Below are 113008 nucleotides of genomic sequence, written 5' to 3'. Positions count from 1 at the left end.
GATTCGCGCCTGAAGTCGCGCTACCTGACCCTGCTGCAGCGTGAGCTGGAGCCGCTGCTGTCCGAGCTGGCCCGAGAGATGAAGGGCGACGGTGGCCGCGTCGATCCGCACCGACATGCACACCTGAGTGAGCGTATCGCCGATATCCTGCTGCTGATCAGCAGCCTGGCGGGAGAGCAGGGAGAAGTGGCGCTGCGCGACATGCGCTTGTCATCCGGCCAGGCGGGTCCGCTGCGCGTGCTGGTCGTCGACGATGGCCCGGTCAATCGCATGCTAGCGAGCCAGGTTCTGGAGCGTCAGGGGCTGCGTGTCGACAGCGTTGCCAGCGGCCTGGAGGCTCTGGAACAGCAGCACCGCCATGCCTATGACCTGGTTCTGATGGACATCTTCATGCCTGGCATGGACGGCGTGGAAGCCGCTCGACACTGGCGCGAGCAGGAGGCACTGCGGCCCGATGCCGGCCGTAGCGTGCTGGTGGCCTTGACCGCCAACGCCACCGAAAGCGACCGTCGGCGCTTTGACGACGCCGGCATGGACGACTACCTGGCCAAGCCCTACGGGCCACGCGAGTTGATCGAGCTCCTGCAGCGTTGGCGACCCGACGCATTCGAGGAAACTCCATCGGCATGAGCGTATTCCTCACACTTCTCGGTTACCTGGCGGTGGGCGCGGTGGCCGGCACCATGGCCGGGTTGTTCGGCGTTGGCGGCGGTTTGATCATCGTACCGGCGCTGGTCTTCGCCTTTGGTCTGCAAGGGGTCGATGCTGGGGTCATCATGCATCTGGCGGTCGGCACCTCACTGGCTACCATCCTCGTTACCGGGGCTTCGTCGGCCTGGGCGCACTTCCAGCGAGACAGCATCCGTCGCGAGTGGTTTCTCTTTCTGCTGCCGGGGCTGATGCTGGGGGCGATCGCCGGCGTGTTCGTCGCCGGTGCGCTGTCGGGCGGGCTGCTGGGCACCCTGTTCGGCGTGTTCGTGGTGCTGATGGCCCTCAGGATGGCGCTGGGCATCAGCCCCAGGGCGGGCCGTGCGGCACCGGGGCGGCTGGCCATGGGCCTGGCCGGAATGATCATCGGCGGTGTGTCGGCGCTGTTCGGCATCGGCGGGGGAACCCTCTGCGTACCCTGGCTTTCGCGCTGTGGAGCCAGCATGACCCAGGCGGTAGGCACCTCCGCTGCCTGCGGCCTGCCCATCGCTCTGTTCGGCGCGCTGACCTTCATCGTGGTGGGCTGGGGCAACCCCGCGCTGCCGTCGGGCGCCACCGGCTTCGTGATGTGGCCCGCCTTTCTCGGTATCGTGCTGGCCAGCGTGCCTTTCGCCAGGCTGGGCGTACGCCTGGCTCATGTGCTTTCGGCCCGCGTGCTGCGGCTCGCCTTCGCTGCGCTGCTGCTGATCGTGGGGCTCCGTTTCCTGTTCTGAGGACATCATGAACTATCCCGATATCGACCCTGTTGCCATCGCCCTCGGACCCTTTCAGGTTCACTGGTATGGCCTGATGTACGTCGTCGGATTCGTGGGCGCCTGGTGGCTGGGCCGGCTGCGGGCCGAGCGCTTCGGCCTGACCCGCGACGACGTCGGCGACCTGCTGTTCTATGCGGCTCTCGGGGTCGTGCTCGGCGGTCGCCTCGGCTATGCGCTGTTCTACGGTATGGACCAATGGCTGGCCGATCCGCTATGGGTGCTGCGCGTGTGGGATGGCGGCATGAGCTTTCACGGCGGGTTGATCGGCGTGCTGCTGGCGGCACTGTGGTTCGCGCGGAAGAAGCGCATGGCCTTCTTCACGCTGACCGACTTCTTCGCCCCCATGGTGCCGATCGGCCTGGGTGCAGGGCGCATCGGCAACTTCATCAATCGCGAGCTGCCCGGGCGGGTCACCGAGCTGCCTTGGGGCATGCCGTTTCCCGGCATGGGGCCGGAGCCTCGCCACCCCACTTCGCTCTACGAAGCCCTGCTCGAGGGGCTGGTCTTGTTCGTGGTCCTGTGGTGGGTTTCGACCATGCCGCGGCGGCGCGGTCTGGTTTCCGGCCTGTTCCTGTTGCTCTACGGCATGTTCCGTTTCCTGGTCGAGTTCTTCCGTCTGCCGGACGCCCATATCGGTTATCTCGCCTTCGGCTGGTTCACCATGGGCATGCTGCTGACGCTGCCGATGATCGCCTTCGGCATCGCGCTGATCGCCTGGTCGCGGCGTCAGCCGATGGATGAAGTGCTGGTCACGCAGTGAAACCCAACGGGATTAGGACGCCGGGCCGAGAGGCGATAGACTCTCGGTCTATCGAACAATCCATGCAGAGCCCGTCAATGATGCCAGAAGACAATGCACAGTCGGCCTTCGAGCAGCCTGCTCTCGAAAAGCCCGCTCTCGAGCAACCCTACCTGGACCTGATGCGGCAGGTGCTGGAGCACGGCGTCGAGCGTTCGGATCGTACCGGAGTCGGCACGCGTTCGATCTTCGGCCATCAGATGCGCTTCGATCTCTCCCGCGGCTTTCCGCTGGTGACCACCAAGAAGCTGCACCTGCGCTCGATTATCCACGAGCTGCTGTGGTTCCTGCGCGGCGACACCAATATCGCCTATCTCAAGCAGAATGGGGTCGGCATCTGGGACGAGTGGGCCGACGAGAACGGCGATCTGGGGCCCGTCTATGGCTATCAGTGGCGCAGTTGGCCCGACCCCCGCGGCGGCCACGTCGACCAGATCGCAAAGCTGATGGAACAGATCCGTACCAACCCACGCTCACGGCGGCTGATCGTCTCCGCCTGGAACCCGGCATTGGTCGACGAGATGGCGTTGCCGCCATGCCACTGCTTGTTCCAGTTCTACGTAGCCGAGGGGCGGCTTTCCTGCCAGCTCTACCAGCGCAGCGCCGACATCTTCCTCGGCGTGCCGTTCAATATCGCCAGCTACGCGCTGTTGACCCAGATGATCGCCCAGGTCTCGGGGCTCGAGCCGGGCGACTTCGTGCATACGCTGGGCGACGCGCATCTCTACCTCAATCACCTGGATCAGGCCGAGCTGCAGCTGTCGCGTACGCCGCGCTCCGCGCCCAGGCTGGTACTCGACCCGAATGTCGGTGACCTGTTCGACTTCCGCTTCGAGCACATCGCCATCGAAGGCTACGACCCCCACCCCCATATCAAGGCCGAGGTTGCGGTATGACGGACGAGACCCTGGTACCGGTGGCGATGATCGCCGCGGTATCGCGCAACGGCGTGATCGGCATCGACAACAAGCTGCCCTGGCACCTGCCCGAGGACCTCAAGTTCTTCAAGCGCATGACCCAGGCCAAGCCGCTGATCATGGGGCGCAAGACCTTCGCCTCCATTGGCCGGCCGCTGCCGGGCCGGCTCAATATCGTGGTGACCCGCGACGAGGCCTTCCAGCACGACGGCGTGCGGGTCTGCCACGACCTCGTGTCGGCGCTGTTCCTGGCCGACCAGCAGGCCACCATCGACGCTGCCGAAGAGATCATGGTGATGGGCGGCGGCGAGATCTACGCCCAGGCGCTGCCCCATGCCAGCCACATCTACCTGACCGAGGTGGAGGTCGAGGTGGAGGGCGACGCCCGCTTCCCCACGCTTGACGAGAACGAGTGGCAAGAGGTGCAGCGCGTGCCGGGCACGCCCCAGCCGGGGCAGCCGAATTATAGCTTCGTCGAATACCGTCGCCGGGCGGATTGAGGATTTGTCAGCGCCTCGCTTGTGGCACACACTTGCTGGATCATGGAAGCTTGCCCCATCGAAGGTCCATCGCTGTGTCGTCAACGTGAGCCTGCCAGGAGGATGCTGGTCTTGATTGAACAACGTTCACGTCATCTATTCAGTGCTCTTGAGGCTCGCGCCGCCGATGCGCTCGAGGAGCTGCACGGCTGTCGCGCCAAGATAGAGCAGTTGGAAGCCCGGCTTGCCGAGGCCGAAGCAGCACGGCAGGAACTGGAGGCGGCTCGCCTCGAACTGATGGAAGAGAACCGCGAACTCGACGAGCAGAATCGCGAACTCGAGGAGGACAATGCCCGCCTGCGCGAGCGGATGCGCAAGGGCGAGCCGGCTCCCGTCTTCCCCGGTGCGACGCGACGTGCCCAAGGGCTGGCGGCGCTGATGGGGCAGCGCCCGCGGGAGGAATCGGCGCAGCAGGGCATCGAGCGAGAAGCGAGCGGCAGCGCCGAGCGTGAACAGGTGCCGCCGCCGGTTGAGCCGCCGCAGGACACCGCGCCTTCCGCTCCCATGGCGGCCTCTCGGCAGGAAGCCCCGGCGCCGGCCCTGGCGGTTGCCGAGCCTTCACATCAGCCAGTGGCAAGGCAAGAGCAAGAGCAGGGCGAAGAGGCTGCAGAGACCCACGACGAGCGCCAGGGGCGGCTTGCCATCGAACAGGCGCCTTCCGCCGATGCGCTGCTGAAGCAGTGGTACCAGCGTTACCCCAACACCTTCTTCAAGGGCCACACCCGGCCGCTCAAGGTGGGCATTCACCAGGACCTCGCCGCTCGCGAGCCCTGGCCTGAGAAGCTGGTGCGCCGGGCCCTGGCGGGCTACGTCAATCTGCCGCGCTATCTCAAGGCCGTGCGCGAAGGCGCCGAGCGCATCGATCTCGATGGCGCCCCCGCCGGCAACGTCGACGGCCAGGCCGACGAGCATGCCAAGCGCAAGCTGGAACGCCTGCAGAGCGAACGGCGCGAGCGTGGCCGCGCGGCGGGCACGACCCCGCGGCGCGAAGGCGCCAAGGCGCGTAGCGCAAGCCGCAGTACGGGCGACGAACCACCACGCAAGAGGGCTGAGCGCAGCGCGCGTCCGGCTGCCGCCGGCAGCATGCCTGCCCCGGCCGAGGCCAGCCATGTGCAGGCCGACCCCGAGGCGCGCATGGAAGCCAAGCTCTCGGCCCTGCTGGCCAAACACAACGGCCAGGCGAAAGGGCACTGAAGGGCACCGCTCGGCCAGGCCTCGTTTGTAAGAACGGCGTTGACTTGGTGTAAATGAGCATCTTGAGCTGACTTTTAGCCCCGTATGGCCAAGCGCAACCAGCTTTCGGCCGAAGCCTAGCGTTAAAGACTGCTCTTGCCTCTCCTCAATCAGCGGGGCATGATGTCCGGGCTCATCGCTGCCAGGCAACACTGACTGCCATTGCCTGCGGCACGCGGCCCTTGGGCGGGAGCGCCCAAGACCGCATCAGCAGGGAAAAGTTCCATGGGGGAAGCGGGCAAGGAAGGAAAACAGTGTTTTTTCTTATTGCGTTCCCATTTTTCCCGGTATAGAGTTCTACCTGCGAGCATTGGACTATAACAAGGCTTCGCTGCGGTCATGACCGGCCCAGGCCACTCCTGAGAAGGAACAGCGCCAAGCACGGCGGGACCCATGCCCGGCAAGCTACCTGCACCGATCACCGATCCGTGCAGTAACGATCGAAACAGTAAGCTAGTAAAGGAACTATCGTGATGAAAAAGACACTGTTAGCGACTGCCATTGCCGGTGCCCTGGGCGCCTCTGCTGCCGCTCAGGCCGCTACCGTTTACGACCAGGACGGCACTCAACTGATCGTCAACGGCCGTATCGCCATGGGTATCGCCGGCGGCGGCCCGGAGTATGACACCGTTACTGAAAACGGAGCTACTGCCGAAGTTCGCCGCGACAACGGCGCTGAGTTCGTCGACGTCTACTCCCGCCTCGGCATCTCCATGAGCCACCAGGTCAACAGCGACCTCAAGGCCTTCGGTCGCGTCGAGTGGCGCTTCACCGGTGACGAGCGCAATACCGACAACGGCTTCAACGAAGTTCGCCACAGCTATATCGGCCTCGAAAGCGCCAGCTTCGGTACCGTATTGGCCGGTAACTACGACAGCTTCTATAACAGCCACGTATCTGCGCCGTTCGATGTCTATATCGATCGTGGCCTGGAGCTGACCAATGGTCGCGGTGGTAGCGCACAAGCTCGTGGCGACTCTGTCGGCTATATCACCCCGAACCTGAGCGGCTTCCAGGCATTCCTGTCTGCCAAGCATTTCAGTGAGCGTGGTACCGTTCTCGAGTCTGACAATGTTGCCGTCGCACCAGTCGAAGATGGCGATGAAGAAATCGTCACTCAGGGTGGCGTGAAGTACGAGACCGGCCCGCTGCGTCTGGCCCTGGGCTATGTCGATGACGACGCGATCGGCGGCGGCAACGACGAGATGCTGTACGGTGCCACCGCTTCCTACGCCATCACCGACGCCTTCTCCGCTCGCCTGGGCTATGAAACCCGCGACGATAACGACACTCTGGGCGGCGGTTATGACACCTGGGGCCTGGGTGCTACCTACGCCATGGGTCAGTGGGCCTTCAACGCCGATGTCTACGGCGTCGACGAAGATAGCGAAGATGACACTCGTACTGCCTGGGCAGCCGGCGCCTACTACAAGCTGACCAGCAACTTCGACATGTTCCTTGAGCTGCATCAGGCCGATCAGGCGGATATCACCCTCAGCACTGATGAAGGTGTCGATATCGCTGATGTCGAAGGCGACGATGTCTACTGGCTGACCGGCGCTCGCTACCACTTCTAAGCGAGCCTGGCAGTACGGTAAGATAGCAAGACACGTCGATTCATTCGACGACAGAACCGGCCCTTCGGGGCCGGTTTTCTTTTGTTTGCCATTCAGCAGCGCTCCTTGCCTCTCACGATACAAGTGCATGAGGCGCTGAGAGGAATTAAACCTTTTCCTTTGCCTGCCGATATCTAGTAGTGACACGCCAGCTGTGTGGATGGGTCGTTTCGCTTTCGGCTGTCCTAAGGAGTGCGTGTATGTCTCACAAGACGCTGGATATCGCCAGGGATACCACGCTCTACACGGCGGCCGCCGTGCTCATTCTGATGGGCGGAGCGGGGCTTTTGACCTACTGGCTGGGCATCGTCTATCCCCTGCGTAGCGTACTGCTACCCGACAACGCACTGGCCGTGCTGATGGTCGGCGTCGGCTTGCTGGCCATGATGGTTCGCTGGCCCATACTGCGTCGCTTTGCCGGTTTCATCCTGCTTGTTCACGTAACCTACCTGTTGATGCACAACGCCCTGGCCGGCGGCCGGGAAGTCGGAGTGTCCTGGCTGACCGGCGACGTGCGGATGGGCTCCCTTGCATCGGCGATGCTGTCACTGGTAGCCGTTTGCCTGCTGCTCGGGGTGGGCTGGCGCCGTTCGCGCTGGCTGTGGGCCGGGGTAGGCATACTGCTGCTGAGCAGCAGCCTTCTGGCCCTGCTCAGGCTCTTCCTTCCGGGCGGTGAGGTGGCCTGGACGCTGAATAATGCCTCTTCGCCCCTGCTGGGAACCGCTCTGGCGCTGGTCCTGGGTGTGTCGATGCTGCTGATGGCGGTAGGTGTCGACCGCCCGCAACCGCGAATGGGGCGGCTGGCGCTGGCGTGCGGTCTCTTCGGCGTCCTGCTGAGCTGTTCGGTCTGGTACCTGTTGAATTGGGAATACCAGGAGGATAAACGGCTCCAGGCCAGCCATTTGCTGGATAACGTGCAGTACAACGCCGAGCAGGCAATGGCCGCACAGCTTCTCCTCGCCCAGTACGTGGCCGAGCGCCTGGACTCACCGGAGCCGCTGTCGGATGCAGCGATGCGTGCCCATCATATCGAACACTACTTCCGCGACTCTCCCGGGATGCAGGCGCTCGTCATGCAGGATCGGGGGGTATCGGTTTGGGAGTTCGCTGGCACTGAGCAGGCCGGCCAATGGCTGAAGGCGCAACTGGCCGACCCCCGGGCCGAGGCGGAGCAGCCGTTCGACTTTGCTAGCCCATGGATGATGCCGGCTGACTCCGAACGTCGCCATATGGCGCTGGTGTTGATACCACTGCCTTCGGTGGGGCAGCAGTTGGTAGGAAGCATCGATCTTGTCGTGCTTTTGAAAGAGGAGCTTCGCGTTCAGTTGGGGGCCTACATGGTCCGTGTACTTCAAAACGGCGCTCCCCTGCTGGAGATGCGAGCGCCCGGTCGCGCGGCGAGCAAGATGAGTTATCCGCTGGTTGCGCATCGACATATCGGCTTGCCGGGAGGGCTCGGGCTTACACTGGAGGTCTATCCCGACTCGGTGGAGGAAATGCTCAAGGCGGGGTTGATACCCGGCGGGGTGGCCCTTGCCGGGCTGATGTTGAGCTATCTCATGTCGTTCAGCTTGGGGCTGGCCTATCAGCGGCACCAGGACAGGCGTTCGCTATGGGAGAGTGAGCAGCGCTACCGCTCGCTCTTTGCCTATAACCCCGATGCGGTTTTCTCCGTCGATCCCGAGGGCAACTTCGTTACGGCAAATTCCACCTGTGCAACCATCACGGGCTTGCCCGTGGATCGGATCATCGGTTCTCACTTTTCACAGCTCATACTCCCCGGCGAGATCGAGCGGATTCAGCATTATTTCAATGAAGCTCTGAAGGGAAACGCGCAGCGATTCGAGGTTGCCATCGCCAACCTTACTGGTGAGCCGCGCCTGCTCTACGTGACCAATCTTCCCATCTTGGTGGAAGGCACCGTCCAAGGTGTCTTCGGCATCGCCAAGGATATCACCGAGCAGCACAGTAACGAGACTCGCCTGCGCGTGCTGGAGCGAAGCGTCCAAGCCAGCATCAACGGCATCGTGATCACCGATGCCAGTCAGGACGATTTCCCCATCACCTATGTGAACGAGGCCGTTCTGGCCCTGACGGGCTATCGGGAGGAGGAGCTGCTCGGTCGTAGCTGTCGCATCCTGCAGGGATAGGATACGGATCCCGAGAAAGTGGCATGGCTACGTCGCCGCTTGTCCGAACAACGCGATTGCCATGTCACGCTACGCAATTATCGCAAGGATGGCAGTGCCTTCTGGAATGCGCTCTACGTGGCACCGGTACCCGACAGCGAAGGGCGTGTCACTCACTTCGTCGGCGTGTTACGGGACGTGTCCGAGCGTCAGGCCTATGAGGAGCGTCTTGCCCATAATGCCAGTCACGATGCCCTGACCGGTCTGGTCAACCGATCACTGCTGGAAGAGCGGCTGGTCCACGATTTCGGCATGTCGCAGCGCCAGGGTCGTGACATGGCCGTACTTTTCGTGGACCTGGATGACTTCAAGCCGATCAACGACAGCTTGGGTCACGCGGTTGGCGATAAAGTGCTGATCGAAGTAGCCCTCCGATTGGCCAGCGCCATGCGGCCCGGTGATACCTTGGGTCGATTGGGTGGGGATGAGTTCGTGGTGTTGATGCCCGACGCCACGCAGGATGAGTTGGCGGCAATGGCAGAGAGCCTGCTTCAGCTCGTTGCTTGCCCCTACAGCATCGATCGTCATGAGCTCCACCTGTCGGCCAGTATCGGTATTGCCATCGGAAATAATACCATTGTCCAGCCCATGGAGCTGATCCAGCAGGCCGATATGGCGATGTACATGGCCAAGCAGCAGGGACGCAACGCCTACCAGTGGTTCACTCGGGAAATCACCACGCGCGTCAACGAGCGGCTGGTGATGCGTAACGAACTCCAGGACGCCATCGACGAGCAACGTCTCGAGCTTTACTACCAGCCGCTATACGACCAGGCGGGCGACATCGTCACCGTGGAGGCCCTGCTGCGCTGGAACCATCCTGCAAGAGGCTTCGTGCCACCGAGCGAGTTCATCCCCTTGGCCGAGGAGACCGGCCAGATCATGGCGATCAGTCGCTGGGTGCTCGAGCGTGCCTGCCTCGACTTGGAGTTGCTCGGTGCGCGTGGCCACGATGGGTTCAAGGTGGCGGTCAACGTCTCGCCCCTGCAGTTTCACCGCGCCGGGTTTCTGGACACACTAAGGGAAACGCTCGCTTCTACCCAGCTCCCAGCCAGCCGGTTGGAGCTGGAACTGACCGAAGGTGTGCTCTTGAAGGATGCGGAGGATGCAGTCGATGTTCTCCATGACTTGCGCAGGATGGGAATCGACGTCTCTATCGATGACTTTGGCACCGGCTTTTCCAGCCTGAACTACCTGAAGCAGCTTCCCATCAGCAAGGTGAAGATCGATCGCAGCTTTATCAAGGAAGTGACACACAGCGCCGACGACGCCTCCATCGTGCAGGCCATTATCTCGATGGCCCATCACCTGGGACTGACCGTAGTGGCCGAAGGCATTGAAACCGAGCAGCAGCATCGCCTGCTGAAGGGGTACGGCTGTGAGCTATTCCAAGGCTACCTGCTTGCCCGCCCCATGCCACTCGAACAACTGGAGCTTTTGCTGAGAGTCGGCACGGAGTTGCCTTCCGAGATGAACCAACGTGATTGAGGCCAGCCTGGATATGAAACGGCCACCCTGTTGGATGGCCGTGCCGACCGAGCGGCCTCAGGGGCTTATTCGTCGATCGGGAGTCGCCAATACGGCCTTGAGGTGGGCGAGGTCGCGGGAAACGTCGGCTTCGACGAATTCCGCCAGCAGCCGCTCGGCTTCACGCCTGGCCGTTTGCTCCACATAGTCGGCGTAGGTAGTGACCACGCCGTCGCAGTAGCGGCAGTGGAGCACATCCGCCGGCTTGGGGTTGCCGTGCCAGAAATTGCTGCCGTGGCATTGGGGACATGCGACTTTCCTTGTGCGTTGAAACATCTGGCCTCCTGCCTGAGTTCACCGGTATGGCGAGTCTTATCCTAGCACGGAACGAATGACCGGGATGTTACGGCTCATGAACGATGTGTCACCTCCCGCTGGCTTTCGGCGCCTTTTTATGCCGCCGGGCTGCGCCAATGCGCATCGAGGAGCTGGTGACGAAAAGAATTCTTGTGCCTATTCGCTTGAATTGGCCTCCAATGAACTAGGGTGAAGGCACGGCAAATGATTCTTCAACGGAGCGCAAGCATGAACGCAGAGGCTCATTCGCCCGACACCCTGATGATTCGCAAGCTGGAAAGCAACTTTCCCCTCTCCGACGAGGAAAAGCAGGCACTCAAGGGCTTGCCCGTACAGATCACTCATCTCAAGGCGGATCAGCATATCGTGCGCACGGGCGATCGCCCTCACCACTGTTGCCTGGTCCTGGAGGGCTTCACCTGCCTTTTCAAGCTGAGCTACGAGGGCCGGCGCCAAATCATGGCGCTGCACATACCCGGTGACATGCCGGACCTGCAGAGCCTGCACTTGGAATATATGGACAGCAGCATCGCCGCGATCAGCCCCTGCACGGTCGGGTTCATCCAGCACGAGGACCTGCGAAATATATGCGAGCGTTATCCGAGACTCACCGCCGCGTTCTGGCGCGAGACGCTGGTCGATGCCTCGATCTTCCGGGAATGGCTACTCAATATTGGCCGGCGAGATGCCTACAGCCGTATGGCCCACCTGCTGTGCGAGCTCTTGATACGCCTGGAGGCGGTGGGGCTCGTGAAAGACTCGAATACTTTACTCATGCCGCTGACCCACGAAGAGCTGGCGGACACGATTGGCATCACAGCAGTCCACGTCAGCCGCACCATGCAGGCGCTTCGCACCCAGGGCCTGGTCGAGACCAAAAAGTCGCAAATTACCATCCTGGACTGGGCGAGGCTGCAGGAGGCGGGCGAGTTCGATCCTCTCTACCTTCATTTGAGGGACGACTCATGAGTCACGCTTGCATTAGACAGGTGCGAAGACGTCATGGCCCGCCATCAGATGGCGGGCCTTGCATGGTTACGTACGGATAGGTTGCCGTACGGATAGCAAAATAGCTATTTATTGTACTGGCTCCACTGGTTGCTGCCCTTGGGTACCGAATCCTTAATTTCCCGGCTACGTAGCTGACTGACTTCCTTGCTCTTTTTATCCGCTTCTTCCATGCTCATCGAGGCCCCGGCGGGGGCTTGGTCTCTAAGGCCTTCACTGGCTTCGACATGTGCTTGTGGGTCGTCGATGTACTGCCAGGTTTCGCCCAGCATGGGGCTCTTTCCTTCGTTCCATGGCCCTCTTGCCTCCTGGCCCTTGGACATATTGAAGTAGAGATTGCTGTAGCGCGGGTCGCCCTGGGTAACGCCGGGGGGGAAGTTCGGTTTCAAGGTGGATAGCGCCGCCTCGAACATCTGGTGATGTGCCACTTCTCGTGTCATCAGGAATTTCAAGGTTTCCTTGACCTCGGGGTCGTCGGTAAACTGCATGAGATATTCATAGGTGATCTTGGCGCGTGTCTCCGCAGCGATATCCGAACGAAGGTCAACGGTGAGATCCCCATTGGCATCCACATAGTAGCCAGACCAGGGAACGCCCTGACTATTGGTGACGGTCGGTCCCCCACCGCTTACCGCCAGGAACATCGGGTTGACCATCGCCTCGTGAATAATGTTTTCCTTTCCCGCTTTCCCTGTCACCATTTGCATGATTTCGGATTGCTCCGAGATGTCTTTCAGTTCGCCATTCACACCGTTCATGAGCATCTGTATGGTTGCGCCCACGATCTCTAGGTGACTGAACTCCTCGGTCGCTATATCCATCAGCATATCGTATACCTCTGGATAAGGCTGGCGCGCGGCGAACGCCTGGGTGAAATACTGCATGGCTGCCTTGAGTTCGCCATTCATCCCCCCAAATTGCTCAAGAAGAAGGCTGGCGAATTTAGGGTCGGGTCCAGAAACGCGTGCGTTGAATTGAAGTTCTTTGGCATGATGAAACATGGTGGCCTCGTTTTCCTGTTATGTGGAATTCCCGTTCCGTTCTTCAACGTAGGCGGGGAGGTGATACGCAACAAGTTAAATTTGGTAAAGCCGTATGTTGCTTTTTAAATTAATAATTTAAATTTTAGATCATCAGGAAAGAAAGGGGGTCGATAGCCCCACAGGTGCATTCGGGTGCGCACATAAAGGCCCAGCTACGCTGGGCCGACTCGCTGACATGGAAATGAGTTGTGGTCTTACTCGACTTCGCCGACGCCCTTGGTCACATCGGCCATGCTGCCATACTCCTGGTCGGGCATGCTGCGTATGACATCAAGTACGTCACCTCCCGCTCCGTTGTCCTTGGCATGCCGCTCAAGGTCGGCGCGGCTAGCGGGAAAATCGATGCCACTCAAGTGGTAGGTCACGTTCGCGGGAGATTGACCTCCAAGGCCTCGTGTCATGGTTAGCCTCCTTGACTCAAAAGTCCTTATCCAGATGACGCGGGACCAAACCCGCATATTGAACGTAGAACGCACCGGCAGAGGATACAAGGAGTTCTTCGCATGATTGTCGCTAACGTTTTTGCTGAAATGTTATCTTGCATAGCAGTTAGGTATTACGAGTAAGAGCCAAAGAAAGAGAGAGATGTTTAAGGCTTCGCTTCTCTTGCAAAGGTTGGTGCGACACCAGTAAGTGAAGCTTAGAAAGACTCAAGGGCTTCAGCCTGTGGCTGGAACCCTCTTATATCGTGAGGCTATAATGTAGAGCCACAGCTAATCTTTTCTCTCTCCGAGCGTGTCCGCTACATATGCATCTCGCTCGCCCATTCGTTCGTTGCCGCCCACCGTGGTGTCATGTGTCGTTTGATGCTCCATTTCGCTATTGAGTTCAGCTCCCAGCAGGACGATGTAGGCGGAGAGCCAAAACCACATCAGCAGAATGATGACGGCGCCCAGCGATCCATAAATTTCATTATAACTTCCAAAGTTGCGCACGTAGATCGAAAAGGCGATCGATCCTAAAAGCCATAGCAGGACGGCAACGAGCGAGCCGATGCTGGTCCACTGCCAGCGTGGCTTGTCACGATCGGGACCATAACGATAGAGTATTGCGATAGCCAGCATGGCAACGATCATCAATAATGGCCAGCGGGCCAAATTGACGAGAAAACTGGCGAAATCCGACAGTCCGATTAGATCTGCAATGGCAGGAATGGCCGCTATTACCCCAAACGCCACCAAGACCATGAAAATGGCACCTATCGTCAAGAAAAGCTTGAGTGCCGTTTTCTTCAGCACCCCACGGTTTTCTTCCTCGTCGTAGACGATATTGAGCCCTTCCATGAAGCCATTGACACCTCGGGAAGCGCTATAGATGGCCAGCAATATACCGCCAGCCGCTGCCAGGCTCATGCCGGCACCAGAATTCCGACTAGCCCGCTCCGCTTGTTGTCGAATGATAGTTGCAGCCTCATCAGGAAGCAGGTGACTGATGCTGGAGATTTGCTGGGTAATTTGCTGAGGATCGAACAGGATAGCCCAGAGGGCAATGGTTGCAACGATAGCCGGTACGATCGCCAGAAGCCCGTAGAAAGCAATGCCCGCAGCAACGATCGAGACATGGTCACGTGCCAACTCTACTTTGGTGCGCTTGAGAATGTCCTTCCATCCCGGCTTGGGTATCTGTCCTGGACGATTGGCCTGTCGACCGCGCTGTGTAGGCGCTGAGTTTCGGTTTGCCATGCCTCTTCCTTATGGCTACATGAAAAGTATTCCCATAAAAAGATAGGGAATGCCTTCAACTTCGGCAAAGCGCAAAAGGTAACGGTATGTTTGAAAATGCACGCCATCCTGTACGCAGGTCTACTCTCGCCGTGTCCATTTTGCTGCCGGTCCAAAGACTTAATGGAAAATGTAAAGATGGATACATTTCGATGCGCGAGATATAAATTTCTCAACTTGTTTAGCTTCTTGGAGGGTCCTATTCTACAAGATGACCAAGGAGGTCGCAGGCAGTAAATGGGTAGACTGTACGAGTCATTCCCGGATCAAGGAGACTAACCATGGCAGATAAGCGCAATCAAGGGAACATGAGCGTTAACGAAGCTGGCAAGAAAGGCGGTGAAGCCACTTCGAAAACCCATGGGAAGGAGTTTTACGAGGATATCGGTCATAAAGGGGGTCAACAAAGCGGTGGTAACTTCGCTAACGACCCTGAGCGCGCTTCTGAAGCTGGTCAGAAAGGTGGCCACAACAGTGGCGGTAACTTCGCCAATGACCCACAGCGAGCTTCAAAAGCCGGCCAAAAAGGTGGAAAACATAGCGGAGGAAACTTCGCTAATGATCGCGAGAAAGCATCAGAGGCCGGTCAGAAAGGTGGCAAGAACAGCGGTGGAGGCCGCAGCACCTAAGAGTTTCCGACGCTCTCGAAACGAGCAAAGTAAGTTGCCTGGCATGCTGCCAATAGCGGTTACGCTATTGGCAGTTTTATTGTGAACACATGCTGGCTTGTAGGCTATTGGCAAATGCTTGGGAAGGAAGGAGATATCATCGCGATGCGTAAGGAAAAATCCGATACTATCATTCGAGAGCCTAGACTGAGGGACAGTGCTCCCTTGCATGATCTGGTGCGCCGGGTGCCGCCACTTGCTGAGAACTCAATATACTGTAATCTTCTTCATTGTTCTCATTTTTCGGAAACATGCGCCGTGGCGGAGAGTGAAGGTGAACTTGTCGCCTTCGTAACGGGTTATCTTCATCCCAAGCAGCCCAACACTTACTTTCTCTGGCAAATCGGCGTCCACGAGCATGGACGCGGCCAAGGGCTAGCCATAAGAATGATACAGCATATCCTGGCACGTCCCCATTGCGGTCATGTCACCGCTCTTGAGGCTACCGTCAGTTCCAGCAACACAGCCTCACGCGCCATGTTCGAATCGGTAGCCAAGGCCGAGGATGCTCAATTCGATTTATATCACGCTTATTACCCTGCAGAAGTCTTCGGCACGGAAAACACCATTACCGAGGATCGCTTGAGGATCCATCCGCTTTCCACGCCACGCAGCTTTCGCTGACCCATCAGAGCCTATCGCACTGAGTTGTGATCATGGGAGGACGCCGATCGGTAAGGGGGCTAATTTGCTGGAATGCCTGTGCAACGCGCAATACGAGAGAATCTTGATGCCGGGCACCGATGAGCTGGGCACCGATCGGTAATCCGTCGCGAGTAAAGCCGCAAGGGATGCTGATGGCGGGCTGACCACTCATGTTCCAGGGCCAGGTGAACAGCGCCCAGCTGGTCCAACGCGGCTCGGGCCAGCCCGACGGGACCTCACGACCGACGTCAAAGGGTCTGACCGGGGCCGTTGGACAGAGTATTAGGTCGTAGTCCAGATGAAAGAAGCTCATCCGATGCATAAGGTCGACTCGGGCGGAGTCCGACTCCATATAGTCCAGAGCGCTGAGTCGGCTATAGCGCTCGGCGACCTCACGAAGCCCGGGATCCAACTGGGCTCGGGCGGTTTCATCCCAGTCCTGGACCATCATCGAAGCCGTGGCAAAGAACAGTCGCTGATAATGTTCATGCAGTCCACCCACATCCGGATCGGTGTGGACTATCCGTGCACCCAGTTCCGTAAGCTTATCGGCCACATGTGCTCAACGGCAGCCGAAATCTCGGGGTCGACTTCGACATCCTGGCCCAGGGTTGGGCTATAAGCGATGCGTAGCCCCCTGATACCACCCGACAGTTCTTCCCGGTAACGCTGTGAGATGTTTTGGAGCCGTGGGTCGCTCGGGTCGGATTCTGTCATCACTTCAAGAAGCAATGCGACATCGCGGACCGTGTGCGCGATAGGACCGGGTTGGGAAAGCTTGCCATAATGGCTGCCCGGATGCATGGGGGCCTGACCATGCGTCGGCTTGAACCCCACCACGCCGCAGAAGCTGGCTGGAATACGAATCGAGCCACCTGAATCCGCCGCCAATGCCAGTGGGGCGATGCCCATGGCGACGGCAGCAGCACTGCCGCCGCTGGATCCGCCCGGGGTCTTGTCCAGGTTCCAGGGATTACGGGTGATTCCGGCGAGTGGTGAGTCTGTTACCGCCTTCCAGCCGAACTCCGACATGTTGGTCTTGCCGACCGGGACGAAGCCATGACGACGACAGGCGGCAACCGTTGGCGCATCCAGCTTGGCTGGAAGATCTTTCGTCAGTTTGGAGCCATCGCGTGTCGTCCAGGAGATCTGATCGAAGGCATCCTTTACCGCAACCGGCAGGCCATCGAGCAGCCCCATTGTCTGCCAGGCGCGATAACGCTCATCCGCTGCGCGCGCCATTTCCAGCGTCTTGTCCCGGTCAACCTGGAAAAAGGCATTGACGTTAACGTCCAATGATTCAATCTGACACAGTGCTGACTCAGCCAATTCCACTGCGGTGACTTCTGAACGTTGAAGGCGCGCGAGAAGCTCTATCGCGGTGAGACGAGGGTAGGACTCCATTGCCGATTCCATTTATAACTCTCCCTGTTCTTCTGCTTCACCATTTGCTCAGTCTTAAACTGCATCTTACGCCCAGTTCAAAAGTTGCTTGATTGACTTTGGTTGCGCCGCGTTTCCTGAATTTATATTCCGTACCGCTATGATAATTCCTTGAAGCTGACCTGATTCATCTCTGGCGGCGAGTCGTTAGGTGGCATATAGGCCAACGGCTCCGTTGATGCCCGCGCTGGAGGGCATTCAGCGCAAAGACGGCGCGAAAATAGCGGGTGGCGGAGATAGACGAAGTGCTTGGGGAGGGGTTGGCGCCCCCTTCAGGATTCGAACCTGAGACCTTCCCCTTAGGAGGGGGACGCTCTATCCAGCTGAGCTAAGGGGGCGCACGGCTGCGCATTATACGGGCTTGAGTTGGCGAGATAAACCGCCCTGGGGGTTACGTTGCTCCTCAGGGCGCCGCCCGGCATCATCGAGGTATCCGATGGGAAGGGGAGGCGCATGGAGATAGAGGAGTATCGTCGGCACGATGCCCTGGGCTTGGCCGAGTTGATTCGCAAGGGTGAGGTGAGCCGTACGGAGGTGTTCGATGCCGCCTGTCGTGCCATCGAGCAGGGCAACCCACGGCTCGGGGCGGTGGTTCGTACGCGCTTCGAGCGCGCCCGGGCCGAAGCCGGTGCCATCGCTGCCGAGTCGATATTTGCCGGGGTGCCGACGTTGACCAAGGATCTGCTGATGGCGATCGAAGGTGAACCATTGGCCTTCGGCAGCGCGGCCTTAGCCGAGTGGAAGCCACCGGTGGATTCGACATTGGTTGCACGCCTGCGCCAAGCGGGCTTTGCCATCCTCGGCCAGACGGCTACCCCCGAATTGGGGCTGATGGGTATCACCGAGCCGCGGGCCTTCCCGCATCCGGTCAATCCGTGGCATGCCGGCTACTCGCCTGGCGGCTCCAGCGGCGGCGCGGCAGCCGCGGTTGCCGCCGGGCTGGTACCGCTGGCGATGGCCGGAGATGGCGGCGGCTCGATCCGCATTCCTGCCAGCTACTGCGGGCTGTTCGGCCTGAAGCCTTCTCGTGGGCGAGTGCCCCAGGGCCCGTTGCATGCCGAGGTTTGGCAGGGCGCCGTGGTGGAACACGCCGTAACTCGCTCGGTACGCGACAGCGCCGCCTTGCTCGATGCCATCAACGGCATGGACGAAGGTGGCCCCTACCCGGTGAAATCCGAGCGGGGCTTTCTCGCCGCGCTCGAGCGACCGCCCGAGCCGCTGCGCGTGGCAGTCTCACTGGGTGAGCCGTTGAGCAAGCCGCTCGGCAGCGTGCTCGACCCCGAGGTGCGCCAAGCGGTGGAAGCGGCGGCCAATACGCTCGAAGGGCTGGGGCATCGAGTCGAATGGGCCGACCCGCCGATCGACGGCGAGCGCCTGGCCAATGCCTACCTGACGCTCTACCTGGGGCATCTCAGCGCCGATCTGGCCTGGATCGCCCGCGAGACAGGCGTGCCCGTTACGCGTCTAGAGGTCGAACCTTCCACCCGCGCCATCGCCCGCCTTGGGAGCAGCCTGCCGGTACGTGACTATGAACTGGCCAAGCGCGACTGGAATTCGGCGGCACGCGCCATGGGAGCCTTTCATCGCCACTATGACGTGCTGCTGATGCCGGTTGCTGCTGCGCCGGCGCCACGCCTGGGAGAGCTCTATCCGCCGCCGGCACAGGAGCGCCTGATGTCGCTACTGGCGATTCCCGGCTTGTCGGCGCTGGCGCTCAAGGCGGGCATGCTCAAGCACCTGGCGCGTGACGCTCTGGCTCGCACGCCCTTTACCCAACTGGCCAACCTGACCGGACAGCCGGCCATGTCGCTGCCGCTGCACGTGAACGCGCAGGGCCTGCCAGTCGGGGTGCAGGTGGTCGGTGCCATGGGCGACGAGGGTCGCTTGTTGGCGCTGGCGGCGCAGGTCGAAGCCGAGGTGCGCTGGGGCCGACACCTGCCCAGACTTTGGCAAGACGGGTAGAATGCGCGCCACACTCCGCTATTGCAGCCCAGCCATGACCGATTCCACTCCGCTCTCGCCCGCCGGTGACCGCCATTTCGACGGCTTGGTCGAGAAGTTTGCCGGCAGCCTCTATGGGGGGCCGCGTGGTGCGCTGCGCCTGGCCATGCTCGACGAGCTGCTGCCGGCCATGCTCCAGCTCGACGGCCAGCCGCTGCTGGACGTAGGTGGCGGGCTAGGGCAACTCTCCGCCTGGTTCGCCCGACGCGGCCACCCCGTTACGCTGTTGGAGCCGGCCGGCGATATGCTCGACCAGGCTCGAGAGGCGCTGGGCGGTCTGCCGGTGAGCTTCGTCCAAGCCCCACTGCAGGCGCTGCCGGAGCGTGCCCCGGGTCCTTGGTCGCTGATCGCCTGCCACGCCGTGCTGGAGTGGCTCAGCGATCCACGCGCGGCTTTCGCCACGCTGGCGGATGGGCTCGCCCCGGGTGGCCAGCTATCGCTGATGGTGTTCAATCGCGATGCGCTGCGCATGTCCAACGTGGTCAAGGGTAACCTGCAGAAGGCATTGGACGACCGCCTCGAGGGTACTGGCAGACGGCAGCGGCTGACGCCCATCTCGCCGCTGTGTCATGAGCGGATCGTTGCCTGGAGCCAGGAGTGCGGGCTGTCGATACACTCGGTGGCGGGGATTCGCATCTTTCACGACTACTTGCGCCAGCCGCCGGCGAATGAAGATGACTGGCAGCGCCTGGTGGCGCTGGAGCGGCGCTACTGTCAGGCTGAACCCCATTGGCGCTTGGGCCGTTACCTGCTCTATACGCTGGTGAAGGAAGGCGAACAGTCGTGCAGGGAGAACCGCCGATGAGTGCCGAAACGCCGGTCTGCCAACTGTTGGAACGCCAGGAGGCCGATTATCGCGGCTGGCTGTGGGTGGCGCCGCCGCGCGATGCCTGGCTCGAGGAGGGGCAGGGGAGTGTCGTCAGCGCCGACCATGGCGTACTGCAGGCCTGGCGCCATCACGGCCGCCCGGCTTTCTCGCCGTTCGATGCAATGCCTAATGGGGAGCCGCCCGGCGCGGTGCTGTTCTGGCCCAAGAGCCATGCGCTCGGCGAGTGGTGGCTGTTGTGGCTGTGTGCCAACCTGCCGCCGGGCACGCCGCTGCAGCTGGTAGGCGAGAATCAGGGCGGCATCAAGCGCGTGCTCAAGGTGCTGGCGGCGCTGGGGCTGGGCTGTCGCAAGCGCGATAGTGCCCGACGCTGCATCCTGTTCGAGACGCGTCTCGGTGCGGTCGGCATCGACCCGGAGGCCGCCTGGACCCGCTTCGAGGCCGAGGGCCTGTCGCTTGCCAGCCACCCCGGCGTATTCGGCCACGGCAAGCTGGACGATGGCACTCGCCTGCTGCTCGATCAGCTCGAACGACATTTGCCCAAGCCTGAGCGGGCGCAGGAAGTGCTCGACATGGGCTGCGGCGACGGCATCCTCGCCGCTTGGCTGGCGCGACGCGGCCACCGCGTTATGGCAGTGGACGTCAACGCCTTCGCGGTGGAGGCGACCCGGCGCACCCTGAAGGCCAATGGGCTCGAAGGGCAAGCCCTGGCCAGCGATGTTTACTCGGCGCTTGGCGAGCGACGCTTTGCCGCCATCGTCAGCAATCCGCCGTTTCATCAGGAGCGCAGCATCGACTACGGCCCGGCCGGCCATATGATCCGTGAGGCGCCGACGCATCTATTGCCGGGCGGCGAACTGGTGCTGGTGGCCAATGCCTTCTTGCCTTATCCGGATCTGCTGCAGAGCGCTTTCGGCGGCTTCGAGGTGCTGGCCGACGATCGCCGGTTTCGTGTCTATCGGGCGGGTTTGACGGGATCCCGGTAAGCGATGTCCGTGATCACGTAGGTCGTGTCGCCGGCCGGTGCCTTCACCGTGACGTCGTCGTCCAGCGACTTGCCCAGCAGCGCCTTGGCCAGCGGTGCGTCGATGCTGATCCAGCGCCGGGCGGTGTCGGTCTCGTCATGGCCGACGATGCGGATGTGAATCTCCTCGCCTTCCTCGTCTTCGAGAGTCACGAAGGCACCGAAGTAGATCTTGTCCGTTTTCGCCGGCAGGCGGTCCACGACCTGCAACTCGTCGAGCCGCTTGGTCAGGTAGCGGATGCGTGCGATGACCCTGTTGAGTTCTTTCTTGTTGTAGGTGTAGTCGGCGTTCTCGCTGCGATCGCCGAGTGCTGCGGCTTCACCCACCTTGGCCGAGAGAGCGGGACGCTTGATCCGCGAGAGATGGTCGAGAATGCCGCGCAGGCGTGCTGCACCCTCGGCGGTGATCAGGTTGCTCTTGGGTTCCTGGCGCGGATCCTTGGCCGGGTCGCGCCAGCGCGTCATGTTGCGGCCCTTCATGCCGTCGTACTCCTTCGTAGCTTCGGAGAGCAACATACGCCATTGATCCACGGGGGGCCAGGCCAACCTGATGTTCGGACTGGCGTATCATTCAAACGTTCGTTACATTCAAGAGGTCGGCAACGCCGTATCCCAAGAATAAACCCTCCCCATGGAGGCAAGGAGTCTGGACATGCTACGACGTCAACTCATCGGTGCCGCCCTGGGCGCCGGTCTACTGTTCGCCCCGTTCGCCGGTGCTCTGGCCTGGGAGAGCGAGGTGGCAGCGCTCAAGCAGCGCTGGGAGCAGATCAACACGCAGCAGGCCGAGGGGCAGCGGCGTACCGTGCTCAAGACGCTGGCCAAGGAAGCCGAGCAGTTGACCGAGGCCAACGCCAATGAGGCCCAGCCGCTGATCTGGTATGGGATCATCGAAGCTTCTCATGCTCGCGAACGCAGCGGCCTGGGAGCCCTCAGCAGCGCCCGTACGGCTCGCGATGCCCTGGAACGGGCCATCGAACTCGACCCCCAAGGCGGTAACGGCTCTGCCTACGTGACGCTTGGTGCCCTTTACGATCGCGCACCGGGCTTTCCTATCGGCTTTGGCGACAGCGATACCGCAGAGCGCATGTTTCAGCGCGCCCTGGAGATCCGCCCCGATGGGATCGACGTCAATTACTACTATGCCGCTTTTCTCGAGGACGAGGGGCACCAGGCGGAAGCGCGCGAGCATGCCCGGCGCGCCGTCGAAGGCACTGTCCGCGAAGATCGCCAGGCATCGGACGAGGCGCTGCGCGAGGAGGCCCGGGCTCTGCAGTCTCGGCTCTGAGGCGACTTCTTCCAGCGGTGGTTGGCATAACTGGCTTCGGTCGTGATAATGGTCGCCATTAGCAGACTCGGAGGTTTGCATGACCGCTAATCATGATCGCGGCCGGGATGCCGCCCGCCTTCCTTTCTTCGGTGCTGCCGACCTTGAGCTGATCGAGCGTCGCTGCCTGCATCAGGGCTTCTTCCGCCTGGATGAGGTGCATTTGCGCCACCGTCTGTTCGAGGGTGGTTGGGGCAGTGAGGTGGTTCGTGAGGTGCATGTGCGGCATGATGCCGTGGGCGTGCTACTCTACGACGTCGAGCGCGACAGTGTGGTACTGGTCGAGCAGATTCGCGCCGGCGCCCTGGACGATCCCGAGTCGCCGTGGAAGCTCGAGGTCGTTGCCGGCCTGGTCGAGGAAGGCGAGAGCGCAGCCGAGGTGGCACGACGTGAAGCCATGGAGGAAGCCGGCTGCGAGGTCTCTGATCTGATCGAACTGCACACCTACTATCCGAGCCCCGGCGCCTGTTCCGAGCGAGTGACGCTGTTCTGCGCCCTGGTCGACTGCGACGGGCTGGGAGGTGTTCATGGCCTCGACGAAGAGCATGAGGATATCCGCGTTCACGTGTTACCGTTCAATCATGCCTGGGAACTCTTGCGGGCTGGGCGACTCGACAATGCCATGTGTCTGATCGCCTTCTACTGGTTGGCGGCCGAACGAGCATCACTGCGAGCAAGGGGGTAGCGTGGCGAGAACCGCCTATGTCACCGATCTGAAAGGCCTGCAGGGCGAATGCAGCGCCAACTACCTGCGCCTGACTCGGCTGCTGGGCGATCTGGTTGCGGGCGAAACGCGCGAGCTCGAGCTGACCGGCGGGCGCGGCCGATTCGGCACCCTGTGGCTGTCGGTACTGGAGCAGGCGCCCTATACCACTATCGCTCGCGTGAGCCAGAGCAGCTTGATGGACAGCGTCATCGAACCGCCCTGCATGCGCGTGCACCTCTACCACGACGTGCGCATGGCCGAGGTCACGGACTTCCAGCGCGAGCGCCACTTCAACGGCCGCTATCGCTACCCCAACGTGCGCATGTTCCAGCCCGACGAGAAGCTGCAGCTCAATCGCTTTCTCGGTGAATGGCTGGCCCATGGCCTGGAGCATGGCCACCCCACCAATGTGACGGAACTGCCGGGATGATGCGGCTGGCCCAGGTCACCGACTGCCACCTGCATGCCGATCCTGCCGCACGATCCCGCGCCGGCTTTCCGTTGCGTCAGCTCGAATCGGTGGTCGCGGCGGTACGCGCCGAACGCCCGGATGTGGTCCTCGTCAGCGGCGACATCAGCCAGGACGAGACGGCGGCTTCCTATCAGCACGCTCAGCGGGTTCTCTCGACGCTGGATTGCCCCTGGTTCTGGCTGGGTGGAAATCATGACCAGCAGGAGCTGATGAAGGACGTCAAGGCCATCCACGATGATATCGACTTGGGCAACTGGCGGCTGTTGGTGGTGGATACCTGCGTCAAGGGACATGCCCATGGCGAACTGGGCGAGGAGCGGATCGGCGCGCTGGTCGAGCGTCTCGCCGAGGACGAGCGACCGACCTTGCTGGCCATGCATCATCCGCCGCTCACGGTCGGTTCGGCCTGGCTCGACCAGATCGGACTCAATGATCGCGATGCCCTGTGGCAGGCGCTGGCACCGCACCCGCAGGTCAAGGCCATTCTCTGTGGGCATATCCACCAGTCGTTTGCCGGCCGGCAGCGGCTCGAGCACGGTGAGGTCATGGTCTACGGCTGCCCTTCGACCACCGACCAGTTCCTGGCCGGCTCCGACGATTTCGCCATCGATGAGGCATCGCGCCCGGGCTACCGGATCCTCGACCTGCGCGGCGATGAGTGGCTGACCTGGGTCGAACGCGTCATTCTATGATGCTTGGATTCGTTTTTGATCTAAAAAGATAGGTAATCATTCTTTTACGTTATTATTGGCCCGGCGTTAACCTGTGCGCATGATCCTTATTGCCCATCGTCATGCGAGGTACCCGGGCCGATGACCAGTCTCAAAGCTCCCGAGCAAAAGCCGGTTTCCCCGGCTGCCGGCTCGCAGGCATCCCTGTCACCGCGCCGGCTGACCCATCTCCAACAGCTGGAAGCCGAGTCGATCCACATCATCCGCGAGGTGGCCGCCGAGTTCCGCAATCCGGTCATGATGTACTCCATCGGCAAGGACTCCTCGGTGATGCTGCACTTGGCGCGCAAGGCCTTCTTCCCCGGGCCGCCGCCGTTTCCGCTGCTGCACGTCGACACCACCTGGAAGTTCCGCGAGATGATCGCTTTCCGCGACCGCATGGCCGCGGAGGTGGGTATGGAGTTGCTGGTGCATACCAACGAAGAGGGGCGCGCCGCCGGCATCAACCCCTTCGATCACGGCTCCAGCGGCTATACCGACGTGATGAAGACCCAGGCGCTCAAGCAGGCGCTGGACAAGTACGGCTTCGATGCCGCCTTCGGCGGTGCGCGCCGCGACGAGGAAGCCAGCCGGGCCAAGGAGCGGGTGTTCTCGTTTCGCGACAAGTTCCACCGCTGGGACCCCAAGAGCCAGCGTCCCGAACTGTGGAATCTTTACAACGCGCGAGTCAACAAGGGCGAATCGATCCGCGCCTTCCCGCTCTCCAACTGGACCGAGCTGGACATCTGGCAGTACATCTACCTCGAGCAGATCCCCATCGTGCCGCTCTACTACGCCGCGCCACGCCCGGTGGTGGAACGCGACGGCATGCTGGTGATGGTCGACGACGAGCGCCTGCCGCTCGCCCCCGGCGAGGTGCCGGAGGAGAAGTGGGTGCGCTTCCGTACCCTGGGCTGCTACCCGTTGACCGGCGCGGTGGAGTCTAAGGCCGACACGCTGCCGGAGATCATCCAGGAGATGCTGCTGACCCGCACCAGCGAGCGCAGCGGCCGGGCCATCGATCACGACCAGGCCGGCTCGATGGAGCGCAAGAAGCGCGAGGGATACTTCTAGCCGCAGGCGAAAAATCGCTGCTTCTCGCTGGCTTTTGCTCAGCGTCTGATCACTGTTTTTCGGGATGTCATCATCATGGCCCATCAGTCTTCTCTAATAGCAGACAACATCGAGCAGTACCTCCACGAGCACGAGAACAAGGACCTGCTGCGCTTCATCACCTGCGGCAGCGTCGACGACGGCAAGTCGACCCTGATCGGGCGGCTGTTGCACGACTCCAAGATGATCTTCGACGATCACCTGGCGGCGATCACGCGCGACTCGAAGAAGAGCGGCACCACCGGCGAGGCGGTGGACCTGGCGCTGCTGGTCGACGGCTTGCAGTCGGAGCGCGAGCAGGGCATCACCATCGACGTGGCCTATCGCTTCTTCTCCACCGACAAGCGCAAGTTCATCATCGCCGATACCCCGGGGCACGAGCAGTACACCCGCAACATGGCCACCGGCGCTTCCACCGCCAACCTGGCGATCATCCTGATCGATGCCCGCTACGGCGTGCAGACCCAGACCCGCCGCCACAGCTTCATTGCCGACCTGCTGGGCATCAAGCATCTGGTCATCGCGGTCAACAAGATGGACCTGGTGGACTTCTCCCAGGCGCGCTTCGACGAGATCGTCGCCGACTATCGCCGCTTCGCCGAGCAGCTTTCGGTCGGTGACCTGTACTTCGTGCCGATGTCGGCGCTGGAAGGCGACAACGTGGTCAACCGCAGCGACCGCACGCCCTGGTATCGCCAGCAGGGCGAGGCGGGACCGGCATTGCTGGAGCTGTTGGAAACGGTGGAGGTGAACCGTGACCGCAATCTGGTCGACCTGCGTTTCCCGGTGCAGCACGTCAACCGCCCCAACCTCGACTTCCGTGGCTATGCCGGCACCCTGGAAGCCGGTGTACTGCGTCCCGGACTTGCCATCAAGGCATTGCCATCGGGCAAGACCAGCCGGGTCGAGCGCGTGGTGACCTATGACGGTAACCTGGAGGCGGCCTGGCCGGGCCAGGCGGTGACCGTCACGCTGGAAGACGAGATCGATATCTCTCGCGGCGACTGGATCGTCGCCGAGGATGCTGACATCACCCTGACCAACACCTTCGATGCGGATATCGTGTGGATGCACGAGCAGCCGCTGTCACCGGACCGGCAGTATGACATTCGTCTCGCCGGCCGCTCGGTAGCGGGGCAGGTCAGCGCTATTCACTATCAGGTCGACGTCAATACGTTGGAGCGGCACCAGGTCGACAGCCTGGAGCTCAACGCTATTGCCCGCTGCCGGGTCGAGCTGACCGCCGAGGTGCCGCTCGACACCTACGACCAGAGCCCCGGCACCGGCAGCTTCATCGTCATCGACCGGCTCTCCAACGTCACCGTGGGCGCGGGAATGGTACGTGCCGCCGCCGATGCTACCGGCCAGCCACGCAAGGAGGTCGACTGGGCCGCCTTCGAGCTGGAACTCAATGCCCTGATCCGCCGCCATTTCCCCCACTGGGAAGCCAGAGACGTGCGCGACCTGTTACGCTGAAATACGCTAAGCGACCCATAAACGGTTGATCTTGCGGCAGCATCCTCCACACTAGAGACAGGGCTCGGCGCTTGCCGGGCCCTGTCGAGTGTCAGGGAGGGGACCATGCGAGATTGCCAGGGTTGGCTGAGGGCGCACTGCTCGGGAGCATCATTGCAAGACAGCGCAGGGCAGGTACGCGAATGACGGGATTCGTCAGGCGCCTGCTGCGTATCGCCACCCGCCCGATGAAACGCGATCGGGGCCGAGGCGGATATGTCGTGCACCCCTACCGCGGCTACGGTTCTCGTCACGAGGCCTTTCTGATGGGGCGGGTGTTCCGTCAGGCCACGCTGGGCGAGGTGATACCGCGCTACGGCGTGCTGCGCGACTTGGCCGACATCGTGCGGCGTATTTTCCGCCATGGCCTGCCCCAAGTGGATGTCATGGTCAGCCTGGGCGAGAACGTGGCCACCGTGACTACCGACCGTGACGGTTACTTCGACGTTCACATGCCCCTCGAGGCTCCCTTGCCGGCGAACAGCGCCTGGCATCATGCCGAGCTGCACGTGGTGCTGCCGGGCGTGGAGCCGGTGCAGTCCTTCATCGAAGTATACATACCGCCGGCCGAGGCCGACCTGCTGGTGATCAGCGACATCGACGATACGGTGATGTACACCGGCGTGGCCAACAAGCTGCGCATGTTGCATCGCCTGTTCGTCAAACAGGCGCACCAGCGCATGGCCTTCCCCGGCGTAGCGGCTTTCTATCAGGCGCTGCATGTCGGCAGGAGCGGCAAGGCCAAGCGGCCGATCCTCTACGTCTCCCGCGGCCCCTGGAGCATCTACGAGATGCTCGAGGAGTTCTTCCAGCTCAACCGAATCCCCGTGGGTCCCATTCTGTTCCTGCGCGAATGGGGCATCTCCTGGCGCAAGCCCTGGCCGCGTCGCGCCGAGGAGCACAAGTACGGCATGATCCAGCACATACTGTCGATGCGCGACGAGCTGCCCTGTGTGCTGATCGGTGACAGCGGTCAGCATGATCCCGAGGTCTACACACGTATCGTGCACCAGTATCCCGAGCGGATTCGGGCAGTTTATATCCGTCGGGTCGAGCGCAAGCCCGAGCGTGAACGCGCTATCGATATGCTGCGTGACGAGATTCACCATACCGGCTGCAACCTGGTGCTGGCCGACGACAGCCTGGCCATGGCGGAACATGCCTTTCAACAAGGGCTGATTGCTGCCGAAGGATTGGAGATGGTGCGGCGGGAATCGGATCGATAGTTCGATTTGGCGCAAACCCTACTGTCTGTTATGTGCTTCGAGCGGGCTACAGAATCGTTAACCTGTGTGTCGATTTCTTGCGTTTTTCGACTTTACTCTGCGCCTGACGCAAGGAGCTTCGTTCAATTTTCGTTGAAGCTCGCGCCCGATCTACACCGAGGTACTCTCATGACTACAATCGTATGGGACGGAACGACTCTCGCGACGGATTCGCTGATCAGTGTCAATGGCTCGACCTACAACCATGCGCAGAAGCTGTTCCAGCTCGACAATGGTGAGTGGGTCGCCTTCGCCGGCGAACAACAGGAGTGGTGGGAGGTCATGGAGTGGCTCAACGCCGGGGCGCCACGCAACGACAAGCCCCACGTGACGCGGGTCGAGATGATCATTGCAGGCCCCGACGGTGTCTACGAGATGTTCAACAAGTTGGTGCGCATCCCGGTCAAGGGGCCTGTCGCCTACGGCACCGGCTGGAAATGGGCTCTGGCGGCCATCGACCATGGCAAGAGCGCCATCGAAGCGGTGGAGTATGCCAAGACCCGCGATCATGACAGTGGCGGTGAGGTGCAGTCGGTCACGCCTGCAACCAGGGCCGGTGTACCCTTCGAGACGCTGATGCGAGACGTCGAGTCGGCACCTGCCACGGCCTGAGTGTCGCCTTGAATAGCGCTGCATGCATATCGCCCCGGCCATCTGGCCGGGGCGATTGCGTTCTGCTGGTCGCGACAGCTTGAACCCGAACGGGGTACGCTAGGGCCTTTCCAGGATCTCTGAGACGAGACGTTTGACGCCATGATCGTAGTTGTCATTGTCCTGCTGCTGGCCATCTTCCTGTTGCCCAACGTCTGGGCCAAGTGGGTGTTGTCGCGCCACTCTCGTGGCCGCGACGACTATCCCGGCACCGGCGCCGAGCTGGCCGATCATCTGCTGCGCCGCATGGGTATCGAAGGGGTCAAGGTGGAGATGACCGAGCAGGGCGACCATTACGATCCGGAGGCGCGACGGGTGCGACTCTCCCGCGAGCACTACGAGGGGCGCTCGCTCACTGCAGTGACGGTGGCCGCCCACGAGGTCGGCCATGCCATTCAGCACCACGAGGGCTATGCACCGCTGGCCGCCCGGGCACGCATGGTCGGCGTGGCGCAGCGGGCCGAGAAGCTCGGCGCGCTGCTGATGATGGCCGCCCCCTTCCTGTTCATCCTGACTCGACTACCCGGCGGGCTGGCCATCGTCATCGCAGCAGCGGTGATCAGCTTCGGCACGGCGGCGCTGGTGCACCTTGTGACCCTGCCGGTGGAGTTCGACGCCAGCTTCAATCGCGCCCTGCCGCTGCTCAAGGAGTACGTGCCACCCTACGATATGCCCGGCGCACGCCACGTGCTGACCGCTTGCGCCTTCACCTACGTGGCGGCGTCGCTGGCGAGCATATTGAACCTGGGGCGTTGGCTGGTGATACTTCGTCGCTAGGACAAATGGCTGCGCCTGCGAATCGCTGTGTTGCGCGGTGCTCGTAATGCTCACCTATACCCCATAGGCTCCGCTTCCTGCGCTTCCTGCGCTTCCTGCGCTTCCTGCGCTTCCTGCGCTTCCTGCGCTTCCTGCGCTTCCTGCGCTTCCTGCGCTTCCTGCGCTTCCTGCGCTTCCTGCGCTTCCTGCGCTTCCTGCGCTCCGTGCGCCTTGCGCTTCATCAGGCTCGCCTATTTGTCTTATTGTGGCTTGTGGCGAAGTTGGCTTGTGTGCAAGCGGAGGGGATTTCTACAGTTCTGGATGTAGTCACAGGCCTTCATGGAGGAGGTGCGATCATGACGACTCCCCGGGATTACATCCGCGACAACGCCAAGCCGCTCGCCGGTCGCAGTGTCGATTACGACGACTTGCTGGAGCAGGTGGGTGAGCGCTCACTGGTACTGCTCGGCGAGGCCTCCCACGGCACGGCCGAGTTCTATCGCATGCGCGCCGAGATCACCCGGCGGCTGATTCGCGAGAAGGGCTTCGAGGCGGTGATCGTCGAGGCCGACTGGCCCGATGCGCTACGGCTCAACCGTTATGCCCGCGGCGAAGGCGACGATACCCTCAAGACCGCCTTCGACGATTTTCAGCGCTTTCCGCAGTGGATGTGGCGCAACACCGAGGTGCGCGATTTCATCGGCTGGCTCGAGGAGCACAACGCCGGCAAGGAGGCCAGCGAGCAGGTGGGCTTCCACGGCCTGGACATCTACAGCCTGCACCGCTCGGCGGAAGCGGTGATCGAGTATCTCGAAGGCATCGACCCGGAACAGGCGGGAATCGCCCGCGAGGGATACGGCTGCCTCGATCATGGCGGCGACCCGGTCCGCTATGGCCACGATGCGGCCTTTGGCCTCAGCCGAGTTTGTGAAGAGGCTGCGGTCAGGCTGCTGGCCGACTTGCTGGAGAAGTCGACCGGCTACCTGCGCGAAGATGGCCGGCGCTCGCGAGACGAGCAGTTCTTCGCCGAGCAGAACGCCCGCGTGGTGGTGAATGCGGAGCATTATTATCGTGCCATGTTCGGCTCACGGGTGGACACCTGGAACCTGCGCGACGAGCACATGACCGACACCATCGCCGAACTGCGCGAATACCTGCGCCGCCAGGGCGGGCAGGGCAAGGTGGTGGTGTGGGCACACAACTCGCACCTGGGCGATGCCTCGTTCACCGATATGGGCTGGCATCGCGGCCAGCACAACGTTGGCCAACTGGCGCGCCATCGCTTCGGTGCCGACCAAGCGCTGTTGGTGGGCTTTACCACCCATACCGGCTTCGTCTCGGCAGCCCATGACTGGGACGGCCCGGTGGAGCACCGCCGGGTGCGGCCCTCCATGCAGGAGAGCGTCGAGCGGCTGTTCCACGACAGCGGTGTCGGCGACTTTTACCTGCCGCTCGGCGAGCGTGCGGCCCCTCTGAAGGAGCCGCTGTGGGAACGTGCCATCGGCGTGATCTACCGGCCCGAGTCGGAGCGCATCAGCCACTACTTCAAGGCATCAGTGGCCCAGCAGTTCGACGCCGTCTTCCATGTCGACGAGACCCGTGCCGTGGAGCCGTTCGACAAGGGCGAGCTGTGGCGACCCGAGGAGGTGCCGGATACCTATCCTTTTGGGGTATAGAGCCTGACTGGAGGCAACAACTCCTGGAGGCAACAACTCACCAAGCTTCATCATTTGCCCACCTTCAGCGGAAGGTGCAAAGCCATCAGGCGCTCTGCACCTCCCGCTGGCGTGCTGGAGCGCCTTCATCCGCTTCGATCGCGATCGGGGGCCGGAAGCCCTTGAGGCGCAGCGCGTTGCTGAGTACACAAATGCTCGAGGCGGCCATGGCCACGGCGGCGAAGATCGGCGAGAGCAGGATCCCGAAGGCGGGAAATAGCGCGCCGGCGGCCACCGGGATCAGCACGGTGTTATAGGCGAAGGCCCAGAATAGGTTCTGCTTGATGTTGCGGATGGTGGCCCGTGACAGCGCGATGGCATTGGGCACGTTGCGCAGGTCGCCGGACATCAGCACCACATCGGCGGACTCGATGGCGATGTCGGTACCGGTGCCGATGGCGATGCCCACGTCGGCCTGTGCCAGCGCCGGGGCGTCGTTGATGCCGTCGCCCACGAAGGCCACCAGGCCGCCTTCTGCCTGCAGGCTCTTCACTGCATCCACCTTGCCGTCGGGCAGCACTTCGGCTACGACCTTGTCGATGCCGAGGCGACGGGCGATGGCTTCGGCAGTGCGCCGGTTGTCGCCGGTGATCATCGCGACCTGCAGGCCTTCGGCGTGCAGCGAGCGGATGGCGGCCGGCGTGGACTCCTTGATCGGGTCGGCGACGGCGATGATCGCGGCCAGGCGGCCGTCGATGGCCGCATAGAGCGGCGACTTGCCCTCGTCGGCGAGCCGTTGTGCGGTCTGGGCGAAGGCTTCCACGTCCAGACCCAGCTTGCGCATGTAGCGGTCGGCACCGACATCCACCCGGTGTCCCTCGACTTGGGCAGCGACCCCGAAGCCGGGGATGGCCTCAAACTCCTGGACACCGGCAGGCTCCAGCCCGCGGGCCTTGGCGGCGTTGACGATCGCCTCGGCGATGGGGTGTTCCGACTGGCGCTCGGCGGAAGCCACCAGGCGCAGCGAATCGGCCTCCTCGAAGCCCTCGGCCACCACCAGGTCGGTGAGTTCGGGCCGGCCCTTGGTCAGGGTGCCGGTCTTGTCCAGTGCGATCACCTTGGCGTCGCGCAGCGACTGCAAAGCTTCTCCCTTGCGGAATAGCACACCCATCTTCGCCGCTTTGCCGGTGCCCACCATGATCGAGGTGGGGGTGGCCAGGCCCATGGCACACGGACAGGCGATGATCAGCACCGCCACACCGTTGACCAGGGCGAAAGTCAGCGCCGGCTCGGGACCGAAGATAAGCCAAACGCCGATCGTGATCAGGGCGGCCATGAGCACGGCCGGCACGAAGTAGTGGGTGACCTTGTCCACCATGGCCTGGATGGGCAGCTTCGAGCCCTGGGCCTGCTCGACCATGCGCACGATTTGCGCCAGCAGGGTGTCGGAACCGACCTTGGTGGCGCGGAAACTGAAGCTGCCCACCTTGTTGAGGGTACCGCCGACCACGTCCGCACCGGCTTCCTTGCGCACCGGTACGGGTTCGCCGGTGATCATCGACTCGTCGACGAAGGAGCTTCCGTCGATGACCTGGCCATCCACCGGGATCTTCTCGCCGGGGCGTACCAGCACGATATCGCCCTGGCGCACCTCGTCGATGCCGATCTCCATTTCCTCACCGTCGCGGATTAACCGGGCGGTCTTGGCCTGGAGCTTCATCAGCGCCTTGATCGCCTCGCTGGTACGCCCCTTGGCGATCGCCTCGAAATAGCGCCCGACGAGAATCAGCGTGATGATCACCGCTGACGCTTCGTAGTAGACGTTCACCGTGCCGGCCGGCAGCACTTGTGGCAGAAAGGTGGCCACCACCGAGTAGCCCCAGGCGGCGGAGGTGCCTAGCATCACCAGCGAGTTCATGTCCGGGCCGCCTCGCAATAGGGCGGGCCAACCCTTCTGGTAGAAGCGCAGGCCGGGGCCGAACTGCACGATCGAGGCCAGGACGAAGAACAGGTAGAACAGGTTCTGCTGCCCCATGCTCATCTGCAGCCAGTGATGGAGCCCTGGAATGAAATGCGAGCCCATCTCCAGTACGAAGAGAGGGAGCGAGAAGATCCCGGCGATGGTCACCGCGCGCTTCAGTTCGGCGATTTCCCGTTCGCGCGCCTCATGCTCTCGGTCACTTCGATCCGGTGCGTCGCTGGCAGCTTCGGCATCAAAGCCGGCGGCCCGCACCGCCTCGATCAGGCGTTGCGGAGTCACGGTCTCGGCAACCACTTTCACTGTTGCCGTCGATGTAGCCAGGTTGACGCTGGCCTCGAGCACGCCGGGCACGCTGGCGAGCTTGCGCTCGACGCGTCCGACGCAGGAGGCACAGCTCATGCCATTGACCGTCAGCTCGATAGTGTCGGTCACGGCGGGATAGCCTGCGCTGTCTACCGCTTGAACGACACCGGCGAGGTCTGCCTGGTCGGAAACGAAGGCTACCTGGGCGCGCTGGGTGGCCAGGTTGACGGAAGCGTCGACGACACCGGGCACGCCAAGGATCGCCTTTTCGACTCGACCCACGCAGGAGGCACAGCTCATGCCTTCGATGGCCAGCGAGTACGTGTGGCTGGCGCTGGAATCGTCAAGAACTGCCGAAACCGCCTCGTTTGTTGACATGGCTTGTGACTCCGTCTCGATGGGAGGGGGTACTATGCATGCAACCTTCCAGTAGTGGAAAGGTTCTGATTATGCTACCTGATTGGGGTAGCCAGCCTCTTCGACGGCTGCCTTGATCGCTTCAATAGGTGCGTTGCTTTCAACGTTCACTTGCCGATGCGCAAGGTCGAATTCCATGCTGGCGTCGTTGTCCACGGATTCGATTGCCGCGGAGATCGCCGAGACACAGTGGTTGCAGGACATGTCAGGCACGTTGAGTTTCAGCATGAGGTCTCTCCTGTTTATGAGAGCGATGGATTGTGCGAGTGATAAGCAGCATAAACCTTCCCATTGTTGTAAGGTCAAGCATGACGCCTGCACCTGCCCTCGGGTTTCTTCCTGCGTCCAAGGTCTTCAAATAAGAGGTGGCTGATGAATATCGGACAAGCGGCGAAGGCTTCCGGCATCTCGGGAAAGATGATTCGTTACTACGAGAGCATCGGCCTGATTCCACCGATCAAGCGAACGGAGTCGGGATACCGGGTCTTCAGCGAGAAGGACGTGCACGCGCTTCGTTTCATCTCCCGGGCCCGTGATCTGGGTTTTTCGGTGGAGCAGATGGGCAACTTGCTCGCCCTGTGGCAGGACCGCCATCGGGCCAGTGCCGACGTCAAGGCTGTCGCTCAGGCACACATCGAGGAGCTGGATCTCAAGATCAAGAAGCTGCAGGACATGCGCCAGACCCTGGAGCATCTGGTCGATCATTGTCACGGGGACGAACGCCCGGATTGTCCGATCCTGAGCGGCCTGGCGGCAGAGGGCGTCGAAGAAAGCGCCGAGGTCGACGTCGAGACTTCCTAGCGCAACATCTACTCGTTACAGCGGTTTTGTCGCGATCACCACGGCGCGCCTTGGCGCCGGGTAGCCCTCGCGGGTCTTGCTCGGGTCGTTCGGGTCGAGGAAGTCGACCAGCGACTGGAAGGTCATCCAGTCGGTGGAGCGCTGCTCTTCCAGTGAAGTGACCGCTTCGTCCACCACGCGCACGTTAATGAGCCCGCAGCGCTCGAGCCAATGGCAGAGCGCAGTGGAAGAGGGCAGGAAGTAAACATTGGGCATGGCGGCGTAGCGCTCGCCGGGCAGCAGCACGGTGGTAGCATCGCCTTCCACTACCAGCGTTTCCAGTACCAGTTCGCCGCCGGGGCGCAAAGCGTCCTTGAGCTGCAGCAGATGCTCCAGCGGCGAAGGACGGTGGTAGAGCACGCCCATGGAGAACACCGTGTCGAAGAAGGCGAGCCGCTCGGGTACGTCCTCGATGCCTACCGGCAGGAAGTGGGTGCGTCCGTCGTCGGCGTCGCCGACGAAATGTCGCAGCGCCTGGAACTGGTAGTAGAAGCGCGGCGAGGGGTCGATCACCAGTACGAAGGCGGCACCGGCGCCGGCCATGCGCCAGGCGTGATAACCGCTGCCGCCGCCGACGTCGAGCACGCGCCGGCCGCGCAAGTCGGCCAGATGTGGTGCCACTCGCTGCCACTTCCAGTCGGAGCGCCACTCGGTGTCGATATGGATGCTGGCTAGCCGGTAGGGCCCCTTGCGCCATGGCGCGAGCTTGCGCAGCAGGTTCTCGCACTGACGACGCCGGCTTTCGTCCAGCTCGCAGGCGACTGTCACCGTATCGCTGTCGAGGTTCACGTCGCGCGCCTCGGGTAGCGCGGGCAACTTGGCCACCGCCTTCTCCCAGGCCGGCAGGTCGCCGTAGCGCTTGCGATCGAGCCCTTGGGCCAGTTGTTCGGGCAGGCGAGAGAGCCAGGCCTCCAGGCCCTGGTCGATAAAGGCGCGATAGAGAGGGCGCTGTTCGACGGGGATTGCCACCTCAGGCCTCCTTGAACGCGATCAGCGAGGCGAAGTTGAGGTACTGGAACCAGGTCAGCGAGCGCAAGAAGCCGGCCCGAGCGAGGCGTGCATGGTGTGCCTCGAGGGTGTCCGGTACCAGCACGTTTTCCAGCGCCGTGCGCTTCTGACTGATTTCCATGTCGCTATAGCCGTTGGCGCGCTTGAAGTCGTGATAGCGCTCCACCCGCCAGGCGTTGTCGCGCTCGTCGGGGTCGATCACCTTCTCGGAGAGTATCAGCACGCCACCGGGCTCCAGCGCCGCGTAGAGACGCGCCAGCAACGTTTCGCGGTCCTCGGGTGGCAGGAACTGCAGGGTGAAGTTAAGGATCACCATGCCCGACGGCCGGTAGTCGAGCGTGCGAATGTCGCCCTCGATTACATCAATTGCGTGCTGCGGGCACTCGGCGGCGAGGGTCTCGCGGGCGCGGGCGACCATGGCCGGCGAGATGTCCACCGCGGTGAGTCTGAAGGCATCGGCAGGCAACTGGCCGGCGAGCGCCAGGCTGGCCGCGCCCAACGAACAGCCCAAGTCGTAGACATGGGCGCCGTGGCGCAGGTGGCGCCCGGCGATCAGTCCCAGCATGCCCAGTATCTGGCCATAGCCCGGTACCGAGCGACGGATCATATCGGGGAAGCAGGCCACCACCCGTTCGTCGAAGGAGAAGCGCGCAACCCGGTCCAGGGGTGTGGAAAAGATCGCGTCGCGATAAGATGCGTCACTCATGAGCAAGCCGGTTACGTGGAACAGGCCAGCATTCTACGCCTGCCGCCGTCCGGCTGCACGGGTGACGCGCCGTATCGCCAGCGAAATATGCAGAGCCGGCATGCAGGCGAGACCCCGATGCGGTTCGCACTGTAGATTTACAGGCGGATACAAGGCTAGCCTATGGGCGAAGGATTCGCTCGTCTCACGCTGGCCGTCTACGACGCGGTTGCTCCCGCACGATGTCAAGGAGGATTGCTATGAACCACGCCCCCATCGACCAGACTGGCGCCTGGCAGCGGCTAATGGAACACGCCGAGGAGATGCGCACCACTCACCTGCGCGAGCTGTTCCTCGACCAGGCGCGAGGCCACGCTTTCACTCAGCAGGCGGCGGGGCTGACCCTCGACCTGTCGAAGCAGCGCTGGAGCGACACGACGCTTGCGTTGCTGCTGGACCTGGCGCGTGAAGCCGGGGTGCCGGAAGGGATCCAGGCACTGCTGGCCGGAGAGCGTGTCAATGTCAGCGAGGATCGCCCGGCGTTGCATACCGCGCTTCGCCTGCCCGCCGAGGCTTCACTGGTCGTCGACGGCGAGGACGTAGTTCCCGGCGTGCATGCCACGCTTGACCGCATGGCCACCATGGTCGCGCGCCTGCACGCCAGGCAGTGGCGCGGGGCCACCGGCCGACCGATTCACGATGTGGTCAACCTGGGGGTGGGTGGCTCCGATCTCGGCCCGCTGATGGTGACCCATGCGCTGGCCGACTACCGCCCCGCCGACGCACATCACGTGGAAGTGCACTTTGCCTCCACCATGGACGGCTCGCAGCTCGCCGACTACCTCAACCGCTTCAACCCCGAGACCACCCTGTTCGTGATCTCGTCGAAATCGTTCACCACCATCGACACCCTGTCGAACGCGCGTACCGCCCGCGACTGGCTGTTGGCGCGGCTGGTGAACGACGGCATCCAGGGCGTGGACGAGGAAATGGTGATGCGCCAGCACTTCGTCGGCGTTTCGGCCAAGCCCGAGAAGATGAGCGAGTGGGGCATCGCCGAGGCCAACCAACTGCTGTTCTGGGAGTGGGTCGGAGGACGCTACTCACTGTGGGGAGCGATTGGCCTGCCCATTGCCCTGGTGATCGGCATGGCCAACTTTCGTGAGCTGCTGGCCGGCGCCCATGCCATGGACGAGCATTTTGCCAAGGCGCCTCTTGGCGACAACCTGCCGGTGCTGCTGGCGCTAGCAGGCATCTGGAACGTCAACTTCCTCGACATCCGCGCCCACTCGATTCTGCCCTACGATGGCCGCCTGGAGCACTTCGCCGCCTATCTCGAGCAGCTCGAGATGGAGTCCAACGGCAAGTCGGCCACCCACGACGGCCGTCAGGTGAGCTACTCGACCTGTCCGGTGCTGTGGGGCCAGCTTGGTCCCAACGCCCAGCATGCTTTCTACCAGCTGTTGCACCAGGGCACCCAGCCGGTGGTGTGCGACTTCATCGCTCCGCTCACGCGCTACGACGACGTCGAGGATGCGGCGACCCGTAAGCACTTGATGGCCCAGCACCGCCTGACGCTAGCCAACTGCTTCGCCCAGTCGCGCCTGTTGATGCTCGGCGACGACGCCATTGACGAGCCGGGCGAGCGGCCGGGGCACAAGCGCTATCGCGGTAACCAGCCTTCCACCACGCTGTTGCTCGATCGCCTGACGCCGGCCACTTTGGGGGCGCTGATTGCGCTCTACGAGCACAAGGTGTTCGTTCAGGCCGCCATCTGGGGCATCAACCCCTTCGACCAGTGGGGCGTCGAGTTGGGCAAGCAGATCGCCGGCGAGACCGAACGCATCCTGGCCGATCATCACGGTCACGAGAACATGGATGCTTCTACCCGGGCCCTGCTCGAAGCGGTCTGGCATGCCGAGCGGGGAGAGTGACCGTTGAAGCAAGGCGAAAAGGGGTAGCGTGGAAGGGCTGGTAATGTATACAGTGGGTTCGGTATGCTGAATGCGCCCTTGGCGCCGCTGCAGGCCAGCGGCGTGCTTTACCTGCATGGCTTCAACAGTGGCTACGGCTCGCCCAAGGCGGTGCTGATGCGAGCTGCCTGCGCTGCACTGGCGCTACCCTGCGAGACACCGCAGCTGCCGCATCGCCCCGCGGCAGCCCTGCAGCTTTCTGAAGCCCTGCTCGAGGGGCTGGGCCCGAATCCGCTGCTGGTGGGCAGCTCCATGGGCGGTTTCCTGGCCACCTGCCTGGCCGAGCGCCATGACCTTCCGGCCGCGCTGATCAACCCGGCTGTACGACCGGCGCGGCTGGTGTCGGAGTGGGTCGGCGAGACCTTCGACAATGAGCATACCGGCGAGCGCTTCGTCATCGAGACGGGGCATGGTGAGGAGCTGGCAGCGTTGATGCCGCAGCGTGTCTCCCCCGAGCGCTACCTGCTGCTGCTGGGGACGGCCGACGAGACGCTCGACCCGAGGGATGCCTTCTCGCTCTATCGGGGCGCCAGGACCCTCCTGCACCCCGGAGGAGATCATGCGTTCAGCATGCTGGAGACGTACCTGCCGGCAATACTGGCGCACGGTGGGCACCGGCTGGAGCCGGGGCGCGTGACAGTCGCGGCCTCTGGTTGAGCCTTCCGTACTGGACAGGCATCAGGAAAGGAGCGGAACCCCGCTGGGAGCGCAATCGAATTCGTAATGGCTTTGGGACACGCATGACACAGTACAGTGCCAGCTCAATCGAAGTTCTCTCCGGTCTCGACCCGGTGCGCAAGCGCCCCGGCATGTACACCGACACCACCCGGCCCAACCACCTGGCCCAGGAGGTCATCGACAACAGCGTCGACGAGGCGCTGGCCGGCCATGCCCGCGAAGTCACCGTGCGCCTGCTCGAGGACGGTGGCATCGAAGTCTCCGACGACGGTCGTGGTATGCCGATCGACATTCACCCCGAACATGGTGTCTCGGGGATCGAACTGATCCTCACCCGGCTCCACGCCGGCGGCAAGTTCTCCCAGTCCAGCTATCGCTTCTCCGGCGGCCTGCATGGCGTCGGCGTGTCGGTAGTGAACGCCCTGTCGCGGCGCCTGGAAGTGGAGGTGATGCGCGACGGCGCCCGCCACGGCATGGCCTTCGAGCACGGTGACAAGGTATCGGAGCTGGCCGAGATCGGCAGCGTGGCCAAGCGTACCACCGGTACCCTGGTGCGCTTCTGGCCCGACGAGTCCTACTTCGACAGCCCCCGGCTGGCGATGGGGCGGCTCAAGCACCTGCTGCGGGCCAAGGCGGTGCTGTGCCCCGGGCTCAAGGTCACCCTGGTCGAAACCGACGGCGCCGAGAGTGTCTGGCAGTACGAGGACGGGCTGCGCGACTACCTGGCCCAGGCCACCGACGGCTTCGAGGTGCTGCCGGCCTCGCCTTTGATAGGTCACTTCGCCGACGACGAACAGGCGGTGGACTGGGCGGTGCAGTGGCTCCCGGAGGGCGGCGAAACGCTGATGGAGAGCTACGTCAACCTGATCCCCACGACCCAGGGCGGCACCCACGTCAACGGCCTGCGCTCGGGCCTGCTCGAGGCCCTGCGCGAGTTCTGTGAGTACCGCAACCTGCTGCCGCGGGGCGTCAAGCTCACCGCCGAGGACCTGTGGGAGCGGGTCGCCTACGTGCTCTCGGTGAAGATGCTCGACCCGCAATTCGCCGGCCAGACCAAGGAGCGACTCTCGTCGCGCACCGTGGCGGCCTTCGTTTCCAGCGTGGTGAAGGACGCCTTCTCGCTGTGGCTGAATCATCACGTCGACCAGGCCGAAGCGCTGGCCGAGATGGTCATCAGTGCTGCCCAGCGGCGCCAGAAGAGCGCCAAGAAAGTGGCGCGCAAGAAGGTCACCGCCGGCCCCGCGCTGCCCGGCAAGCTGGCCGACTGCTCCGGCCAGGACCCGGCCCAGGGCGAGCTGTTCCTGGTGGAGGGCGACTCGGCCGGTGGCAGCGCCAAGCAGGCGCGCAACCGCGAGACCCAGGCGATCCTGCCGCTGCGCGGCAAGATCCTCAACACCTGGGAGGTCGACAGCCACGACATCTACGGCTCCCAGGAGGTCCACGACATCGCCGTGGCGGTGGGCATGGACCCGGGCAGCGACGACCTCAGCCAGCTGCGCTACCACAAGATCTGCATCCTCGCCGATGCCGACTCCGACGGCCTGCACATCGCCACGCTGCTGTGCGCGCTATTCGTGCGTCACTTCCCGGCGCTGGTCGATGCCGGTCACGTCTACGTCGCCATGCCACCGCTCTACCGCATCGATCTGGGCAAGGAAGTGCACTACGCCCTCGACGAGAGCGAGAAGGCGGCAATCCTGCGTCGCCTCGAGGGCAAACGCGGCACGCCTAACGTGCAGCGCTTCAAGGGCCTTGGCGAGATGAGCCCGCTGCAGCTGCGCGAGACCACCATGGCGGTGGAGACCCGCCGCCTGGTGCAGCTCACCCGCGAGATCGGCGACGGCACCATGGAGATGATGGACATGCTGCTGGCCAAGAAGCGCGCCTCGGACCGCAAGAGCTGGCTCGAAGATTACGGCAACCTCGCGGATATTGAAGTGTAGCGCCAGGACGAGCGGCTCCGGGGACAGGTCGTAGCGGAGGTCATTTGCCATGGATGGCAAATGTAGCGCCCAGGGAGGGGTTCACAGCGCCTCCGCAATGGTCCGACACTTCGGGACCTGTCGCCGAGTAAGCCGCGGATAGGGCAGACAACGGTTCTTGAACCCTGACCAAGGGCTTATCGTATGACCATGGATATCCAGGTGGCGGAGGGCGACGTCGAGCGCCTCTCGCTGCGCGAATACACCGAGAAGGCGTACCTCGATTACTCGATGTACGTCATCCTCGACCGGGCGCTGCCGCACATCGGCGACGGCATGAAGCCGGTACAGCGGCGCATCGTCTACGCCATGCGCGAGCTGGCGCTGAACGCCAGCGCCAAGTACAAGAAGTCGGCGCGTACCGTCGGCGACGTGCTGGGCAAGTTCCACCCTCACGGTGACAGCGCCTGCTACGAGGCGATGGTGCTGATGGCCCAGCCGTTCAGCTACCGCTACCCGTTGGTGGACGGCCAGGGCAACTGGGGCAGCCCCGACGATCCCAAGTCGTTCGCGGCGATGCGCTACACCGAATCGCGCCTGTCGAAGTTTGCCGAGGTGCTGCTCGCCGAACTGGGCCAGGGTACCGTCGACTGGACACCCAACTTCGACGGCACCATGAACGAACCGGTGGTGCTGCCGGCGCGCCTGCCCCATGTATTGCTCAACGGCGGCACCGGCATCGCGGTGGGCATGGCCACCGACATTCCGCCGCACAACGTACACGAAGTGGTCGAGGCCACCTGCCATCTGCTGCGCCATCCAGACGCCACTACCGGCGAGCTGATGCAGTACATGCCAGCGCCCGATTTCCCCACCGCGGCGGAGATCATCACCTCCCGCGACGACCTTCAGAAGCTCTACGAGAGTGGCCGCGGCTCGGTGAAACTGCGTGCCCGCTATACCATGGAGGAGGGCAAGGTGGTGGTCACCGCGCTGCCCTATCAGGTCAGCGGATCCAAGGTGCTCGAGCAGATCGCCGCCCAGATGCAGGCCAAGAAGCTGCCCATGGTGGACGATTTGCGCGACGAATCGACCCATGAGGAGCCGACACGGCTGGTGATCGAGCCGCGCTCCAACCGCGTCGACATCGAGGCGATGATGGCGCACCTGTTCGCCACCACCGATCTCGAGAAGAACATTCGCGTCAACCTCAACGTGATCGGGCTGGACGGCCGCCCGCGGGTGATGCCGCTGCCGGACATGCTCGGTGAATGGCTCACTTTCCGACGCAAGACGGTACGACGGCGCCTCGAGCATCGCCTGGGCAAGGTCGAGGATCGCCTGCACATCCTAGAGGGCCTGCTGGCCGCCTACCTCAACATCGACGAGGTGATCCGCATCATCCGCGAGGAGGACGAGCCCAAGAGTGCGTTGATGGAAGCCTTCGGTCTTTCCGACCGCCAGGCCGAGGCGATCCTCGAGCTGCGCCTGCGTCATTTGGCCAAGCTCGAGGAGATGAAGATTCGCGGGGAGCAGGACGCGCTGGAAGCCGAACGCAAACGCCTCAAGGCGCTGCTCGGCAGCGAGGCCAAGCTCACCGACCTGATCGAAGAGGAATTGCGCGAGGCGGCCCGTGAGCATGGCGACGAGCGCCGCTCGCCCATCGTCGAGCGCGAGGAGGCCAAGGCGCTCTCCGAGGTCGAGCTGATGGGCGCCGACCCCATCACCGTGGTGCTCTCGGAGAAGGGCTGGATTCGTGCCGCCAAGGGGCACGACATCGACCCCGAAGGGCTCTCCTACAAGTCAGGCGACCGCTTCGCCCTGGCCGGGCGCGGCAAGACCAATCAGCCGCTGGTACTGCTCGACGACACCGGCCGCGCCTACACCTTGGCCGCTCACAACCTGCCCAGTGCTCGCAGCCAGGGCGAGCCGGTGACCGGCCGAGTCAACGTGGTGGCCGGCGCCCATATGGCCGGGTTGATGCTGGCGCCGCCCGAGACCCGCTACCTGCTCGCCAGCGATGGCGGCTACGGTTTCGTGGCGAAGCTGGAGGAGCTGATCGGCAAGAACAAGTCGGGCAAGGCGGTGCTCTCGGTGCCCAAGGGTTGCCGGGTCATGGCGCCGATACGCGTACCGGAAGGCGAGGACGTCTGGGTGGCCTCGGTCTCCAACGAAGGACGGCTGCTGCTGTTCCCGCTGGAGCAGTTGCCGGAGTTGGCCAAGGGCAAGGGCAACAAGATGATCGACATCCCCGGTGCGCGTGCCGCCCGGCGCGAGGAGCTGGTACGCGATATCGCCCTGCTGCCCGCCGGAGCCTCGCTGGTCATCCATGCCGGGAAGCGACACCTTACCCTCAAGGATGCCGATCTGGATTATTATCGCGGCGAACGCGGCCGACGCGGCAGCAAGCTGCCGCGCGGCCTGCAGAAGGTCGATCGGCTGGAGAGTGGGGAATGACACGACGACTATTGATTCGCGCCACCGGCGCGGCACGACCCGGCCAACTGGCCGGCCTGGGCCAGGCCATGGCGCGCAGCGGCGCGCGGCTGCTCGACATCAACCAGAGCGTGACCTTCGGCATGGTGTCGCTGGAGGCGCTGGTCGGGCTCGATCGCGACAGCGACCTGGAAGGCGCGCTCAGCGAGGCCGGCGTCAGCCTGGGCCTTGACGTGCAGGCGATCCAGGTCAGCGCCGAGGACTACCAGCGATGGAGCGCGCATGCCAGCCAGCCGCGGCTGATCCTTACCCTGCTGGCACCGCACCTGCCGGCCGGCATACTGGCCGAAGTCGGCGCGCTCACTGCCGAGCACGGCCTCACCGTGGAATTGATCCACCGGCTTTCCGGGCGCGAGCCGCTGGATGGCGGTGTGCCGCCATTCGGCTCCTGCGTCGAGTGCTGGCTGCGCGGCGAAGAGGTCGATCTCGACAGCCTGCGCGAGAAGGCGCTGGCCCTGGGCGCGATGCATGGCGTCGACATCGCGCTCCAGGAGGATTCGATCTGGCGCCGTCATCGTCGCCTGGTCTGCTTCGACATGGATTCGACCCTGATCCAGGCCGAGGTGATCGACGAGCTGGCGCGGCGCCACGGCGTCTATGAAGACGTTGCGGCGGTCACCGAGCGTGCCATGCGCGGTGAACTCGACTTCCAGCAGAGCTTCCGCGAACGCATGGCCAAGCTCAAGGGGCTCGACGAAGCGGTGCTGGCCGAGATCGCCGAGGAACTGCCGCTGATGGATGGCGTCGAGCGGCTGATGAAGCATCTCAAGCGGCTGGGATATCGCACCGCCATTCTCTCCGGCGGCTTTACCTACTTTGCCCGCCACCTCCAGGACAAGCTCGGCTTCGACGAGATTCACGCCAACGAGCTGGTGATCGAGAACGGCAAGGTCACCGGCGAAGTGCGCGAGCCGATCCTCGATGCCAGCCGCAAGGCGGAGCTGCTGCGCGAGATCGCCGAGCGCGAGGGGCTGACCATGGAGCAGACCATCGCCGTGGGCGACGGCGCCAACGACCTCAAGATGCTTGCCACCGCCGGGCTCGGCATCGCCTTTCGCGCCAAGCCGCTAGTGCGCAGCCAGGCGCGCCAGTCGATCTCGACCCTGGGCATCGATGCCGTGCTCTACCTGATGGGCTATCGCGAAGGTGACCTTGAGGACGAGGACCGGGCGGGTTGAACGACGAAACTGGTGCCACGAGAGCAAGTGTCGTACCTTCGAAGGATCTGTCCCGAAGGACTTATCTTGAAAGTCCTGTCTCGAAGGTCTATCACACCGGAGGTCGCCATGGCCCAAGCGCTTTTCTCCGCCGAGCTGCAGGAAGAGCTCAACCTGCTCTGCCTGTACAATCTCGACACTACCCATGAAGGCCTCAAGGTGCATGCCGGCAGCGCCGCTACCGGGGCCGTAGCCGCCGCCTCGCGGCTGCATGCCAAGGGCCTGGTGACCCAGGCCGACGGTGGCTATCTGACCCCCCGCGGGCGCGAGGCGGCACTTCACGCGCAGGAGCTGGCTGGCCTGCTGGCTCCGACGGAACTCACGACCTGAAGTCTCGTTATTCCTCTGCCTCGTTACTCTTGCTCCCTCGAGACAGCGCCCGCCTGGTGCCTCCAGGTGGGCGCTGTCGGGTTGGCGGCACGCTCAGGTGTTGAGCACCACGCCGCCGTTCAGGTGTAGCGTCTGTCCGCTCATGTACGAGGACTCCTCGCAGGCCAGGTAGACATACGCCGGCCCCATCTCGGAGGGCTGCCCGGCGCGGTTCATCGGTACCTGGCCGCCGAAGGAGGCGACCTTCTCGGCGGGGAAGCTGGCCGGGATCAGGGGTGTCCATACAGGCCCCGGGGCTACGGCATTGATCCGAATACCCTTCTCGGCCAGTGGCTTGGCCAGCGAGCGTACCAGGCCCTGGATGGCGCCCTTGGTGGCGGTATAGTCGATCAACGATGGGTTGCCCTTGAAGGCGTTGATCGACGACGTGCAGATGATCGAATCTCCCTCGTGCATATGCGGCAGGGCCGACTTGGTCAGATAGAAGTGACTGAACACGTTGGTCTGGAAGGTACGCTGGAGCTGGTCGTCGGGTATGTCGGTGATGTCGTCCCAGTCGTACTGCTCGGCCGAGTTGTGCACGACGATATTGACCTTGCCGAACTCCTGTAGCGTCTTGTCGACGATCTCCTGGCAGAACGATGGCTCGCCCACGTCGCCCTTGAGTACCAGGCAGCGGCGTCCTTCCGCTTCGATCAGGGATTGCGTGTCGCGAGCGTCGGTATCCTCCTCCAGATGCGCGATGACGCAGTCGGCACCCTCCCGGGCGTAATGCACGGCGACGGCGCGGCCGATACCGCTGTCCCCACCGGTGATGATCGCGACCTTGTCCTTGAGCTTGTCGGCGCCACGGTAGCTCTCGCGGATATACTCCGGCTTGGGATCCATCTTGTACTCGGCGCCTGGCTGGTGGGACTGCTCCTGCGGTGGCTGCTTCTCTTCGCTCATGTGCCGGACTCCTTTTCCTTTTGCACGTGATGACTTGAAAATAGGCAGCGCGCAACCGACGGGACAAGGTCGGGAGCGTGAATAAAAGTTTCGCTGTCGTAATGACGGGTGAAACCGTCGGCGCCATTCAGGGTACGCTCTTCGTTTCACGCTCGTGATACCATCACGCCGCCTCGACCGCTGGTGTCGCCTGGTTTGCTGCCGGTGGTTCGACTCCTGTCACTTCGGCTCCTGTTTAGGTACCTTCGAGAATTTTCCAATGAGCGCTTCTTTCGAAACCTGGCGCGACCGCTTCGAGCGTCTGCGCGCCCACAAGGCCTTCGAGCTGACGGTAATCACCATCATCGTCGTCTCGGCCCTGCTGATTGGTGCCAAGACCTACGAGGAAGAGGTCAGCCCCATACAGGAGTGGCTGCTGCTGCTCGACACGGCGGTGACCGTCTTCTTCCTGGTAGAGATCCTGATCCGCATGGCGGCGGAGAAGCGTTTGCGCGACTTCTTCAAGCGCGGCTGGAACGTCTTCGATTTCTTTATCGTGACCGCCAGCCTGATTCCCATGGACGATTCGGAGATGGTGCTGCTGGCGCGGCTGCTGCGCATCTTCCGCGTGCTGCGCCTGGTCTCGATGATCCCCGAACTGCGCATGCTGATCACGGCGCTGTTCAAGTCGATCCCGCGGATGGGCTATGTGGTGCTGTTGATGTTCATCATCTTCTACATCTACGGCGCCATCGGCAGTTTCCTGTTCGCCAGCGTCGACGAGAGGCTGTGGGGGAACATCTCGCTGGCCATGCTGACGCTGTTCCAGGTTGCGACCTTCGAGAGCTGGGCCACCGCGGTGCTCTACCCGACCATGGAGCACTACCCCTATGCCTGGATCTACTTCCTCACCTTCATCTTTCTCAATGCCTTCATCTTTCTCAACATGATGATCGGCATCGTGCTCGACGTGATGCAGAAGGAGAGCATTCAGGTGCAGTTGGAGAGCGGCGAGGGCGAGGCTGCCGAGCTGCACGGCCTGCGCAATGACGTGCGGACGCTGGGCGACCAGTTGGCACGCATGGAAGCGATGCTGGAGAGGCGTGAGAAGTAAGTCTTCCGCTATGCTCTAATCAAGCGGGCTCGATGGGCGACCCGAATGGTGAAGGAGAGGAAAAGGATGACCGATTCGGTACCCGCCGGGGTGAGGTGCTTTCTTCCACCCTACCTGCTCGAGCGCATCGCCAGCGCTGGATCGAACCACTTGCGCGAGCGTGCCCGGCATACTCTGGTAGTCGATCAGCAGTTCCGCGCTCGTGCCGGGGTTGTCTTTCTCCCTCAGGGCAGTGCCAGGCGCGGCGAGTCGGCCCGCTACGTCCATTCCGCCGAGCAGCAGCAGGCCCTGCCCGGAAAGCTGGTGAGACAAGAAGGGGAGGGCGACAGCGGCGACCCCGCCGTCGACGAGGCTTACCACGGCCTGGGGGCGACCTACCGATTGTTCTGGGAGGTCTATGAGCGGCACTCCATCGACGACGAAGGCATGGCCCTGCTGGCCACGGTTCACTACGGCCGCGATTACGAGAACGCCTTCTGGGACGGTCAGCAGATGGTATTCGGTGATGGCGACGGCGAACTCTTCAACCGTTTTACTATCGCGTTAGACATTCTCGCCCATGAATTGACCCATGGCGTCATCCAGCATGAATCTGCACTGGCCTACGTTGGCCAGTCGGGTGCGCTCAACGAGTCGCTGTGCGACGTGTTCGGCAGCCTGGTCAGGCAGCACCAACTGGAGCAGAGCGTCGACGAGGCGGACTGGCTGATCGGCAAGGGGCTGTTCACCGAACGAGTCGCTGGACGTGCCTTGCGCTCCATGGCCAGGCCGGGTACCGCCTACGATGACCCCTTGTTGGGGCGCGACCCTCAGCCCGATCACATGGACGCCTTCGTGGTGACCGAAGCGGACAGCGGTGGCGTACACATCAATTCGGGGATCCCCAATCGTGCCTTCCATCTCACGGCCATGGCGCTGGGCGGCCATGCCTGGGAGCGTGCCGGCCGAATCTGGTACGACACCCTCGTCGACCGGCGCCTGGAACAAGATAGCGACTTTGCCGCCTTCGCCACGCTGACGCTGGACAATGCCGAGCGCCGCTATGGTGCCATGAGCCAGGAAGCGACAGCGGTACGCGAGGGCTGGCGTCGCGTCGGAGTGCTGACGTGAGCCAGCCGCCGCCGTTGACCCCGGCCAGCGTTGTCCGGCTGCGGCGCGAAGGCGGGGTGGCGCACTTCCCCGGCCTGTCACGGCCCCGCTGCATCCACTGTGCCCGCTACAGCGAGGCACAGCGAGACGAGCTGTGGCGTTTACTGTCGAGTGCGGAGTCGGGAGCAGGGCAAAAGGAGGCTCCGGGCGCCGACCGCCGCCGGCTCTGCCTGAGCGTAGAGGATGCCAATGGCACCTCGCTGTGGTTACTGACGGTGGACGAGGAAGCGGTGCCTCAGGAGCTGTTCGCCTGGTGGCGGCTGGCCGAGACCCAAGCGGAAAACGGGAGCGCGCCTTGACAAGCGCCGCATATACTGATTTTCTAGAGCATATGAACACGACATTCCGCTACCTCAGCCTGAACCTACGACTACTAACCGGCCTTTGAGCGCCGGGCGATGCGTCGCGCATCGCATTCTTGTCCAGGTCAGTCGAGGTACCGAAATGTCAACCATCCAAAGCGTTTTCTGCCATGTCTACCGTTGCGTCGTGACCGTTGTCGGTCGCGGCCATTGTTTCGCCTATCGCTCCGACGCCCCGGCATGCTCCATGCAGCCGGGGCGTCGTCGTTTCTGAACGCCGCCAGCCCAGGGAGAATGCCACCATGATGCTCGACAACCCCTCCGCCAAGTACCGCTCCTTCGTCGCCGTCGACCTGCCCGACCGCCAATGGCCGAATCGACGTATCGAGTCGCCGCCGCTGTGGTGCAGCGTCGATCTGCGCGACGGCAACCAGGCGTTGATCGACCCCATGGATCAGGAGCGCAAGCAGCGCTTCTTCGACCTGCTGGTGAAGATTGGCTTCAAGGAGATCGAGGTCGGCTTCCCCTCGGCGTCGCAGACAGATTTCGACTTCGTGCGTGCACTGATCGAGCAGGACAAGATACCGGACGACGTCACCATCCAGGTGCTGACCCAGGCGCGCCCGCATCTCATCGATCGCACCTTCGAGGCGCTGAAAGGGGCGAAGAATGCCATCGTCCACGTCTACAATGCCACCGACCCGGTGTTCCGTCGCGTGGTGTTCAACGTCAGCAAGGAAGAGTGCATCGGTATTGCCGTTGACGCTACCACCCAGATCCGCCACCGCATGCTCGAAGCGCCAGAGACAAGCTGGACCTTCCAGTACTCGCCGGAGCTTTTCACCACCACCGAGATGGACTTCGCCAAGGAGGTGGTCGAGGCGGTGATGGAGGCCTACGGGGCGACGGTCGAGAAGAAGATGATCGTCAACCTGCCGGCCACGGTGGAGGCGGCCACGCCCAACAACTATGCCGACCAAGTGGAGTGGTTCTGCCGAAACGTCAAGAACCGCGATCGCCTGATCGTAAGCGTGCACCCGCACAACGACCGTGGTACCGGCGTGGCAGCGGCCGAGCTGACCGTGATGGCCGGTGCCGACCGCGTCGAGGGCACCCTGTTCGGCAACGGCGAGCGCACCGGCAACGTCGACATCGTCACTCTGGCGATGAACCTCTACACCCAGGGGGTTCACCCCGGGCTCGACTTCTCCAACATCACACCGATCATGCGCGAGGTGGAGTACTGCAACCAGCTGCCGGTGCACCCGCGCCACCCCTACGTGGGGGACCTGGTGTTCACCGCCTTCTCCGGTTCTCACCAGGATGCCATCAAGAAGGGCATGACCGAGCGGCGCGCCAATCCGGATGCCATGTGGGAGGTGCCCTACCTGCCCATCGATCCGCTGGACGTGGGTCGCAGCTACGAGGCGGTAATCCGCGTCAACAGCCAGTCGGGCAAGGGTGGGGTCTCCTACCTGCTGGAGCAGGAGCACGGCATCGAGCTGCCGCGCCGGCTCTCGATCGAGTTCAGCCAGGTGGTGCAGGAAGTTGCCGACCGTACCGGCAAGGAGATCACCTCGCAGATGATCTACCAGGCCTTTGCCGACGAGTACCTGATGCGTACTTCGCCCTATGCAATGGCCAGTCATCGCCTCTCCTCGGAGCCCGACAGCCCCAAGGTGCAGCTTGAAGCCAGCATCGAGGAGCACGGCGAACGGCGTACCATCAGCGGTGAAGGCAACGGCCCGCTGGCGGCATTCATCAAGGCCCTGGCAGCCGCCGGTCACGACGTGGAGATCATCGACTACCACGAGCACTCCCGCGGCCAGGGCGCAGACGCCGAGGCGATCGCCTACGTCGAGGTGCGCATCGACGGCAAGGCGGTGTTCGGCGTGGGTACCGACGAGAGCATCACCAGCGCCTCGATGAAGGCGGTGATGAGCGCCATCAACCGGCATGTCTCCAACGAGCCGGCGGCGGCCAATGTGACCGCGGAGAGCTTGGCAGAGGTGAAGTGAAGTAACCGGCCCGCAGCGTGGCGTCAGGCGACGCTGTCTCCGGCGCCACGCAAGGGCGAAACCCTGTCTCTCTCAAGCCGGGCGACGCGTCGGACTGGAACAAGCTCCCTCTTGCCAGTCGCAGACGCGCACGTCCTCGATCGACTTCCCTGTCGATCGCCGCTGACCGGCTTGTTCGTGACAGCGCCCTTGCTAAGGGCTTCTCGACAGCGCCGCCTGGCGGGTCACAGCGGCCTCTTGCTTGCCTCGCCCGGGATCTCCCTGACCAGGCGGGGGAGCAGAAAGCCCGGCAGTACTTCTCTGAGGCCCGCGACCAGTTCGCGGGCCTCTTCGTCTGGTACATCGAAGTGGGCGGCCCCGGTAACCGGGTCGAGCACGTGCAGGTAATAAGGCAATATACCCGCCTCGAACAGCCGCTCGGAGAGTTCGGCCAGTGCCTCCACCGAGTCGTTGACGCCACGCAGCAGCACGCTCTGATTGAGCAGGGTCACGCCGGCCTGCTTGAGCCGTGCGCAGGCGTTGAACACGGCATCGTCGATTTCCTGGGCATGATTGATATGCAACACCACGACCTTCTGCAGCCGGGTGGCGCCGAGCCAGCCGAGCAGGGCGTCGTCGACCCGGTCGGGAATCACCACCGGCAGGCGGGTATGGATGCGCAGCCGCTTGAGGTGAGGAATCGCCTCTAGGCGCTCGACCAGCCAGGCGAGCTGGCGGTCGCTGGCGGCCAGCGGATCGCCGCCGGAGAGAATCGCTTCATGAATGCTTGGATCGTTGCGCAGCGTCTCGAGCGAGCGCTCCCATTGGGCGCGAGAGGGGCTGTTGTCGGCGTAGGGGAAATGCCGACGGAAGCAGTAGCGGCAGTTCACCGCGCAGGCGGGGCTGGCGATCAGTAGCACTCGCCCGTTGTATTTGTGAATCAGCCCCGGCCCGGGGGTGTGCTCGGCTTCGGCCAAGGGGTCGGTGACGTACCCGGGGACGCTCTCGCCCTCGGCGGCGAGCGGTAACACCTGGCGCAGCAGGGGGTCGCTCGGGTCGTCGTGGCGCATGCGCGCCAGGAACGCCTCCGGCACGCGTATCCCGAACAGGGCGTGGCCGCGCTCGGCGCCGGCAAGCCAGGCATCATCCAGCCCCAGCCGTCGGCACAGCTCGCGCGGGTCGCGAATCGCTCGCGACAGTTGGGTCTGCCAGGCGCTCGGAAGCGTCAGGGGCGTCACGTCAACGCTTGGCGAATCCGGTCTCTGCAAAAGGGCGGAGCTTCGGGTTATCATGCGGCACACCAGTCACAAAGGGGCGAGGGCTCGAATCCTCGTCGATTCGGTATTTGCGCGTCCAGAGCCTGCTGCGGCGCGCACGATCTTTCGAGAGGAAACATGGCTAACTATTCTACCAACGAATTCAAGGGCGGTCTGAAGGTGATGCTGGACGGCGACCCCTGTGCGATCGTCGAGAACGAATTCGTCAAGCCGGGCAAGGGCCAGGCGTTCAACCGCGTGAAGCTGCGTAACCTGATCACCGGTCGTGTGTGGGAGCGTACCTTCAAGTCGGGCGAATCCCTCGAAGGCGCCGACGTGGTGGACCTCGAGATGGAATATCTCTACAACGACGGCGACATGTGGCACTTCATGAAGACCGACGGTTCCTTCGAGCAGTACGCCGTCGAGAAGAAGGCTTTGGGCGATACCGTCAAATGGCTCAAGGAGCAGGTGGCCTACACCGTGACCCTGTGGAACGACAACGCCATCAGCGTGACGCCGCCCAACTTCATCGAGCTCGAAGTGGTCGAGACCGATCCGGGCCTGAAGGGCGATACCGCCCAGGGCGGCTCCAAGCCGGCCACGCTCTCATCCGGCGCGGTGGTGCGGGTGCCGCTGTTCATTAACCAGGGTGAAGTACTGAAAGTCGATACTCGCTCTGGTGAGTATGTCTCGAGAGCATAAAGGATAGTCTAGCTTGCGGCGCTGGGGACAGGCCGGAGCGGAGGTCATTTGTCATGGATGACAAATGTAGCGCCCAAGGATGGGTTTACAGCGCCTCCGCGAAGCGCCTGTCGCCGGAACAGCCGCACTCTGCCACCGCTTCCACATAGGCCACGCTGATTCGGCGTGGCCTTCATCGTTCTGGAGACCTGTCATGGCAACTGGCTGGCGCCCCACGGCGAGTATCGAGACGCTGCGCGAGCGGGCTCGGCTGCTGGGCGAGGTGCGGGCATTCTTCGCCGAGCGTGGCGTGCTGGAGGTAGAGACGCCGGTGCTGGGGCATGGCGGCAGCACCGACGTGCACCTGGCATCGCTGTCGCTGAAAGCGACCACGCCGGCGGGGTGCGAGCGGCTGTGGCTGCAGACCTCGCCCGAGTTCCACATGAAGCGCTTGCTGGCCGCAGGTTCAGGGCCGATCTTCCAGCTTGCCCGCAGCTTTCGCGACGGCGAGGTGGGCGGCCGACACAACATCGAGTTCACCATGCTGGAGTGGTACCGCCCCGGTTTCTCTCTCGATGAGTTGATCGACGAGACGGCCGCGCTGATCCAAGCGGTGCTGAGTCGCGATCCAGGGCCGCTGCGCCACCGTCGCTATCGCGAGTTGTTCTGCGAGACGCTGGGGCTCGATCCCTTTACCGTCGAGCTCGATATGCTGCGTCGCGTTGCTGGCGAACATGGTGGGCTCGATATGAACGATGCCGGGCGCGACGACTGCCTCGACCTGCTGATGAGCCTGGCCATCGAGCCTGGCCTGGGGCGTGAGGGCCTTGACGTGGTGGTGGACTACCCGGCAAGCCAGGCAGCGCTGGCGCGGCGCCATCGCGACCCGCAGGATGGCGAGTGGGTCGCCTCGCGCTTCGAGGTTTACCTCGCCGGGCTGGAGCTCGCCAACGGCTACGATGAGCTCATCGATGCCGACGAGCAGGCTGCCCGCTTCGCCGAGGACAATCTCGCCCGGCGTCGTCTGGGGCTGCCCCAGGTGGATGTCGACCAGCGCCTACTGGCGGCACTGGCGCATGGCATGCCGGGATGTAGCGGCATAGCACTGGGCATCGACCGGCTGGTCCAACTTGCCCTGGGCAAGACGAGCGTGGCCGAAGTCATGGCTTTCGCCACGCCCAATTGCTAGCACAGGCTGCGCTTAGAAGAATTCACCACCGCGGTTAGGAAAGCCGCCCAGCGACTGACCCATGGAGACCTTTGTCTTGGGCGCCAGGCCGGCGTCGAAATCGACCTTGCCGGCGAAGGCCATCACCACCGTGGAGCCGAGCTTGAAGCGGCCCATCTCAGCGCCACGCTCGAGGCGAATCGGCTTGTCGAAACGCACGCGTTGCACCTGGCCCGAGAGCGGCGTGATCTGGCCGGCCCATACCGTCTCGATGGCGGCTACGATCATCGCCCCCACCAGCACCACCGCCATGGGCCCGTGCTCGGTATCGAAATGGCACACCAGGCGCTCGTTGCGGGCGAACAGGTTAGGCACGTGGTCCGTCGTGGCCGAGTTCACCGAGAACAGCCGCCCCGGTACGTAGACCATCTCGGTCAGGGTGCCGGCCAGCGGCATGTGCACGCGGTGGTAATCCTTGGGCGAGAGATAGACGTTGGCGTAGCTGCCACCGCTGTAACGCCTTGCCGCCTCGGTGTCACCGCCCAACAGGTCGACGACCGAGAAGCGATGCCCCTTGGCCTGCAGCAGGCGGTCCGCCTCGATGGGGCCGAACTGGGAAATATTGCCGTCGGCGGGGCAGAGCAGGCCCTCGCCCAGGGGGCGGGCGTGCGGCTTCAGTGAGCGAGTGAAGAAGTCGTTGAAGGTAGCGTAAACCGTGGGGTCGGGCTCGGCGGCCTCGCGCATGTCGACCTCGAAGACCTTGATGAAGGCGCAGATCAGCGCATTCTTCAGCCAGGTGATGCGACATTCGGCCAGCAAGCCCACCAGCCGCGACAGCAGGTGGTGGGGGATCGGGTACTGGATCAGGGCGAAGAACTTGGCAAGAGACAAGATAAGGCTTCCGTTGAGCTCATGATGGCAACCGCGCGAGTCGCCTCACGCGGACGCGTCGGTAGGACGTAGCTTACTTTTCGATCGGCGTATCGTCGCAGTTGCCCCACTCCTTCCAGGAGCCGGCGTAGCCGCGCATCTTCTCGAACCCCAGCGCCTTGCCCACCAGCCAGGTAAAGCCGCTGCGGTGGTGGCTTTGGCAATGGGTAACCACTTCCATGTCCGGCGTGAGCCCCAGCGCCTCGAGTTCGGTGACCAATTCGGCATAGTCGCGGATGCGCAGGGCGCGCTCCTTGTCCATGGCCTCGGTCCACTCCATGTTCACCGCACCGGGAATATGGCCGAGTTGGCGATTGTCGCCTTTCTCGCCGCGGTACTCTTCCGGCGAGCGGGCGTCCCAGATAGCAAAGCCCTTCTCACCGAGGCGCTCCTGCAGTTCGAAGCGATCGATGGCGACGTCGGGATGAAGGATCTCGGCCTCGTAGTCACTCGGCTGGGGGGCGGTCGGCTCATGGGAAACGGGCTGGCCAGCCTGACGCCAGGCGTGGATGCCGCCGTTGAGGTAGGAGTAGCGGGTGTGACCAATCAGCTCCAGTGTCCACAGCAGGCGCCCGGCCCAGCCGCCGCCCTCGTCATCATAGGCCACCACATGGCTGTCGCGGGTCAGGCCGAGCGATGAGAACAGCTGCGACAGCGACTCTACGCTCGGCACCTCGTTGGGCACCTCGTCTTCGCCACGCATCAGGCGGCCGAATTCGAGGAAGACGGCGCCGGGGACATGTCCCTCCGCGTAGCTCTCCGCCTTGAGCGGCACATCGACGATCAGCAGCTGTGGATTGCCGAGGTGGTCCGCGAGCTGCTCGGGTTCGACGATCAGCGGCAGCAGGTTCTCTTCGGAACTCATGGCGCTCTCCTTATCCTCTATATTGCAATGCGGGCCTGATCAGGTCTCGCTGAGACTATCGACGATATGGCGATAGCTGGCAAAACGCTGAGGGTGAATATCACCACGCTCCACCGCCAGGAGCAGGGCGCAGCCCGGCTCCTGGCGGTGGCGGCAATCGCGAAAGCGGCAGCGGCCGAGGAGGTCGCGAAACTCGATGAAACCTTTGGCGACCTGCTGCTCGTCCAGGTGAACCAGGCCGAATTCGCGGATCCCCGGCGAGTCGATCAGTTCGGCGTCGTCGGCGGCGGGCAACCGGTAGAGGCGTGCCGTGGTGGTGGTATGGGTACCCTTGCGCGAATCTTTCGACAGCTCGCCGATACGCAACGATTCATCGGGCAGCAGGCGGTCGATCAGCGACGACTTGCCCACGCCGCTCTGGCCGACGAATACCGAGGTGCGCCCGCTCAGTCGTTCCAGCAGGGCATCGAGTCCATCGTCGCGGGCGGTGGTGGTCGTCACCACCGGATACCCCAGCGCTTCGTAGCGGGCCAGCAGGTCGCGCAGCTCGCCGCCGTCTGTGGGCAGCAGGTCGATCTTGTTGAGCACCAGCGCCGGAGCGATACCGGTGGCCTCGGCGGCTACCAGGTAGCGGTCGATCAAGTTGGGATGAGGAACGGGTTCAACGGCAAAAACGATCAGGATCTGATCGATATTGGCCGCGACCGGCTTGAGTTGACCGCGAGGATCGGGACGCTCGAGCACATTCTGGCGTTCGCTGCGCGCCACGACAACGCCTTCCACGGCGTTGCCCTCGTCGTCGTAAGTGGCGCGCCAGATGACTCGGTCACCGGTCACCAGCCCTTCCAGATTGGCACGCAGATGGCAGCGTACGGTCGCTTCGTCGGCGTCGCCCTGCACGTCGAGAGTGCGTCCGTAATGAGCAATGACGCGCCCGGGCCGCTCGGGGCCGTATTTGCCGGCGGCGAGCTTCTGCGTGTCCTGGGCGTCGCGCTGCTCGGCGCGCCGAGACCGCTCGGCCTGAACCTTTTCGATCCGCCAGCGCTGCTGGCGACTTAGCTTGCGTTTGCTCATGGGCGCTCGAAGATCGTTACAATAGAGGCATTGTACCCAGCGTGGCCCGGCCTGTCCTGCTGCGCCCTTCAACCTGGAGCTTGTCCCAATGCCGAATACTTCCGCGCCACGCGAGGATCTGCTGGTGTGGATCGATCTCGAGATGACCGGGCTGGAGCCCGAGCGCGAGCGCATCATCGAGGTGGCCACCCTGATCACCGACAGCGACCTCAACCTCATCGCCGAAGGCCCGGTGCTTGCCGTGCACCAGTCCGACGACCTGCTTGCGGCCATGGATGACTGGAATCAGAAGACCCATGGAGAATCTGGCCTGGTCGAGCGGGTCAAGCAGAGCCGCATCGATACCGCCGAGGCCGAGCGACAGACTCTCGAATTCTTGCAGCAATACGTAGTCTCGGGCTCCTCGCCCATGTGCGGCAACAGCGTGCATCAGGACCGGCGCTTCCTCGAGCGCGAAATGCCCGGACTGCTGGGCTTCTTTCACTACCGCAACCTGGATGTCTCGACCCTGAAGGAGCTGGCCAAGCGCTGGAACCCGGGCGCGCTGGCCGGCTTCAGCAAGCGCAACACGCACCAGGCGCTAGACGATATTCGCGAATCGCTGGCCGAGCTGGCGCACTATCGCACTACGTTCCTGCGTCTGGCGGGCAGCGAGCGCGACGAAGAGGAGTGATCCCGCGGCTACTCCGTCGACAGGGCTTCGCAGAGGCGCTGTGAACCCATCCTTGGGCGCTACTTTTGCCATCCATGGCAAAAGACCTCTGCTTCGCCCTGTCCCCGGCGCCGCTACCGTTGACGCCTTGAACAGTGGCAACTCGTGTGTCGCTAGGCTTGGCTAGCAATCAGCCTGCCACGCTTCTCGCGCTGCCGCTCGAGCGCCCAGCGCACGTGCTCGCGCACTAGATCGGAGGGGTAGGCGAGGCGAGCGTGCAAGGCGGCCACCACCGCCTCACTCCAGGGCGCGTTGCCCAGGCCCACCGCCAGGTTGCGCAGCCAGCGTTCGTAGCCGATGCGCCGTATCGGGCTGCCGGCGGTCTTGTCGAGGAACTCATCCTCGCCCCAGCCGAACAACGACACCAGGCTGGCGCGGTCGAGGTCGTGGCGTGGGGCGAAGTCGTCCTCTGCCGTAGCGCGGGCGAAGCGAGTGAAGGGGCAGACCAGTTGGCAGTCGTCGCAGCCGAACACGCGGTTGCCCATGGCCTCGCGGAAGCGCTCGGGGATGCTGCCGAACAGTTCGATGGTGAGGTAGGAGATGCAGGCGCGGGCGTCGACCACCTTGTCCTCGACGATGGCGTCGGTGGGGCAGGCCGTGCGACAGGCGCTGCAGCTGCCACAGTGTTCGGCCTCGAAGGGAGGATCGACGGGCAGCGGCAGGTCGACATAAAGTTCGCCGAGGAAGAACAGCGAGCCAGCTCGGGGGTTGAGCAACATGGCGTTCTTGCCCACCCAGCCGAGCCCAGCCTTGCGCGCCAGGGCGCGTTCCATGACGGGTGCCGAATCGACGAAGGCGCGATAGCCGAAGGGGCCGGCCTTTTCCTCGATCCACTGGGCCAGTGTCGCCAGCCGCTTGCGCATCAGCTTGTGGTAATCGCGGCCCACCGCATAGCGTGAGACATAGGCGGTTTCCGGTTGGCCCAGTACTTTGGCGCTTTCGACCTCGGCGGGCAGGTAATCCAGGCGCACGCTGACGACACGCAGCGTCCCGGGGAGGAGCTCTTTCGGCCGTGTGCGCTTGGTGCCGTGCTTGGCCATGAACCCCATTTCGCCCTGGTAGCCGGCGTCGAGCCAGCGCTGCAGGTGGCGCTCGTCTTCGGCCAGGTCGATATCGGCAATACCCACCTGCTGAAAGCCAAGCTCGCGGCCCCAGGTCTTGATGGTCGTGGCCAACTCGGCCAGCTCGTTGTCGTCCAGGGTCGCGGGATGGGGCATGATCGAGAAAAAACCGGGCAAATACACAGCGGGGGGATTGGCGAGCGCGCCACGGCGCTTACACTCCCAATGATAAAGCAATGCTGGCAGGGGAGACACTGGATGTCCGGGAATCGTTCCGAGGAACCACAGGTCGTGCTGCGCCCGCTCTATCGGGCCAAGCAGGTGCGCGAACTCGATCGACGCACCATCGCCGCCGGGATCGAAGGCTTCGCGCTGATGCAGCGGGCCGCCACGGCGGCGTGGCAAAGTCTCAAGTCACGCTGGCCCGGCGTGAAGCGGATCACGGTGCTGTGTGGCGGTGGCAATAATGGCGGTGACGGCCATGTTCTGGCCGCGCTGGCGTCTGTCGCCGGGGTCGAGGTCCAGCGCATCACGCTCAAGCCGATATCGGCATTGGAAGGCGACGCGGCGCGCGCCGCCGAGATGGCCACGGCGGCGGGCGTCGGCCTGGAGCCCTGGTCCAAGGGAATCGCTTTTTCCGGCGAAGTGGTCGTCGATGCGCTGCTCGGCACTGGATTGGGCGGGGAGGTTCGGGGCGAATTCCGCAACGCCATCGAAGCAGTCAATGCTTGCGGTCTGCCGGTACTGGCCATCGACATTCCCTCCGGACTCGCCGCCGATACCGGCGCCGAGCTCGGCATGGCGGTGCGTGCCACGCGCACGGTCACTTTCATCGGCGACAAGATCGGCCTGCATACCGGTCGCGCACCGGCGCTGACCGGCGAGGTTCACTTTCGCGCCTTGGGCGTCGATGCGCGCAGTCATGCCGACTTGGCGCCGGCTGCGGAACTGCTCGATCAGGATCTGCTGAGAGTATGGTTGCCACCGCGCAGTCGCGATGCCCACAAGGGGGCCATGGGGCACGTGCTGGTGCTTGGCGGTGCGCCGGGCTTCGGCGGCGCGGCACTGCTGGCCAGCGAGGCGGCGGCGCGCCTGGGAGCCGGCAAGGTCAGCCTTGCCACGGCACCCGAGCATGTCACCGCCTGCCTGACCTACCGCCCCGAGGTGATGGTGCACGGCCTGCGCGGCGCCGCCGAGCTTGGCGACCTGCCCGGCAAGGCTGATGTCATTGTGATCGGGCCCGGGCTGGGGCAGGACGCCTGGGGGCAGGGCATGCTGCAGGCGGCGCTGGCTGAGTCCGGACCGCTGGTGGTGGATGCCGATGGCCTCAACCTGCTGGCCTCGCATTTTAGCGGCCAGCGACGTGACGACTGGATCCTGACGCCCCACCCAGGCGAGGCGGGTCGCCTGCTGGGCTTGAGTGCGGCGGAAGTGGAAGCCGACCGGCCCGCGGCGGTGCGCGAGTTGCAGCAGCGCTATGGCGGCGTGGCGATACTCAAGGGCGCCGGCAGCCTGGTGGCGGGCCCGGATGGCATGGCAGTGTGCCCTTATGGCAACCCGGGCATGGCCTCGGGGGGTATGGGCGACGTTCTCACCGGCATTCTCGGCTCGCTGCTGGCTCAAGGTCTACCGCTGGAAACGGCGGCAAGGCTCGGTGTCATGATTCATGCCTTGGCGGCCGACATGGCGGTACGCGACGCGGGGGAGCGTGGTCTGCTGGCTGCCGATCTGGCATCCTATGCCCGAGTTATCGTCAACCCTGGATTCGAGCCGGGGTTTCATTCGCTTGCAGGGGGCCATGATGCGCATAAGACTCGATGACGAAGACCGTCAGGTAGTCTTCGGGCAGTGCCTGGGCCGAGCCCTGAAGGGGCGAGGACGCATCTATCTCGAGGGCGAGCTGGGCGCGGGCAAGACGACGCTCACCCGTGGCATCCTGCGTGCCCACGGCCATGCCGGAGCGGTCAAGAGCCCCACCTACACGCTGGTCGAGCCCTACGAATCGCAAGGAGGGAGGGTCTATCACTTCGATCTCTACCGCCTGGGCAATCCCGAGGAGCTGGAGTTCATCGGTGGGCGCGACCTGTTCGCCGACGATGCCCTGTGCATCGTCGAGTGGCCCAGCCGAGGCGAAGGCTGGCTGCCGACGCCCGACCTGACGGTAGCCTTGTCACTCGCTGGTAACGGCCGATCGGCCTGGCTCGAGGCCCATACCGAGCATGGCCGGTCGGTGCTCGAGGCACTGGCGCGGGATGCCACTCTTGCCGACATGATCAGCGACGGAGAGCGTGAAACACCGTGATGAGTACGCGATATCTGCCCATCGGTCCTGTCGGGCGAGCGGTCCGCTGCCACCTGCTGCTGGCCTGGACGTTGCTGACTGCTCTGGCTGTACCCGCCGTACCCGCCCAGGCAGCTCAGGTGGATAATATTCGCCTGTGGGCGGCGCCGGATCATGCACGGCTGGTGTTCGATCTCTCCGACCATGCCGAGGCCAACATTTTCACGCTGGACAACCCGCGGCGGCTGGTGATCGACCTCGACCAGAGTAGACTCGATACCGACCTCGCGAGCATGGAGCTTGAAGGCAGCGCCATCACCGCGGTACGCAGCGGGGTTCGCGACGGCGGCGGCCTGCGCGTAGTACTCGATCTATCGCGCGAAGTGGAGCCGCGCCATTTTACCTTGCCGCCCAACGAGCAGTACGGCCATCGCCTGGTGGTCGACATGGAGTACCCCGGCGAGAGCGCGGTGCAGAACCCCATCGACCCGATCGAGGCGATGATCCGCGAACAGGAGATCGCCGCCAATCGACACCGCGGAGAGGCTGCCGGCGAATCTTCCCGCATCGACCCAGAGGTGGTGGCACAGCAGCCTGCGGCGCCGCATCCTCGCCGCAATATCATCATTGCCGTCGACGCCGGCCATGGCGGCGAGGATCCAGGTGCCATCGGTCCCAGCGGTACGCGGGAGAAGGACGTGGTACTGGAGATCGCCCGACGCCTGCAGCGCCTGATCGATGATACCGAGGGCTTCCGAGCGGTGATGATTCGCGACGACGATTACTACGTCGGGCTGCGCCAGCGAACCCGAATCGCGCGCGAGCAGAAGGCCGATTTCTTCGTCTCGATCCATGCCGACGCCTTTAATAGCCCACGACCCAACGGCAGCTCCGTCTACGCGCTGTCCCAGCGTGGCGCTACCTCGGAAACCGCCCAATGGCTGGCGGCGAGCGAGAACCAGGCCGACTTGATCGGTGGCGTGGATGGCAATCTATCGCTCAACGACAAGGACGAGGTACTGCGTGGCGTGCTGCTCGACCTGACCATGACCGCCACACTCAACGACTCCTTGGCCATCGGTGGGCAGGTGCTCGACCAGCTGGGGCGCGTCAATCGCCTGCACAAGTCGCGGGTCGAACAGGCCGGCTTCATGGTCCTGAAGTCGCCCGATATCCCCTCGCTGCTGATCGAGACGGGCTTCATCTCCAACCCCGACGAAGAGCGTCGTCTGAGCGACTCGGGCCATCAGCAGCGAATGTCCGAGTCCATTTTCGAGGGTATACAGGCGCACTTCCACAGTAACCCGCCGCCGGCCAGCCTGCTGGCCTGGCAGCGTGACAACCAGCGTACGCCCTCCGGCAACGAGTACCGTATCCAGCCGGGCGATACCCTGTCGCAGATCGCCGCACGGCACGGCGTACCGGTGGCCCAGCTCAAGCAGGCCAACGAACTCAATGGCGACGTGATCCGCGTCGGACAGGTACTACGGATTCCCCGCTCATGACGGTAGTCGACGAAACCCGGCGCATACGCGTTCTCGACCCCAGGCTCGCCAACCAGATCGCCGCCGGCGAGGTGGTGGAGCGCCCTGCGTCGGTGGTCAAGGAACTGGTCGAGAACGCCATCGATGCCGGCAGCACCCGTATCGAGGTGGAACTGGAGTCAGGCGGGGCGCGGCTGATTCGCGTGCGCGACGACGGCAGCGGGATCGCCGAGGACGACCTGCCGCTGGCCTTGTCGCGCCATGCCACCAGCAAGATCGCCTCGCTGGAGGATCTCGAGGGAGTGGCCAGCCTCGGTTTTCGCGGCGAGGCGCTAGCGTCCATAAGCTCGGTCTCGCGCCTCGAGCTCGTCGCCAACGTCGAGGACGATCCGCGCAGCGGCTGGCGCGTGGTGGCCGAAGGGCGCCAGATGGAGCCCCGCGTCAGCCCGGCACCGCATCCGCGGGGCACTTCTGTCACAGTACGCGACCTGTTCTTCAACACCCCGGCACGGCGCAAGTTCCTGCGCACCGAGAAGACCGAGTACGGTCACGTGGAGGAAGCTTTCCGTCGTCTCGCGCTGTCGCGCTATGACATTGGCTGGGTGCTACGTCACAACCAGAAGACCGTGCACCAGCTGTCGGCGGGTGATGACGCCGCTCGCCGCGAGCGGCGCATCGCTGCACTGTTGGGCAAGGGCTTCCTCGATAACGCCCTGCATCTCGATCTGGAAGCGGGCGGCCTGCGTCTGTGGGGCTGGGTCGGCCTACCGACACACTCCCGCGCCCAGGCCGACCAACAGTACTTCTTTGTCAATGGTCGCGTGGTACGTGACCGGCTGGTGGCGCACGCCATTCGCCAGGCCTATCGCGATGTGCTTTTCCACGGGCGGCATCCGGTTTTCGTGCTTTACCTGGAGGTCGACCCCGCGGTAGTGGATGTCAACGTTCATCCAACCAAGCACGAGGTACGCTTTCGCGATGGCCGCCTGGTCCACGATTTTCTCTTCTCCAGCCTGCACCGGGCGCTGGCCGAGGCGCGGCCGGGGGGGCAGGATGACGGCGCCGATGACGAGGTGGGCTTTGCCGAGAGTTCCGGTAGCGATGGGGCGGTGCATGAGCCTGCCGGACGCTGGCAGCAGCAGCCCATCAGGATGCATGAGACGAACGATCAGGCGGAGCGAGTCACGGCCGATCGCGTACGCGCCTTCATGAGCGGCTACCGCGCGCTGCATCCCGAACACGAGGAACACCTGCTCACGCCCCAGCCTGCCGATGGTGAAGCGGGGCGCGGCATGGCACTGCAGCCGGTGCGAGAAGGCTCGGCCGTGGCGGAGTCGTCGGCATTGCCCGCAGCGGAAGAGGGCAGCGGGATGCCGCCGCTGGGATTTGCCATCGCCCAGCTGCACGGTATCTACATCCTCTCGCAGACGGCCCAGGGCATGATCATCATCGACATGCACGCCGCCCACGAGCGTATCGTCTATGAGCGCATGAAAAACCAGGTGCATGGCGGGGCGCTGGAAGCGCAGCCGCTGCTGGTGCCGGTGTCGATGGCGGCCAGCCATGCCGAGGTGGCCACCGCCGAAGCCGAGCGCGATGCCTTCAGTCGCCTGGGGGTCGAGCTCGACGTGGCTGGCCCCGAGACCCTGCTGGTGCGCCAGGTGCCGGCGCTGCTGGCCGATGCCGATGTCGAGCCGCTGATCCGCGACATGCTGAGCGACCTGGAGCGGTACGGCCGTTCCGACCGTCTAAAGGCCCGCATCGACGAGCTGCTGGCCACCATGGCCTGCCACGGGAGCGTGCGCGCCAATCGGCGCCTGACCACAGCCGAGATGAACGCCTTGCTACGGGACATGGAACGCACCGAGCGTAGCGGCCAATGCAACCATGGTCGCCCCACCTGGACCGAGATGTCACTCAAGCAACTCGATCGCCTGTTCCTGCGCGGGCAGTAAGGAAACATCACGGATGTCTGCACGACGCCCTCTCGCCATTCTGCTGATGGGACCGACCGCCGCCGGCAAGACCGACCTGGCGATCGCCCTGCATGAGCGGCTCGACTGTGAGCTGATCAGCATGGACTCAGCCATGGTCTACCGCGGCATGGATATCGGCAGCGCCAAGCCGTCGCCGCAAGAGTTGGCGCGTGCTCCCCATCGGCTGATCGATATCCGCGACCCGGCCGAGCCCTACTCGGCGGCCGATTTCCGTGAGGATGCACGCCGCGAGATGCGGCGAATCACCGCGGCCGGGCGAATCCCGCTGCTGGTGGGGGGCACCATGATGTACGCCAAACGCTTACTCGAGGGCGTGGCCAACCTGCCGGCGGCTGACCCGGCGATACGTGCCGAGCTGGCACGAGAGGTCGAGGGAAGCGGCCTGGCCGGGCTGCATGCCGAACTCGCCAGGGTCGACCCCGAGTCGGCCCGGCGCATTCACCCCAACGATCCGCAGCGTTTGATGCGGGCATTGGAGGTATATCGGTCCAGCGGCACGACGCTAACCGAACTATGGAAACGGCAACAACCTGAAACCTTCCCTTGGGAAGTGCTGTCGATAGGACTCGCGCCTTTCGATCGTGTTGTCTTGCATGAGCGGATCGCCGCACGCTTCGAGGTCATGCTGAATGCCGGTCTCATCGCCGAAGTCGAGACGCTGAGGGCTCGTCGAGACCTGCATCCAAGGCTGCCGTCGATGAAGAGCGTGGGCTATCGTCAGGTATGGGAATACCTCGACGGTCAGGGTGATCTCGAGCAGTTGCGTCACCGGACGATCGTGGCGACCCGGCAGTTGGCCAAGCGTCAACTGACCTGGCTGCGCAGTTGGCCGGGGCTACACTGGGTCGATAGCCTGAGCCGGACAGCGTTGGACGATGTCCTGAAATTCGTGCGTGAATCGGGCTCTTAGCGTAAGATGTTGGCTTCGAGTGGCCGGGTGACCAGCCGAGCAAGAACACAATTCCACCCCACATTAGAATGATTTAGGGAGAGGTAACATGTCCAAAGGGCAGTCCCTTCAAGACCCGTACCTGAACATCCTGCGCAAGGAGCGCATTCCGGTTTCTATTTTCCTGGTCAACGGCATCAAGCTGCAGGGACAGATCGAGTCGTTCGATCAGTTCGTGATCCTGTTGCGCAACACCGTCAGTCAGATGGTCTACAAGCACGCCATCTCCACTGTGGTGCCTTCGCGCAATGTGCGGCTACCGCCGCAGGATCCTGCGGCTCAGCCGGACAGCAACGCGTGAGGTATTGATTGTTTTTTGAACGACCCGATGCCGGCGAAACGGCTGTACTGGTCCATGTCGATTTCCAGGGACGAGCGCGAACGCGAGGATCCGGGCGAGTTCTTGGAACTGGTCCGTTCCGCCGGTGCCGAGCCGGCCATGCTGCTTACCGGCAGCCGGCATCGGCCCGATTCGCGCACCTTCATCGGCAGCGGCAAGCTGGAGGAACTGCGTGAGGCGCTGAAGGTGCATGGTGCCGAACTCGTCATCTTCAACCATGGCCTGAGCCCTTCCCAGGAGCGCAACCTGGAGCGGGAGCTCAAGTGCCGGGTGCTGGACCGCACAGGGCTGATACTCGATATCTTCGCTCAGCGGGCGCGTACCCACGAGGGCAAGCTGCAGGTCGAGCTGGCCCAGCTGGAGTACATGTCCACCCGACTGGTACGTGGCTGGACTCACCTGGAGCGGCAGAAAGGCGGTATCGGCCTGCGCGGTCCCGGTGAGACGCAGCTAGAGACCGACCGCCGGCTGCTGCGGGCGCGCATCAAGGCAATCCACAAGCGGCTCGACAAGGTGCGCAGCCAGCGCAGTCAGAACCGTCGTGCGCGGGCTCGGGCGGAGATCCCCAGTGTGTCTTTGGTTGGCTATACCAATGCCGGCAAGTCGACCCTGTTCAACGCGTTGACCTCGTCCGAGGTCTATGCGGCCGACCAGTTGTTCGCTACGCTCGACCCGACTCTGCGGCGACTGGAAGTCAGCGACGTCGGTTCGGTGGTGCTGGCAGATACCGTGGGATTCATCCGGCATCTTCCCCACAAGCTGGTGGAGGCCTTTCAGGCCACGCTCCAGGAGGCGGCCGAGGCGTCGCTGCTGGTGCACGTGATCGATGCCGCCGATCCCGATCGCGAGCTCAATGTGGCCCAGGTCGAAGGCGTACTCGACGAAATCGGCGCGCTCGATGTGCCGATGCTCAAGGTAATGAACAAGATCGATCTGCTCGACAGTGCGCCACGGATTGAGCGTGACGGACAGGGCCGGCCCGAAGTGGTGTGGCTGTCGGCACGCGATGGGCGTGGACTGGAGCTGCTCGGCCAGGCCCTCTCGGAATGCCTGGCCGAGGATGTCATCGATTTCAGCGTGTGCCTGGCACCGCAGCAGGGCCGCCTGAGGGCGGGCCTGCACGAGCTTGGTGCCGTACGAGAAGAACACTTCGAAGAGGGCGGAAAGGTGCGGCTCGAGGTGCGCTTGCCGCGCCGCGATTTTCTGCAGTTGATGGCCCGGTTGGGAGAGCGGGCGGAGGATTACCTGCCGTCCGAGCTGCACCAGCGGCCGGTATGGGATGCCTGACAACTGCGGTTGTCCTGGCCGGCTTGACCGGTTTCCCTGACAACAACGGCACCAGACGCCCTCGGGTGTCTTTACAGGATAGCAACCGATTTCCCCATGCGGCCGATCGAGACGCCGGCGGGGGGTAACGCAGAGTGGAGACGACGTATGGCTTGGAATGAGCCGGGTGGCGGCAACCAACATGACCCCTGGAGTGGCGGGGGCCGGCGCGGCGGTGGCAATGGCGGCGGCGGTGGTAATCGTGGGGGCAACCAGGGACCACCCGACCTTGACGAGGCCCTGAAGAAGTTTCAGGACAAGCTCAACAACATGCTCGGTGGCCGCGGCGGCAAGGGTGGCGGCGGTCGTGGCGGCAAGGGCGGGGGGCGTCCTCGCAATACCTTTGCGCTACCCGGTCTGTTGCTCATCATTGCCTTGGGTATCTGGGGGGCGATGGGCTTCTATCTGGTCGACCAGGCGGAACGTGGCGTTGTGCTGCGCTTCGGTGAATTCCAGAACGTGGTGGGCCCCGGCCTGCACTGGAATCCGCCGCTGATCGACGACGTGCGTATGGTCAACGTGACCCGTGTGCGTTCGTTGACCCAGACCCAGTCGATGCTGACCCGCGACGAGAACATCGTCGAGGTGGAGATTTCGGCTCAGTATCAGGTGGCAAGTCCGCAGGATTTCGTGCTCAACGTGCGCAATCCCCAGCTGGCCATCGAGAATGCGCTGGATAGTGCCCTGCGCCACGTGGTCGGCGGCACCGCGATGATCGATATCCTGACATCCGGCCGCGAGATCCTCGGCAGCTCCGTTGCGAGCCGCCTGCAATCCTACCTGGACAGCTACGGTACCGGCATCAGCCTGCAAACCATCAATATCGAGTCGACATCGGCGCCGGGCCCGGTCATCGATGCCTTCGACGATGTGATACGGGCCCGCGAGGATCGCCAGCGGACCATCAACGAAGGCATTGCCTACGCCAACGCCATCATCCCGACGGCTCAAGGCCAGGCCCAGCGCCTGATCGAGCAGGGCCAGGGTTATCGCGAGTCGGTGGTGGCCGAGGCCCAGGGTCAGGCCAACCGCTTCAACGCACTGCTGGTTCAGTATCGCAATGCCCCGGAGATCATGCGCGAACGCCTCTACATCGACGCCATGGCCGACGTCTTCGGACGCACGCCCAAAGTGCTTGTCGACGTGAGTGAAGATGCGCCGCTCATGTACCTGCCCCTCGATCAGCGACCCGGAGGAGCGAGTGGCGAAGGCGCCGGCGAGGCGGATCGCGGTGAAAGTGGCGAACTCGACCCGCGCGTGCTCGAACGCCTGCGCACCTCGTCCTCGACGCAACAGAGCAGCAATAACGGTGGCATCCGCAGGGAGGGGCGCTAAATGATCAACAATCGTTCATTGATCATCGTGGGCGGCCTGGCTGCCGTGGCCTGGCTCGCCAGCAATAGTCTCTATGTGGTCGACGAGACTGAGCTTGCCGTCAAGCTGCGTTTCGGCGAGGTCGTCCAGGAGGACATCCAGCCAGGGCTGCACGCCAAGGTGCCGATCACCCAGACGGTCCATAACTTCGATATCCGGGTGCGGACCCTGGATACCGATCCCAGCCGCTACCTGACGCAAGAGCAGAAGGCGGTGATCGTGGACTCCTACGTCATGTGGCAGGTGATCAATCCCACGCGTTTCTACGAGGCAACGGCGGGTGACGAGCTGATGGCGGTTCGCCTGATCCAGCCGCGTGTCGACGAGAGCCTGCGTAACGAGTTCGGGCGCCTGGACCTGCAGCAGATCATCGCCGAGCGCCGCGACGATCTGATGTCGGGGCCGACTCAGGAGCTCGACGAGTTGCTGCGTGAAGAACTGGGCGTGGCAATCCACGACGTACGGGTCAAACGCATCGACCTGCCCGAAGACGTTTCGGCCGCCGTTTACGAACGCATGCGTTCGGAACGCGAGCGCGAGGCCCGCGAGTGGCGAGCCCAGGGGCAGGAAGAAGCCGAGCGCATTCGCGCCAACGCCGACCGACGTCGTCAGGTACTGCTGGCCCAGGCCTCGGAGCGGGCCGAGACCCTGCGCGGTGAAGGTGATGCCGAGGCGGCACAGATCTACTCGGAAGCTTATGGTCAGGCGCCTGAATTCTTCAGCTTCTGGCGTAGCCTGGGGGCTTACCGTGAGAGCTTCGACGGCGAGCGGGACATGCTGGTTCTCGACCCGACAAGCGACTTCTTCCGCTACCTGCGCAGCGCGGAAGACCAGAGCGAGGAGTAAGCCTGGGGGAGGCCGGCCGCAGAAGAGCGAGCCGGCTTCCTTGCTTGGGGCAGGGGTTCAACCGACCGTCAAACGTGATAGAATCCGTCAACCGGGCGTGGCCCGGTTTTTTTGTGGGCCATTTTTGCCATTGAGTCTTTTTTGCCCGCCCAAACGCCTTGCAGGATTGACGACATGACCATTGCTGACCGCTGGCTGCTGCCCGACGGCATGGATGAAGTGCTGCCGCCCCAGGCGAGCCGCATGGAAGAGTTGCGCCGGACGCTGCTCGATCTCTATTACCGTTGGGGATACGATCAGGTGATGCCGCCCCCGGTGGAATTCCTCGATTCCCTGTTGACCGGCACCGGCACCGACCTGGACCTGCAGACCTTCAAGCTGACCGATCAACTCACCGGTCGCCTGATGGGGGTGAGTGCCGACGTGACGCCGCAGGTGGCGCGCATGGACGCACACTCCATGCATCACCAGGGGCCGGCCAGGTTGTGCTATTGCACCAACGTGCTGCGGGCCAAGGCCGACCAGCATCAGGGAGGGCGCAGCCCGGTGCAGGTCGGCGTCGAGCTGTTCGGCCACGCCGGCCTGGAAGCGGATCTCGAGATTCTGCGCTTGGCGCTTTTGAGCCTCAAGGCAGCCGGCGCGGTCGAGCTGCACTTGGCACTGGGTCACATCGGCATCTATCGTAGCCTGGTACAGGTGGCCGAATTGGAACCCGACCAGGAGCGTGCGCTGTTCGAAGCGTTGGAGCTCAAGTCACCCGGCGCCTTGGCCGAGCAGGTCGAGGCGAGCGTGTCCGATCCCGCGCTGGCGAACATGTTCCGGGCTCTTGGTAGCCTGCATGGCGGGCCGGAAGTACTGGACAGCGCGCGGGAAGCTTTTGCCGGTGCTCCGTCGGCAGTGGGCGAGGCCTTGGCGCAACTCAAGGCGCTGCATCAGGGAGTTGCAGCAGAGCATCCCGAGGTCGAGCTCTATTTCGACTTGGCCGAACTTCGTGGTTACCAATACCACACCGGGATGATGTTTGCTGCGTTCGTGCCGGGCTACGGCCAGGCCTTGGCCAAGGGCGGACGCTATGACGATACCGGCCAGGCCTTTGGTCGGGCACGCCCCGCCACCGGTTTCTCCATGGACCTGAAGCTGCTCGCTACGCTGGTACAGAGCGAGCCGGCCAGTGACGGCATCTGGGCGCCTGCTGATGGAGACGGGGTGGCCGAAGCGATCACGGCGCTGCGCGATGGCGGGCATCGGGTCGTGCAGGCCCTGCCGGGGCAGACGACGCCTCCCGAGGCGCACCGCTGCAGCCTGCGGCTGGTCCTGGTCGAAGGTCGCTGGCAAACGGAGGCACTCTAGGCCTTGGCGAATCGGCCGAGGCCTGAATTGGACAATACCGGCAGCGGGCCGGAAGACGAGCGCGGCCCGCGGGGCCGGATCATGGACGCGCACGAACGCGGCGCCGACACGAGAGACGAGACACAATGGGCAAGAACGTAGTCGTACTGGGTACACAGTGGGGTGACGAAGGCAAGGGCAAGGTGGTCGACCTGCTGACCGAATCCGCGTCGGCGGTGGTGCGCTTCCAAGGCGGACACAATGCCGGGCATACCCTGGTCATCGACGGCGAGAAGACCGTACTGCACCTGATCCCCTCGGGCGTCCTGCGCCAGGACAAGACCTGTGTCATCGGCAATGGTGTGGTGTTGTCACCGGAGGCGCTGATCAAGGAGATTCGCGAACTCGAGGACAAGGGTGTGCCGGTGCGTGAGCGCCTGCGCTTGTCTCCGGCCTGTCCGCTGATCCTGCCGTATCATGTGCGCCTCGATCTGGCCCGGGAAAAGGCTCGCGGCGTGGCCAAGATCGGTACCACCGGTCGCGGCATCGGCCCGGCCTACGAAGACAAGGTGGCGCGGCGTGGCCTGCGTCTGGGTGACATGCTGCACCGCGAGCGCTTCGCCTCCAAGCTGGGCGAGGTACTCGACTATCACAACTTCGTGCTGGTCAACTATCACGGCGAGAAGGCGGTCGACTTCCAGGAAGTACTGGACAGCGCCATGGCGATGGCCGAGGAACTGCGCCCGATGGTGTGTGATACGGTGAGCCTGGTGCACGAGCTGCGCCGCGCCGGCGAGAACATTCTCTTCGAGGGGGCTCAGGGCTCGCTGCTCGACATCGACCATGGCACCTATCCGTTCGTCACCAGCTCCAACACGACGGCCGGGGGGACGGCCACCGGCTCCGGTGTCGGGCCACTCTATCTCGATTACGTGCTCGGTATCACCAAGGCTTACACCACCCGGGTCGGTTCCGGTCCGTTTCCCACCGAGCTGTTCGACGAGCATGGCCGCCACCTGGCCGAGCGCGGCCATGAGTTCGGTGCCACCACCGGGCGCCCGCGCCGTTGTGGCTGGTTCGATGCCGTGGCCCTGCGCCATGCGGTGCAGATCAATTCGGTCTCGGGGATTTGCTTGACCAAGCTCGACGTACTCGACGGGCTCGAGAACATCCGTGTCTGTGTGGGCTATCGCAGCAAGGATGGCGACGTTCTCGACAATCCGGTCGACTCCGAGGGCTACGAGGCGGTCGAGCCGCTCTACGAGGACCTGCCGGGCTGGAGCGAATCGACCCTGGGCGCCAAGCGCATCGAGGACTTGCCGGCCAACGCTCGTTCTTACATCAGCTTCCTCGAGGAGAAGTTGGGCACCTCGATCGACATCGTCTCGACCGGCCCCGACCGCAACGAGACCATCGTGCTGCGCAATCCTTTCGAGGGCTGAGTACGCGCGGGGACGACGAGAAGGAAAAAGGCCGGCACCAGATGCCGGCCTTGTCGCATGCAGCTCAGTTACGCGCCAGCCCTTCGAATGCCTGCGTCTCGCGTCTGTCCTCGTCGTCGATCACCAAGTGGCTTTGCACGTCGGTATCCATGAAATACAAGGTGGCGTAGCCACCGGCGCCGCGGTTGTAGATGGGCCGCATGGGCGCCAGGATATCGTCGAAGCGCGATTCTTCGAAGCGAGCGCGATACATCTCCATCCAGGCGAAGTATTGGTCGTCCTTGAGAAAGCCCGTGTACTGATCACGTGGAGCCAGATCGCCGAGCGCGGAAGGATCCTCGAGAATATCCATGGCGAAATCTACCGCATCGTGCATGGACCTCCCATTAACCTCCATTTCATAGACCTCGTAGCCTTGGCGATGCGTGATCTCCATGATCGGGATAAGGTAGAGCAGAGCATAGTTCTGATAATGGGTGGCGCGACGGCCGCGCTCCATCTCCATCGGAAAGGCCCCCTCCTCGGTCATGTCGTGAAGGGCGGAATAGATGGCACTGACACCGAAGCGGAACATGTCGTCGTCTTCTGTCAGAACGCCGATCATGGAGGCATAGAGAGCGCGGCGATAGAAATGGTTGTTGCAGCAGCTGCTTTCGGCTCCTTCGATCTCCAAATGCACACTGGCCAGCTCGTTGAGCCACTCCTCTACCCGGCCTTTTTCCTCACCCAGGCCATCGACATTCGGCCGGACCACGGAGTAAGCCATGCCGGCAGCAAAGATCATCGACTCCAGCGAGAACCAGGCCTGGGGCTCCTTCCAGTGATAATAGAAGTCCAGTAGGGCATCATCTTGGGCCCACTTGTCGAGGAACTGCACCAGGCATTCGGCGTAATATTCGTTGCCGCTGGCAACATAGGTGCCGGCAAGTTCCGACACGGTATCCTCGAATTTGAACAGGGGTTCGGTGGCTAGCTTCCAGTCATCGGGGGTTGGGTAGAAGCCGGGGATGCGCATTTTCTCGGTAATGGTGGGGATATCCAGCCGCTGGCGGCAGCTCGGGGCGTAATTAGCAAGCTCCTCCCGACGCTGCATCAACAGGCTGTTGTTCGTTTCCTGCAGCAGCGCCATGCGCTCCTCTATGTCGAAATAGGATGCGTCCGGGTCGCGCACCGTGTAACCGGAGAGATCCAGTTCCCGGCGCTCCTCCAGCGTCAGGGCCTGGGTCGTGGCGCTGGTCGCCAGCAGAGTCGCGATCAGCGAACCTGCGATCCATGAGGGAACGGTACGTTGGCGAGCGTGCTTTCCTTGGTAGCTCATTGTAAGTCAGCCTCCTGCTTCGATGCGGCAGCGGCTGACGATCAAGCCGCTACCTTGGCTCGGGTGCGTAAAGGCGAAAGGCGGAGAAGTCGGCGTGTTGGTCGTGCGGCGTACGCCACTCTTCGCCGGTGCCGCCGAAGAAAGTTGAGAACATTATTCCATCGATGCTCACATCCGGCGTGGTGCGATAGACGAGATTGCGCTGCTCGAGAACGGGCCAGCCGTCGATCCATACGCGTACGACACCGTTCTCCTCGCCGGGCGTGTTGAGAACCACCTCCTGCTCGACAGTGACCCAGCGGCCAGTAGGAAAGTACCAATTGCCGCGGCCCAGGGAGTCGCCTTCGTGGCCGACCGTATAGGCGTAGAGTTCGCCTTGGCCCTCCTTGCGCCACATCAGGCGCAGCGAGAAGCCGTTCTCTCCCGTCACTTCCTCGCCGCCGCTGGGAGCGTCACCGCCGTACAGGCCGGGAAGCTTACCTCCTTTAACAAAGTCAAAGTTTGCTTCGAAACGTAACCGATAGTGTAGACATGCCCGGTCGGTGTCTTGCAAGTTTTTTTCCTTGGTGTAGAAACCGAGGCCGCCGCGGGGGACAACCTGCTGGTCGGCATCGCTGGGAGAGGAGCTGTTTCGAGGATAATGGGCACGCAAGGCAGGCTCCGGCAACCCGCTGGTCAGCGCGCCGAGCAGTTCGGCGTTGGACTCGGTGCCCCAGTCACGGGTCGATGCGAAGTCCTCGCGAATCGCTTCCTTGGCTGTCTGCAGGACGTGTCGCGGCCGCAAGGCGGCCAACAGGGAGTAGCGCTCGGAGCATGAGGCCAGGCGTGGCGTGCGAGAATGGTCACTGGCGGACGTGTCGGCGCTGGCGGGAGGCCCCCAGGCGATGGGCAGCAGGCCGACGAGCAGGGCGGCGTGCCTCAGCCAGCATGCGGATTGAGGCATCCGTGCCTCCTCTCAGTAGACGGGCGTGCGAGAGCGGCTCCCCCACCAAATGGGGGAGCCGCTGCCTTCAGTGACTTACTCCGCGCTGCCGCTAGCGGCAGCGGCGATGGCCGCTTCGTCGGAGAGCAGCTCACGTAGAGTTTCGAGAGCGATCTGGCTATCGCTGTCGAACACCTCGTCCAGCCACAGTAGGGCCTGCTCCCGGTTGGCGTGTTCCAGACCGCGGGCCGATAGATAGGCCTGGGCCAGGGAGAGGCGAGCACTGCGATGGCCTTGGCTGGCCGCTTGGTAGAGGTAATCGGCGCCCCGCGCGGGATCGCGCTCGATGTTTTCGCCGCGCAGGTATTCACGGCCGAGAGTCGCCTGGGCTCCAGCATGACCCTGTTCTGCGGCCTCGAGCAGTAATGTATGGCCCTCCTCGACATTCTGGGCGATGGCACCTTCGCCACGCATCAGGGCGAGCCCCAGCCCCACGCGGGCGTGGATGGCGCCGGCATCGCTGGCCTGTCGATACCAGCGTTCGGCCTGCTCGGCGTCCGGTTCGACGCCGTTGCCGTGCTGGTAGGCTTCGCCCAGATGGAAGGCGGCTTGTGCGTTACCTGCTTGAGCGGCGGCCCTAAGCAGCTCCATGCCGCGCTCTGCGTCACGTTCGACGCCGTCTCCGGCCAGATAGGCTTCGCCCAGATCGGCGCGAGCCCCGGCATGTCCCCGGGACACGGCGGCTTCGAGGTACTCGATGCCTCGCTCGGTGGCGCCACGATCGAGGTACATGCGACCGAGACTGGCGGCAGCGCCGGCATGGCCCGCCTGGTGCGCTTGTCCCAGCCAATATTCCGCTCTTCCTTGGTCCTGCTGGATACCATTTCCGTTGAGAAAGGCGCGTCCGAGATCGGCCATGGCGCCAGGGTGACCATCCTCTGCAGCGGCAACTAGGGCTTCCATGTTGCCTTGGGCGCCCAAATCGCGCTGAAGGTAGGTCATGGCGTCGTCGGCGGATTCGTGCCCGGCCTGCTGGGCACGGGTCAGCCAGCGGCTAGCTGTGTCCAGATTGCGCTCCACCCCGTTGCCCTCACGATAGGCGCGGCCCAAGGCCACCATGGCATAGCCATCGCCGGCTTCGGCGGCTCGGGTCAGCATATCTATACCCTCGGCGGGATCGTCGAGCGGGCCTTCCAGATAGGCCTTGCCGAGCTGCGCCATGGCCGTAGTATCGCCGGCTTGTGCAGCTTGGCGCAGGAGCTCCTCGCCTCGGCTGGGCTGGAAGTTGGGATTCTCTTCATCCAGGTAGGCTTCCCCCAGAAGCCGCATCGCTCCCGATTGCCCATTTTCGGCAGCTTGGCGCAACAGCTCCTCGGCCTTGACGGGATCCGGTGCCACGCCACGGCCCTCGAGGTAGGCGGCCCCCAATTGCTGGGTCGCCCAAGGGTGGCCGAGAGCATGACTGCGCTCGAGATAGTCGACGGCAATGTAAGGTTGGCCGGCGACCCGCTCGTCGTCGAGATAGAGTGAGCCTAACTGGGCCAGCGCCAACGCATGATCCTGTTTGGCGGCCTGTTCGAGCAGGTTCATGCCGCGGGGCAGGTCATTGAGCCCACCCTGGCCTTCGACCAGTGCACGGCCGAGGATTACCTGGGCATCCACCGAGCCCGCATCGATCGCCGCTTGCAGCCAGCGCTCGGCGAGCGCTGGCTGCGGTTGGCCAACGCTACCTTCCAGTAGCGCCTCGCCGTAGTACGTCATGGCGTCGACGTGGCCTTCATTGGCGGCTTCTTTGAGTAGCTCCAAACCTCCGGCGGCATCGCCGGCGTCGACCATCTCGCGGCCGGCACGGGCCAAGGCGTCGATGTCACCGGCCTCGGCGGCCTGGCGCAGCCAGCGCACGCGCTGCTCTGGCTGGTCGCCGAGCAGACCCTCGGCCGAGTACATCGACGCCAGTTGCAGCATGGCGCCGGTGTCCCCTTGGCTTGCCTTTGCTTCGAGAGCCTCGGCGAAGCGCTGAGCGTAGTCCATGGCCTGGGCGGGGTTCTCTTTCAGCCAGCCACCCGGAGAGTGAGCGATGGCCAGTGCTTCAAGTGCCTTGGCATCGCCACGGTTGGCGGCGCGCTCCAGTAGGCGCTTGGCCATTTCTGGATCAGCCTCGATATTCTCGGTGCCCTCGGCCAGCATCCCGGCCAGACGGATCTCGGCGTCCTGCTCGACTCCCTCCTCCATGGCTTGCAGGAGCAGGTGGTAGGCCAGCACGTCGTTCCGCTTGACGCCGCGTCCTTCCTGATAGAGGCGCCCCAGACTCAGCGAGGCCGGGCCATGGATGGACGACTGAAGGTCAAGCGCCTTGCCGTAGAGCTCGGCCGCTTTTGCAGGATCCGCTTCGACGCCGATGCCGCGCTCGTAGAGCTTCCCCGTCTCGTAGAACGCCGGCATGACATTGCGTGCCATTAGAGCGTCGAGGTGCTCCATGGCTTCCTCGTAGCGCTCTTCCTCGATCAGCCGCCTGCTATAGTTGATGACGTCCCAGTCCTGGCCACTGACGTCGGCTTCGATGACGCCACCGAACCAGGCCTGGTAGGCTTCGGGCACGGGGGGGGCATGCTCGCCGGGAGCAGAGCCGCCGGTCGCTGCGCAGCCGACGAGACCGGCCGTAATTCCTATAGCCGCCGCCAGTCGCAGCGAGGGGATGAGTCGTGTCCTAACTTTCATGCGTTCCATGTGTTCCCCTCTATGTGTGTGGTTGTCTGAACACGTATTCAATTGCCCAGACCGCGGAATGCTTCGGTGCGACGCCGTTTTTCATCAAGGTAGACGTGCTGTTGGGCTTCCGGATCCATGAAGTAGAGGGAGATGAAGCCACCGGCACTTCGGTTATAGAGCGGTCGGACCCGCTGCACGAAATTGGCTACGCGCGGATCGTCATAGTGGGAGAGGTAGATGTCCATCCAGGTAAAATACTGAGGATCCTTGAGGAAGCCCGTGTACTGCTCGCGCGGGGCGTAGTCACCCAGCGCAGCGGGGTCATCGAGGATTTCGAAAAGAAAATCCACGGCCTCGTGGATGGTGTTGCCCTCGTACTCCAGCTCAAAGATGTCATAGCCCTGGCGCTGGATGACCTGCATGTTGGTGATCAGGTAGTTGATGCCATAGTTCTGGTAGTGCGTGGCGCGCCGGCCTCGACTCACTTCCAGCGGCAGGGCACCGTTCTCGGTCAGGTCGTGCAGGGCGGAATAGATAGCACTGACACCGAAGCGGAACAGCTCATCGTCTTCGACCAGAATCCCGATCATGCTGGCATAGAGCGCGCGGCGATAGAAGTGGTTGTTGCAGCAGCTCTCCTCCGGCTGGCCGGGAAAAGCCGAGTGCTGCAGAGCGAGGCCGTGCAGCCATTTCTCGACCTCGGCGCGCTCCTCTTCCATGTCCTCCACGTAGGGGCGCACGATGGAATATGCCATGGCGGCGGCAAACATCATCGATTCCGAGGCGAACCAGGCCTGGGGATCGTTGGAGTCGAAGACGAAGGTGGTCAGGGCTTTCTCTTCCGCCCAGTGGTGCAAATAGCGCACCAGGCACTCCGCGTAGTAGGTATCTTGGCTGGCGACGAAGGCACCGGCGAGCTTCGAAACGCTGTCCTCGAAGGCAAACAGCGGCTCGGTGGCCAGCTCCCACTCCTCGGGGCTGGGATAATATCCCGGGATGCCGCCACGCGTGGTAATGGGCTTGTAGCTGAGTTGCTGCTGGCAGCTCGGCGCTGACGAGGTAAGGATCTCCATTTCCTGCAGCAGGATGGAGTTGTCGGTGTTTCGCAGCAGTTCCATGCGCGCCTCGACGTCGAAATAGCTGGCGTCGGTGTCGGTGACCCGGTATTCGGAGAGATCCAGTTCCTTTCGTTCGTCACGGGGCATGGTCTCTTGCGCGCTTACCGTACTCGTCGTGAAGACGAGCAGCAGCGCAAGAAGTGAAGGATGCGAGAGGCGTCCTTTCAATGGTGGAAATGGCATTCGGCGTCACTCCATGTGCGCTCGAGGAAAAGTCAGGGTTGTGCGTAGAAGCGGAAGTCGGCGAAGTCCACATATTGGTCGCGAGGGGTTCGCCATTCTCCACCGGTGCCGCCGAAGAAGGTAGAGAACATTAGGCCGTCGATGGTGAGCTCGGGGGTGGTGCGGTAGGTGACGTTCTGTTGCTCCAGCACCGGACGTCCATCGATCCACAGCCGGGCGACACCGTTCTCGTGGCCCGGGTCGTTGAGGATGAGCTCTTGTTCCACCGTCACCCACTGACCGACCGGGAAGCTCCATGCACCGCGCCCCACCGAATCACCCTCGAAGCCGACCACATAAGGGTATAGCTCCCCCTTGCCCCCTTCTCGCCACATCAGGCGCATGGAAAAGCCATTGTTGCCATCGACTTCTTCGCCACCCGAAGGGGCATCACCACCGTAGAGCCCTGGCAGCTTGCCCCCTTTGACGAAATCGAAGTCACTCGGAAACCGGATCTTGTAGCTGAGGCAGGCTCGTTCGGCGCCGCGCAGCGACGGCGGGTCGCTGTAGAACCCTGCCCCCCCACGGGGCTCTTCGCCAGGCGAGGAGGTGCCGGCGGGGTAGTGTACCCGTAGCCCAGGCGTTCCCAACCCGGTAAAACCGGCCCCGAGACGCTCCACGTTCTCCTTGGTGCCCCAGTGTTGGGTGGTGTTGAAACCTTCGCGAATCGCCTCGTGAGCCCTCACACCGGAGGCCGGCTGGGGCGCTTCGGCTGCCGTGTAGCGCTGGGAACAGGCCGATACCTGGGGAATGCCGACGTTGGCATCCTCAGCCAGGTCGGCGAACAGGGGGCTGGCGCCAAGCGACGCCAGCGCAATCAGCGCGATGCCGCTACAGCGGCAGAGAGCCCGGCGCGAGCTGTCAGCTGTCATCGGTAACTTCATTCTCGACCTCCTGGGAAGCAGTATCCCCCTCCTGAATGGCGGTGCGATAGATGTCATCACCGAGCTGGATCACCGAACTCACGCCCTGCCAGACATGTTCGGAAATGGTGCCCAGCAGCGGCGCTTCGGTAAAGCGCACGTCCACCGGTTGGCCAACGGTGTCCGCGGGCAATGGTTCCTCCGGCACCAGCAGCACGCTGGCGACGTTCTGCTGCTGGCGCACCCAACTGGGGAAGCCGGCGCGGGGCTGGCGCTCGATATCGAGGGCGACGTTGCGCACACGTGCGCGAATGGGTTTGTTCGAGTTGCCCACTGTCACGTAGGCCTGCTGGTTGGGTTCGATGCGGCTCACGTCATCCATGTGGACCAGCGCTTCGACCAGCACGTCGTCCTCATCGGTGCGGATCAGGGTCATGATCCGCTCGCTCTCATTGATGTATACGCCGTCGGCGCTGCTCAGGGCCCAGGCCACCAGGCAATCGCAGGGACTGTAGATGTCGTTGTTCGATTTGCGTGCCTCCAGAGCCGCAATACGTGAGCTCTCGTAGTCGCGAACCGTCTCGAACTGGCCGATGCGCGCCTGGGCTATTTCCGGCGAGACCGACTCGAAGGTCATGGTGTCGCCACTGGCCGGCTGCGCCGAGTTGGCCAGGCTGACCTCCTGCATGCCGCCTTCGAGGTGTTGGCGAAGGTTCTCGATCAGGCGGTTGTTGTAGTCGAGCGCTGCCTCGGCCAGGATCAGGTCGGATTCCAAGTCGCTGTTGACCACGCTGGTCAGTTTCTGGTCGCGCTCGACGCGATCGCCAGCCGTGAGATCATGGTCGCCGAGCAGGCCGGGTCCTGGCGCCCGGATGTCGATGCGCGGGGCCGTCACCGCGGCGAAGCTGGGTTCGATCAGCATGAAGTTGCGATAGGCGGTGGCTGCGGCGACCAGCGCCAGCACGCCGATGGCGGCGAACAACAGGATGTAGCGTCCCATCGGCTTGGGTGGGCGGGACGGAGGGGTAGGGCGGGCCGCCTGACGCTTGCGCGGTGTCTGGGGGTCTTCGCCGCCGATCAGGCCCTCTACGTTGGGCGTGCGGCCACTCAGCGCGCTGCGAATGATCTGGCGCAGCAGCTCTCGATGCTGCGGCTCGATTTCGGTGATCTCGAAGCTAATATCGTAACCGCTGCCCTGCTCCGCGGGGACGGAGCGCAGGCATTCCGCTTGGAGTGGCACGATCAGCTCGGTGGCACCGGCCATCATCAAGAGCGAGGCGGATATCCTCTCGCCCGGCTCGAAGCCGCGTGGACTCCGGGCGGAAAACCCTCCCAGCGAGACATCATTACCGCTCAGCTCGGTGTCGCTGTCGGCGAGATCGACACGAAACGGCAGGGTAACGCGAATGTAGCCACGTTCATCCCGGCGCTCATGCTGAAGCCGATCCCCCTGGGTCAGGCGCACGCTGTCCTGGTCGGCATCCCGCGGCTCGTCGTGAGAGGCGGTCTGCCTGCTCGATCGGTTTCCTCCCAGGGTAGGCTCGTGCCGTTTATCGTCGTTAAATAAATTGTCAGCCATCCGTTGGTCGCTCCTTGCGTCAGGGTTGAGTCGCTGCCATATCGTTCGGGGCATTGGGCTCGACCCTGAGTCGTACGTTGACAAGGGTCAGGTTATGTTCGTCAAAGGCTAGCTGGCAGTTCGCATCCACGGTGCATTCGACGGCATCTTGGATAGCGTTGCCATTCGGGCCTTGCATCAATTTTGCCAAGGCGGGGGAAATCGCCAGGACGGTAGTGCCATGATTACCGCGGATTCGCTTCTCGCTCGGCAGCGTGTTCTGCTGCAAGGTCTCGAGCAGCTCCCCTTCGAGTCGGAAATAGCCCGGAGGCAGTTGAACCGAGTCGCCGATCTTGTCGACAAGGGCGGCACTGAGCCAGCGATCGAGCTGCTCGGGATCCTGGCTGCGATCCCAAGTCTGATCGCGGGCTATGCTCAGTGTCATCCGGTCGGGCGGCGCCATCACACCGGTCGAGATGACAAGGATCAGCAACAGCACACCATAGGCGAAGCCGTGCAGCACGTGACCCATGCGGCGCTGCCTTTTGGCCGCAACGGGATCGTCCGGCTCCCCCGCGGAGATTCCCTGACGCGACCACTTCTGGCGATTGAAGCGGAAGCTGACATAAGTCTTCAGCATCGCTCCCCAAACTTGGTTGTAGTAAATCAGTGGAATCCACAGCAAGCTGAAACGTCCTCGCTGCCAAGCCAGAATCGAAGTGGCGATGCTGCGAGTAAAGAGGATCCATACCAAGTAGGCGAACAAGAACGACGGCCGCACGAACAGCGAGACCAGGACGACAACCGTAGGCCCAACCAGGGTCGTCCACATGGAAAGGCGCTGATCCACCAGGCTCCACCAGGTAAACATCCCCATCGGACGCGGTCCCAGGGCGATCGCCCGGTTGCTAGTACGCAACATGTTGCCGTACCAGCGACGCATCAGATCGGTGGTGGAGGCGAAGAAGCGCTTACGGTCAGGCAGTTCCTCGAACCCGGTAACGAAGACATCGGGAATATAGAGCATTCGCCAGCCGTTCTTCAGCAACCAGTACCACGAGGATTTATCGTCGCCCGAAAGGAACTTGAAATTGCCAAAGCGCCAATGTTCGACGTGGTCGCTCTCGATCAGTTCGATGAAGTCCGGCTGTGTCGCCAGGTCGGCACGAAAGACGCTGTAGCGGCCGGTCAGTACCAATAGGCGCCGTGAAAGTGACATCGAACTCATCATCAGGTGACGCTGTGCATAGCGCAGGTCGTACCACTCGCGAGTGGCATCGTTGCCAGTCACTTCGGCGCGGTTGTTGGTGGTTAGTGCGCCCAGGTCATCCTGAGACTGGAAGAAGCTGAGCGAACGCGACAGCGTACCCGGCTCGAGCCTGATATCGCCATCCATCGATACCAGCAGCGAGCCCGGCGCCGGCAGACGCCGGGAGATCGCCCTCAACACCTCAGCCATTGCCGAACGCTTGCCGTCCCCCTTCTGGAACATGTAGCGAACTTCGACGTTTTTCGGCCAGCCGTGATCGTCCATCACATGGGTAATGACATCCACGTCGGTACGGTCCGAGACGGAGGCGAAGACGGTGGTCGGTACACCATAGGCGCGAGCCTCGCGAATCAGGGCGTCATAGACCTGATAGTTCACCCTCGCCTCGATCCGGAACGAGGTGCACAGCACGAACAGCTCAGGCGGTTTCTCCTCTTCGCCGATCGCGTCCGCCTCGGCCCGCATCTGCGGGAAGATGCGGCGGTTGTACCACACCGAACGCACGGCCTGAACTGCCCACCAGGAGTAGCGCCAGATGGCAATCCAGCCGATGACGAAGATGAAGCTCTCCGACCCCGGCGAGAATACCTCCGAGGGCAGTTTGCTGAGAATTACCACCATCAGCGCCAAGCCGAACAGGAAAGTGGTGATCTCCGTCGTCCAGCTGGCGGTGGAGGGGTCTGGGGGAGTAGCGGACATCGGAACTCCTCAGGCCAGTACGGGCCGCACGGAGTCACCGCGGCCGATGCCATAGTAGGCGAGCCCCGCAGCCTTGACGGTATCGGGCTGGAACAGGTTGCGGCCGTCTACCAGCACCGGCTCCACGAGCTTCTCGCGCAGTTCCTTGAAGTCAATGGTGCGAAAGGCCTTCCATTCGGTGCAGATGACCAGCGCGTGAGCGCCCTCGAGTGCGTCGTCACGACGCTCGGCCAGCACCAGATCGCTGCGCTCTCCGTAGATACGCTGACACTCTGCGGCCGCCTCGGGGTCGAAGGCCTGGACCCGTGCGCCGGCATCCCACAGGGCTTCCATCAGGGCGCGGCTGGGCGCTTCGCGCATGTCATCGGTGTTGGGCTTGAATGCCAGCCCCCAGACAGCGATGGTCTTGCCGGCTAATTGACCGTCGAAAGCCTGGCACAGCTTCTCGAACAGCTTGTTCTTCTGCCGGGCATTCACCCGCTCAACGGCCTTGATCATCTCGGCGGGATGGCCGATTTCTTCGGCAGTATGAGCCAGCGCTTTGACGTCCTTGGGGAAGCAGGAGCCGCCGTAGCCACAGCCCGGATAGATGAAGCTATAGCCGATCCGAGGGTCGGAGCCGATGCCGTGACGCACCTCCTCGACATCGGCGCCGAGACGCTCAGCGAGGTTGGCGACCTCGTTGATGAAGCTGATCTTGGTCGCCAGCATGGCGTTGGCGGCGTATTTGGTCAGTTCTGCGCTGCGCACGCCCATGAACATCATCTTGTCGCGCTGACGGTTATAGGGGCCGTAGCACTCCAGCATGGCTTTCTTGACGCGCTCCGAGTCGGTCCCGACGACGATGCGCGAGCCGCGCGAAAAGTCCTCGATGGCTGCGCCTTCCTTGAGGAATTCGGGGTTGGAGCAGACGTCGAACTCCAGGTTCACACCGCGCTTCTCCAGTTCTGCGGCGACGGTGCGCTCCACCTTGCTGGCGGTGCCAACGGGCACGGTCGACTTGTCGACGACGACCTTGTAATCGTTCATGTGCTGGCCGATGGTTTCCGCCACCTTCAACACGTACTTGAGATCGGCGCTGCCATCCTCGTCGGATGGGGTACCCACGGCAATGAACTGGAGCAGGCCGAACTCTACTGCCTTGGCGGCATCAGTGGTGAACTCGATACGCCCAGCGGCCTTGTTGCTGCTGATCAGCTCCTCCAGGCCGGGCTCGTAGATGGGGACCTCTCCATTGTTCAGACGAGCCACCTTTTCGGCATCGATGTCCACACACATGACCTGATGACCGACATCGGCCAGACAGGCGCCGGTTACCAATCCCACATAGCCAGAACCGAAGATAGTAATCCTCATGATCGTCATTGCTCCTTGCAGTTTCGCCCTGTTATCCAATCGACGCCATCTCACCGATGCCGGAGGTGACCGACGGGGCGATGGCGTGCAGGGTCGGGTTCGTTTAGTTAGCGTTCCAAACGGTACGCAACTTTCGCGCCAACTAGAAAATTCCGTGTACAATCAGAGGGTTGTGTTTACATAAAGAAATTTTGTTATGGAGCGACAGGTAATTCTGTCGCCAATAGCAGACATATGTGAGCCAAAGCCGCCTGAGCCTTTCAGATCAAGGGCTTGAACTGTCTCCTAATGGCGACAAGGATAGTTGGCAGGAAGGTAAGTTATTGTATCGTTTTGTTTTATTCGGTCAGTTCGTAAACTTGATGCTCAAGTGCCTCTCATTCTGCCGACCTGGCCGAGACATGGGCCTCCATACGGGACAAAAAGACACCCATGATGCGTTCGTAGAGCTGGCGCCCCAGAACGGTATCCTCGATGCCGGCGTCCACGTTGGGGTTGTCGTTCACCTCGATGACCACCACACGTTCACCGGCCTGCTTGAGGTCGACGCCGTAGAGTCCATCGCCGATTAGGCGGGTAGCCTTCAATGCCGCCCTGATCACGGCGGGGGGCACCTCGGCCGGATCATGAGTAGTGAAACCGCCACTCTTGACCCTGGCGCCCGAGTGGTCGTATATCTGCCAGTGGCCGCGTGCCATGTAGTAGCGACTGGCGAACAGCACTTGGCCATCCAGGACGCCGATACGCCAGTCATATTCGGTCGGCAGCCACTCCTGCAGCAGCAGCAGGGCGGAATCTTCGAACAAGCGTCGGGTTTCGTGCTCAAGCTGTTCGAGCGAACCAATCTTGACGATACCGCGGGAGAAGGCGCCGTCGGGTATCTTCAGCACCATGGGAAAGCTCAGCCCGGCAACTCGTTCGGCCAGTGGGCGCCGGTCTCGCCGCTTCAACAGTACGCCTTCCGGTGCAGGCACGCCGCGGGCACGCAATAGCGCGTGAAGATAGACCTTGTTGGTACAACGCAGGATGTCCCGCGGGGAGTCGATCACCACCAGACCCTCATGCTCTGCGAGTCTGGCCATGCGGTATGTGTGGTGATCCAGCGCCGTCGTCTCGCGGATGAAGAGTCCGTCGAACTCGGCGAGCCGCCCCGCATCGCGCCGAGTGATCAGCGAAACGTCGATCCCCAGTTTGCGTCCGGCACGAATGAAGGCCTTGAGCGCACTGCGGTTGCTCGGCGGCAAGGCTTCCCTGGGATCGATCAGGATGGCCAGATCGAAGCGATAGCGACGGCGCGCCTTGGGCGTGCGCCATACCTTGCGCGAGTGCCGGTTGAGCGCAGAGGCAAACAGATCCTGTTCGTCGGCGTTCAGGTCGCGAAGGTGGATCGGCTTGAGCCTGGCTAGCCGCCACAGGTCATGGCGTCGCACCAGGCGGGCCTCGAGCAAGGGGCAGGGCAGGCGCTCGAAGAGCTTGCGAGCGAGCCGGGCCAGCTCTGGTTCGCGGCATTCACCGAACAGCACGCGCAGGGTCACGCTGTCTCCGGCAAGAAGACCCTGGCGCGCCAGCTCGCCGAGCAGCGGCGACAAAGTATCCAGCTGCAGGTCGACAAGCGTCTTGCGCGACAGCTCGTTGAGAGTTTCGACGCTGGGCAGGACACGCTGACCGCGTGCCTGGGCGAGCAGCGAAACGTAGTATCCGGTGCCAAGATAGTCGAGTTCGCCGCATAGATTGATCACATGGGTGCTGCGGTCCTGGTCGGCTGCGCTGCGATGACGCCGGTCAAGTGCCAGGAAGTCGTCGGCGCTGATCAGGTCTTCGGAGGGATAGTAGGGCCGCCAGTCTTCCTGTCGGTCGACGACGATACGCAAGGGGCACATGGGCGAGATCCGTTCATTGAGAAGAGGCGGCCGCGTCGCGGCATGCGGTCAGCATGCCGCTGCAACTTCCTGTCGACAAGCGCTTCGACAGGTGAAATGATTTCATGATCACGGCGGGCCAAGACCCGTCGACAGGCCCTTGGTTAATAGCATCCCCATTGCGACCGCAAGCTCCGGAGACTGCCCATGACCGTCACTCTGCGCCAGGCCCAACCACAGGACCTGGGGGCACTTTATCGTCTGGAGCAGGTGGCCTTCAGCGGCGATCGTTTCAGCCGTCGTCAGCTCTGGCACTTGTTGAATCGTGCTCATGCCGAGACTCTCGTCGCCGACGATGGGGAGCGCCTCATGGGATATGGCACCCTGCTGTTTCGGCGAGGCAGCCGTCGCGCCCGGCTCTATTCTTTTTGCGTTCATCCCGAGGCCAGGGGCAGCGGGCTGGGTCGTCGACTGCTCGAGGCTCTGGAGGAGGTCGCCGTACGCCACGATGCCGAAGCGCTGGGTCTGGAGGTGCGAGCAGACAATCGCGTCGCCCTGGGACTCTACCGGCGCATGGGCTTTCGGCTGGAGCGCTGGCTCGATGACTACTACGAGGATGGCTGTGCCGGCTGGCAGATGAGCAAGCCGCTTGTCCGTCTGATGGAAGAAGCCTCGGCCCAGCATCGATGAGCCCAGGCGCGCAGGGATCGGTGCGGGCTGGTAGACTTCCGGCATGATTGGGCAAACAAGGACATAGCTATGCCATCCTTCGACATCGTTTCCGAGTACGACAAGCATGAAGCCAGCAATGCCGTCGATCAGGCCAACCGAGAAATCCAGGCGCGCTTCGACTTCAAGGGCGTAAAGGCGAGCTTCGAGCTGAACGGCGACACGGTGTTGCTCGAGGCCGAAGTCGACTTTCAGCTCAAGCAGATGCTCGACGTGTTGCGCAACCGCCTAATCGCCCGTGGTATCGATGCCCGCTGCATGGAGGAGCAGGAGCCCGAGCTCTCCGGCGTGCGTGCGCGCCAAGAGGTCAAGCTCAAGCAGGGCTTGGAGCAGAAGGAGGCCAAGGACATCGTAAAGCGCATCAAGGACAGCAAGCTGAAGGTGCAGGCGCAGATTCAGGGTGACAAAGTGAGGGTCACCGGCAAGAAGCGTGACGATCTGCAGGACGTCATCGCCATGCTGCGCGGCGAAGGCGGCCCCGACCTGGCGTTGCAGTTCGACAACTTTCGCGATTGAAGAGCACTCCTGCTTCGCCATCGACCATGGTTCGGCCTGCTATCGGCATCGGTCGATGGCGGAGTATATGATCTGGCGCAAGCGCGTACTTAACTCTTCTTGAAAACCGACTCGATGCCACCAATCCTGTTCATGCATACACAGGTCCCAGCGGCCTGTCCGATGCGTCACGTGTCTCAGGACGAACAGGAGGTGGCGTATGAATCTACACAAACTTTCTCCCTGGAACTGGTTCAAGAGCGAGCGCAGCGATGCCGCTGCACCGGCACCCGTGGAGCCTCGTCATGGCGAGTTAGCGCCGTTGCTCGGCATGCACCAGGAACTCGATCGCTGGGTGGATGGCGTCATGCGTCAGTTCGGCATGCCGACGCTAGAGAGTCGCTTCGGCGAGATGGCCAGCCTGCTCAGGCCGCAGCTCGACATTGCCGAGCGCGACGAGGAGTATTTGATCAGCGTCGAGGTCCCGGGCGTTGACGAAAAGGACGTCAAGCTGACCTTGGATGACGATCGCTTGATCATCGAGGGCGAGAAGCGGCAGGAGAGTAGTGCCAAGGACGATAGATACCAGCGTATCGAACGTACCTACGGCAGCTTCCGCCGGGTGCTCGATCTACCCTCCGATGCGAGAGCAGACGAGATCAAAGCTTCGTTCGTCAACGGCGTGCTCAAGGTGCACGTACCTCGTACCGGCGAGGTGAGAGCCAATCGCCGTGAAATCCCTATCCAGTAGCCACTGTCTCGGCACTCCAGCTCGCCTTCGGGCGGGCTTTTCTTTTTCTAATCGCGTCATAGGCATGACCGATTGGCCTGTGACGGCGAGATGGGCTTCAATGAGAGCAGCAGGGAAAGCCTGAATGGGAGCTTTTTTGCATGCACTCGCTTCGTCGAGCCGTTTACATTGCCTTGGCCTGGGTCAGCTTCGCACTCGGAGTGTTGGGCGTCTTCGTCCCGTTGATGCCGTCGACTTGCTTTATGCTGCTGGCCGTGTGGGCAGCATCGCGAGGTTCGCCGCGCTTTGCCCTGTGGATTCGCGAGCATCCACGTTTCGGTCCTACCGTGGTGGCCTGGGAGGGTCAGCGCGCCATACCGCGACATGCCAAATGGATTGCTGGTTGGATGCTGGCGTTATCGGTCGTGGTGCTCATCCTGACCCTCAGCATGGTCTGGTTAAAACTCCTGCTGGTGGCTGGACTCGTTCTGCTGGGGCTTTGGATCGCCACACGCCCCGAGCCCGGCAGGGTGGAAGCGGGGGCCGCTGCACGTCTGGTGCGTCGTTAGCACCAGCTGTCTTTGAGATTGGGGAGTCGCCACCCGTACAATGGGCATCGATCATGGACAGGAGTCTTCCCGATGTCTGAACCCAAGCCGACCCATCGTCACGATTATCGGCCGCCCGCCTACCGAGTGACCCATGTCGAGCTGACTTTCGAACTGGACCCCGCTGCGACCAAGGTCAAGGCGAGCCTGCAAATGGAGCGTCACCCGCAAAGTTCGGGCGATGAGGCTCTAAAACTCGATGGCGAAAAGCTGATTCTCAAGCGCATCGCCATCGATGGTCAGATGTTAGCCGATGACGAATATACGCTCAGCGATGCCGGGCTGAGCGTTCATAACCCTCCCAGGCAGTTTCGCCTGGAGACGGAAGTCGAGATCGCACCCAGTGAGAACACGGCGCTGGAAGGCCTCTACCTTTCCAACGGGATGTATTGTACCCAGTGCGAGGCCGAAGGGTTTCGTCGCATCACCTATTATCCGGACCGCCCGGACGTCATGGCGACCTTCTCCACCACGGTAATCGGCGACAGGAGGAGCCTGCCGGTCCTGCTCTCCAATGGCAATCCGGTGGAGCAGGGCGAGCTGCCGGGTGACCGCCATTTCGTTACCTGGAACGATCCGTTTCCCAAGCCCAGCTACCTGTTCGCCCTGGTGGCCGGCGACCTGCAGAAGGTTGAGGATCGCTTCACCACCATGAATGGACGCGAGGTCGCGCTGCAGGTCTGGGTCGAAGAGGAGAACCTGGGCAAGACCGACCACGCCATGGCTTCGCTCAAGCGTGCGATGCAGTGGGACGAGGAGACCTACGGGCGCGAGTACGACCTCGACCTGTTCATGATCGTGGCGGTCAATGACTTCAACATGGGCGCCATGGAGAACAAGGGGCTCAACATCTTCAACTCCGCGGCAGTGCTGACCCATCCGCATACCGCCACCGATGCGACGTTTCAGCGGGTCGAGGGTATCGTCGCCCATGAATATTTCCACAACTGGTCGGGCAATCGAGTGACCTGCCGCGACTGGTTCCAGCTCTCGCTCAAGGAGGGCTTCACCGTATTCCGCGATCAGTGCTTCTCCGCCGACGTCAATTCGGCGCCGGTCAAGCGCATCGAGGACGTGGCCTTCTTCCGCACCGCTCAGTTCGCCGAGGATGCTGGGCCCACCGCGCACCCGGTGCGCCCCGACCACTACATCGAGATCGGAAACTTCTACACCTTGACCATCTACGAGAAGGGTGCCGAAGTGGTGCGCATGCTGTGCAACCTGGTGGGCTGGGAGGCCTTCCGGCGGGGCAGCGATCTCTACTTCGAGCGCTTCGACGGCCAGGCGGTGACCATCGAGGATTTCGTCGACTGCATGGCCGAGGCGTCGGGCCAGGATCTCTCCCAATTCATGCGGTGGTATTCCCAGGCCGGCACCCCGGAGATCGACGCCTACGGCGAGTATGACTACGCCAACGCTGAGTACCATCTGACCCTGCGGCAGCGTACGCCTGCGACGCCTGGGCAGCCAGAGAAGCAGCCGCTGCACATTCCCGTGCGTATGGGCCTGGTGGGTACCAAGTCGGGGCGCGACCTGCCCTTGACGCTGGATGGGGAGTCGCTCGATAGCGATGGGGTGATCCACCTGCGCGAGACGGAGCAGACCTTCGTCTTCACCGATGTGAGTGAGGCGCCGGTGCCTTCGCTGCTGCGTGGCTTCTCGGCGCCGGTTCAGCTGCGCTTCCCCTACAGCCGCGAGGACCTGGCCTTCCTGTTGGCCAACGACTCCGATGGCTTCAACCGCTGGGATGCCGGCCAGCGGTTGGCCATGCTGGCGCTGGATGACCTGATCGCCGCCCATCGCAATGGCGTCGAGAAAGTCATGGATACCCGCGTGGTCGAGGCCTTCCGTGCTCTGCTGGAACGCAACGGCGACGACAAGGCGGTGCTGGCCGAGATGCTGTCCCTGCCCTCAGAGGCCTATATTGCAGAACAGCAGCCACTGGTGGACGTCGAGGCAATCCACGCCGCGCGAGTCTTCGTCAAGCAGTCGCTGGCCGCGACCCTGCGCGACGACTTCCTGCGCCTCTACGAGGAGAATCGTAGCGATGAGCCCTACGCGCCCGAACCCGACCAGATCGGCCGGCGCAGCCTCAAGAACGTGGCGCTTTCCTACCTGATGGCGATCGAGGATGAGCAGGCCATCGAACTCGCCCGCCAGCAGTTCGAGGCCGACCACAACATGACCGACGTTCGCCATGCGCTGACGCTGCTGACCCACAGCAGCCGCGACGACCTGGCGCGCCCCGCGCTGCGTGCCTTCGGCGAGAAGTGGGCTCACGACTCCCTGGTGATGGACCAGTGGTTCGCCATCCAGGTAACCCGGCCACAGGCGGACGCGCTGGATCGGGTCAAGCACCTGATGGCACACCCGGCGTTCTCGTTGAAGAATCCGAACAAGGTGCGCGCGCTCATCGGTACCTTCGCCAACCAGAACCGGATCAACTTCCATCGCGCCGACGGCGAGGGCTACCGGCTACTGGCCGATGTGGTGATCGAACTCAACCGGCTCAATCCGGAAATCGCCGCACGCCTGGTGACGCCGTTGACCCGCTGGCAGCGCTTCGATGAATCGCGCCAGGAACTGATGAAGAGTGAGCTCGAACGCATCCGCGCCGAGGAGCTCTCGCCGAATGTTTATGAGGTGATCGAAAAAGCCCTTGCATGAGTAAAGGGTAATTTCTTGGTAACCATAAGTGCCGCCCCAGGGGCGGCACTTTGTTTCAGGTTGGGGTTAGTAGATGAGCCAGCTCAGCACCGTCACCCCCAGCAACGCCCAGATCAGGGTGGCGAAGAGGCGTCGGCGCAGCAGGGCGCGCAGCGCGAGGTAGAGCAGCCACAGGCCGAGCAGCAGTACCGCCAGGCTGACCAGCGAGGGGGAGATACCCAGCGACGTTGCCAGGCCATCGAAAAAGCCACGGGCGGAAGCGCCCAGGTTCTGAAAGAAGTTAACCAGCAGGTCGACCACGAAGCGAATGATCTCGCCCAGGGTGCGACCCAGCCAGGTGAAGAAGTCCTGCATATGCGCTCTCTCGTCTGAATGGGGCTCGTCTCAGCCCATCTGCTGCGCCACGGGCGCGACTCCTGCGGTTTCGGCAGCGCTGTCTGCCAAGGCTCTCCCCGCCTCGTCATAGACATGGAAGACTGCATTGGCCCCCAGTTCGCGTATCGGTTCGATCTCTTCGGGATATTCGACGACTGCAGTGATGCGACCAGGGAACTGACGGTTGCGCAGCTGTTGCAGCGCGAAGAGGTTCCCCGAATGGTGTGGCATGGCCAGGATGACCATTTGCACGTCGTCCGACATCAGCAACTTATCCCAGAAATCCGAATCCAGCGCATCTCCTTCGAGCAGATTGAAACCGCGCTCGCCAAGGTCGGTGACGGTCTTTGGATTGCTGTCGATGCCCAGTACCCTCAGGCCATACTGCTTGCGCAGTCGCCGATAGACGCTGCGTCCGATCCGCCCCATGCCAAGTACCACCGCCTGGGCGTCGCCGATTTCGATCGGTCGTTCACGGGTCGACAGCGCCTGTTCCTGCCTGGCGGGAAGCAGCGCCTCCAGACGACGGTAGGCGCTCTCGCTGACGGTATTGAGCACGGCGGAAAAAGCGAAGCTCAGGGCTACCGCCAGTGACAGCACGACCAGCCACTCCTGTGCCAGCCAGCCCGTGGCGACCGCCAGGGCGCCTACGATCAGGCCGAACTCGGAATAGTTGGTGAGCGTCAGGGTGGCCAGCAGCGAGGTCCGGTGCCGCATCGGGAACGCCATGAAAACCACTTGGTAGAGCAGGCTCTTGAGCGGTAATACAAGTACCAGCAGCATGGCCAGGCCCAGCATCTCCCAAGTCGGCGTACTGGTGAAGCCGATGCTCAGGAAGAAGCCCACAAGCAGCAACTCCTTCAGGTTGAACATGGAACGGGAGAGGTTGCCGGCGGCGGGATGCGGCGCCAGCAGCAGGCCGATGACCAGAGCGCCGAGGTCGCCCTTGAGGCCGACCAGTTCGAACAGGCCGTAACCCAGCACCAGGGCCAGGAACATGCCGAACAGCATCTGCATCTCGCCGTGTCCGAAGCGATCCAGTGTCTGACGTAGCAGCGGCGCCAGAGGTTTCAGCAGTACCAGTCCAAGAGCCCAGGGGCTTGGCAGTTCGCCGGACGAGGTCGAAATGAAAATGACGGCGAAGACGTCCTGCATGATCAGCACCCCGAGCGCCAGGCGGCCATGAGCCGACTGGGTCTCGCTGCGTTTTTCGAGAACCTTGACCACGAAGACCGTGCTGGAAAAGGAGAGGGCGAAGCCCAGCAGCAGCAGGGTGGACCAGCCAGTGTTCCCCAGTTGTTCCAGTCCCAGCCACTTGAGCGCGCCGAGAACGAGCAGGAAGAGCAGGCTGGACCCTATCATGTGCAACGATGCGCTGCCCCATACCTCGCCCTTGAGCAGGTGGCGAACGTTGAGCTTCAACCCGATGCTGAATAACAGCAGCGTCACGCCGACCTCCGCGATCGTGGTAAGCAGCGGCGTCGACTCATAGCCCAGCATGTTGAGGGCGAAGCCGGCCGCCAGGAATCCGACGAGTGGCGGCAGGCGTATGGCCAGGGCCGTCACGCCACCGAGGCAGGCGGCAATGATGAAAGCGGCGTCGATCATCTATCCCCAATGTTCTGATAATGTATTCGAGAGCTGAGTGTAAAAGTTTGCTGCGCAAATGGCACTGGCGGCGTCATCGCCAAGGGCCCGCTTCGAGGAGATAACATGCAAGTCACGACAATCGTGCTACTGGTAGTGCTGGCCCTGCTGGTGGTCTACGGCGTCAGCATCTACAACCGCTTGGTGGCCTTGAAGAACCGTTACCAGAATGCTTTCGCCCAGATCGAGGTGCAGCTGAAGCGACGCTATGACCTGATCCCCAACCTGGTGGAAACCGCCAAGGCCTACATGGCTCACGAGCGCGACACACTGACTGCAGTGACCGAGGCGCGCAACGCCGCCCTGGCCGGGCTGAAGTCGGCCGCCGCCAGGCCGGGCGATCCCGGCGCCATGGCCGAACTGGCTGGTGCCGAGGGTGCACTGGGGGCCGCCCTGGGGCGGCTCAACGTAGTGATGGAGGCCTATCCGGACCTCAAGGCCTCCGACAACATGCACCAGCTCTCCGAGACCCTCACCAGCACCGAAAATCGTGTCGCCTTCGCCCGCCAGGCCTTCAACGACGCGGTCATGCAGTACAACACCTACAAGCAGAGCTTCCCGCCGGTGCTGCTGGCGGGGCCGCTGGGTCACAGCGAAGATGCGGCGCTGCTGGAGTTCGACGATAGCGCCGAGATCCAGGCCGCGCCCAGCGTTCGCTTCTGACGCATACGGCCATGGATTTCTTCGGTGCCCAGGAGCGCGCAAGACGCCTCACCATCTGGCTGGTCCTGCTGTTGATTGTGGCAGTGGCGGGCATGATGGCTGCGGCCGTTGCGGTGGTGGCGCTGGCCATGGTGCTGCTCGATGGTGGTCAGTCGGCCGCCGATCCGCTGGCCCGGGTGCTCGATCCGCTACTGCTCGGCAGCGTCGCCCTGGGCGTACTGTTGGTAGTCGGCAGCGGCAGCCTGGTCCGTCACCTGCAGCTTCGCGCCGGTGGGGCCGCGGTAGCGGAGGCGCTGGGAGGCCGACCCATCAATGGCGATACGCGCAATGCCGATGAGCGTCGCCTGCTGAACGTGGTCGAGGAGATGGCCATTGCCGCAGGGCTGCCGGTGCCGACGGTCTACCTGCTCGACGAGCCCGGCATCAACGCCTTCGCCGCAGGCCACACGCCCCAGGATGCGGTTATCGGCGTGACCCAGGGTGCCATCCAGACTCTTGCGCGCAGTGAATTGCAGGGCGTGGTCGCCCACGAGTTCAGTCATGTCCTGCATGGCGACATGCGCCTCAACATGCGCTTGATCGCCCTGCTGTACGGCATCCTGGTGAACGGCCTCGTCGGTCGCATGCTGCTGAGGGGCATGGCGACCCGCCGGGTGGTGCGTGGCTCTCGCCGAGGCAACGGCCATGCGGTGCTGTTGGGTGCCGGGCTTGCGCTGATGCTGGTGGGTTTCGTCGGCACCCTGTGCGGCAACCTGATCAAGGCGGCGGTGAGCCGCCAGCGCGAGTTCCTGGCAGATGCCAGCGCAGTACAGTACACCCGCAACCCAGCCGGTCTGGCCGATGCCTTGAAGCGCGTCGCAGCGCAGGGCTCCGAGCTGCGTGCGACTCGCGCCGAGGAGTTCAGTCACCTCTATTTCAGCCGTGGCCTGGCGGGTCTGCGTGGGCTCACCGCCACTCATCCGCCGCTGCCGACCCGCATTCGGCGCCTCGAGCCGGAATGGGACGGCAGCCTGCCCGAGCCGAACGCCACGCGAGAGACCGCTGCCGCAACTGGCTCGGGCGATGAGCGAGCACAATCAAGGCCGGCCCGGGCGACCGTTCTGGACGATGCCATGCTCATGCCGCCCGCTGCGACGCTGGCACAGCGGATAGGCAACCCACGCGAGCAGGACGTGGAGCAGGCGCGAGGAGCGCTGGCCAGCATCGATCCCGTGCTGCTCGAGGCCGCTCACGAGCCTTATGCGGCCCGTGCCGTGATCTACGGCATACTCATGGGAGCCGAACCGACCAGCCGAGCTCGCCAGCGCGAGGTCCTGATCGAAGCCGCCCTGCCGGATGTGCTGGCGGAGCTGGAGCGCCTCGAAAAGCCGCTCTCCGAGGTGCGGCCGGGTCAGCGATTGGCGTTGATCGAGCTGTGCCTGCCCTTGTTGCGGCAGCTTTCGGTGACCCAGTACGCGCACTTTCGCGATTGCCTCGAGCGACTGATGGCTGCCGAGCACGAACCCGGTGCCCTGCAGTGGGCCTTGCATCGCCTGGTCGTCGTCGGCAGCGAAGGAGCGACGTATCATCGAGGGCGTAGACAAGCGCTGGTACGGATCGAGGATGCAGTGGCACGCCTGTTGTCGAGTCTGGCGCTGGCGGGTAGCGATGAAGAGGCGCGGGCTGCGGAAGCATTCCGCGAAGCGGCCGATACGCTGGGCCTGAGCATGATGTGGCTGCCTCAGCCAGCAACGCCTCAGGAGCTCGACTGGGCTCTGGATCGTTGCCGTCAGCTGGGCGATGACGAGCGGGTCAGGCTGATCGATGCCATGGCGAGCTGCGTCTCCCATGACGGTCGGATCTATCCACGCGAAGCTGAACTGCTGCAGGCCGTGGCTTGGTCGCTTGACTGCCCGTTGCCTCTGGCCGCGCTGGATTGAGACGCGAGCGGATCGTTCTCGCTCGCTGCTGTCCAACCCTTAGGAGGCGCAGGAGCCGGCGGCTTGCAGCGTTCGTCGGGCTCTGCTGGAATAGTGCCCCTTTGCGGGTCTCATACGGATGGGAGAAAAACCGATGGCCAAGACACCCTGGATTCCGGCCGCTGCGGCCTTGACCCTTGCCTTGATGCTGGCAGGCTGCGGCGACGACGGCGATGAGCCGGCCGCGCCAGCCCAGGACAACGAGCCCGCAGCCGAGACGGCACCAGCGAGCGAGCCTCCCGAAGAGGAGCCATCGGCCCCGCCTCCTGCGGAGGAGCCAGAGGAATCGGCCGAGGGCGAGTCGATGCCCGCCGAATCGGAAGAGGAAGCATCAACTGGAGAGAACGAGGAAATCGACGCCGACAGTGAAACGCTGGGCGAATCCCCGGTCGATGCGCTGGAAGAGGGCAGCGCGCTCCCAGGTGAGGCTACCCGTTCCGATGTAGATGCGATCATCGAGGATACCGAGCGTCGCTTCGAGGAAGCGCAGCGCGAGATCGAACAGCAGTTCGAGGAAGTGGAACGCAGCAATCCCACCCTGGAGCCCATGCAGGGGGACAGCGATCCCGAGCCGTCACTCGAGCCCATGGAGGAGGATGGCGCTTCTTCTGCCATCGAGCGCGAGGCGGAGCGAAGCGGAGAAATCACGCAGTCGGACGTCGACGCCTGGCTCGAAGAGAGCGAGCGACAGTTTGAAGAGGCGAGGCGTGAACTCGACGAACAGTTCGAAGAGGCGGAGAGAAGCGAGCCTGGACGCGATCTCCCGAAGATCGAGCCCGAGCCGGAAGCCGAGCCAAACGCTGAGGTACCGTCCCAGCCCGAGAGCCGCTCCCAGGCCGCCCCCGATCCTGAAGCCGAGTCAAACACAGAGGCCACGTCCCAGCCCGAGAGCCGTTCCCAGGCCGACCCCGCTCCTGAGGGCTGAGTTCGCATACCGAACTGGGTTTGGCAAGGCGGGTATGAAAAAGGTCCACTCCTTGGAGTGGACCTTTCGTCTGACTGCCGGTCTATCTTAAGACAGCCAGGCGCCGGGCCTGCCGAGGCGTTACCTCAGTTGGCGAGCCGGATGTTGGAGGCCTGAAGGCCTTTCTTGCCCTGGGTTACTTCGAAGGTCACTTTTTGACCGTCCTGCAGGGTCTTGAAACCTTCAGCCTGAATCTCGGAGAAGTGCGCGAACAGGTCATCACCGCCGTCGTCCGGAGAGATGAAGCCGTAGCCCTTGGTATCGTTGAACCACTTGACAGTGCCAGTTGCCATTGTCCATTTTCCTTACTTACAGATTGATCGTGCTGGGCACTCGGCAATGCCGGGCCCGAAGTGCGAGGGCAGGAAACGAAAAGTGCGCTTCGGGTCTATCGAGTTTTCGACATACGACAGGACGACTTTCCACTTGCAGGCCAACGCAGCGGACGCACACTTCACCCATGCCATCCGCTCAATCCACTGTAGATAGAAAAATTCCGAGCGTCCAGCGAATCCGTTGCCTTAAATTAGCCATACTTTGTGCTACCCGCAGCCAGCCCTGACCACCCTCGGCTACCTTGCTCGTCGGGTCCTCAAGCTCATGTCCTACCTAACCGGAGCCTTGCCATGCCGGACGCACAATTCTGGCCATTTATGATCGCCATTACCCTGCTTTCGATGAGTCCGGGGGTCGATACCTTGCTGGTCATTCGCAACACCGCTCGCGGAGGGGTACGCGATGGTGTACTCACCAGCCTGGCGATCTGCTGCGGTCTGTTCGTGCATGCCACCATCTCGGCGCTGGGTATTTCGCTGGTCTTGCTGCAGTCGGCCTGGGCCTTCAGTGCGCTCAAGCTGGCGGGAGCAGCCTATCTGATATGGCTGGGCATCAATGGCTTGGTCGCCGCGCGACGCGGTAGCGGTCTGCCAGTACAAGCGATACAGGGAGAGCGCCAATCCGTACCGGCCTGGAAGCCGCTGCGAGAAGGGTTGCTCTCCAATGTGCTCAATCCCAAGACAGTGGTCTTCTACATGGCCTTTCTGCCCCAGTTCATCGCGCCGACCGACCCGGCGCTGCTCAAGTCGCTATGGCTTGCCGGGGTGCACTTCGTGATTGCCAACCTGTGGCAGATTGCCATCGTGCTCATGGTGGGTAGCGCGGGGCGCTGGCTGGCCAGTCGGCTCTTCGCCCGCGCGCTGAACGGTGTGACCGGCGCGGTGCTGATCCTGTTCGGCGTCAGGCTGGCGCTGGAACGTCAGCCAGCCTGACAAAAAAGGACTATTTAGTTGCGAGCGAGCAGGGAGGCGTCGTAGCGCATCGTCTTCTCCGCCTGGCTGAGCATTGCCACGCCTTCACTGCTGCCGTCGTTGGCCAGGCTCTCGAAGATGACTCGGTAGGCGAGTACCGCTTGGACGTAGTCGCGGGTCTCGCGGAAGGGAATCGATTCGACGAACAGGTCGAACTCCTCAGGGGCATCGCGCAGCCAGCGATCGACCCGGCCTGGGCCGGCATTGTAGGCCGCCGCCGCAGCCAGGCGGTTGCCCCGGTAGCGGTTGGTCATGTCACGAATGTAGGTGCTGCCCAGGCGAATGTTGACTTCGGGATCAAGCACTCCGTAGGGGCCGGGGTCGTTGATGCCGAGCTGACGGCTGAGCAGGGATGCGGTGCCCGGCATCAACTGCATCAAACCACGGGCACCGGCCGGCGACAGCGCCTCCGGGTTGTAGGCGCTCTCTCGGCGGGCGATGCCCATCAGCAGGTATGGATCGACTCCGGTCTGCTGGCCCCAATGCACGAAATGTTCGCGGTAGGCCTCCGGGAAGCGCCAGTCCAGAGCATCCCACAGCTGGGCGGCGATAGTCGTCTGTACCAGCCGCGCGTGCCAGCCGCGGCGAGCGGCATAATCGGCCAGTGCCCTGACTTCACGCGACGAGGCGTTGGCTGCCGCATGCAGCCATTCGCTGTTGGCCAGGCCCTCCTCACCGATGCGCAGCAGCGCCTCGGTGCGCTTTACCGTTGGCCACTGGTCCACCTGATCGCGGAAACTGTCGTTGAATGTGCTGCGTTCCAGGTTCAGGGAGTAGGGTCGGCCGATGCGATCGGCAGCAGCGAAACCGAAGAAGTTGCGCTCCTGAGCGGCGCGCGCATAGGCCACCTCGGCCCGTTCCTGGTCGCCCAACTGTTCATGGGCGCGAGCCTTCCAGTACTGCCAGCGGCTGTCTTCACGGGCGTCGTCTGGCATCAGATCGACCCAGCGAAGCACGTCGCTCCAGTTACGGTTCGCCAATGCGTAACGAATGCGCAATTCGAGCACTCGGGCGGTGCCGATTCGCGGCAGGGCCTCGTCCACCCATCCCATATTGTGCTCGATGTCACGCACCAGCGAATAGAAGGCGAGGTCTTCTTCGATGGCGTGGCGATGATCCTCCTCGATCGGCAGATGCGCGGCGATCTTGCGCCACGCTTCCATGGCGGCTTCGGTATCGGCACGGACGAAGCCACGCATCGCGGCGGCAAACAGCGGTCCACTGCCGAGACACTCGGGGCCGATACAGGTGGGGATCCGGGTGATGTCGGCATAGCTGCGCTGCAGTTGCTCCACGGCCTCTAGACCTTCCTGCCAGCGGCTACCGAGCTGCCGTCCCAGGTAGCTGACCAGGCCGGTCTCGCCCTGTTCCCAGGCGAGCATCATGCGTTCCCAGATATCCAGCTCGCTGATCTCGCCGTTGGCGCGCAGACGGTCGAATAGCGTGTCGCAGGCGTCTGGCTGAGAGCGGCCAACGCGCCAAAGGGTACGGCCACCTTCGGCCGCTGTCTGGGGATCACTGCCGAGCAGTGCCGTGTAGTAGTTGCATTGGCGCTCCGTGCCACTTGGCTCGCCATCGGCCACGGCCAGCAGACTGCCGTAGCGCCCGGCGGCGCCATAACGGCTGATCGCCTGGCCGCGCATCCAGTCGGCAAGGGGCGAGTCCTGGTGGCGCTCGATGAAGCCCAGTATCTGCCCCGGTTCGGCATGGGGTAGGCGGCTGCGCAGACGGTGATACTCCACGTAGCCTTCCAGCACGTGGCCGTCGATGGCGGCCTGGTCGATTCGCTGCCACTCATGACTGCGCGCGGCTTCGAGCGCTTCGCGCATGGCGACGTCATCTGCCTGCCCGACCAGCGGCAGGCAGAAAAGGGAAGTGGCGACCAGGAAGCGGCAGCGCCGCAGGCACTGCCTCAAGGGGAGCATCGGCGACATGGTAAACCTCGTTCAGTTCGCTGGCGGCGTAGGCGACATGGTGGCCGGTTGGCACGACGGGATTAGTGTCGCACCAATCCAACGGAACTGCGAGGTAGGCGTCGTGTCGAGGAACACCTATGGTGAAGGGGCAATTGGATGTGACGAAGCTGAGAGGATAGGAACAAAAGTGAAACCCTGGAATATCGTGGGCCGGCTGCGCCGCCGTTCGCGGATACTGAGCCAGATCGTGCGTGCCCTGAAACTCTTCGTGCCCATGTGCCAAGACGTGGTGAAAGGCCGCTACCGGCCACCGCCATGGTCGGCCTTCGGCTGGATGCTGGTAGCATTGGCCTATCTCGTCTCGCCATTGGATCTGATTCCCGACTGGCTTCTTCTTATCGGTGTCTTCGATGACATGGTGATCGTCGGTTGGCTGTTGACTCGGGTCGATCGCAGCCTGGATGGCTACCGTGCGTGGCGGGGAAAGCCCATTGAAGGGAAGGGGGACGACGAAGAACAACTTTGATACGATCGTTTGATTCCTGACTTGGACCTCAGTGAGGCCTCTCGATGCCCGACGTCCCCCAGATTTCTGCCGGCAAGTGGCGTACCGCCTTGGCGCGTTTCGTGACGGTTATTCCCCATACCCGAGAGTTGGGGCTCGAAGTTCTTTCCGTCGAGCCGCCTGAGGTGACCATGCGCTTGCCTTGGCGCGACGAGCTGCTGGGCGATACCGGCAGAGGCCTGGTACACGGCGGTGTGTTGACCATGCTGTTGGATACCGTCTGCGGCTCGGCGGTGCTGTGCGGATTGCCGGCGCCTGAGGTCTGCCCGACGCTCGACCTGCGCGTCGACCACTACCGACCGGCGGTAGCGGGCCAGCCGATCATGGCCGAGGCCCGTGTGCTACGCCTAACGAATGCGATGGTATTTACCGAGGGAACGCTGTGGCAGGAGCCGGGCCGGCCTGTCGCTCGCGGTATCGGCAACTTCGTGCGTCTCGGGGAGCGTAATACGCCCGAGGGATTTGCCGAGGCGCTATTCGGGGAGGCCGATCATGCCTGAAGGTTTTAACGACGTGGCCTGGCTGGCCCGGACTCGTGCCGAAGGGGATGTCGCCGCCTGGCTCGAGCGGCTCCCCTATGCTCGCTATATCGGTGTGTCGGCGACACCGGACGCTGACGGCGACGGCCTGATCTTTCATCTCGAGCCGTGTGAGCACAACGTCGGCAATATCCTGCTGCCGGCGTTGCATGGCGGTGTGGTGGCGGCCTTCATGGAAACCGCAGGCACCCTCGATCTGATGCTGTCGGTGCGGGAGCCGCGACTGCCGCGCATCGTCGACTTCTCCATCGACTACCTGCGCACGGCCCGGGTGGTGCCCACTCATGCCCGCTGCCAACTGCTGCGCGAAGGGCGGCGCCTGGCCAACGTCCAGGTCACGGCCTGGCAGGAGTCGGAGGATCGGCCGGTGGCCACGGCCCGACTGCACCTGGTATTGGCTGCGCTGGAGCCGAACGACGCTTGAAAATCCCAACTCGGACCCCATATCGCTGAACAGTTCTGAAACGGCGACGCGCCACGCGGCGCCGTGAGTTCAAGCCATGAGGTAACCGATCCATGTCCACGACCGCTCACGAGGAAACCCTCGGCTTCCAGACCGAGGTGAAGCAACTGCTGCATCTGATGATCCACTCGCTGTACTCCAACCGGGAGATATTCCTGCGCGAGCTGATCTCCAACGCCGCCGATGCCTGTGACAAGCTGCGCTATGCTGCGCTCGACAACGATGCGCTCTACGAAGGCGACAGCGAGCTTCGCATCGAGATCGAGCACGACGAGAAGGCCGCCACCGTCACCGTGCGCGACAACGGTGTCGGCATGAGCCGCGACGAGGTGATCCAGAACCTCGGCACCATCGCGCGTAGCGGTACCGCGGAGTTCCTCAAGCAGCTCTCTGGTGAGCAGCAGAAGGATGCGCGCCTGATCGGCCAGTTCGGCGTGGGCTTCTATTCAAGTTTCATTGTCGCCGACGAGGTCACGGTGCGTACGCGCAAGGCGGGCACTGACAAGGCCGAAGGCGTCGAGTGGCGTTCGAAGGGCGAGGGTGAGTTCACCGTCGCCGACCTGGAACGCGAACTGCACGGTACCGAGATCGTCCTGCACCTCAAAAAAGACGCCAAGGAGTTTGCCGACGACTTCCGCCTGAAGAGCCTGGTGCGCAAGTACTCCGACCATATCGAGGTGCCGGTGCGCATGCCCAAGGTCGAGACGGCCAAGGACGACGAGGGCAACGAGATCGAGGGCAGTGAGGTCACTACCTGGGAGACCGTCAACGAGGCTACGGCACTGTGGGTGCGGCCCAAGAGCGAGGTTTCCGAAGACGAGTACAAGGCCTTCTACAAGCACGTAGCTCACGATTTCAGCGATCCACTGACCTGGAGCCACAACAAGGTCGAGGGCAAGCTCGAGTACACCAGCCTGCTCTACGTGCCGGGGCGCGCGCCGTTCGATCTGTACGAGCGTGATGGCTCCCGGGGCGTCAAGCTCTACGTCCAGCGCGTCTTCATCATGGACGACGCTGAGCAGTTCCTGCCGCTCTACCTGCGCTTCATCAAAGGCGTGCTCGATACCCGCGAACTGTCGCTCAACGTCTCTCGCGAGCTGCTGCAGCAGGACCCCAAGGTCGAGAAGATCAAGGGTGCGCTGACCAAGCGCGCACTGGACATGCTCAAGAAGCTGGCCAAGGATAAGGAGGCCTACCAGACCTTCTGGAACACCTTCGGTAGCGTACTCAAGGAGGGCCCCGCCGAGGACTTCGCCAATCGCGACAAGATCGCCGCTCTCTTGCGCTTCTCCTCCACGCTTACCGACAGCACCACTCAGGACCAGTCGCTGGCCGACTACGTCTCGCGCATGCAGGAAGGGCAGGAGAAGATCTACTACATCGTCGCCGATGGCTTCAATGCGGCGAAATCGAGCCCGCACCTGGAGATCTTCCGCAAGAAGGGCATAGAAGTGCTGCTGCTGCACGACCGTATCGACGAGTGGCTGATGAGCCATCTGCACGAGTTCGAGGGCAAAGGGTTCATCGACGTGGCCAAGGGTGACCTCGACCTCGGCGAGATCGAGGGCGAAGAGGAGAAGAAGGCTCAGGAAGAGACCGCCAAGGCCAAGGAGGACCTGGTCAAGCGAGTCAGGGAGGCGCTGGGTGACTCGGTGCAGGAGGTCAAGGTGACCCATCGACTGACCGATTCCCCAGCCTGCGTGGTATTGCCCGAGCATGAGATGGGCTACCAGATGCGTCGCATCATGGAAGCTGCCGGGCAGACGATGCCTGAGGTCAAGCCGATCCTAGAGCTCAACCCGATGCATGCGCTAGTGGAGCGGCTAGAAGCCGCCGAGAGTGAACGCTTCGAGGACCTGGCTCGGGTGCTGCTCGACCAGGCGATCATCGCCGAAGGTGGCCACCTCGACGACCCGGCGGCCTATGTGCGTCGCCTCAACGCCCTGTTGACGGCCTGAGCCTCGACTCCGGTCTCTCCGGGCCATACCACCTCTTATCAGGCCGCCTAGTGGCGGCCTGTTTGTATCCATACGCGCCTTAGTACCAGCTTTTGACGTAAACGTCATCCTTGGGTTTTTTCCGTAATTTCAGCCGGATAGTGTTACATTCATGTGTCGACCTTAGGTTGCGCAGCTGTTGTGCATCGCGGCATGGTCAGGTATGAATAGCTGTTTGCTCTATTCGACGTTTCTATAACCACTAGGGAGATCCAACGTGAAGATTGGTGCACCCAAGGAGCTCGCCAAAGGCGAAGCGCGTGTCGCGCTGACCCCTGACAGTGCGCAGTTCATCCACAAGCTTGGACACGAATGCCTGATCGAATCCGGGGCCGGCATTGCTGCCGGCTTCGATGACGACGCCTACCGCACGGCCGGCGTCACGGTGGTGGAGAACGCCGAAGCGCTGTGGCAGCAAGCCGAGATCGTGATCAAGGTGCGCGAGCCCAGCGACGAGGAAGCCGAGCGGCTACGCGAAGGGCAGACCCTGATCGCCTTCTTCTGGCCGGCCCAGAACGAGGCGCTGCTGGAAAGATGCCGGGCCAAGGGGGCGACTGTCGTCGCCATGGACATGGTGCCGCGGATCTCTCGCGCGCAGAAGATGGACGCGCTTTCGTCCATGGCCAACATCGCCGGCTATCGAGCGGTGATCGAGGCGGGCAACAACTTCGGCCGCTTCTTCACCGGCCAGGTGACGGCCGCCGGCAAGGTACCGCCGGCCAAGGTGCTGGTCATCGGTGCCGGTGTGGCAGGCCTGGCCGCCATCGGCACCGCCACCAGCCTGGGCGCCGTGGTGCGCGCCTTCGACGTGCGCCCGGAGGTGGCCGAGCAGATCGAATCCATGGGCGCCGAGTTCCTGTTCCTCGACTTCGAGGATACTCAGGACGGCTCCGGTACCGGCGGCTATGCCGCGCCCTCCAGCCCCGAGTTTCGCGAGAAGCAGCTCGAATGCTTCCGCGAGCAGGCTCCTGACATCGATATCGTCATCACCACCGCTCTGATCCCGGGGCGCCCGGCGCCCAAGCTGTGGCTCGAGGATATGGTCAAGGCGATGAAGCCCGGTTCGGTGATCATCGACCTGGCCGCCGAGAAGGGCGGCAACTGCGACCTGACGCGGCCTGACGAGCGAGTCGTCACCGAAAACGGTGTGGTCGTGGTCGGCTACACCGATTTTCCCTCGCGCATGGCGACGCAGGCCTCGCTGCTCTACTCCACCAACGTACGTCACATGCTCACCGATCTCACGCCGGAGAAGGATGGCCAGGTCGTGCATGACATGGAGGACGACGTCATTCGTGGCGCCACGGTGGCCCACCAGGGCGAGATCACATTCCCGCCACCGCCGCCCAAGGTGAAGGCGATCGCCGCAGCGAAACCCAAACCCAAGGAGAAGGAGCCCACGCCTGAAGAGAAGCGTGCCGCAGAACATGCCGCCTTCAAGGCCCAGACCAAGCGTCAGGCGACCCTGCTGGGCGCCGGTGGCCTGCTGATGCTGTTGCTTGGCCAGGTGGCGCCCGCCTCCTTCATGCAGCACTTCATCGTCTTCGTGCTGGCCTGCTTCGTCGGCTTTCAGGTGATCTGGAACGTCAGCCATTCGCTGCACACGCCGCTGATGGCGGTAACCAACGCCATCTCGGGGATCATCATCCTCGGGGCGGTTCTACAGATCGGTTCGGGGAACTGGTTGGTCGTGCTGATGGCGGCCATCTCGGTGCTGATCGCCACCATCAACATCGTGGGCGGCTTCCTGGTGACACGCCGGATGCTCGCCATGTTCCAGAAATCGTAAGCGGCGGAGACAACACATGCTGAGTCAAGGATTCGTGTCTGCTGCGGCGATTGCGGCAAGCGTACTTTTCATCCTCTCGCTGGGGGGATTGAGCAACCAAGAGAAGGCCAAGCGGGCGGTGTGGTACGGCATCGTCGGCATGGCCGTGGCGGTCTTCTTCACCGCCTTCGGGCCGGGGATCGGCGCCTACTGGCTGATGATCCCGATGATGATCATCGGTGCGGTGATCGGTGCCTATGTGGCCAAGAAGGTCGACATGACCGAAATGCCGCAGCTGGTGGCGGCACTGCACAGCTTCGTCGGCCTGGCGGCGGTGTTCGTCGCCTGGAGTGCCGATCTCGAGCGGCGCCGCGTACTGGCGGCCCGGGCACTCGATGCGGGCACCGAGCAGTTCTCGGCCTTCGCCGCCCTGGTGGCCACCAAGGCGCCGGACGAGCTGATGTTCCTGCAGGTCGAGGTGGTGCTGGGCGTGTTCATCGGCGCAGTAACCTTCACCGGTTCGGTGATCGCCTTCGGCAAGCTGGCTGGCAAGGTGGACGGCAAGCCGAAGCAACTTCCCGGCGGGCACCTGCTCAACGCCGGTGCCGCGGCGCTGTCGCTGCTGCTGGCCATTCTCTATCTCAACGGTGCCGGCTTCTGGACGCTGCTGCTGATCGCCGCGCTGGCCTTCTTCATCGGCTACCACCTGATCATGGGTATCGGCGGTGCCGACATGCCGGTGGTGGTGTCGATGCTCAACAGCTATTCGGGCTGGGCGGCGGCGGCCATCGGCTTCACGCTCTCCAACGACTTGCTGATCGTCACCGGGGCCCTGGTGGGCTCCTCCGGTGCAATCCTGTCGTACATCATGTGCAAGGCGATGAACCGCAACTTCGTCAACGTCATCCTGGGCGGCTTCGGTGGCAGCCAGGGGCCGGCGGCCGAGATCGAGGGCGAGCAGGTGGCGATCGATGCCGGCGGCGTGGCGAGTGCGCTCAACGATGCCGACAGCGTGATCATCGTGCCGGGCTACGGCATGGCCGTGGCTCAGGCCCAGAATGCGGTGAGCGAACTGGTGCGCAAGCTGCGGGCCGCCGGCAAGCAGGTGCGCTTCGGTATCCATCCGGTCGCGGGGCGTCTGCCCGGTCACATGAACGTGCTGCTGGCCGAGGCCAGGGTGCCCTACGACATCGTGCTGGAGATGGACGAGATCAACGACGACTTCGCCAGTACCGACGTGGTGATCGTCATCGGCTCCAACGACATCGTCAACCCCGCCGCCCAGGACGATCCCAACAGCCCCATCGCCGGTATGCCGGTGCTCAAAGTATGGGAGTCCAAGCAGGTCTTCGTCTGCAAGCGCGGTCAGGGAACTGGCTATTCGGGTATCGAGAACCCGCTGTTCTTCAAGGAGAACACGCGTATGTTCTACGGTGATGCCCGGTCCAGCATCGACTCGCTGCTGTCGCAGATCGATTGATGCGTGGCGGATATCCGTTCCGCTGAGCAGTGTCATGAGATGCCCCCGTAAGGGGGCATTTTTCGTTACACTCACGACAGTTTCTCCTGTTCACAGACCGATTCGCGGGGCAGACATGTCAGACGATCCCATGCGGGTAGCAGTACTGGGCGGCGGTAGCTTCGGTACCGCGCTTGCCAGCATCGCCGCCGACAACGGCGCTCGGGTGTGCCAGTGGCTGCGCGATCCCGAGCTGGCAGCGCAGATCAACCGCGAGCACCGCAATCCGCGTTACCTGCCGGACTACGCCATCAACCCGGCGGTGCGCGCTTCGAGCGATATGCAGGCGGTTCTCGCCGGGGCCGAACTGGTGCTGGTGGCGATTCCCTCCCAGGCCTTTCGCGAGGTGGTGCGCCAAGCGCGCCCTTGGCTCAACCCGGATCAGATCCTGGTGAGTACCACCAAAGGCATTCAGGAAGAAGGTTTCAAACTGATGAGCCAGATCCTCGAGGAGGAAACGGGCTTTACCCATATCGGCGTGATCTCGGGGCCTAACCTGGCCACCGAGATCGCTCAGAAGCAGCTCACCGCCACCGTGGTGGCCAGCGACGACGCGCTGACACGTACTCGGGTCCAGCAGGCACTGGGTTGCGACTATTTCCGCGTTTATGCCAGCAACGATCGCTACGGGGTTGAGCTTGGCGGGGCGCTCAAGAACATCTATGCCATCGCCGCCGGCATGGCCGCGGCACTGGGCATGGGCGAGAACACTCGTAGCATGCTGATGACCCGAGCGCTGGCCGAAATGGGGCGCTTTGCCGTCAGCCTGGGGGCCAATCCCATGACCTTCCTGGGGCTCGCCGGGGTGGGCGACCTGATCGTGACCTGTTCGTCGCAGTTGTCGCGTAACTATCGAGTCGGCTACGCCCTGGGCCAGGGCAAGGGGCTCGACGAGGCGGTCGAGGCACTGGGGCAGGTCGCCGAGGGCGTCAACACGATACGCCTGGTACGCGACAAGGCGCGCAACGAGGGTGTCTACATGCCACTGGCCGAAGGGCTCTACCAGGTGTTGTTCGAGGGTGTGCCGGCGCGTGAGATGGCGCGCATGCTGATGCGCGGCGAGCAGAGCAGTGACGTGGAGTTCGTGCTGCCTCGCGAGGACGTGCAGCAGGCCCACCGGCGGGTCGAGGCGGGCGAGGGCAATCCGTGATGGGCCGGCTCTACATCATGCGCCATGGCGAGGCTTCCCCGGGCCACCCCGACAGCGAGCGCGAGCTGACTGCCCGCGGCCAGGCCGAGGCCGAGCGCATGGCCGGCTGGCTTGGCCAGCAGGCGTTGGAAGGGGCGCGTCTTTATTCAAGCCCGTACCGGCGGGCGTGCCAGACGGCCTTGCCGGTAGCCGGGGCGCTGAGCGTCGAGCCCGAGGTGCTACCCATCATCACGCCCGACGACTCGCCGGCCGCGGTCTGCGAATGGCTGCTCGCCCAGGCGGGCGACGAGGCCATCGTGCTGGTGAGTCACATGCCGCTGGTGGGGCTTCTCACCGAGCTATTGACGGAGGGGCGGGCCTCGCGAGGGCTGGGTTATCCCACTGCCGGCGTGGCCGAGCTCGAGGGCGATATCTTGGCTGCCGGCTGCGCCAGACTGCTACGCTTTATCGCACCTCACGACATCCGCTGACAGGGACTTCACCATGAGCTTCATCGTCAACAACCGCGTCGTCGTCAAGCCGGGCTTCGAGGAGGCCTTCGAGGCTCGCTTTCGGGCCCGTGCCGGCGAGATCGACAAACAGCCCGGCTTCGTCGCCATGCGCGTGCTGCGTCCCGTGGGGCACCAGGCTCCCTACGTGGTGGAAACCGAGTGGCAGAGTCAGGAAGCCTTTCGCGCCTGGGTCGGCAGCGAGGATTTCGAGCGTGCCCATGCCAACCCGATGCCCAAGGAGGCCATTGGCGAAGGCGGCGGGCTGGAGCAGTTCGAGCTCGTCATTCGCACCGATGGCTAAATCCAGCTCATCGCTTTGAGGGCGAATACGCCAACGGTAATGGTCAGGCTGGCCATCAGCGTGGTCAGGGCAATGATATTCGCGGAGAGCGCAGCATTGCCGCCCATCGCCTTGACCATCACGAAGCTGGCAGCGGCGGTGGGGCTGGCGAAGAACAGAAACAGCACGCCCAGCTCGCGCCCCTCGAAACCGACCAGCCAGGCGGTGAGTGTGGCCCCGAGCGGCAGGGTGACCATCTTCATCAGGCTGGCGCCCATGGCCAGTCTACCCGACGCTCTGATCGAACCCAGTGACAAGGTGGCGCCGATGCAGATCAGTGCCAGTGGCAGGGTCAGCGAAGCGAAATACTGTCCCGACGTCATCAGCCAGCCGGGCAGGCGCAGCTCCAGTGCGGCCACCGGAATGGCGGCGACCACCGAGAGGATCAGCGGATTGCGCATGATGTGGCTGGCGATGCTGCGCCAGTCGGTGCGCCTGCCCTGCTGATAGGTGGCCAGTACGATCACCGAGAAGGCGTTGTAGGTGAGAATGACCACGCCGAGCAGCAGTCCACCGGTGGAGAGTCCGTAGTCACCGTACATGCCGGCGGCCAGGGCCAGGCCGACGATGCCGCAATTGCCGCGAAAGGCGCCCTGCACGTAGACGCCACGCTCGGCGCGGGGCACGCGCAGGATGGCCCAGCCCCAGGCGAGCAGGAAGCTGGCCAGGGTGGCCAGGGCAAAATAGGCGAGCATCGCAGGATTTAGCGTGGCGTCCAGGTCGGCCTTGATGATGCTGAGGAAGATCAGCGTCGGCATGGTTCCCCTGAATACCAGACTCGAGGCGGTAGCGATGAAGGCCTGGTCGATCCAGCCCAGGCGCTTGAGCCCCAGGCCGACGAAGACCATGGCGAATACCGGCAGAGTGATCTCCAGGGTGGCGAAGAAGAGTGCGTACAATCCCATGTCAGCGTGCCAGCCACAGGCCGACGACGATGGCAGCGGTCACGGTGATCCAGAACAGGCGATTGCGAACGCGGGTATTGCGTCGGGACCGGGAGGGGTGAGACATGACTGACTCCAGAGAAGCAATGACATGGACCGGAGGTCGACTTGGCGAGATAGAGTAAACCCGTTAGCCTGCTATCGCCACTGGCGGCCTGCCTGACCTGATACTGGACCCCGTCATGAACGAACGTGCCACCCCAACGCGACCGCGCTTGGTCTTTGCCCATGCCAACGGTTTCCCCGGCCTGAGCTACCGCAGCCTGCTGGCCCCGCTCCACGAGCGCTTCGATATCCATCCTGTCGATCGTCTCGGTCACCATCCCGACTATCCGGTGGGAGCCAACTGGCTGGCGCTGCGCGATGAGCTCCTTGAACACGTACCCGATGAGGAAGGCCCGGTCGTCGGCGTAGGGCACTCCATGGGCGGGGTGCTGATGGCCATGGCCGCGGAGCACGCGCCGCAGCGCTTTCGCTGCGTGGTGATGCTCGACCCGCCGCTGATGCTGGGCCTCGATGCCTGGAGCATGAAAGTTGCCAAGCGCTTCGGCTTCGTCGACCGGGTCACGCCGGCGGGCAAGAGCAAGGGGCGGCGCGCGTCTTGGCCCGATCGCGATTCCATGGCCAATCACCTGCGCCGCCGCGGCCTGTTTCGGCGCTTTACGCCCGATGCCCTTCACGACTATGTTGAAGGCGGAACTCGGCTGCTCGACGATGGCACCGCCGAGCTGGTCTACGACCCCTCAGTCGAGACCGAGATCTTCCGCAATCTGCCCGATCACTTGGCCCGTCTGCCTCGTCAGTTGAGGCTTCCCTTCGGCGTGCTGGTGGGCGGTGATTCCGACCTGATCACTCCCCGGCGGCGGCGGCGCCTGGCCGCCCATGGCATTCCACTGGCCCTGGTGCCGGGCACCCACATGTTTCCCATGGAGCATCCCGAGGAGACCCGCGAGGCCCTGCTGGCCATGCTCGACGATCTATTGGGAGACGAGACATGAGCGTGCCACAGTCGTTGAGCCTGGCCGGAGGCCGACTGGCGGCGCTTGCCTGGGGCGAGCAGGCCGCACCCACCTGGCTGGCGCTGCACGGCTGGCTGGATAATGCCGCCAGCTTCTCCCGCCTGGCTCCCTTGCTCTGCGAGCGGCTCGGTGTACGAATCGTGGCGCTGGATTTCGCCGGACATGGGCACTCCGAGCACCGCGCGGGCGACTATGCCCTGTGGGACTACTGCCACGACTTGCTGGATGCTGCCGATGAGCTGGGCCTGGAACGGGTGTCGCTGCTGGCCCACTCGATGGGGGCGGGTGTGGCCTGCCTGTGTGCGGCGGCGTTGCCGGAGCGTGTCGAGCGATTGGTTCTGATTGACGGCTTGGGGGCCGTGACTACGCCGGTCGAAGAGAGTGCCGCACAATTGCGCAAGGGCCTGCGTGCGGCCCGGCGCTCGCGTTCGGCGCCACCGCGCTATCCTGATAGCAGGACCGCCGTGGCGGCGCGCGTTGCCGGTGGCGTGACGCGGATCGACGCCGCTACCGCCGCCCCGCTGGTCGAACGCAACCTTCAGCGAGAAGCCGACGGCCATGTGCGGTTGCGCACCGATGGCCGGCTGCTGTGGCCATCGCCGGTGCGCTTGTGCCCGGAACAGGCGCTAGCCCTGCTCGGCGCGATCCAGGCGTCGGCGTTGTTGATCGAGGGAGAGGCGGGCATCCTGGGCGAGCGCGACGCAGCCAGGGCGGCACGGGGGGCGCTGACTCAGCTGTCGCGCCAGGTGTTGCCGGGCGGTCATCATCTGCACCTGGAGCCAGACAGGGTGGCCAGCGTGGCAACCGCCATCGTGGGGTGGCTGGCGCAATCGGGCAGGGCGTGAGGTTGGAGGGCGCGATGAGCAGCAGGCAAGCGGTAGAGTTGGGCAAGCGTGTGGCGTTGACCCTGGGCAGCGGCGGGGCACGCGGTTACGCCCACATCGGCGTGATCGAGGTGCTGGAAGCGCGGGGTTACGAAATCGTCGCCATTTCCGGCTGCTCGATGGGGGCGGTCATTGCCGGTGTCTATGCCGCGGGGCAGTTGAAGGCCTATCACGATTGGGTCTGCGAACTCGACTATTTCGACGTACTGAAGCTGGTCGACGTCACCTGGAGCCCGATGGGTGCGATGCGTGCCAGCAAGGTAATGAGCAAGCTCGAGGAACTGGTCGGCGATATCCAGATCGAGGACCTGCCGATTCCCTTTACGACCGTGGCCACCGACCTGTTACGACAACGCGAGGTGTGGTTCCAGTCGGGGCCGCTGCTGCGTGCGATACGCGCTTCCATTGCCATACCGGGCGTCATCACCCCGGTACACATCGGAAACAGTACCCTGGTCGACGGCGGCTTGCTCAACCCCCTGCCGATTACGCCGACCGTCTCGGCGCATGCCGACATGATGCTGGCAGTCAACGTGACCGCGCACAGCGCCCGACCGGTATCGCTGGACGATCTGCTGCCTACCGAAGAGCAGGCGGAAGAGCAGGAAAAGGCCGAGGAGGAGGCCGCGGCCCGCAAGTGGATGGACGTGCGTGGTGCGACCCGTTGGCTATTCGAGGGATTCGGCGGACCCGAGGGCGAAGCGGGCGAGCCGAGCAGCAAGGCAGGGCGAGCGGCAAGCGGCAGGCGAGCGTGGGGCCGACTGGACATGATTCTGGCCTCGTTCGACATTACCCAGGCGTCGCTGGCCAAATACAAGATTGCCGGCTATCCCCCCGACGTTCTGATCGAAGTACCCAAGACAGTATGCGGCGCCTTCGAATTTCACCGAGCCGAGGCGCTGATTCGTCTCGGGCGTCACCTGGCCGTGGAGGCACTGGACCGCTACGAAGGACGAACCCATACGGGCGACGGCGGCAGCGGAGGCACTATCGTCGAGCCGCCGCAGATGCCGGCCGACAGCGAGTCGCAAAGTGATGGGGGCACTTAGGCGTCGAGCCCGCGCCGACGAAGCAGGATGTAGACGGCGCCGGCCCCGCCGTCACTCTCCTTGGCCGAGCAGAAGGCCAGCACCGCCGGCCACTCCCGCAGCCAGGCGTTGACGTGGCTCTTGATCACCGGATAGTTCGCGGTGCTGCCCCACGCCTTGCCATGTACCACCAGCACGCAGCGCATGCGACTGCCGGCCGCCTCCCTGAGGAAGCTCTCGAGCTCCAGACGCGCCTCGTCTAGGCTATAGCCATGCAGGTCGAGCCCCGCCTCCCACTCGATCTGGCCGCGCTTGAGCTGGCTGCGGGTGCGGTAGGGCAGGTCGGGCAGGGCGAAGTCGAGGAACTCGGAGGGACGCACCGGCTCCACGCGACCGTCGCTGGTGCGGCTGGTCGTGTCATGGGCGTCTGTCGCTACCGCAGCGGCTCGCCGCTCCGCCGCTGCCGGATCCCGGCGTCTGGGGCGTCCCGGGTCGGCGCGGTTGACGGCAATGCGTCGCACGCCAGCCTCGCGAAGGGCCCGGCGAAAGGCATTGGTGTCGTCGTCATCGTCTTGGGGTGGGCGGCGTTGGCTCATGGGGGCTCGCGTGGTGTCGTCGAGCGGCCAGTATAGCGGCCTGAGCGTGGCTGTGAACCGCTTGCCTCCGCGGGTACAATCGAGCCAACGATCCCCAACGACCTGCAGGACCTTTCGTGGCCAATTCCTCCCCCGTTTCCCGCTCGACCCTGTTACTGGACGACGA

At 63.3% G+C, this 113008-nt stretch carries 103 protein-coding genes, 1 tRNA gene and 2 pseudogenes (2 of these 106 only partly in view); 72 read left to right on the top strand and 34 right to left on the bottom strand.

Annotated features, from left to right (window positions below; all coding sequences use genetic code 11):
• The 9 genes and pseudogenes from HNO52_RS14990 to HNO52_RS21495 all read left to right on the top strand — a co-directional run.
• Positions 1 to 630, top strand: the 3' portion of a protein-coding gene (locus HNO52_RS14990) for a response regulator (protein ID WP_197566046.1). Its footprint begins 747 nt before the window's first position; the window shows 630 of its 1377 coding nt (coding positions 748-1377); its start codon lies beyond the left edge, outside the window; it ends in the stop codon at positions 628 to 630.
• The gene (locus HNO52_RS14985) at positions 627 to 1421 is read left to right on the top strand and encodes a sulfite exporter TauE/SafE family protein (RefSeq protein WP_197566045.1); all 795 of its coding nucleotides are present in this window, start codon (positions 627 to 629) and stop codon (positions 1419 to 1421) included. The genes HNO52_RS14990 and HNO52_RS14985 overlap by 4 nt, the downstream gene beginning before the upstream one ends.
• A 4-nt stretch (positions 1422 to 1425) precedes the next feature.
• On the top strand, positions 1426 to 2223 hold the full coding sequence (lgt, locus tag HNO52_RS14980) for a prolipoprotein diacylglyceryl transferase (protein ID WP_197569255.1): 798 nt from the start codon (positions 1426 to 1428) through the stop codon (positions 2221 to 2223).
• Positions 2224 to 2303: 80 nt separating this feature from the next.
• A complete protein-coding gene (locus HNO52_RS14975; RefSeq protein WP_197569254.1) occupies positions 2304 to 3158 on the top strand; it encodes a thymidylate synthase in 855 nt (284 codons plus the stop codon).
• Complete coding sequence (locus HNO52_RS14970; RefSeq protein WP_197566044.1) at positions 3155 to 3679, top strand: dihydrofolate reductase; 525 nt, start codon at positions 3155 to 3157, stop codon at positions 3677 to 3679. Before HNO52_RS14975 ends, HNO52_RS14970 begins: the two co-directional genes overlap by 4 nt.
• 111 nt (positions 3680 to 3790) lie before the next feature.
• Positions 3791 to 4912 carry a ProQ/FINO family protein gene (locus HNO52_RS14965; protein WP_232090318.1) on the top strand — a complete coding sequence of 374 codons (1122 nt, stop codon included), beginning with the start codon at positions 3791 to 3793 and terminating at the stop codon, positions 4910 to 4912.
• A gap of 512 nt (positions 4913 to 5424) precedes the next feature.
• Positions 5425 to 6528, top strand: coding sequence for a porin (locus HNO52_RS14960; RefSeq protein ID WP_197566043.1), 1104 nt, complete (start codon positions 5425 to 5427; stop codon positions 6526 to 6528).
• Between the two features lie 239 nt (positions 6529 to 6767).
• Positions 6768 to 8915, top strand: a pseudogene (locus tag HNO52_RS21355) (PAS domain-containing protein); the annotation flags it as partial.
• The gene (locus HNO52_RS21495; protein WP_442907183.1) at positions 8895 to 10244 is read left to right on the top strand and encodes a putative bifunctional diguanylate cyclase/phosphodiesterase; all 1350 of its coding nucleotides are present in this window, start codon (positions 8895 to 8897) and stop codon (positions 10242 to 10244) included. The pseudogene HNO52_RS21355 and the gene HNO52_RS21495, both read left to right, overlap by 21 nt.
• A gap of 57 nt (positions 10245 to 10301) precedes the next feature.
• On the opposite strand, the gene HNO52_RS14945 is transcribed toward HNO52_RS21495, so the two are convergent.
• The gene (locus tag HNO52_RS14945) at positions 10302 to 10559 is read right to left on the bottom strand and encodes a hypothetical protein (protein ID WP_197566040.1); all 258 of its coding nucleotides are present in this window, start codon (positions 10557 to 10559) and stop codon (positions 10302 to 10304) included.
• 249 nt (positions 10560 to 10808) lie between these two features.
• Between HNO52_RS14945 and HNO52_RS14940 the strand changes: the two genes are divergently transcribed.
• On the top strand, positions 10809 to 11549 hold the full coding sequence (locus HNO52_RS14940) for a Crp/Fnr family transcriptional regulator (protein ID WP_197569252.1): 741 nt from the start codon (positions 10809 to 10811) through the stop codon (positions 11547 to 11549).
• Positions 11550 to 11653: 104 nt separating this feature from the next.
• Here HNO52_RS14940 and HNO52_RS14935 read toward each other — a convergent pair whose 3' ends face one another.
• The 3 genes from HNO52_RS14935 to HNO52_RS14925 all read right to left on the bottom strand — a co-directional run bounded on the left by HNO52_RS14935 (position 11654) and on the right by HNO52_RS14925 (position 14313).
• Positions 11654 to 12589 (bottom strand): manganese catalase family protein, encoded by a 936-nt coding sequence (locus HNO52_RS14935; protein ID WP_197566039.1) that lies wholly within the window; start codon positions 12587 to 12589, stop codon positions 11654 to 11656.
• Positions 12590 to 12825: 236 nt separating this feature from the next.
• On the bottom strand, positions 12826 to 13032 hold the full coding sequence (locus HNO52_RS14930; RefSeq protein WP_197566038.1) for a DUF2795 domain-containing protein: 207 nt from the start codon (positions 13030 to 13032) through the stop codon (positions 12826 to 12828).
• Between the two features lie 312 nt (positions 13033 to 13344).
• Positions 13345 to 14313: a YihY/virulence factor BrkB family protein gene (locus tag HNO52_RS14925; protein WP_197566037.1), complete on the bottom strand. Its 969-nt coding sequence runs from the start codon at positions 14311 to 14313 to the stop codon at positions 13345 to 13347.
• Positions 14314 to 14633: 320 nt separating this feature from the next.
• On the opposite strand from HNO52_RS14925, the gene HNO52_RS14920 reads away from it, so the two are divergent.
• Positions 14634 to 14981 (top strand): con-10 family general stress protein, encoded by a 348-nt coding sequence (locus HNO52_RS14920; RefSeq protein ID WP_197566036.1) that lies wholly within the window; start codon positions 14634 to 14636, stop codon positions 14979 to 14981.
• Positions 14982 to 15125: 144 nt separating this feature from the next.
• Positions 15126 to 15644 (top strand): diaminobutyrate acetyltransferase, encoded by a 519-nt coding sequence (ectA, locus tag HNO52_RS14915; protein WP_197566035.1) that lies wholly within the window; start codon positions 15126 to 15128, stop codon positions 15642 to 15644.
• A 4-nt stretch (positions 15645 to 15648) separates the two neighbouring features.
• On the opposite strand, the gene HNO52_RS21490 is transcribed toward ectA, so the two are convergent.
• The 3 genes from HNO52_RS21490 to HNO52_RS14900 form a co-directional block, all read right to left on the bottom strand.
• Complete coding sequence (locus HNO52_RS21490) at positions 15649 to 16167, bottom strand: amidase family protein (RefSeq protein ID WP_442907182.1); 519 nt, start codon at positions 16165 to 16167, stop codon at positions 15649 to 15651.
• A gap of 17 nt (positions 16168 to 16184) precedes the next feature.
• Positions 16185 to 17081, bottom strand: a complete 897-nt coding sequence (locus tag HNO52_RS21255) for an amidase family protein (protein ID WP_269476060.1) — start codon at positions 17079 to 17081, stop codon at positions 16185 to 16187.
• A gap of 288 nt (positions 17082 to 17369) precedes the next feature.
• A tRNA-Arg gene (locus HNO52_RS14900) sits at positions 17370 to 17446 on the bottom strand.
• Between the two features lie 115 nt (positions 17447 to 17561).
• Here HNO52_RS14900 and HNO52_RS14895 point away from each other — a divergent pair.
• From HNO52_RS14895 to HNO52_RS14885, 3 genes are read left to right on the top strand one after another with little or no spacing between them, the layout of a single operon-like run.
• Positions 17562 to 19070, top strand: coding sequence for an amidase (locus HNO52_RS14895; RefSeq protein ID WP_197566033.1), 1509 nt, complete (start codon positions 17562 to 17564; stop codon positions 19068 to 19070).
• A gap of 34 nt (positions 19071 to 19104) precedes the next feature.
• Entirely contained in the window at positions 19105 to 19914 is an 810-nt protein-coding gene (locus HNO52_RS14890) for a methyltransferase domain-containing protein (protein ID WP_197566032.1), read from the top strand.
• Positions 19911 to 20921 (top strand): methyltransferase, encoded by a 1011-nt coding sequence (locus tag HNO52_RS14885; RefSeq protein WP_197566031.1) that lies wholly within the window; start codon positions 19911 to 19913, stop codon positions 20919 to 20921. The genes HNO52_RS14890 and HNO52_RS14885 overlap by 4 nt, the downstream gene beginning before the upstream one ends.
• Here the strand turns inward: HNO52_RS14885 and greB are convergent.
• The gene (gene greB / locus HNO52_RS14880) at positions 20891 to 21439 is read right to left on the bottom strand and encodes a transcription elongation factor GreB (RefSeq protein ID WP_197566030.1); all 549 of its coding nucleotides are present in this window, start codon (positions 21437 to 21439) and stop codon (positions 20891 to 20893) included. The genes HNO52_RS14885 and greB overlap by 31 nt on opposite strands.
• Positions 21440 to 21611: 172 nt before the next feature.
• Here greB and HNO52_RS14875 point away from each other — a divergent pair, with 172 nt between their 5' ends.
• The 9 genes from HNO52_RS14875 (at position 21612) to HNO52_RS14835 (ending at position 29495) form a co-directional block, all read left to right on the top strand.
• Positions 21612 to 22247, top strand: a complete 636-nt coding sequence (locus HNO52_RS14875; protein WP_197566029.1) for a TRAP transporter TatT component family protein — start codon at positions 21612 to 21614, stop codon at positions 22245 to 22247.
• A 79-nt stretch (positions 22248 to 22326) separates the two neighbouring features.
• Positions 22327 to 22971, top strand: coding sequence for an NUDIX domain-containing protein (locus tag HNO52_RS14870; protein WP_197566028.1), 645 nt, complete (start codon positions 22327 to 22329; stop codon positions 22969 to 22971).
• A 1-nt stretch (position 22972) separates the two neighbouring features.
• A complete protein-coding gene (locus HNO52_RS14865; RefSeq protein ID WP_197566027.1) occupies positions 22973 to 23422 on the top strand; it encodes a DUF1249 domain-containing protein in 450 nt (149 codons plus the stop codon).
• The gene (locus HNO52_RS14860) at positions 23422 to 24156 is read left to right on the top strand and encodes a phosphodiesterase (RefSeq protein WP_197569250.1); all 735 of its coding nucleotides are present in this window, start codon (positions 23422 to 23424) and stop codon (positions 24154 to 24156) included. Before HNO52_RS14865 ends, HNO52_RS14860 begins: the two co-directional genes overlap by 1 nt.
• A gap of 120 nt (positions 24157 to 24276) precedes the next feature.
• Positions 24277 to 25248 (top strand): sulfate adenylyltransferase subunit CysD, encoded by a 972-nt coding sequence (gene cysD / locus HNO52_RS14855; RefSeq protein ID WP_232090317.1) that lies wholly within the window; start codon positions 24277 to 24279, stop codon positions 25246 to 25248.
• A gap of 75 nt (positions 25249 to 25323) precedes the next feature.
• Positions 25324 to 26763, top strand: a complete 1440-nt coding sequence (gene cysN / locus HNO52_RS14850; RefSeq protein WP_197566026.1) for a sulfate adenylyltransferase subunit CysN — start codon at positions 25324 to 25326, stop codon at positions 26761 to 26763.
• A gap of 182 nt (positions 26764 to 26945) precedes the next feature.
• Complete coding sequence (locus HNO52_RS14845; protein WP_197566025.1) at positions 26946 to 28028, top strand: App1 family protein phosphatidate phosphatase; 1083 nt, start codon at positions 26946 to 26948, stop codon at positions 28026 to 28028.
• Between the two features lie 168 nt (positions 28029 to 28196).
• A complete protein-coding gene (locus tag HNO52_RS14840) occupies positions 28197 to 28679 on the top strand; it encodes a 20S proteasome subunit A/B (protein WP_197566024.1) in 483 nt (160 codons plus the stop codon).
• Positions 28680 to 28820: 141 nt separating this feature from the next.
• The gene (locus HNO52_RS14835) at positions 28821 to 29495 is read left to right on the top strand and encodes a zinc metallopeptidase (protein ID WP_197566023.1); all 675 of its coding nucleotides are present in this window, start codon (positions 28821 to 28823) and stop codon (positions 29493 to 29495) included.
• A 50-nt stretch (positions 29496 to 29545) separates the two neighbouring features.
• On the opposite strand, the gene HNO52_RS14830 is transcribed toward HNO52_RS14835, so the two are convergent.
• Positions 29546 to 29716 carry a hypothetical protein gene (locus HNO52_RS14830; protein ID WP_197566022.1) on the bottom strand — a complete coding sequence of 57 codons (171 nt, stop codon included), beginning with the start codon at positions 29714 to 29716 and terminating at the stop codon, positions 29546 to 29548.
• Between the two features lie 114 nt (positions 29717 to 29830).
• On the opposite strand from HNO52_RS14830, the gene HNO52_RS14825 reads away from it, so the two are divergent.
• Positions 29831 to 31150 (top strand): erythromycin esterase family protein, encoded by a 1320-nt coding sequence (locus tag HNO52_RS14825; RefSeq protein ID WP_197566021.1) that lies wholly within the window; start codon positions 29831 to 29833, stop codon positions 31148 to 31150.
• An 85-nt stretch (positions 31151 to 31235) separates the two neighbouring features.
• Here the strand turns inward: HNO52_RS14825 and HNO52_RS14820 are convergent, their stop codons facing one another.
• The gene (locus tag HNO52_RS14820; protein WP_232090316.1) at positions 31236 to 33791 is read right to left on the bottom strand and encodes a heavy metal translocating P-type ATPase; all 2556 of its coding nucleotides are present in this window, start codon (positions 33789 to 33791) and stop codon (positions 31236 to 31238) included.
• Between the two features lie 69 nt (positions 33792 to 33860).
• Complete coding sequence (locus HNO52_RS14815; protein ID WP_197566020.1) at positions 33861 to 34058, bottom strand: heavy-metal-associated domain-containing protein; 198 nt, start codon at positions 34056 to 34058, stop codon at positions 33861 to 33863.
• Positions 34059 to 34202: 144 nt separating this feature from the next.
• Between HNO52_RS14815 and cueR the strand changes: the two genes are divergently transcribed.
• Positions 34203 to 34631: a Cu(I)-responsive transcriptional regulator gene (cueR, locus tag HNO52_RS14810; RefSeq protein WP_197566019.1), complete on the top strand. Its 429-nt coding sequence runs from the start codon at positions 34203 to 34205 to the stop codon at positions 34629 to 34631.
• A 15-nt stretch (positions 34632 to 34646) separates the two neighbouring features.
• On the opposite strand, the gene cmoB is transcribed toward cueR, so the two are convergent.
• Together cmoB and cmoA are read right to left on the bottom strand one after the other, a co-directional pair.
• Positions 34647 to 35639 carry a tRNA 5-methoxyuridine(34)/uridine 5-oxyacetic acid(34) synthase CmoB gene (gene cmoB / locus HNO52_RS14805; RefSeq protein ID WP_197566018.1) on the bottom strand — a complete coding sequence of 331 codons (993 nt, stop codon included), beginning with the start codon at positions 35637 to 35639 and terminating at the stop codon, positions 34647 to 34649.
• 1 nt (position 35640) lies between these two features.
• Positions 35641 to 36384 carry a carboxy-S-adenosyl-L-methionine synthase CmoA gene (gene cmoA / locus HNO52_RS14800; RefSeq protein ID WP_197566017.1) on the bottom strand — a complete coding sequence of 248 codons (744 nt, stop codon included), beginning with the start codon at positions 36382 to 36384 and terminating at the stop codon, positions 35641 to 35643.
• Positions 36385 to 36623: 239 nt separating this feature from the next.
• On the opposite strand from cmoA, the gene pgi reads away from it, so the two are divergent.
• The 6 genes from pgi to HNO52_RS14770 all read left to right on the top strand — a co-directional run bounded on the left by pgi (position 36624) and on the right by HNO52_RS14770 (position 44979).
• The gene (pgi, locus tag HNO52_RS14795; RefSeq protein ID WP_197566016.1) at positions 36624 to 38297 is read left to right on the top strand and encodes a glucose-6-phosphate isomerase; all 1674 of its coding nucleotides are present in this window, start codon (positions 36624 to 36626) and stop codon (positions 38295 to 38297) included.
• Between the two features lie 63 nt (positions 38298 to 38360).
• Positions 38361 to 38993, top strand: a complete 633-nt coding sequence (locus HNO52_RS14790; RefSeq protein ID WP_197566015.1) for a YqiA/YcfP family alpha/beta fold hydrolase — start codon at positions 38361 to 38363, stop codon at positions 38991 to 38993.
• A gap of 83 nt (positions 38994 to 39076) precedes the next feature.
• The gene (gene parE / locus HNO52_RS14785) at positions 39077 to 40957 is read left to right on the top strand and encodes a DNA topoisomerase IV subunit B (RefSeq protein WP_197566014.1); all 1881 of its coding nucleotides are present in this window, start codon (positions 39077 to 39079) and stop codon (positions 40955 to 40957) included.
• 183 nt (positions 40958 to 41140) lie between these two features.
• Positions 41141 to 43393: a DNA topoisomerase IV subunit A gene (parC, locus tag HNO52_RS14780; protein ID WP_197566013.1), complete on the top strand. Its 2253-nt coding sequence runs from the start codon at positions 41141 to 41143 to the stop codon at positions 43391 to 43393.
• Positions 43390 to 44610, top strand: a complete 1221-nt coding sequence (gene serB, locus HNO52_RS14775; protein WP_197566012.1) for a phosphoserine phosphatase SerB — start codon at positions 43390 to 43392, stop codon at positions 44608 to 44610. The genes parC and serB overlap by 4 nt, the downstream gene beginning before the upstream one ends.
• Before the next feature lie 108 nt (positions 44611 to 44718).
• Complete coding sequence (locus HNO52_RS14770; RefSeq protein ID WP_197566011.1) at positions 44719 to 44979, top strand: TIGR02647 family protein; 261 nt, start codon at positions 44719 to 44721, stop codon at positions 44977 to 44979.
• A 93-nt stretch (positions 44980 to 45072) separates the two neighbouring features.
• On the opposite strand, the gene HNO52_RS14765 is transcribed toward HNO52_RS14770, so the two are convergent.
• Positions 45073 to 45927 (bottom strand): SDR family oxidoreductase, encoded by an 855-nt coding sequence (locus HNO52_RS14765; RefSeq protein WP_197566010.1) that lies wholly within the window; start codon positions 45925 to 45927, stop codon positions 45073 to 45075.
• Positions 45928 to 46186: 259 nt separating this feature from the next.
• Between HNO52_RS14765 and HNO52_RS14760 the strand changes: the two genes are divergently transcribed.
• The 4 genes from HNO52_RS14760 (at position 46187) to leuA (ending at position 50489) form a co-directional block, all read left to right on the top strand.
• On the top strand, positions 46187 to 47020 hold the full coding sequence (locus HNO52_RS14760) for an ion transporter (protein ID WP_197566009.1): 834 nt from the start codon (positions 46187 to 46189) through the stop codon (positions 47018 to 47020).
• Positions 47021 to 47086: 66 nt separating this feature from the next.
• Positions 47087 to 48130 (top strand): M4 family metallopeptidase, encoded by a 1044-nt coding sequence (locus tag HNO52_RS14755; RefSeq protein WP_197566008.1) that lies wholly within the window; start codon positions 47087 to 47089, stop codon positions 48128 to 48130.
• A complete protein-coding gene (locus HNO52_RS14750; RefSeq protein WP_197566007.1) occupies positions 48127 to 48468 on the top strand; it encodes a protealysin inhibitor emfourin in 342 nt (113 codons plus the stop codon). Before HNO52_RS14755 ends, HNO52_RS14750 begins: the two co-directional genes overlap by 4 nt.
• A gap of 305 nt (positions 48469 to 48773) precedes the next feature.
• On the top strand, positions 48774 to 50489 hold the full coding sequence (gene leuA / locus HNO52_RS14745) for a 2-isopropylmalate synthase (RefSeq protein ID WP_197566006.1): 1716 nt from the start codon (positions 48774 to 48776) through the stop codon (positions 50487 to 50489).
• A gap of 224 nt (positions 50490 to 50713) precedes the next feature.
• On the opposite strand, the gene epmB is transcribed toward leuA, so the two are convergent.
• On the bottom strand, positions 50714 to 51760 hold the full coding sequence (gene epmB, locus HNO52_RS14740) for an EF-P beta-lysylation protein EpmB (RefSeq protein ID WP_197566005.1): 1047 nt from the start codon (positions 51758 to 51760) through the stop codon (positions 50714 to 50716).
• A 102-nt stretch (positions 51761 to 51862) separates the two neighbouring features.
• Here epmB and efp point away from each other — a divergent pair, with 102 nt between their 5' ends.
• Both efp and epmA read left to right on the top strand, forming a co-directional pair.
• Positions 51863 to 52429, top strand: a complete 567-nt coding sequence (gene efp / locus HNO52_RS14735) for an elongation factor P (RefSeq protein ID WP_167116944.1) — start codon at positions 51863 to 51865, stop codon at positions 52427 to 52429.
• Between the two features lie 193 nt (positions 52430 to 52622).
• Complete coding sequence (epmA, locus tag HNO52_RS14730) at positions 52623 to 53597, top strand: EF-P lysine aminoacylase EpmA (RefSeq protein ID WP_197566004.1); 975 nt, start codon at positions 52623 to 52625, stop codon at positions 53595 to 53597.
• A 12-nt stretch (positions 53598 to 53609) separates the two neighbouring features.
• Here the strand turns inward: epmA and asd are convergent, their stop codons facing one another.
• The 3 genes from asd to rsgA all read right to left on the bottom strand — a co-directional run bounded on the left by asd (position 53610) and on the right by rsgA (position 56445).
• Positions 53610 to 54467, bottom strand: coding sequence for an archaetidylserine decarboxylase (asd, locus tag HNO52_RS14725; protein WP_197566003.1), 858 nt, complete (start codon positions 54465 to 54467; stop codon positions 53610 to 53612).
• A 73-nt stretch (positions 54468 to 54540) separates the two neighbouring features.
• Positions 54541 to 55371, bottom strand: coding sequence for a sulfurtransferase (locus tag HNO52_RS14720; RefSeq protein WP_197566002.1), 831 nt, complete (start codon positions 55369 to 55371; stop codon positions 54541 to 54543).
• 39 nt (positions 55372 to 55410) lie between these two features.
• Positions 55411 to 56445 (bottom strand): small ribosomal subunit biogenesis GTPase RsgA, encoded by a 1035-nt coding sequence (gene rsgA, locus HNO52_RS14715; RefSeq protein ID WP_197566001.1) that lies wholly within the window; start codon positions 56443 to 56445, stop codon positions 55411 to 55413.
• 88 nt (positions 56446 to 56533) lie between these two features.
• On the opposite strand from rsgA, the gene orn reads away from it, so the two are divergent.
• Positions 56534 to 57118, top strand: a complete 585-nt coding sequence (gene orn / locus HNO52_RS14710) for an oligoribonuclease (RefSeq protein WP_197566000.1) — start codon at positions 56534 to 56536, stop codon at positions 57116 to 57118.
• A gap of 152 nt (positions 57119 to 57270) precedes the next feature.
• On the opposite strand, the gene queG is transcribed toward orn, so the two are convergent.
• Positions 57271 to 58374 (bottom strand): tRNA epoxyqueuosine(34) reductase QueG, encoded by a 1104-nt coding sequence (gene queG, locus HNO52_RS14705; RefSeq protein WP_197565999.1) that lies wholly within the window; start codon positions 58372 to 58374, stop codon positions 57271 to 57273.
• Between the two features lie 102 nt (positions 58375 to 58476).
• On the opposite strand from queG, the gene HNO52_RS14700 reads away from it, so the two are divergent.
• The 11 genes and pseudogenes from HNO52_RS14700 (at position 58477) to HNO52_RS14650 (ending at position 71586) form a co-directional block, all read left to right on the top strand.
• On the top strand, positions 58477 to 60039 hold the full coding sequence (locus HNO52_RS14700) for an NAD(P)H-hydrate dehydratase (protein WP_197565998.1): 1563 nt from the start codon (positions 58477 to 58479) through the stop codon (positions 60037 to 60039).
• Positions 60020 to 60520: a tRNA (adenosine(37)-N6)-threonylcarbamoyltransferase complex ATPase subunit type 1 TsaE gene (gene tsaE / locus HNO52_RS14695; protein ID WP_197569247.1), complete on the top strand. Its 501-nt coding sequence runs from the start codon at positions 60020 to 60022 to the stop codon at positions 60518 to 60520. The genes HNO52_RS14700 and tsaE overlap by 20 nt, the downstream gene beginning before the upstream one ends.
• Complete coding sequence (locus HNO52_RS14690) at positions 60520 to 62004, top strand: N-acetylmuramoyl-L-alanine amidase (RefSeq protein WP_232090314.1); 1485 nt, start codon at positions 60520 to 60522, stop codon at positions 62002 to 62004. The genes tsaE and HNO52_RS14690 overlap by 1 nt, the downstream gene beginning before the upstream one ends.
• On the top strand, positions 62001 to 63938 hold the full coding sequence (gene mutL / locus HNO52_RS14685; protein WP_197565997.1) for a DNA mismatch repair endonuclease MutL: 1938 nt from the start codon (positions 62001 to 62003) through the stop codon (positions 63936 to 63938). The genes HNO52_RS14690 and mutL overlap by 4 nt, the downstream gene beginning before the upstream one ends.
• 13 nt (positions 63939 to 63951) lie before the next feature.
• Positions 63952 to 64890, top strand: a complete 939-nt coding sequence (gene miaA, locus HNO52_RS14680; protein WP_197565996.1) for a tRNA (adenosine(37)-N6)-dimethylallyltransferase MiaA — start codon at positions 63952 to 63954, stop codon at positions 64888 to 64890.
• An 88-nt stretch (positions 64891 to 64978) separates the two neighbouring features.
• Entirely contained in the window at positions 64979 to 65230 is a 252-nt protein-coding gene (gene hfq, locus HNO52_RS14675; protein ID WP_103968388.1) for an RNA chaperone Hfq, read from the top strand.
• Positions 65231 to 65238: 8 nt separating this feature from the next.
• Positions 65239 to 66556, top strand: a pseudogene (gene hflX / locus HNO52_RS14670) (ribosome rescue GTPase HflX).
• Between the two features lie 147 nt (positions 66557 to 66703).
• On the top strand, positions 66704 to 67930 hold the full coding sequence (gene hflK, locus HNO52_RS14665; RefSeq protein ID WP_197565995.1) for an FtsH protease activity modulator HflK: 1227 nt from the start codon (positions 66704 to 66706) through the stop codon (positions 67928 to 67930).
• Positions 67931 to 68815 carry a protease modulator HflC gene (gene hflC / locus HNO52_RS14660; RefSeq protein ID WP_197565994.1) on the top strand — a complete coding sequence of 295 codons (885 nt, stop codon included), beginning with the start codon at positions 67931 to 67933 and terminating at the stop codon, positions 68813 to 68815.
• A gap of 174 nt (positions 68816 to 68989) precedes the next feature.
• Positions 68990 to 70165 (top strand): ATP phosphoribosyltransferase regulatory subunit, encoded by a 1176-nt coding sequence (locus tag HNO52_RS14655; protein ID WP_197565993.1) that lies wholly within the window; start codon positions 68990 to 68992, stop codon positions 70163 to 70165.
• Between the two features lie 125 nt (positions 70166 to 70290).
• Positions 70291 to 71586: an adenylosuccinate synthase gene (locus HNO52_RS14650; RefSeq protein ID WP_197565992.1), complete on the top strand. Its 1296-nt coding sequence runs from the start codon at positions 70291 to 70293 to the stop codon at positions 71584 to 71586.
• A gap of 64 nt (positions 71587 to 71650) precedes the next feature.
• Here the strand turns inward: HNO52_RS14650 and HNO52_RS14645 are convergent, their stop codons facing one another.
• The 9 genes from HNO52_RS14645 to HNO52_RS14605 all read right to left on the bottom strand — a co-directional run bounded on the left by HNO52_RS14645 (position 71651) and on the right by HNO52_RS14605 (position 85501).
• Entirely contained in the window at positions 71651 to 72904 is a 1254-nt protein-coding gene (locus tag HNO52_RS14645; RefSeq protein WP_197565991.1) for an alginate lyase family protein, read from the bottom strand.
• A 49-nt stretch (positions 72905 to 72953) separates the two neighbouring features.
• Positions 72954 to 73847, bottom strand: coding sequence for a polysaccharide lyase (locus HNO52_RS14640; protein WP_197565990.1), 894 nt, complete (start codon positions 73845 to 73847; stop codon positions 72954 to 72956).
• Positions 73848 to 73922: 75 nt separating this feature from the next.
• Positions 73923 to 76553 carry a tetratricopeptide repeat protein gene (locus tag HNO52_RS14635; protein WP_197565989.1) on the bottom strand — a complete coding sequence of 877 codons (2631 nt, stop codon included), beginning with the start codon at positions 76551 to 76553 and terminating at the stop codon, positions 73923 to 73925.
• A gap of 38 nt (positions 76554 to 76591) precedes the next feature.
• Positions 76592 to 77740 carry an alginate lyase family protein gene (locus HNO52_RS14630; protein WP_232090312.1) on the bottom strand — a complete coding sequence of 383 codons (1149 nt, stop codon included), beginning with the start codon at positions 77738 to 77740 and terminating at the stop codon, positions 76592 to 76594.
• 128 nt (positions 77741 to 77868) lie between these two features.
• Positions 77869 to 78747, bottom strand: coding sequence for a polysaccharide lyase (locus HNO52_RS14625; RefSeq protein WP_197565987.1), 879 nt, complete (start codon positions 78745 to 78747; stop codon positions 77869 to 77871).
• Positions 78737 to 80317, bottom strand: a complete 1581-nt coding sequence (locus tag HNO52_RS14620) for an alginate biosynthesis protein Alg44 (RefSeq protein WP_197565986.1) — start codon at positions 80315 to 80317, stop codon at positions 78737 to 78739. The genes HNO52_RS14625 and HNO52_RS14620 overlap by 11 nt, the downstream gene beginning before the upstream one ends.
• 19 nt (positions 80318 to 80336) lie before the next feature.
• On the bottom strand, positions 80337 to 82265 hold the full coding sequence (locus HNO52_RS14615) for a glycosyltransferase (protein WP_197565985.1): 1929 nt from the start codon (positions 82263 to 82265) through the stop codon (positions 80337 to 80339).
• A 9-nt stretch (positions 82266 to 82274) separates the two neighbouring features.
• Positions 82275 to 83621 carry a UDP-glucose dehydrogenase family protein gene (locus HNO52_RS14610; RefSeq protein WP_197565984.1) on the bottom strand — a complete coding sequence of 449 codons (1347 nt, stop codon included), beginning with the start codon at positions 83619 to 83621 and terminating at the stop codon, positions 82275 to 82277.
• Between the two features lie 377 nt (positions 83622 to 83998).
• Positions 83999 to 85501, bottom strand: a complete 1503-nt coding sequence (locus tag HNO52_RS14605) for a RimK family ATP-grasp domain-containing protein (protein ID WP_197565983.1) — start codon at positions 85499 to 85501, stop codon at positions 83999 to 84001.
• A gap of 186 nt (positions 85502 to 85687) precedes the next feature.
• Here HNO52_RS14605 and HNO52_RS14600 point away from each other — a divergent pair, with 186 nt between their 5' ends.
• The 5 genes from HNO52_RS14600 (at position 85688) to pepN (ending at position 90709) form a co-directional block, all read left to right on the top strand.
• Entirely contained in the window at positions 85688 to 86170 is a 483-nt protein-coding gene (locus HNO52_RS14600) for a GNAT family N-acetyltransferase (protein WP_197565982.1), read from the top strand.
• A gap of 69 nt (positions 86171 to 86239) precedes the next feature.
• Entirely contained in the window at positions 86240 to 86725 is a 486-nt protein-coding gene (locus tag HNO52_RS14595; protein WP_197565981.1) for a YajQ family cyclic di-GMP-binding protein, read from the top strand.
• Positions 86726 to 86924: 199 nt separating this feature from the next.
• Positions 86925 to 87455, top strand: coding sequence for an Hsp20/alpha crystallin family protein (locus HNO52_RS14590; protein ID WP_197565980.1), 531 nt, complete (start codon positions 86925 to 86927; stop codon positions 87453 to 87455).
• A gap of 140 nt (positions 87456 to 87595) precedes the next feature.
• On the top strand, positions 87596 to 88003 hold the full coding sequence (locus HNO52_RS14585; protein WP_197565979.1) for a YbaN family protein: 408 nt from the start codon (positions 87596 to 87598) through the stop codon (positions 88001 to 88003).
• 72 nt (positions 88004 to 88075) lie between these two features.
• Positions 88076 to 90709 (top strand): aminopeptidase N, encoded by a 2634-nt coding sequence (gene pepN / locus HNO52_RS14580; RefSeq protein WP_197565978.1) that lies wholly within the window; start codon positions 88076 to 88078, stop codon positions 90707 to 90709.
• Positions 90710 to 90775: 66 nt separating this feature from the next.
• Here the strand turns inward: pepN and HNO52_RS14575 are convergent, their stop codons facing one another.
• Together HNO52_RS14575 and HNO52_RS14570 are read right to left on the bottom strand one after the other, a co-directional pair.
• Positions 90776 to 91063, bottom strand: a complete 288-nt coding sequence (locus HNO52_RS14575) for a hypothetical protein (RefSeq protein WP_197565977.1) — start codon at positions 91061 to 91063, stop codon at positions 90776 to 90778.
• 30 nt (positions 91064 to 91093) lie between these two features.
• Positions 91094 to 92692: a cation:proton antiporter domain-containing protein gene (locus tag HNO52_RS14570; RefSeq protein ID WP_197565976.1), complete on the bottom strand. Its 1599-nt coding sequence runs from the start codon at positions 92690 to 92692 to the stop codon at positions 91094 to 91096.
• A gap of 105 nt (positions 92693 to 92797) precedes the next feature.
• On the opposite strand from HNO52_RS14570, the gene HNO52_RS14565 reads away from it, so the two are divergent.
• The 3 genes from HNO52_RS14565 (at position 92798) to HNO52_RS14555 (ending at position 96277) form a co-directional block, all read left to right on the top strand.
• Positions 92798 to 93394 (top strand): LemA family protein, encoded by a 597-nt coding sequence (locus HNO52_RS14565; protein ID WP_197565975.1) that lies wholly within the window; start codon positions 92798 to 92800, stop codon positions 93392 to 93394.
• An 11-nt stretch (positions 93395 to 93405) separates the two neighbouring features.
• Complete coding sequence (locus tag HNO52_RS14560) at positions 93406 to 95313, top strand: M48 family metallopeptidase (protein ID WP_197565974.1); 1908 nt, start codon at positions 93406 to 93408, stop codon at positions 95311 to 95313.
• Between the two features lie 133 nt (positions 95314 to 95446).
• Positions 95447 to 96277: a hypothetical protein gene (locus tag HNO52_RS14555; RefSeq protein WP_197565973.1), complete on the top strand. Its 831-nt coding sequence runs from the start codon at positions 95447 to 95449 to the stop codon at positions 96275 to 96277.
• Positions 96278 to 96402: 125 nt separating this feature from the next.
• Here the strand turns inward: HNO52_RS14555 and HNO52_RS14550 are convergent, their stop codons facing one another.
• Complete coding sequence (locus HNO52_RS14550; RefSeq protein WP_102626783.1) at positions 96403 to 96609, bottom strand: cold-shock protein; 207 nt, start codon at positions 96607 to 96609, stop codon at positions 96403 to 96405.
• A 333-nt stretch (positions 96610 to 96942) separates the two neighbouring features.
• Here HNO52_RS14550 and HNO52_RS14545 point away from each other — a divergent pair, with 333 nt between their 5' ends.
• Entirely contained in the window at positions 96943 to 97584 is a 642-nt protein-coding gene (locus HNO52_RS14545) for a LysE family translocator (RefSeq protein ID WP_197565972.1), read from the top strand.
• A gap of 14 nt (positions 97585 to 97598) precedes the next feature.
• Here the strand turns inward: HNO52_RS14545 and HNO52_RS14540 are convergent, their stop codons facing one another.
• Positions 97599 to 99557 (bottom strand): transglycosylase SLT domain-containing protein, encoded by a 1959-nt coding sequence (locus tag HNO52_RS14540; RefSeq protein ID WP_442907057.1) that lies wholly within the window; start codon positions 99555 to 99557, stop codon positions 97599 to 97601.
• Between the two features lie 169 nt (positions 99558 to 99726).
• Between HNO52_RS14540 and HNO52_RS14535 the strand changes: the two genes are divergently transcribed.
• From HNO52_RS14535 to HNO52_RS14495, 9 genes are all read left to right on the top strand, one after another.
• Positions 99727 to 100065, top strand: a complete 339-nt coding sequence (locus HNO52_RS14535; protein ID WP_232090311.1) for a YkvA family protein — start codon at positions 99727 to 99729, stop codon at positions 100063 to 100065.
• Between the two features lie 44 nt (positions 100066 to 100109).
• Positions 100110 to 100604 (top strand): PaaI family thioesterase, encoded by a 495-nt coding sequence (locus tag HNO52_RS14530; RefSeq protein WP_197565971.1) that lies wholly within the window; start codon positions 100110 to 100112, stop codon positions 100602 to 100604.
• Positions 100597 to 101067 (top strand): PaaI family thioesterase, encoded by a 471-nt coding sequence (locus HNO52_RS14525; protein WP_197565970.1) that lies wholly within the window; start codon positions 100597 to 100599, stop codon positions 101065 to 101067. The genes HNO52_RS14530 and HNO52_RS14525 overlap by 8 nt, the downstream gene beginning before the upstream one ends.
• Before the next feature lie 92 nt (positions 101068 to 101159).
• Positions 101160 to 103064, top strand: coding sequence for a molecular chaperone HtpG (gene htpG / locus HNO52_RS14520; protein WP_197565969.1), 1905 nt, complete (start codon positions 101160 to 101162; stop codon positions 103062 to 103064).
• Between the two features lie 256 nt (positions 103065 to 103320).
• Entirely contained in the window at positions 103321 to 104892 is a 1572-nt protein-coding gene (locus HNO52_RS14515) for a Re/Si-specific NAD(P)(+) transhydrogenase subunit alpha (protein ID WP_197565968.1), read from the top strand.
• A 16-nt stretch (positions 104893 to 104908) separates the two neighbouring features.
• The gene (locus HNO52_RS14510; protein ID WP_197565967.1) at positions 104909 to 106351 is read left to right on the top strand and encodes an NAD(P)(+) transhydrogenase (Re/Si-specific) subunit beta; all 1443 of its coding nucleotides are present in this window, start codon (positions 104909 to 104911) and stop codon (positions 106349 to 106351) included.
• Positions 106352 to 106466: 115 nt separating this feature from the next.
• On the top strand, positions 106467 to 107540 hold the full coding sequence (locus HNO52_RS14505) for an NAD(P)H-dependent glycerol-3-phosphate dehydrogenase (RefSeq protein ID WP_197565966.1): 1074 nt from the start codon (positions 106467 to 106469) through the stop codon (positions 107538 to 107540).
• A complete protein-coding gene (gene sixA, locus HNO52_RS14500; RefSeq protein WP_197569243.1) occupies positions 107540 to 108010 on the top strand; it encodes a phosphohistidine phosphatase SixA in 471 nt (156 codons plus the stop codon). The genes HNO52_RS14505 and sixA overlap by 1 nt, the downstream gene beginning before the upstream one ends.
• A 13-nt stretch (positions 108011 to 108023) precedes the next feature.
• Positions 108024 to 108332: an antibiotic biosynthesis monooxygenase family protein gene (locus tag HNO52_RS14495; protein WP_197565965.1), complete on the top strand. Its 309-nt coding sequence runs from the start codon at positions 108024 to 108026 to the stop codon at positions 108330 to 108332.
• Here HNO52_RS14495 and HNO52_RS14490 read toward each other — a convergent pair.
• Positions 108329 to 109276, bottom strand: a complete 948-nt coding sequence (locus tag HNO52_RS14490; protein ID WP_197565964.1) for an AEC family transporter — start codon at positions 109274 to 109276, stop codon at positions 108329 to 108331. The two genes, HNO52_RS14495 and HNO52_RS14490, sit on opposite strands and share 4 nt — an antisense overlap.
• Positions 109277 to 109497: 221 nt before the next feature.
• On the opposite strand from HNO52_RS14490, the gene HNO52_RS14485 reads away from it, so the two are divergent.
• The 3 genes from HNO52_RS14485 to HNO52_RS14475 are packed head-to-tail and all read left to right on the top strand — an operon-like array spanning position 109498 to position 112267.
• On the top strand, positions 109498 to 110313 hold the full coding sequence (locus HNO52_RS14485) for an alpha/beta fold hydrolase (protein WP_197565963.1): 816 nt from the start codon (positions 109498 to 109500) through the stop codon (positions 110311 to 110313).
• Complete coding sequence (locus HNO52_RS14480) at positions 110310 to 111179, top strand: alpha/beta fold hydrolase (protein WP_197565962.1); 870 nt, start codon at positions 110310 to 110312, stop codon at positions 111177 to 111179. Before HNO52_RS14485 ends, HNO52_RS14480 begins: the two co-directional genes overlap by 4 nt.
• Positions 111180 to 111193: 14 nt before the next feature.
• Positions 111194 to 112267, top strand: coding sequence for a patatin-like phospholipase family protein (locus HNO52_RS14475; RefSeq protein ID WP_197565961.1), 1074 nt, complete (start codon positions 111194 to 111196; stop codon positions 112265 to 112267).
• Here the strand turns inward: HNO52_RS14475 and HNO52_RS14470 are convergent.
• Positions 112264 to 112842 (bottom strand): Smr/MutS family protein, encoded by a 579-nt coding sequence (locus HNO52_RS14470; protein WP_197565960.1) that lies wholly within the window; start codon positions 112840 to 112842, stop codon positions 112264 to 112266. The two genes, HNO52_RS14475 and HNO52_RS14470, sit on opposite strands and share 4 nt — an antisense overlap.
• 116 nt (positions 112843 to 112958) lie before the next feature.
• Between HNO52_RS14470 and prmB the strand changes: the two genes are divergently transcribed.
• Positions 112959 to 113008, top strand: partial view of a 50S ribosomal protein L3 N(5)-glutamine methyltransferase gene (gene prmB, locus HNO52_RS14465; protein WP_197565959.1) — the start only. Its footprint extends 904 nt past the window's final position; only the first 50 of its 954 coding nucleotides appear in the window; it begins with the start codon at positions 112959 to 112961; the stop codon falls past the right edge of the window.

Source organism: Halomonas sp. MCCC 1A13316 (genome assembly GCF_014931605.1).
Classification (GTDB): Bacteria; Pseudomonadota; Gammaproteobacteria; order Pseudomonadales; family Halomonadaceae; genus Halomonas.
Note: the sequence above shows the minus strand (reverse complement) of the source record. Positions and strands in the feature narration are given on the sequence as shown.

What these genes read in the sequence shown, in the direction of transcription:
- cysD (WP_232090317.1), top strand. Translation starts at nt 24,277, where the DNA reads ATGACCAGTCTCAAAGCTCCCGAGCAAAAGCCGGTTTCCCCGGCTGCC.
- HNO52_RS14600 (WP_197565982.1), top strand. Translation starts at nt 85,688, where the DNA reads ATGACCGTCACTCTGCGCCAGGCCCAACCACAGGACCTGGGGGCACTT.
- HNO52_RS14765 (WP_197566010.1), bottom strand. Translation starts at nt 45,927, where the DNA reads ATGAGCGAAGAGAAGCAGCCACCGCAGGAGCAGTCCCACCAGCCAGGC.
- HNO52_RS14925 (WP_197566037.1), bottom strand. Translation starts at nt 14,313, where the DNA reads ATGGCAAACCGAAACTCAGCGCCTACACAGCGCGGTCGACAGGCCAAT.
- sixA (WP_197569243.1), top strand. Translation starts at nt 107,540, where the DNA reads ATGGGCCGGCTCTACATCATGCGCCATGGCGAGGCTTCCCCGGGCCAC.
- cysN (WP_197566026.1), top strand. Translation starts at nt 25,324, where the DNA reads ATGGCCCATCAGTCTTCTCTAATAGCAGACAACATCGAGCAGTACCTC.
- HNO52_RS14490 (WP_197565964.1), bottom strand. Translation starts at nt 109,276, where the DNA reads ATGGGATTGTACGCACTCTTCTTCGCCACCCTGGAGATCACTCTGCCG.
- HNO52_RS14960 (WP_197566043.1), top strand. Translation starts at nt 5,425, where the DNA reads ATGAAAAAGACACTGTTAGCGACTGCCATTGCCGGTGCCCTGGGCGCC.
- HNO52_RS14530 (WP_197565971.1), top strand. Translation starts at nt 100,110, where the DNA reads ATGCCCGACGTCCCCCAGATTTCTGCCGGCAAGTGGCGTACCGCCTTG.
- HNO52_RS14945 (WP_197566040.1), bottom strand. Translation starts at nt 10,559, where the DNA reads ATGTTTCAACGCACAAGGAAAGTCGCATGTCCCCAATGCCACGGCAGC.
- parC (WP_197566013.1), top strand. Translation starts at nt 41,141, where the DNA reads ATGACCATGGATATCCAGGTGGCGGAGGGCGACGTCGAGCGCCTCTCG.
- pepN (WP_197565978.1), top strand. Translation starts at nt 88,076, where the DNA reads ATGTCTGAACCCAAGCCGACCCATCGTCACGATTATCGGCCGCCCGCC.
- orn (WP_197566000.1), top strand. Translation starts at nt 56,534, where the DNA reads ATGCCGAATACTTCCGCGCCACGCGAGGATCTGCTGGTGTGGATCGAT.
- HNO52_RS14790 (WP_197566015.1), top strand. Translation starts at nt 38,361, where the DNA reads ATGCTGAATGCGCCCTTGGCGCCGCTGCAGGCCAGCGGCGTGCTTTAC.
- HNO52_RS14470 (WP_197565960.1), bottom strand. Translation starts at nt 112,842, where the DNA reads ATGAGCCAACGCCGCCCACCCCAAGACGATGACGACGACACCAATGCC.
- HNO52_RS14640 (WP_197565990.1), bottom strand. Translation starts at nt 73,847, where the DNA reads ATGCCTCAATCCGCATGCTGGCTGAGGCACGCCGCCCTGCTCGTCGGC.
- HNO52_RS14620 (WP_197565986.1), bottom strand. Translation starts at nt 80,317, where the DNA reads ATGGCTGACAATTTATTTAACGACGATAAACGGCACGAGCCTACCCTG.
- epmB (WP_197566005.1), bottom strand. Translation starts at nt 51,760, where the DNA reads ATGATAACCCGAAGCTCCGCCCTTTTGCAGAGACCGGATTCGCCAAGC.
- HNO52_RS14935 (WP_197566039.1), bottom strand. Translation starts at nt 12,589, where the DNA reads ATGTTTCATCATGCCAAAGAACTTCAATTCAACGCACGCGTTTCTGGA.
- HNO52_RS14475 (WP_197565961.1), top strand. Translation starts at nt 111,194, where the DNA reads ATGAGCAGCAGGCAAGCGGTAGAGTTGGGCAAGCGTGTGGCGTTGACC.
- HNO52_RS14970 (WP_197566044.1), top strand. Translation starts at nt 3,155, where the DNA reads ATGACGGACGAGACCCTGGTACCGGTGGCGATGATCGCCGCGGTATCG.
- HNO52_RS14770 (WP_197566011.1), top strand. Translation starts at nt 44,719, where the DNA reads ATGGCCCAAGCGCTTTTCTCCGCCGAGCTGCAGGAAGAGCTCAACCTG.
- HNO52_RS14720 (WP_197566002.1), bottom strand. Translation starts at nt 55,371, where the DNA reads ATGAGTTCCGAAGAGAACCTGCTGCCGCTGATCGTCGAACCCGAGCAG.
- HNO52_RS14505 (WP_197565966.1), top strand. Translation starts at nt 106,467, where the DNA reads ATGTCAGACGATCCCATGCGGGTAGCAGTACTGGGCGGCGGTAGCTTC.
- htpG (WP_197565969.1), top strand. Translation starts at nt 101,160, where the DNA reads ATGTCCACGACCGCTCACGAGGAAACCCTCGGCTTCCAGACCGAGGTG.
- HNO52_RS14875 (WP_197566029.1), top strand. Translation starts at nt 21,612, where the DNA reads ATGCTACGACGTCAACTCATCGGTGCCGCCCTGGGCGCCGGTCTACTG.
- HNO52_RS14550 (WP_102626783.1), bottom strand. Translation starts at nt 96,609, where the DNA reads ATGGCAACTGGCACTGTCAAGTGGTTCAACGATACCAAGGGCTACGGC.
- HNO52_RS14635 (WP_197565989.1), bottom strand. Translation starts at nt 76,553, where the DNA reads ATGGAACGCATGAAAGTTAGGACACGACTCATCCCCTCGCTGCGACTG.
- HNO52_RS14650 (WP_197565992.1), top strand. Translation starts at nt 70,291, where the DNA reads ATGGGCAAGAACGTAGTCGTACTGGGTACACAGTGGGGTGACGAAGGC.
- HNO52_RS14555 (WP_197565973.1), top strand. Translation starts at nt 95,447, where the DNA reads ATGGCCAAGACACCCTGGATTCCGGCCGCTGCGGCCTTGACCCTTGCC.
- queG (WP_197565999.1), bottom strand. Translation starts at nt 58,374, where the DNA reads ATGCCCCATCCCGCGACCCTGGACGACAACGAGCTGGCCGAGTTGGCC.
- HNO52_RS14595 (WP_197565981.1), top strand. Translation starts at nt 86,240, where the DNA reads ATGCCATCCTTCGACATCGTTTCCGAGTACGACAAGCATGAAGCCAGC.
- HNO52_RS14480 (WP_197565962.1), top strand. Translation starts at nt 110,310, where the DNA reads ATGAGCGTGCCACAGTCGTTGAGCCTGGCCGGAGGCCGACTGGCGGCG.
- HNO52_RS14825 (WP_197566021.1), top strand. Translation starts at nt 29,831, where the DNA reads ATGACGACTCCCCGGGATTACATCCGCGACAACGCCAAGCCGCTCGCC.
- HNO52_RS14545 (WP_197565972.1), top strand. Translation starts at nt 96,943, where the DNA reads ATGCCGGACGCACAATTCTGGCCATTTATGATCGCCATTACCCTGCTT.
- HNO52_RS14690 (WP_232090314.1), top strand. Translation starts at nt 60,520, where the DNA reads ATGAGTACGCGATATCTGCCCATCGGTCCTGTCGGGCGAGCGGTCCGC.
- miaA (WP_197565996.1), top strand. Translation starts at nt 63,952, where the DNA reads ATGTCTGCACGACGCCCTCTCGCCATTCTGCTGATGGGACCGACCGCC.
- HNO52_RS14565 (WP_197565975.1), top strand. Translation starts at nt 92,798, where the DNA reads ATGCAAGTCACGACAATCGTGCTACTGGTAGTGCTGGCCCTGCTGGTG.
- HNO52_RS14755 (WP_197566008.1), top strand. Translation starts at nt 47,087, where the DNA reads ATGACCGATTCGGTACCCGCCGGGGTGAGGTGCTTTCTTCCACCCTAC.
- HNO52_RS14625 (WP_197565987.1), bottom strand. Translation starts at nt 78,747, where the DNA reads ATGACAGCTGACAGCTCGCGCCGGGCTCTCTGCCGCTGTAGCGGCATC.
- HNO52_RS14820 (WP_232090316.1), bottom strand. Translation starts at nt 33,791, where the DNA reads ATGTCAACAAACGAGGCGGTTTCGGCAGTTCTTGACGATTCCAGCGCC.
- HNO52_RS14605 (WP_197565983.1), bottom strand. Translation starts at nt 85,501, where the DNA reads ATGTGCCCCTTGCGTATCGTCGTCGACCGACAGGAAGACTGGCGGCCC.
- efp (WP_167116944.1), top strand. Translation starts at nt 51,863, where the DNA reads ATGGCTAACTATTCTACCAACGAATTCAAGGGCGGTCTGAAGGTGATG.
- HNO52_RS14835 (WP_197566023.1), top strand. Translation starts at nt 28,821, where the DNA reads ATGATCGTAGTTGTCATTGTCCTGCTGCTGGCCATCTTCCTGTTGCCC.
- mutL (WP_197565997.1), top strand. Translation starts at nt 62,001, where the DNA reads ATGACGGTAGTCGACGAAACCCGGCGCATACGCGTTCTCGACCCCAGG.
- HNO52_RS14930 (WP_197566038.1), bottom strand. Translation starts at nt 13,032, where the DNA reads ATGACACGAGGCCTTGGAGGTCAATCTCCCGCGAACGTGACCTACCAC.
- epmA (WP_197566004.1), top strand. Translation starts at nt 52,623, where the DNA reads ATGGCAACTGGCTGGCGCCCCACGGCGAGTATCGAGACGCTGCGCGAG.
- HNO52_RS14590 (WP_197565980.1), top strand. Translation starts at nt 86,925, where the DNA reads ATGAATCTACACAAACTTTCTCCCTGGAACTGGTTCAAGAGCGAGCGC.
- HNO52_RS14985 (WP_197566045.1), top strand. Translation starts at nt 627, where the DNA reads ATGAGCGTATTCCTCACACTTCTCGGTTACCTGGCGGTGGGCGCGGTG.
- hflC (WP_197565994.1), top strand. Translation starts at nt 67,931, where the DNA reads ATGATCAACAATCGTTCATTGATCATCGTGGGCGGCCTGGCTGCCGTG.
- HNO52_RS14890 (WP_197566032.1), top strand. Translation starts at nt 19,105, where the DNA reads ATGACCGATTCCACTCCGCTCTCGCCCGCCGGTGACCGCCATTTCGAC.
- HNO52_RS14540 (WP_442907057.1), bottom strand. Translation starts at nt 99,557, where the DNA reads ATGTCGCCGATGCTCCCCTTGAGGCAGTGCCTGCGGCGCTGCCGCTTC.
- greB (WP_197566030.1), bottom strand. Translation starts at nt 21,439, where the DNA reads ATGAAGGGCCGCAACATGACGCGCTGGCGCGACCCGGCCAAGGATCCG.
- HNO52_RS14615 (WP_197565985.1), bottom strand. Translation starts at nt 82,265, where the DNA reads ATGTCCGCTACTCCCCCAGACCCCTCCACCGCCAGCTGGACGACGGAG.
- HNO52_RS14700 (WP_197565998.1), top strand. Translation starts at nt 58,477, where the DNA reads ATGTCCGGGAATCGTTCCGAGGAACCACAGGTCGTGCTGCGCCCGCTC.
- HNO52_RS14525 (WP_197565970.1), top strand. Translation starts at nt 100,597, where the DNA reads ATGCCTGAAGGTTTTAACGACGTGGCCTGGCTGGCCCGGACTCGTGCC.
- HNO52_RS14570 (WP_197565976.1), bottom strand. Translation starts at nt 92,692, where the DNA reads ATGATCGACGCCGCTTTCATCATTGCCGCCTGCCTCGGTGGCGTGACG.
- hflK (WP_197565995.1), top strand. Translation starts at nt 66,704, where the DNA reads ATGGCTTGGAATGAGCCGGGTGGCGGCAACCAACATGACCCCTGGAGT.
- ectA (WP_197566035.1), top strand. Translation starts at nt 15,126, where the DNA reads ATGCGTAAGGAAAAATCCGATACTATCATTCGAGAGCCTAGACTGAGG.
- HNO52_RS14920 (WP_197566036.1), top strand. Translation starts at nt 14,634, where the DNA reads ATGGCAGATAAGCGCAATCAAGGGAACATGAGCGTTAACGAAGCTGGC.
- HNO52_RS14885 (WP_197566031.1), top strand. Translation starts at nt 19,911, where the DNA reads ATGAGTGCCGAAACGCCGGTCTGCCAACTGTTGGAACGCCAGGAGGCC.
- pgi (WP_197566016.1), top strand. Translation starts at nt 36,624, where the DNA reads ATGAACCACGCCCCCATCGACCAGACTGGCGCCTGGCAGCGGCTAATG.
- leuA (WP_197566006.1), top strand. Translation starts at nt 48,774, where the DNA reads ATGATGCTCGACAACCCCTCCGCCAAGTACCGCTCCTTCGTCGCCGTC.
- serB (WP_197566012.1), top strand. Translation starts at nt 43,390, where the DNA reads ATGACACGACGACTATTGATTCGCGCCACCGGCGCGGCACGACCCGGC.
- HNO52_RS14870 (WP_197566028.1), top strand. Translation starts at nt 22,327, where the DNA reads ATGACCGCTAATCATGATCGCGGCCGGGATGCCGCCCGCCTTCCTTTC.
- cmoA (WP_197566017.1), bottom strand. Translation starts at nt 36,384, where the DNA reads ATGAGTGACGCATCTTATCGCGACGCGATCTTTTCCACACCCCTGGAC.
- HNO52_RS14655 (WP_197565993.1), top strand. Translation starts at nt 68,990, where the DNA reads ATGACCATTGCTGACCGCTGGCTGCTGCCCGACGGCATGGATGAAGTG.
- HNO52_RS14585 (WP_197565979.1), top strand. Translation starts at nt 87,596, where the DNA reads ATGCACTCGCTTCGTCGAGCCGTTTACATTGCCTTGGCCTGGGTCAGC.
- HNO52_RS14830 (WP_197566022.1), bottom strand. Translation starts at nt 29,716, where the DNA reads ATGAAGCGCAAGGCGCACGGAGCGCAGGAAGCGCAGGAAGCGCAGGAA.
- HNO52_RS14645 (WP_197565991.1), bottom strand. Translation starts at nt 72,904, where the DNA reads ATGAGCTACCAAGGAAAGCACGCTCGCCAACGTACCGTTCCCTCATGG.
- HNO52_RS14895 (WP_197566033.1), top strand. Translation starts at nt 17,562, where the DNA reads ATGGAGATAGAGGAGTATCGTCGGCACGATGCCCTGGGCTTGGCCGAG.
- parE (WP_197566014.1), top strand. Translation starts at nt 39,077, where the DNA reads ATGACACAGTACAGTGCCAGCTCAATCGAAGTTCTCTCCGGTCTCGAC.
- hfq (WP_103968388.1), top strand. Translation starts at nt 64,979, where the DNA reads ATGTCCAAAGGGCAGTCCCTTCAAGACCCGTACCTGAACATCCTGCGC.
- tsaE (WP_197569247.1), top strand. Translation starts at nt 60,020, where the DNA reads ATGCGCATAAGACTCGATGACGAAGACCGTCAGGTAGTCTTCGGGCAG.
- HNO52_RS14760 (WP_197566009.1), top strand. Translation starts at nt 46,187, where the DNA reads ATGAGCGCTTCTTTCGAAACCTGGCGCGACCGCTTCGAGCGTCTGCGC.
- HNO52_RS14485 (WP_197565963.1), top strand. Translation starts at nt 109,498, where the DNA reads ATGAACGAACGTGCCACCCCAACGCGACCGCGCTTGGTCTTTGCCCAT.
- rsgA (WP_197566001.1), bottom strand. Translation starts at nt 56,445, where the DNA reads ATGAGCAAACGCAAGCTAAGTCGCCAGCAGCGCTGGCGGATCGAAAAG.
- HNO52_RS14610 (WP_197565984.1), bottom strand. Translation starts at nt 83,621, where the DNA reads ATGAGGATTACTATCTTCGGTTCTGGCTATGTGGGATTGGTAACCGGC.
- HNO52_RS14815 (WP_197566020.1), bottom strand. Translation starts at nt 34,058, where the DNA reads ATGCTGAAACTCAACGTGCCTGACATGTCCTGCAACCACTGTGTCTCG.
- HNO52_RS14840 (WP_197566024.1), top strand. Translation starts at nt 28,197, where the DNA reads ATGACTACAATCGTATGGGACGGAACGACTCTCGCGACGGATTCGCTG.
- HNO52_RS14940 (WP_197569252.1), top strand. Translation starts at nt 10,809, where the DNA reads ATGAACGCAGAGGCTCATTCGCCCGACACCCTGATGATTCGCAAGCTG.
- HNO52_RS14630 (WP_232090312.1), bottom strand. Translation starts at nt 77,740, where the DNA reads ATGCCCCGTGACGAACGAAAGGAACTGGATCTCTCCGAATACCGGGTC.
- HNO52_RS14510 (WP_197565967.1), top strand. Translation starts at nt 104,909, where the DNA reads ATGCTGAGTCAAGGATTCGTGTCTGCTGCGGCGATTGCGGCAAGCGTA.
- HNO52_RS14845 (WP_197566025.1), top strand. Translation starts at nt 26,946, where the DNA reads ATGACGGGATTCGTCAGGCGCCTGCTGCGTATCGCCACCCGCCCGATG.
- HNO52_RS14860 (WP_197569250.1), top strand. Translation starts at nt 23,422, where the DNA reads ATGCGGCTGGCCCAGGTCACCGACTGCCACCTGCATGCCGATCCTGCC.
- HNO52_RS21255 (WP_269476060.1), bottom strand. Translation starts at nt 17,081, where the DNA reads ATGGAATCGGCAATGGAGTCCTACCCTCGTCTCACCGCGATAGAGCTT.
- HNO52_RS14560 (WP_197565974.1), top strand. Translation starts at nt 93,406, where the DNA reads ATGGATTTCTTCGGTGCCCAGGAGCGCGCAAGACGCCTCACCATCTGG.
- HNO52_RS14575 (WP_197565977.1), bottom strand. Translation starts at nt 91,063, where the DNA reads ATGCAGGACTTCTTCACCTGGCTGGGTCGCACCCTGGGCGAGATCATT.
- HNO52_RS14495 (WP_197565965.1), top strand. Translation starts at nt 108,024, where the DNA reads ATGAGCTTCATCGTCAACAACCGCGTCGTCGTCAAGCCGGGCTTCGAG.
- HNO52_RS14975 (WP_197569254.1), top strand. Translation starts at nt 2,304, where the DNA reads ATGCCAGAAGACAATGCACAGTCGGCCTTCGAGCAGCCTGCTCTCGAA.
- cueR (WP_197566019.1), top strand. Translation starts at nt 34,203, where the DNA reads ATGAATATCGGACAAGCGGCGAAGGCTTCCGGCATCTCGGGAAAGATG.